88 protein-coding genes, 2 tRNA genes, 1 other RNA gene and 1 riboswitch (1 of these 92 cut by a window edge) are annotated in these 115,343 nt (G+C 39.0%); of the genes, 63 read left to right on the forward strand and 28 right to left on the reverse strand.

The genetic code is table 11. The annotated features are described in order from the left end of the window. Positions 1-451: 451 nt before the first annotated feature. From HXT41_RS00945 to HXT41_RS01000, 12 genes are all read left to right on the forward strand, one after another. Positions 452-583 (forward strand): lacticin 481 family lantibiotic, encoded by a 132-nt coding sequence (locus tag HXT41_RS00945; RefSeq protein ID WP_004111352.1) that lies wholly within the window; start codon positions 452-454, stop codon positions 581-583. A 34-nt stretch (positions 584-617) separates the two neighbouring features. Next, positions 618-2,174, forward strand: a complete 1,557-nt coding sequence (locus HXT41_RS00950) for a DUF4135 domain-containing protein (protein WP_421788744.1) — start codon at positions 618-620, stop codon at positions 2,172-2,174. Then, the gene (locus HXT41_RS00955) at positions 2,156-3,322 is read left to right on the forward strand and encodes a lanthionine synthetase LanC family protein (RefSeq protein WP_421788746.1); all 1,167 of its coding nucleotides are present in this window, start codon (positions 2,156-2,158) and stop codon (positions 3,320-3,322) included. The genes HXT41_RS00950 and HXT41_RS00955 overlap by 19 nt, the downstream gene beginning before the upstream one ends. Then, positions 3,309-3,614 carry a cysteine peptidase family C39 domain-containing protein gene (locus HXT41_RS00960; RefSeq protein ID WP_421788748.1) on the forward strand — a complete coding sequence of 102 codons (306 nt, stop codon included), beginning with the start codon at positions 3,309-3,311 and terminating at the stop codon, positions 3,612-3,614. The genes HXT41_RS00955 and HXT41_RS00960 overlap by 14 nt, the downstream gene beginning before the upstream one ends. A 71-nt stretch (positions 3,615-3,685) precedes the next feature. Further along, a complete protein-coding gene (locus tag HXT41_RS00965; RefSeq protein WP_421788750.1) occupies positions 3,686-5,398 on the forward strand; it encodes an ABC transporter transmembrane domain-containing protein in 1,713 nt (570 codons plus the stop codon). Beyond that, positions 5,391-6,332: an ABC transporter ATP-binding protein gene (locus HXT41_RS00970; protein ID WP_004111357.1), complete on the forward strand. Its 942-nt coding sequence runs from the start codon at positions 5,391-5,393 to the stop codon at positions 6,330-6,332. Before HXT41_RS00965 ends, HXT41_RS00970 begins: the two co-directional genes overlap by 8 nt. Continuing rightward, positions 6,329-7,081, forward strand: coding sequence for an ABC transporter permease (locus HXT41_RS00975; RefSeq protein ID WP_004111358.1), 753 nt, complete (start codon positions 6,329-6,331; stop codon positions 7,079-7,081). The genes HXT41_RS00970 and HXT41_RS00975 overlap by 4 nt, the downstream gene beginning before the upstream one ends. Next, positions 7,078-7,818, forward strand: coding sequence for a hypothetical protein (locus tag HXT41_RS00980; RefSeq protein WP_004111359.1), 741 nt, complete (start codon positions 7,078-7,080; stop codon positions 7,816-7,818). The genes HXT41_RS00975 and HXT41_RS00980 overlap by 4 nt, the downstream gene beginning before the upstream one ends. After that, positions 7,815-9,044: a sensor histidine kinase gene (locus HXT41_RS00985; protein ID WP_004111360.1), complete on the forward strand. Its 1,230-nt coding sequence runs from the start codon at positions 7,815-7,817 to the stop codon at positions 9,042-9,044. Before HXT41_RS00980 ends, HXT41_RS00985 begins: the two co-directional genes overlap by 4 nt. After that, a complete protein-coding gene (locus tag HXT41_RS00990) occupies positions 9,037-9,720 on the forward strand; it encodes a response regulator (RefSeq protein ID WP_421788752.1) in 684 nt (227 codons plus the stop codon). The genes HXT41_RS00985 and HXT41_RS00990 overlap by 8 nt, the downstream gene beginning before the upstream one ends. 708 nt (positions 9,721-10,428) lie before the next feature. Continuing rightward, positions 10,429-11,817: a PTS ascorbate transporter subunit IIC gene (locus HXT41_RS00995; RefSeq protein WP_116440596.1), complete on the forward strand. Its 1,389-nt coding sequence runs from the start codon at positions 10,429-10,431 to the stop codon at positions 11,815-11,817. Positions 11,818-12,032: 215 nt separating this feature from the next. Continuing rightward, complete coding sequence (locus HXT41_RS01000; RefSeq protein WP_012914074.1) at positions 12,033-12,764, forward strand: GntR family transcriptional regulator; 732 nt, start codon at positions 12,033-12,035, stop codon at positions 12,762-12,764. Positions 12,765-12,858: 94 nt separating this feature from the next. Here the strand turns inward: HXT41_RS01000 and HXT41_RS01005 are convergent. The 5 genes from HXT41_RS01005 to HXT41_RS01025 form a co-directional block, all read right to left on the reverse strand. After that, a tRNA-Leu gene (locus HXT41_RS01005) sits at positions 12,859-12,946 on the reverse strand. A gap of 114 nt (positions 12,947-13,060) precedes the next feature. Next, on the reverse strand, positions 13,061-15,007 hold the full coding sequence (locus HXT41_RS01010; protein ID WP_421788753.1) for an FAD-binding protein: 1,947 nt from the start codon (positions 15,005-15,007) through the stop codon (positions 13,061-13,063). Positions 15,008-15,047: 40 nt separating this feature from the next. After that, positions 15,048-16,592, reverse strand: coding sequence for a DNA-processing protein DprA (gene dprA, locus HXT41_RS01015; protein WP_004111365.1), 1,545 nt, complete (start codon positions 16,590-16,592; stop codon positions 15,048-15,050). Beyond that, positions 16,589-18,232, reverse strand: a complete 1,644-nt coding sequence (locus tag HXT41_RS01020; RefSeq protein WP_004111366.1) for a YifB family Mg chelatase-like AAA ATPase — start codon at positions 18,230-18,232, stop codon at positions 16,589-16,591. The genes dprA and HXT41_RS01020 overlap by 4 nt, the downstream gene beginning before the upstream one ends. Continuing rightward, the gene (locus HXT41_RS01025) at positions 18,232-18,780 is read right to left on the reverse strand and encodes a YraN family protein (RefSeq protein ID WP_285089296.1); all 549 of its coding nucleotides are present in this window, start codon (positions 18,778-18,780) and stop codon (positions 18,232-18,234) included. Before HXT41_RS01025 ends, HXT41_RS01020 begins: the two co-directional genes overlap by 1 nt. Before the next feature lie 320 nt (positions 18,781-19,100). On the opposite strand from HXT41_RS01025, the gene HXT41_RS01030 reads away from it, so the two are divergent. The 4 genes from HXT41_RS01030 to HXT41_RS01045 all read left to right on the forward strand — a co-directional run bounded on the left by HXT41_RS01030 (position 19,101) and on the right by HXT41_RS01045 (position 26,594). Next, entirely contained in the window at positions 19,101-20,423 is a 1,323-nt protein-coding gene (locus HXT41_RS01030) for an O-acetylhomoserine aminocarboxypropyltransferase/cysteine synthase family protein (protein WP_102703033.1), read from the forward strand. Between the two features lie 269 nt (positions 20,424-20,692). Beyond that, on the forward strand, positions 20,693-21,532 hold the full coding sequence (locus HXT41_RS01035; protein WP_410311140.1) for an ABC transporter ATP-binding protein: 840 nt from the start codon (positions 20,693-20,695) through the stop codon (positions 21,530-21,532). A gap of 17 nt (positions 21,533-21,549) precedes the next feature. Beyond that, a complete protein-coding gene (locus HXT41_RS01040) occupies positions 21,550-24,243 on the forward strand; it encodes an ABC transporter permease (protein WP_421788754.1) in 2,694 nt (897 codons plus the stop codon). Positions 24,244-24,626: 383 nt separating this feature from the next. Continuing rightward, positions 24,627-26,594, forward strand: coding sequence for an ATPase (locus HXT41_RS01045; RefSeq protein WP_174182756.1), 1,968 nt, complete (start codon positions 24,627-24,629; stop codon positions 26,592-26,594). A gap of 81 nt (positions 26,595-26,675) precedes the next feature. Here HXT41_RS01045 and HXT41_RS01050 read toward each other — a convergent pair whose 3' ends face one another. Continuing rightward, on the reverse strand, positions 26,676-27,461 hold the full coding sequence (locus tag HXT41_RS01050; protein ID WP_116440599.1) for a response regulator: 786 nt from the start codon (positions 27,459-27,461) through the stop codon (positions 26,676-26,678). A 12-nt stretch (positions 27,462-27,473) separates the two neighbouring features. Further along, complete coding sequence (locus HXT41_RS01055; RefSeq protein WP_421788755.1) at positions 27,474-30,023, reverse strand: sensor histidine kinase; 2,550 nt, start codon at positions 30,021-30,023, stop codon at positions 27,474-27,476. Between the two features lie 117 nt (positions 30,024-30,140). On the opposite strand from HXT41_RS01055, the gene HXT41_RS01060 reads away from it, so the two are divergent. From HXT41_RS01060 to HXT41_RS01075, 4 genes are all read left to right on the forward strand, one after another. Continuing rightward, complete coding sequence (locus HXT41_RS01060) at positions 30,141-31,523, forward strand: alpha/beta fold hydrolase (RefSeq protein ID WP_174182758.1); 1,383 nt, start codon at positions 30,141-30,143, stop codon at positions 31,521-31,523. 128 nt (positions 31,524-31,651) lie between these two features. Next, positions 31,652-32,455, forward strand: a complete 804-nt coding sequence (proC, locus tag HXT41_RS01065; protein ID WP_174182759.1) for a pyrroline-5-carboxylate reductase — start codon at positions 31,652-31,654, stop codon at positions 32,453-32,455. A 54-nt stretch (positions 32,456-32,509) separates the two neighbouring features. After that, positions 32,510-33,598, forward strand: a complete 1,089-nt coding sequence (ychF, locus tag HXT41_RS01070) for a redox-regulated ATPase YchF (RefSeq protein ID WP_012914083.1) — start codon at positions 32,510-32,512, stop codon at positions 33,596-33,598. A 146-nt stretch (positions 33,599-33,744) separates the two neighbouring features. Next, a complete protein-coding gene (locus tag HXT41_RS01075; RefSeq protein WP_174182760.1) occupies positions 33,745-34,530 on the forward strand; it encodes a L,D-transpeptidase family protein in 786 nt (261 codons plus the stop codon). 102 nt (positions 34,531-34,632) lie between these two features. On the opposite strand, the gene HXT41_RS01080 is transcribed toward HXT41_RS01075, so the two are convergent. Further along, positions 34,633-35,694: a YeiH family protein gene (locus HXT41_RS01080; RefSeq protein WP_064621609.1), complete on the reverse strand. Its 1,062-nt coding sequence runs from the start codon at positions 35,692-35,694 to the stop codon at positions 34,633-34,635. 221 nt (positions 35,695-35,915) lie between these two features. Between HXT41_RS01080 and HXT41_RS01085 the strand changes: the two genes are divergently transcribed. The 3 genes from HXT41_RS01085 to HXT41_RS01095 all read left to right on the forward strand — a co-directional run bounded on the left by HXT41_RS01085 (position 35,916) and on the right by HXT41_RS01095 (position 41,281). Further along, positions 35,916-36,281 (forward strand): DUF488 domain-containing protein, encoded by a 366-nt coding sequence (locus HXT41_RS01085; RefSeq protein ID WP_012914086.1) that lies wholly within the window; start codon positions 35,916-35,918, stop codon positions 36,279-36,281. A 338-nt stretch (positions 36,282-36,619) separates the two neighbouring features. Continuing rightward, positions 36,620-37,909, forward strand: a complete 1,290-nt coding sequence (locus HXT41_RS01090; protein WP_004119362.1) for a uracil-xanthine permease family protein — start codon at positions 36,620-36,622, stop codon at positions 37,907-37,909. Positions 37,910-38,230: 321 nt separating this feature from the next. Beyond that, positions 38,231-41,281, forward strand: a complete 3,051-nt coding sequence (locus HXT41_RS01095) for a UPF0182 family protein (RefSeq protein WP_064621638.1) — start codon at positions 38,231-38,233, stop codon at positions 41,279-41,281. A 100-nt stretch (positions 41,282-41,381) separates the two neighbouring features. Here the strand turns inward: HXT41_RS01095 and HXT41_RS01100 are convergent, their stop codons facing one another. Beyond that, positions 41,382-42,173, reverse strand: a complete 792-nt coding sequence (locus tag HXT41_RS01100) for an ABC transporter permease (protein ID WP_064621639.1) — start codon at positions 42,171-42,173, stop codon at positions 41,382-41,384. Between the two features lie 308 nt (positions 42,174-42,481). Here HXT41_RS01100 and HXT41_RS01105 point away from each other — a divergent pair, with 308 nt between their 5' ends. From HXT41_RS01105 to mfd, 3 genes are all read left to right on the forward strand, one after another. Next, the gene (locus tag HXT41_RS01105; protein ID WP_004111395.1) at positions 42,482-43,534 is read left to right on the forward strand and encodes an ABC transporter substrate-binding protein; all 1,053 of its coding nucleotides are present in this window, start codon (positions 42,482-42,484) and stop codon (positions 43,532-43,534) included. 139 nt (positions 43,535-43,673) lie between these two features. Continuing rightward, positions 43,674-44,273, forward strand: coding sequence for an aminoacyl-tRNA hydrolase (pth, locus tag HXT41_RS01110; RefSeq protein WP_004111397.1), 600 nt, complete (start codon positions 43,674-43,676; stop codon positions 44,271-44,273). After that, entirely contained in the window at positions 44,263-47,871 is a 3,609-nt protein-coding gene (mfd, locus tag HXT41_RS01115; protein ID WP_012914089.1) for a transcription-repair coupling factor, read from the forward strand. Before pth ends, mfd begins: the two co-directional genes overlap by 11 nt. 37 nt (positions 47,872-47,908) lie before the next feature. Here mfd and HXT41_RS01120 read toward each other — a convergent pair whose 3' ends face one another. The 3 genes from HXT41_RS01120 to HXT41_RS01130 all read right to left on the reverse strand — a co-directional run bounded on the left by HXT41_RS01120 (position 47,909) and on the right by HXT41_RS01130 (position 50,765). Next, complete coding sequence (locus HXT41_RS01120) at positions 47,909-48,646, reverse strand: ABC transporter ATP-binding protein (RefSeq protein ID WP_012914090.1); 738 nt, start codon at positions 48,644-48,646, stop codon at positions 47,909-47,911. A gap of 150 nt (positions 48,647-48,796) precedes the next feature. Next, positions 48,797-49,795 (reverse strand): ABC transporter substrate-binding protein, encoded by a 999-nt coding sequence (locus tag HXT41_RS01125; protein WP_421788756.1) that lies wholly within the window; start codon positions 49,793-49,795, stop codon positions 48,797-48,799. Positions 49,796-49,949: 154 nt separating this feature from the next. After that, positions 49,950-50,765, reverse strand: coding sequence for an ABC transporter permease (locus HXT41_RS01130; RefSeq protein ID WP_012914092.1), 816 nt, complete (start codon positions 50,763-50,765; stop codon positions 49,950-49,952). Next, positions 50,755-50,879: riboswitch (TPP riboswitch) on the reverse strand. Its footprint overlaps the gene before it by 11 nt. A gap of 210 nt (positions 50,880-51,089) precedes the next feature. Between HXT41_RS01130 and eno the strand changes: the two genes are divergently transcribed. The 21 genes from eno to HXT41_RS01235 all read left to right on the forward strand — a co-directional run bounded on the left by eno (position 51,090) and on the right by HXT41_RS01235 (position 76,757). Further along, positions 51,090-52,385: a phosphopyruvate hydratase gene (gene eno / locus HXT41_RS01135; RefSeq protein WP_103013995.1), complete on the forward strand. Its 1,296-nt coding sequence runs from the start codon at positions 51,090-51,092 to the stop codon at positions 52,383-52,385. Positions 52,386-52,580: 195 nt separating this feature from the next. Beyond that, positions 52,581-53,495: an L-lactate dehydrogenase gene (locus HXT41_RS01140; RefSeq protein WP_012914093.1), complete on the forward strand. Its 915-nt coding sequence runs from the start codon at positions 52,581-52,583 to the stop codon at positions 53,493-53,495. A gap of 261 nt (positions 53,496-53,756) precedes the next feature. Beyond that, entirely contained in the window at positions 53,757-54,257 is a 501-nt protein-coding gene (gene folK, locus HXT41_RS01145; RefSeq protein ID WP_004119382.1) for a 2-amino-4-hydroxy-6-hydroxymethyldihydropteridine diphosphokinase, read from the forward strand. Positions 54,258-54,313: 56 nt separating this feature from the next. Further along, on the forward strand, positions 54,314-55,453 hold the full coding sequence (gene folP / locus HXT41_RS01150; RefSeq protein ID WP_421788757.1) for a dihydropteroate synthase: 1,140 nt from the start codon (positions 54,314-54,316) through the stop codon (positions 55,451-55,453). 190 nt (positions 55,454-55,643) lie between these two features. Beyond that, on the forward strand, positions 55,644-56,117 hold the full coding sequence (locus HXT41_RS01155) for an FtsB family cell division protein (protein ID WP_012914095.1): 474 nt from the start codon (positions 55,644-55,646) through the stop codon (positions 56,115-56,117). Positions 56,118-56,228: 111 nt separating this feature from the next. Further along, on the forward strand, positions 56,229-57,905 hold the full coding sequence (locus HXT41_RS01160; RefSeq protein WP_421788819.1) for a DUF501 domain-containing protein: 1,677 nt from the start codon (positions 56,229-56,231) through the stop codon (positions 57,903-57,905). 42 nt (positions 57,906-57,947) lie between these two features. Beyond that, positions 57,948-58,031 (forward strand) — tRNA-Leu (locus HXT41_RS01165). 291 nt (positions 58,032-58,322) lie between these two features. Further along, positions 58,323-59,297 carry a cation diffusion facilitator family transporter gene (locus HXT41_RS01170; protein WP_410310497.1) on the forward strand — a complete coding sequence of 325 codons (975 nt, stop codon included), beginning with the start codon at positions 58,323-58,325 and terminating at the stop codon, positions 59,295-59,297. Positions 59,298-59,409: 112 nt separating this feature from the next. Continuing rightward, complete coding sequence (locus tag HXT41_RS01175; RefSeq protein ID WP_421788758.1) at positions 59,410-60,318, forward strand: TrmH family RNA methyltransferase; 909 nt, start codon at positions 59,410-59,412, stop codon at positions 60,316-60,318. Positions 60,319-60,388: 70 nt separating this feature from the next. Continuing rightward, a complete protein-coding gene (gene pheS / locus HXT41_RS01180; RefSeq protein ID WP_033888768.1) occupies positions 60,389-61,456 on the forward strand; it encodes a phenylalanine--tRNA ligase subunit alpha in 1,068 nt (355 codons plus the stop codon). 5 nt (positions 61,457-61,461) lie between these two features. Next, a complete protein-coding gene (gene pheT / locus HXT41_RS01185; protein ID WP_004111426.1) occupies positions 61,462-64,083 on the forward strand; it encodes a phenylalanine--tRNA ligase subunit beta in 2,622 nt (873 codons plus the stop codon). A gap of 257 nt (positions 64,084-64,340) precedes the next feature. Then, positions 64,341-64,880 (forward strand): arginine repressor, encoded by a 540-nt coding sequence (locus tag HXT41_RS01190; protein WP_032842537.1) that lies wholly within the window; start codon positions 64,341-64,343, stop codon positions 64,878-64,880. A gap of 274 nt (positions 64,881-65,154) precedes the next feature. After that, entirely contained in the window at positions 65,155-66,369 is a 1,215-nt protein-coding gene (locus tag HXT41_RS01195; protein WP_285089365.1) for an argininosuccinate synthase, read from the forward strand. Between the two features lie 38 nt (positions 66,370-66,407). After that, on the forward strand, positions 66,408-67,925 hold the full coding sequence (argH, locus tag HXT41_RS01200) for an argininosuccinate lyase (protein WP_421788759.1): 1,518 nt from the start codon (positions 66,408-66,410) through the stop codon (positions 67,923-67,925). Between the two features lie 166 nt (positions 67,926-68,091). Then, a complete protein-coding gene (tyrS, locus tag HXT41_RS01205) occupies positions 68,092-69,411 on the forward strand; it encodes a tyrosine--tRNA ligase (protein WP_012914103.1) in 1,320 nt (439 codons plus the stop codon). Positions 69,412-69,563: 152 nt separating this feature from the next. Then, positions 69,564-71,195 carry a hypothetical protein gene (locus tag HXT41_RS01210; RefSeq protein WP_012914104.1) on the forward strand — a complete coding sequence of 544 codons (1,632 nt, stop codon included), beginning with the start codon at positions 69,564-69,566 and terminating at the stop codon, positions 71,193-71,195. 144 nt (positions 71,196-71,339) lie between these two features. Continuing rightward, positions 71,340-72,440, forward strand: a complete 1,101-nt coding sequence (locus tag HXT41_RS01215) for an HAD-IIA family hydrolase (RefSeq protein ID WP_012914105.1) — start codon at positions 71,340-71,342, stop codon at positions 72,438-72,440. Continuing rightward, positions 72,437-73,240, forward strand: coding sequence for a TlyA family RNA methyltransferase (locus HXT41_RS01220; RefSeq protein ID WP_421788760.1), 804 nt, complete (start codon positions 72,437-72,439; stop codon positions 73,238-73,240). The genes HXT41_RS01215 and HXT41_RS01220 overlap by 4 nt, the downstream gene beginning before the upstream one ends. Before the next feature lie 90 nt (positions 73,241-73,330). Beyond that, positions 73,331-74,254, forward strand: coding sequence for an NAD kinase (locus HXT41_RS01225; RefSeq protein WP_116440610.1), 924 nt, complete (start codon positions 73,331-73,333; stop codon positions 74,252-74,254). 54 nt (positions 74,255-74,308) lie between these two features. Further along, positions 74,309-76,093 (forward strand): DNA repair protein RecN, encoded by a 1,785-nt coding sequence (gene recN, locus HXT41_RS01230; protein ID WP_410310453.1) that lies wholly within the window; start codon positions 74,309-74,311, stop codon positions 76,091-76,093. Then, a complete protein-coding gene (locus HXT41_RS01235; RefSeq protein ID WP_102703058.1) occupies positions 76,077-76,757 on the forward strand; it encodes an HAD family hydrolase in 681 nt (226 codons plus the stop codon). The genes recN and HXT41_RS01235 overlap by 17 nt, the downstream gene beginning before the upstream one ends. A 19-nt stretch (positions 76,758-76,776) precedes the next feature. Here HXT41_RS01235 and rnpB read toward each other — a convergent pair. Continuing rightward, positions 76,777-77,150, reverse strand: an RNA gene (rnpB, locus tag HXT41_RS01240) — RNase P RNA component class A. Positions 77,151-77,361: 211 nt separating this feature from the next. Here rnpB and hpf point away from each other — a divergent pair. Beyond that, positions 77,362-78,033: a ribosome hibernation-promoting factor, HPF/YfiA family gene (gene hpf, locus HXT41_RS01245; RefSeq protein ID WP_004106803.1), complete on the forward strand. Its 672-nt coding sequence runs from the start codon at positions 77,362-77,364 to the stop codon at positions 78,031-78,033. A gap of 187 nt (positions 78,034-78,220) precedes the next feature. Continuing rightward, positions 78,221-81,016: a preprotein translocase subunit SecA gene (gene secA, locus HXT41_RS01250; RefSeq protein ID WP_119504399.1), complete on the forward strand. Its 2,796-nt coding sequence runs from the start codon at positions 78,221-78,223 to the stop codon at positions 81,014-81,016. Positions 81,017-81,100: 84 nt separating this feature from the next. Here the strand turns inward: secA and HXT41_RS01255 are convergent, their stop codons facing one another. Beyond that, on the reverse strand, positions 81,101-81,769 hold the full coding sequence (locus tag HXT41_RS01255) for a hypothetical protein (RefSeq protein WP_012914112.1): 669 nt from the start codon (positions 81,767-81,769) through the stop codon (positions 81,101-81,103). A gap of 75 nt (positions 81,770-81,844) precedes the next feature. Here HXT41_RS01255 and HXT41_RS01260 point away from each other — a divergent pair, with 75 nt between their 5' ends. Continuing rightward, positions 81,845-82,552, forward strand: coding sequence for a lysophospholipid acyltransferase family protein (locus HXT41_RS01260; RefSeq protein ID WP_012914113.1), 708 nt, complete (start codon positions 81,845-81,847; stop codon positions 82,550-82,552). 117 nt (positions 82,553-82,669) lie between these two features. On the opposite strand, the gene HXT41_RS01265 is transcribed toward HXT41_RS01260, so the two are convergent. After that, complete coding sequence (locus HXT41_RS01265) at positions 82,670-85,060, reverse strand: Stk1 family PASTA domain-containing Ser/Thr kinase (RefSeq protein WP_012914114.1); 2,391 nt, start codon at positions 85,058-85,060, stop codon at positions 82,670-82,672. 97 nt (positions 85,061-85,157) lie between these two features. Then, a complete protein-coding gene (locus tag HXT41_RS01270; RefSeq protein ID WP_004111463.1) occupies positions 85,158-86,264 on the reverse strand; it encodes a polyprenyl synthetase family protein in 1,107 nt (368 codons plus the stop codon). 194 nt (positions 86,265-86,458) lie between these two features. On the opposite strand from HXT41_RS01270, the gene HXT41_RS01275 reads away from it, so the two are divergent. From HXT41_RS01275 to HXT41_RS01315, 9 genes are all read left to right on the forward strand, one after another. After that, positions 86,459-87,325 carry a hypothetical protein gene (locus tag HXT41_RS01275; protein ID WP_012914115.1) on the forward strand — a complete coding sequence of 289 codons (867 nt, stop codon included), beginning with the start codon at positions 86,459-86,461 and terminating at the stop codon, positions 87,323-87,325. Between the two features lie 129 nt (positions 87,326-87,454). Continuing rightward, positions 87,455-88,924 carry an RNA polymerase sigma factor gene (locus HXT41_RS01280; protein WP_012914116.1) on the forward strand — a complete coding sequence of 490 codons (1,470 nt, stop codon included), beginning with the start codon at positions 87,455-87,457 and terminating at the stop codon, positions 88,922-88,924. A 106-nt stretch (positions 88,925-89,030) separates the two neighbouring features. Further along, complete coding sequence (locus HXT41_RS01285) at positions 89,031-91,409, forward strand: DNA gyrase/topoisomerase IV subunit B (RefSeq protein WP_012914117.1); 2,379 nt, start codon at positions 89,031-89,033, stop codon at positions 91,407-91,409. A gap of 116 nt (positions 91,410-91,525) precedes the next feature. Continuing rightward, positions 91,526-92,707 carry an MFS transporter gene (locus HXT41_RS01290; protein ID WP_012914118.1) on the forward strand — a complete coding sequence of 394 codons (1,182 nt, stop codon included), beginning with the start codon at positions 91,526-91,528 and terminating at the stop codon, positions 92,705-92,707. Positions 92,708-92,857: 150 nt separating this feature from the next. Continuing rightward, positions 92,858-93,100 (forward strand): DUF3791 domain-containing protein, encoded by a 243-nt coding sequence (locus HXT41_RS01295; protein WP_012914119.1) that lies wholly within the window; start codon positions 92,858-92,860, stop codon positions 93,098-93,100. Beyond that, positions 93,097-93,591: a DUF3990 domain-containing protein gene (locus HXT41_RS01300; RefSeq protein WP_012914120.1), complete on the forward strand. Its 495-nt coding sequence runs from the start codon at positions 93,097-93,099 to the stop codon at positions 93,589-93,591. The genes HXT41_RS01295 and HXT41_RS01300 overlap by 4 nt, the downstream gene beginning before the upstream one ends. A 6-nt stretch (positions 93,592-93,597) precedes the next feature. After that, positions 93,598-93,825, forward strand: coding sequence for a DUF3791 domain-containing protein (locus HXT41_RS01305; RefSeq protein ID WP_004111475.1), 228 nt, complete (start codon positions 93,598-93,600; stop codon positions 93,823-93,825). Positions 93,826-93,945: 120 nt separating this feature from the next. After that, on the forward strand, positions 93,946-94,203 hold the full coding sequence (locus tag HXT41_RS01310; protein WP_421788761.1) for a hypothetical protein: 258 nt from the start codon (positions 93,946-93,948) through the stop codon (positions 94,201-94,203). 377 nt (positions 94,204-94,580) lie between these two features. Then, a complete protein-coding gene (locus HXT41_RS01315; protein WP_421788762.1) occupies positions 94,581-96,149 on the forward strand; it encodes an InlB B-repeat-containing protein in 1,569 nt (522 codons plus the stop codon). Positions 96,150-96,185: 36 nt separating this feature from the next. Here HXT41_RS01315 and HXT41_RS01320 read toward each other — a convergent pair whose 3' ends face one another. Next, positions 96,186-98,849 carry a DNA gyrase/topoisomerase IV subunit A gene (locus tag HXT41_RS01320; protein ID WP_116773744.1) on the reverse strand — a complete coding sequence of 888 codons (2,664 nt, stop codon included), beginning with the start codon at positions 98,847-98,849 and terminating at the stop codon, positions 96,186-96,188. A 161-nt stretch (positions 98,850-99,010) separates the two neighbouring features. On the opposite strand from HXT41_RS01320, the gene HXT41_RS01325 reads away from it, so the two are divergent. Continuing rightward, on the forward strand, positions 99,011-100,270 hold the full coding sequence (locus HXT41_RS01325; RefSeq protein WP_004111479.1) for an alkaline phosphatase family protein: 1,260 nt from the start codon (positions 99,011-99,013) through the stop codon (positions 100,268-100,270). A 134-nt stretch (positions 100,271-100,404) separates the two neighbouring features. Here the strand turns inward: HXT41_RS01325 and sepH are convergent, their stop codons facing one another. After that, positions 100,405-101,613 carry a septation protein SepH gene (gene sepH / locus HXT41_RS01330; RefSeq protein ID WP_116773743.1) on the reverse strand — a complete coding sequence of 403 codons (1,209 nt, stop codon included), beginning with the start codon at positions 101,611-101,613 and terminating at the stop codon, positions 100,405-100,407. 158 nt (positions 101,614-101,771) lie between these two features. Between sepH and HXT41_RS01335 the strand changes: the two genes are divergently transcribed. The 3 genes from HXT41_RS01335 (at position 101,772) to HXT41_RS01345 (ending at position 105,019) form a co-directional block, all read left to right on the forward strand. Continuing rightward, positions 101,772-102,065 (forward strand): DUF4193 domain-containing protein, encoded by a 294-nt coding sequence (locus tag HXT41_RS01335; RefSeq protein WP_004111484.1) that lies wholly within the window; start codon positions 101,772-101,774, stop codon positions 102,063-102,065. Next, entirely contained in the window at positions 102,066-102,545 is a 480-nt protein-coding gene (gene dut / locus HXT41_RS01340) for a dUTP diphosphatase (protein ID WP_004106773.1), read from the forward strand. A gap of 122 nt (positions 102,546-102,667) precedes the next feature. Continuing rightward, complete coding sequence (locus tag HXT41_RS01345; protein ID WP_116431719.1) at positions 102,668-105,019, forward strand: RelA/SpoT family protein; 2,352 nt, start codon at positions 102,668-102,670, stop codon at positions 105,017-105,019. An 89-nt stretch (positions 105,020-105,108) separates the two neighbouring features. On the opposite strand, the gene HXT41_RS01350 is transcribed toward HXT41_RS01345, so the two are convergent. The 10 genes from HXT41_RS01350 to HXT41_RS01395 all read right to left on the reverse strand — a co-directional run. Then, positions 105,109-105,390 (reverse strand): HU family DNA-binding protein, encoded by a 282-nt coding sequence (locus tag HXT41_RS01350; RefSeq protein ID WP_004119480.1) that lies wholly within the window; start codon positions 105,388-105,390, stop codon positions 105,109-105,111. A gap of 205 nt (positions 105,391-105,595) precedes the next feature. Further along, positions 105,596-108,031: a lysylphosphatidylglycerol synthase transmembrane domain-containing protein gene (locus tag HXT41_RS01355; protein ID WP_004111489.1), complete on the reverse strand. Its 2,436-nt coding sequence runs from the start codon at positions 108,029-108,031 to the stop codon at positions 105,596-105,598. Between the two features lie 15 nt (positions 108,032-108,046). Further along, on the reverse strand, positions 108,047-109,489 hold the full coding sequence (purB, locus tag HXT41_RS01360; RefSeq protein WP_012914127.1) for an adenylosuccinate lyase: 1,443 nt from the start codon (positions 109,487-109,489) through the stop codon (positions 108,047-108,049). A gap of 62 nt (positions 109,490-109,551) precedes the next feature. Next, complete coding sequence (locus HXT41_RS01365; RefSeq protein WP_421788763.1) at positions 109,552-111,159, reverse strand: alpha/beta hydrolase; 1,608 nt, start codon at positions 111,157-111,159, stop codon at positions 109,552-109,554. A gap of 1 nt (position 111,160) precedes the next feature. Beyond that, on the reverse strand, positions 111,161-111,349 hold the full coding sequence (locus HXT41_RS01370; protein ID WP_041160494.1) for a hypothetical protein: 189 nt from the start codon (positions 111,347-111,349) through the stop codon (positions 111,161-111,163). Positions 111,350-111,459: 110 nt separating this feature from the next. Further along, positions 111,460-112,050: a DUF6466 family protein gene (locus HXT41_RS01375; RefSeq protein WP_102155209.1), complete on the reverse strand. Its 591-nt coding sequence runs from the start codon at positions 112,048-112,050 to the stop codon at positions 111,460-111,462. Beyond that, a complete protein-coding gene (locus HXT41_RS01380; protein ID WP_004111501.1) occupies positions 112,047-113,162 on the reverse strand; it encodes a vWA domain-containing protein in 1,116 nt (371 codons plus the stop codon). The genes HXT41_RS01375 and HXT41_RS01380 overlap by 4 nt, the downstream gene beginning before the upstream one ends. Then, complete coding sequence (locus HXT41_RS01385; protein WP_116440619.1) at positions 113,159-114,295, reverse strand: vWA domain-containing protein; 1,137 nt, start codon at positions 114,293-114,295, stop codon at positions 113,159-113,161. The genes HXT41_RS01380 and HXT41_RS01385 overlap by 4 nt, the downstream gene beginning before the upstream one ends. Further along, positions 114,295-114,822 carry a hypothetical protein gene (locus HXT41_RS01390; protein WP_116994771.1) on the reverse strand — a complete coding sequence of 176 codons (528 nt, stop codon included), beginning with the start codon at positions 114,820-114,822 and terminating at the stop codon, positions 114,295-114,297. The genes HXT41_RS01385 and HXT41_RS01390 overlap by 1 nt, the downstream gene beginning before the upstream one ends. Before the next feature lies 1 nt (position 114,823). Beyond that, positions 114,824-115,343, reverse strand: the 3' portion of a protein-coding gene (locus HXT41_RS01395; protein WP_415691625.1) for a DUF58 domain-containing protein. The gene runs 422 nt beyond the window's last position; 520 of the gene's 942 nt are visible here — the last part of the coding sequence; its start codon lies off the right edge, out of view; it ends in the stop codon at positions 114,824-114,826.

Raw genomic sequence — 115,343 nt, forward strand, 5'->3', positions numbered from 1 at the left:
GTCCTCATCGAATTTTTTCGCCTATAATCCGAGTTGTGTGCACGGCTCATTAATAGTTGGTGTTTTACTCTAGAGGTTTTTATTTTGCAAAGACATAGGCTATGACAAACTTAGCTATTCCTGTATTGTTTGAAGAGGATCCCTAACGTTGTTGAGTGGTGAAGTTATTTGTAGATATGTTTTAAAAGCTATCATTTTAGTATGAGGAATGTTTATGATGCTGTGTATTCAATAGCTTAGGTGAGTTGCATGTATCAAAAACTAACATGAAGATATATATCTTATGCATAGAACTACATGTACCCTATAGTGGACAAAATATGCATGTTGATGGATAGGCACTTTTATATTTGTGATTATTAAATTGTCCTAAGTAACTAGGAATAGGTGAAGTTCTTCCTAATCTCTATTGACTACATTATTTTATTTGGATACCTCAAAGGAGACGAACATGAAAGATGTACTTGTTGAGATTACAGATGCTGAATTAGATGAAATTCTCGGTGCTGGAGATGGAGTCATGCATACATTGACTCATGAATGCCATATGAACACTTGGCAATTCTTGTTAACCTGCTGTTAAGACCATAAAGAAGTTAGGAAGGATTTCACCTAAAATGGTTACTGATGAAACCAATGAGCTATATCAGTTTAATGGTGTATTCGAAAAAGTTAGAAGTGCTGATATTCGTCTTATAGATACTTCTAATCTGGAGCTGGAGCATGTGCTTGGGCCAACGATAGTACTGTTCCTAGCGAACTATAAAGCCAAGAATGGGAAACCGTCTTTTGCTGATTTCATCAGTCGTTTAGAGCATGATGATACTTTCTTTTCAGAATTCATGCATTTAGCAAGGCATAGGCTAGAAAATGTAGCAAAACTAGAATTAAAAAAGAAAGAATATAAAAAATGGGTTACAGGTTGTTTGCATAGTGATGTTCATCAGATAAACAAGGTTTTCAATTATTCTTTCAATAAGAATAATAAAATATTAACTAAAGTTTGCGGTGATTTACATGAAACACCTCCTTCTTTCCTAGTAGAATCAAAAGACTTTAAGTTGTATTTGAAGCGTGGCTCAAATGGTAATTTACAAGTATTGGAAGTTCTATGGAGCTTAATATCTGAAGATGAGAAAATATTGGATTTGGTTTGGCCAAAAAGTTTAAATTTGGGGGATCATTCTTGGTATGAATCTATTGATCGCAAACCATTATCATCAAAAGAACAGGCTTCAAGATACTACCGGAGATTTGGACAAATTATGTGTTTGGCTTATGCGTTGCGTATGAGCGATTTGCATTATGAAAATATTATTGCTCATGGAGAATATCCTGTAATTATTGATTATGAGACACTAGGTGCGTTAAATATAAATGAAAGTTATCGCAAGAATGATGTTAGTTTTAATTATAAACTATTGAAGCGGATAAATAACAGTGTTCTTATGACAGGAATGCTTCCACTAGCTGCAAATCAATCTGAGCGTGATGATGTTGGTGCTATATCTTCAAAGAGAATACTTAGATCTGTTAAGGAACTGGTTGATATAGGAACTTTAGATATGAGGTTTGAGAGAAAAGATAGAATAGTCTCTACTAACACTGCCTCTCCCTTCTTAAGTAAATATGATGGTGAAGAAAATTTGGCATGGGAAGATTATTACGATGATATATTAGATGGTTTTCATTATACGTATACAGCTATTCTTAAAGTGCGTAAGGAGTTGATTGCTAAGTTAGAAAGTGTTGCTACATCTATAGAAAGTAGAATTTTATTACGTAATACCCGAGAATATGCTGCTGTTATAGAGGCGTTGAAATCATATCGTTTTCAAGAACGTAAGGAATATATTTGGAAGATTTTTTGCGAAAAGAAGTATGGTATTTTATCTTCAAATTTAGTTGACTACGAGCGTTCGGTTCTAGAAGTTGGACTTATTCCGTCTTTTTACTGTAGAGCAAATTCAAAAGATCTTTATGGTGGGAATAAACAGCTACTATGTGAGCTTTCTTTGACTCCTATGACTTTAATGAAACAACAACTTGAAAGGCTGAATACAAAAGATCTTAAATTTCAAGTTGATGTGATTGAGTTTTCTCTTAAAGGTGTAGCTACAGTGCAAAACACGCAATGGATAACCTATTGTGAGACTTGCAAAAAAATAGTTTAATTGCGCTAAAGTCACAAACACAGATAGCTTCCGATTTATCTTTTAGTATTGAAGAATTCTTTACAAAGTATGCTGTAATTGATAAACATAATTCGAAGAATAGATATTGGTTTGGAGCCAATGTTGATGATCGGGACAATCTAGTTATTGATGTTGTTTCCAGTAATTTATATTCTGGAAGAGACGGTATTGAGACTGTTCTTAAAAATAGTCTTCCCGATGATAAGAATGGTCAATTTACATCTAGTTCAGTTTATTTGAGTTATATGTCTCGTTTGATTGTTGGTGAAGATCGTAATCGATTTTTATCGTGCAATATTAATGAAATCTTGAATTGTGTTCGAAAAGATAGTGTTCATGATGTTCTTGGAGGGAACGCGGGTTTTATTTTTTCTTTGGCTGATATGCACACTGATTATACGCATGTTCTTATTCAAGAAGCTGCATACAGTTTAAAGAAAAAAATGATCTGTGAAGAAGGGATTTTGCGATGGCCTATCGGAAATGAAGTAAGAAAAGCTAATGCCAGCTTTGCGCATGGTAATGCTGGCATAGGATTGTCGCTTCTTAAGGCTGGAATAGTTCTCCATAACGAAGAATACGTCGATCTTGGATTAAAAGCTATAAAGACAGATGATTCATTTATAAATGCAAGTGGTTTATGGGTGGATACGCGTCATATTCCATCAATTCCAACTGCTAACTGGTGTAATGGAACAACTGGTATGGTTCTTAGCCGATATTTATTATTGGAATTGGATAAAACAGTAGGATTTCTAGATTATTTTGAACGTCAAAAAGCTCGTGAAGAAATTCATTTAGGGATTCAACATATTCTTTCTAGCTTTTATTCATTAACAAGTTTTTCTATGTGCCATGGCATTTCAGGTAACCTTAAGTTGCTAATATTTCTTGATAAGCAAGGTCTTTTATCTGTAAATCAAAGTGTTGAATTGAGTCGTCAGATTAAACTATTCCTACGTTATATTGTTGATTTTGGATGTGGGTTCGGTAATAATCGTTTTCAATCTTTAGGACTTATGACAGGACTAGCAGGGATTAAATTGTTCCTCGATGAACTCTCTAATGACAAAGCAACTTTGTTTCCTCTTATTCCAGTAAGGAGTGATGCAAATGAAAATGATTAAACAACAGTCAGAAAAAGATTGTTTACTCGCATGTTTTGCCATGGTTTTGTCTGTTTATGGGATTAGCAGAGATCCATATTCGATTAATCCTGAACACTACCTATTTGAGTCTGATGGATTACGAGCATCTAGTTTGCGATCTTTATGTGAAAAATATGGTCTACTGTTAAAAGCATATCGTATTAATTCTTTAGAGTTGTTGGAATATGCCAAGCAAAGTGATTCAATCTTGATTTTACATTTGATCAACAATCATTATGTTGTGCTATCAAAAGTAAAAAAGAGTTTTTAGTTATAAACGATCCAGCATACGGTATAAGACGTATTCGTATTGATGAACTTAGTAGAATTTTTTCAGGAACAGTGTTGTCGATTTCTAAAGATTCTTCATCAAAAGTGAAAATCGATAAAAAAGATCCTGTGAAAAAAACTAATGTTTTTTCTTTATTTTCAAAAACTGGTTTTTTGTGGATGCTGCTTTCTTTTATTTGTATTCAAGGTGTTTCATTATTATACGCTGCGTTATTGCGTTGTATAGTTGAGAAAAACAATAGTTTTAACTATTTGTTTATAGCAGTAGGGTGTATAGGGCTAATTACTGTATTGAATTATTTTGTGCAGGTAAAAGCATTAGAAAAAGGGGCTAGAGATTTTGATAGGGCTTATTCAAATCGTCTAATCAAATCAATGACACAACAGCCATTATCTTATTTCGAACGTTCCAGCATAGGTGCTTTAATCGAGAAGTTAGCTTTACGCACTACGGTGCGTGATACGCTACAAAAGGCAATCATTCCTCAACTGTTTTCAGCTATATCTTCTACTGTCCTTCTTGGATTCATAGCCTATTTTACCCCTATTATTTCAGTCGTTCTACTTTTAGGGTTAGCTTTTTTTGCAACCATTAACTATTTCATTGTTAATAGACAAAAAGAATTGACGTTTGATTTTATTCAATCTCAGCAAAACTTATCAACTAGAATTCAACATGATATTGAAGATATTGCTGTTCTTATTTCTACTCGTAAAACCAATTATATTGCAGATAAATGGATTCAATTAAATGATTCACTAACGTCTAGTTATCTATCGCTAACAAAACTAGTTACGTTAGCTCAGTCGTTCTCTTCTTTTTTCACATATGCTTCAAATATTTTTCTGGCCGTTTATCTAGCATTTTGTTTCAAAATGGGCAGTGTTAACCTGGGTGAAATGCTAATGATACAATCATGTGCAGCACTATCTGTATCAGGATTAAAAGATGTGCTTAACTCGTTTACTGGATATGTAACTGTACGACAAAATCTAGATAGGAATAATGACCTTACTGCTACGCAACCTAAACAATTATTTGTCGAAGATTCTTCTAGCTCTGAATTAGTTGCTACAAATTTGAGTGTAACTTTACCAGGAAATAAACATTTAGATTATGGGACTATTCATTTCACTCCTGGAGAGAAGGTATTTCTAATAGGCAGATCTGGTATTGGAAAAACAACCTTTATTAAGACTCTGCTTGGTTTAATACCTCATCAAGGTCTGTTGTATCAGCCGAGTAGTTTTAACGATAAAGTTGGAGTTTCGTTAGCTGATACACCTTTAGGCGGATCCACCATCCGAGAATTTCTTGTGGGTGAATATGATAAAAAAGATGCTAACTTACTTTGGTCGGCACTGGAAATAGTTTCTTTAGATCAACGTATAAAAGAATTTCCTTTAAAATTGGATTCCTTATTGTTGGAAAATGCTTCTAATTTGTCAAGTGGAGAAAAAAAGAGATTAGCTATTGCTCGCGCTCTTGTTTCGGCTCAAAACGGATGGGTTTTTTTGGATGAGCCTTATATTGGGTTAAATCAAGAACTTATAAAAACTATTCATTCGAATCTTAAAAACAACAAACAATTATCAATTATGTTAGTTACGCACAACTTGCGAATGTTGAAACCGCAAGACAAAGTTATATTTTTCAGTGATATTGCATCACCAGAAATTGGTACACATTCGCAGCTATTGAATAGTAGCGAAATGTATCGAAATTATTACAAATCACAAATGAATGGAGATATTAATGTCTAAGTACGCAATTGAAACTTGTAGACTATCAAAAGTCTATGGTGATCAGGCTGTAGTGCGGGATTTGTCTATTCATGTTCCACGTGGAAGCATCTATGGTTTTCTTGGACCAAATGGTGCTGGCAAATCAACAACTATGAAGATGTTGCTTGGTCTTGTTAAACCTTCAAGTGGTCAGATTGTAGAGTTTCGGAATTCTGCAAGTAATGGTAGCTCTAAGAAAGTGTTGCCGGGGTTATTGGTAGGATCGTTGATAGAAGGTCCGGCATTTTATCCTAATTTAAGTGCCTTAGAGAACGTTGATTTGGTTTGCGATTATCTTGGCATTGTTCGTGCTCAAGGTCGAGAAGCACTCGACATGGTTGGGCTTTCAGGTATAACTGGTAAAAAACCAGTGAAAGCGTTTTCTTTAGGAATGAAGCAGCGTCTAGGTATAGCGCTAGCTTTGGCAGCGAATCCACCTGTGTTGATTTTAGATGAGCCAACAAATGGTTTAGATCCTGCTGGTGTAGTAGAAATGCGTCAGCTAATTGTTAATTGGGCGCATAACCGTGGTACGACGGTGATGATTTCATCTCATATACTTTCTGAAATTGAACAGATGGCTGATTATGTGGGGATTATCTCAGCAGGAACTTTACGCTTTGAGGGGCGTATGCAGGATATTTGTTCTGCAGGGTACTTGCAACTACAAGTTTCTGATATGCAATCTGCAGTAGTTCTATTATCTAATTGTGGTATTGATTATAAAGTGGAAGAGGCTAGTAGATCCCTAATATTGCCAATTATATCTAATGAAGTAGTAGCAAATTTGGTTGCACATCTTGTGAATCAAAATGTGAAAGTATATAGGGTACAAATGGTTCGTCAATCTTTGGAAGAAGCATTCTTAGAACTAACAGATCCAATTTACACATCAAAGGTGGTCGCAAAATGAAGCAGTTTATTTTAACGCTAAAAAGTTTGCGTCATCGACAGATTTTGCTGATTACATTATTATTCATTGCTGTTGTTGGCTTATGGTTGGGTGCAGCGCTTGCTAAACGTGCTCGTGGCCCCAAAGAGATTCACCTTTATTTGCTAGCATTGAATGAGGTGATGATGTTAGCTATCTACGTGTTACCGATTATTGCTGCAATTGTCGCCTCTAGGGTGGTAACCACATCGCGTGATGGTGGTATGGATACTAAACTGCGTTCTATGGGAATTTCTGCTAGTCGCCAGTTTGGTGCAAATCTTGTTGTAACTATAATGATTACTACGCTAGTTGCTGTTTTCATTTTGGCATTAGCACTCGTATCATCGTTAATATATGGATTTAATAGACCAAACAACATTACAATAATATCATTATCTGCTTTACTTGCACTGGTAGGAGATGCGATTGCTGTAAGTGCTATACATACATGGGCTGCTACACAATTTTCACAACAAGGTGTGACTCTTGGAATGGCTGTGGTTGCTGCTATAGGTACATCTGCACTTCCATTTGCTGGTTTAAATTATTTATCTTGGATTTTGCCTTGGGGTATTGTTAGTGCTGCGAATCCGGTACTTGGTTCAACTGGTGGCGTGGTTACTATTAGCTCCGAAGCACTACTGTTTGGCGTAGTAGCAGTGATTGTTGGGATTTTCTGGTCTAGTGTGTGCATGTTTTTGATTAAAATTAGAAAGGTGGAACAATGATAAAAAAAACATTTGCTTGGGAATGTAGGAAAAATAACATTACTTGGTATTGGATTGCTTTATTGTGTACGTCTTTTCTTGGATTGCTTATGGGAATTAGTCAATATGAGTCATATGAAGCAGAGTTCAAGGCTCAAGGAGTTACCTATTTAGCAGTATGGGGTCAGTCTGCGTTGTTGCCAACGACATTATTCTTTCCTATATTGCTTGGTGCACTGCAAGCGCAGAAAATGTCTAATGAGCATAATGGCCGTAATATTGCTCGTTTAAAGGCTATTGGAGTTGTTAATAAGTATATTACAACATTGACGCTTCATTCCTTTGTTATTTCTATGTTTTCTGTATTGCTGTTTGGCACTTTACAACTTGTTGCTGGCATATTTCTTCATTTTCATATTTCTGATGTATTTTCTCTAGTTCCTCGTTTATTTGCGATTGCATTAGCGATGACAGCTTGGCAACTGATTGTAGTGGGTATTGGGGTTCGCCTTTCAGGATTTTCTTCAATTGTTACAGTTGTGTTGGTTTCATCACTCATAGGATTTGGAATGGCTATTGTTGCACCCGCATTATCTGTTGTTTATCCACCGGCTCTTCTTGCGTATGCAAGTGCTGTACGTTGTATAGGTGATTTTTATGCGGTAGGTTCGATTGTTATCTCTGTTATGATGAATCTAATGTGGATAATTTTGGGAATGATATTCATAAAGGTTCAATTCAAACGAGCAAGGCTATGAGCACTTATATGCGTGAGAAAGCTTTATTTCATCACGATTATAACGCTAGACGAATATCCTCAAGTAGTTACCGGCTTGGGTTCTTTGACCAAATATATGCAGCTTGGATAAATAACTCTGAGCCGGTATGGATTATTGGAATACTTTCGACTATCTATCAAATAATAATTGGATTACGTAGTGATGCTGATCCGATTATAGTGTGGATGACGGTTGTGCTAACTTCTATTGCAGTATTTGGTAGGCGCCGATATTGGCATATTTCTGTTGCTTTATCTCTTATGGCCGCTAGTATATCTGCCTATTGTGGAGATGTAAATATTGGATTGCTTACCATGTATATTCTGGCTTCTTCAGGTATATGTTTGCTTGATATGCGAAAAATGTTAATAGGTATATTAGCCTTAGGTGCTGGAGTTGTCTTATCAACTCTTTATGGATATGTAGTCTTCGGCAGGAAATTAATTATTCCTGCCATTTCTGTTTTTGTATTTACATCTCTAACTGCTGCTCTAATACGAATGAGAGCAAATCAGGTCAGAGAGAAACAACAAGAACAAGCCATATTATCTGAACTACATGAGAGTGAATCCCAAGCACGAGTTAATGAGAAAGCTACGAGAATGGCAACTGTGCTACACGATTCTGTTGGACATTGTCTTACCGCAATTATTAGCCTAACTGAGGGTCTGCAAGTAGATGATGATTTAGATGTGAAACAGCATGAAATAGTGAAACTTATCAACGAATATGCTAGAAGTGGCTTACGGCAAACGAGAACTCTAGTTAACTCGATATCTGGTGGAGAACAAGATAGTAATAAGGAACATTCTATTACCGATATTGAAGAACTGGTTGCAGGAATCAATAAACTTGGAATACGTGCACAGCTAGAAATAACACCAGTAGTTCCAGAAGTGGGGGTTCAAATTCAATGGGCATACAGGATTATTCGCGAATCTATAACGAATACTTTGAAACATGCTACACATGCTACAGAAATTAGTGTTCAAATCACCATAACGTTGAAAGGAGAACTCGAAGTTGTTGTAATTGATAATGGCAAACAGATGGGTATTCATGAACAGACTCCGTCTACTGGTTATGGTCTTGCTCATATCGCTGCTGATTTAGTCAGTATTGGAGGCTCTATTACTGCAGGGGTCTATGCTAGAGGTGGCTGGAGAGTGCATGCAATTATACCAAAGGAAAATATCTATGATTGATCGCAAAAAAATCCGAGTTATTATTGTCGATGATCAGAAAGCTATCCGTTATGGATTTTCAATGATAATTAACAAATCTGCTACATGTACTGTCATAGGATCTTGTGAAAACGGGCTAGTTGCATTAGATATGCTTGAAAGGTTATCTGCATCGGGTGAGCAGTTGCCGGAAATAATAATTATGGATATTAGGATGCCTGTTATGAATGGGATCATTGCGACAAAACATATTAAAACTAAATACAGAAATATTAAGATTCTTGCACTTACTACTTATGATTATGACGACTATGTATTTAAAATGCTAAGTTCTGGAGCTTCCGGTTTCCTACTAAAGGATGTGCGCGGACCGCAACTTATATCTGCTATTGAAGCTATTAATGCAGGAGATGCTGTGCTAACTCCAAGAATAACAGGAAAGATATTAGCTCGTCATGTTTCTCAAATCAGTGCAAGTCAAGATGTGCAAATAGCTAGAGCTAAATTTGATGCTCTAACAGAACATGAAATTGAAATAGTAAGCCTTGTGTCATGTGGTCTCAATAATGCAGAAATTGCTGAGAAGCTTTTTATTGAACCTGATTCAGCCAAAAAAGCTGTCTCTCGTATTCTTGCAAAACTGGGGATGCGTGATCGCGTGCAACTAGCTATAGAATGGATAAAAACTTCTAATTGAGTAAAAATAAAAGTCATACTCTAATTAGACATATGTAAGACAATTCACATTTACGAAATAAATCGAAAAATTTAATAGTTTTGCACTCAAAAACGATAAAAACAATTATGTGGTATGAACTGTGCTAAAAATTAAAAATATTTTACTCAGCAGTTTTATATGTATTGTATATTTGAAAAAGTGGGAGTGACAGTTTTTGATGAGAATTATTGACCGAAATATAAACATATGTTTATACAGTAAAACATATGTTTATTTTCATTAAAAACTGTAATAATTACTGATTTTATAAAGCACTTCGTGAAAATGGAGTGCTTTTTTCTGTATATTGGTGTGTCGAATTTTCTAAAAACAGGTAAAAATTTCGAATTTTATTGATATTTAATAAATATTTTAGTTATAAATAGTGTTATTTTAATTGTTTATAATGTTTAACGATATAATGAATTTGACATGAAACAACAGTATGAGCTGTAACAGTAGTTGTTGGCTGGGTATAAAAACTACTGCTCGTAGTAGCTCTTACTACTTTGCTTCATTGCGGAACCGTGAATTTTGTATGTGTAGTTTTACTGTGCTACGAAACTAATCGTGTATTTCGAATAGTTTCGCCTACGGTATCGTTTGCGAAGTTTGTAAGATATTTTTGCCGCCAATAATTGCGTAAGCCGCTCAAACTATATCGATTAATATGGTAAGGAGAGTTACGTGGACGGAATTCTGTCAGTACTGCTCGATATTTTCAGACAGCCATCTGTTATAGTTGCGCTTATTTCTTTTATTGGGCTTGCAGTGCAAAGAAAGAAATTCTCGGATATTTTGCAAGGATCAATCCGTACTCTTGTTGGTTTTCTTGTTTTAGCAGCTGGTTCTGGAGTTATTACTGAAGCGTTGAACCCCTTTGGCAAAATGTTTCAATACGCATTTCATGTGCAAGGCGTAGTGCCGAATAATGAAGCAATTATTGGAACTGTTTTATTGAAGTATGGCTCTGAATCTGCGCTTATTTTCTTCTTTGGAATGATTGTTAATATTATTCTTTCTATTACTTCTCGTTTTAAATTTATCTATTTAACGGGTCACGTAGCTTTCTATATGGCAAGTATGCTTGCAGTTATATTTAATGTTGCAGGATTTAGCATGTGGGAAGTTCTTTTATGGGGTTCAATTGCTCAAGGATTGTTTACGACAATTTCTCCAGCACTGGTGCAGCCGTTTATGAAGAAAGCTTCAGGCAAAGATGATGTTGCTTTAGGACATCCTGCTGGTACTGGTGTTGCTTTAGGTGCGTTAATTGCAAAGCTTACTGCTTCAAAAAAGCGTCCTTCTAAGTCAACTGAGGATATTAAATTCCCAGCAGCATTGGGATTCTTGCGTGATACAACAGTTCTTATCACGCTTTCTATGGCTGTTATTTATATAGTAGTGGCACTTTTTGCTGGATCTTCGTATGTCGAAACACATTTATCTAATGGTCAAAACTTCATTGTTTTCGTTATGTTGAAGGCTGCAACTTTTGCTGCAGGTGTTTATATTATTCTTGCAGGCGTGCAGATTGTTCTTGACGAAATTGTTCCAGCTTTTAAGGGAATATCGGAAAAGCTTGTTAAAAATGCGCGTCCTGCTTTAGATGCACCAATGACTTTTGGCTTTGCTCCTAATGCTGTTCTTATTGGTTTCTTAGCTAGTTTCTTTGGCGGTTTGCTTGGAATGACGCTTATGGCGATTTTGGGAACGACAATTATTATTCCTGGAATTGTTGCGCATTTCATGGCTGGTGGTGCTGCAGGAGTATTCGGTAATGGTCAAGGTGGAATACGTGGTTGCTTGACTGCATCATTTATTAATGGTCTTTTTATTACTTTCCTTCCGTTGTTCCTTTTGCCAGTGCTTGGCGATTTGGGAAGCGCAAATTCTACATATTCTGATGCGGATTATGGTGTATTTGGTGTAATACTTGGTCACGCAAATATTGTCGGTGGTCGTACTGTTTTAATTTCTGTAATACTTATTGCACTAATATTGTTCTATTCTGTTTCGATATTGATGAATAAACGCGATTCTAATAATTTTGAAAAGGTTGAAGAAATAAAATAAGTAAAGAAAATAAAAATACAATTAAATAATTGTATATACATATAAAAATTAAAAATTTTTTTACTCATTTTCTTATTTATTTGTACATTTTATTGTATGACTGGTAGGATAACAGAGTTATTAGTTTTGCATGAGCCGTTGTTACTATGCTGTGTTTTACACAAACTAGTATCAACGGCTTTTTCATATTAGCGTTTAGCTAGGGGAGAGTGATAATGGTCGAAGGTGTGCCTAAATACATTGCTGTGCGAGATAATCTACGCGCTCGCATTGATTCTATGGAAGCGAACGAACAATTACCTCCTGAAATTGAATTGTGCAAACAATACAATGTGAGCCGTATTACTTTGAGGCATGCAGTCGATAACCTTATTACTGAAGGATTACTTGTTCGTGAGCAGGGTAGAGGAACATTTCGAGCTTCTTCAATTATTCCTAGTTATAGTCAAGAAGTAATTTCTGATCGTGCGCAAGGATTTTACGAGCAGACTTATTCTAATGATGCAAAAATTAGAATAAAAGTTATTGAAAACGATGTTATTCATGATGAAGATGCTGCTGCTCGTTTAGGCCTTGATCCAGTAGATGAATTGATATGTTTGAAACGCTTGCGTTATGTTGACGATGTTTTATCGCGTTATAGTGTGCTCTATTTGCCTGCTTCTCGTTTTCCTAAAATTTTGACGCATGATTTTTCAGATGAGTCGTTATCTGATTTTTTGCTTAAAGCGTACGCTGTTCAACTTGTAGAAAATGAAGTGTCTGTGCATATAGAAAATCTATGTGACAGGCTTGCAGCAGTACTTAACCTTGAAGTTGGAACTCCTGCAATTACAGCTTATTCTACTGTAAAAGATAAGTTTGGTACGATTATTGCTTTTGGTGCATCTGTTTATGCGCCAAATTCTGGTGAGATTCGTTTCCACCTGCATTCAAATGCTGCTTAATTAAACTTTAGGGCTAACTAAGAATGTCTTAGCTAGCCCATTTTTGTGTTAAAAAACAATAAAACCTTGCTGGTTTTCCAGCAAGGTTTTTTCGTGTCCGGAGCGGGAGTTGAACCCGCACGCCTGTAACAAATAGGCACTAGCACCTCAAGCTAGCGCGTCTACCATTCCGCCACCCGGACAGGTGTTTTAGACAACAGATAAGACTATAACATCTTTTTTTCTTCTTCGCTTCGGCGTGTTGAAAAAATTACGAATTTTCAAAATATTTATATATGAAAATAGTAATAATAGTTTTAAATTATGCTATTTTCAGTATAAAAATCTCCTTTACTATCTTGTTTAAAATCAATAATATTCACTGACTTTTTTGCCAAGTTTCCATCAAAGTCAATGAACGAGTGTTGTGGCAATGAAGAAATATCATGTTTTGGATAGTCTCTTCTAAAGAAAGCACCTCTAGATTCATGTCTAGCAAGTGAAGATTGCAATGCTGCTTTTGCAAGTAGTGACATGTTCTTTATTTCCCATATTGCAGTAATTTCTTGGTTAAAAACTAAATTATTGCTATGGATGTGTAATGATTGAATTTTAGGATCTATAAATTCTTGTATGTCATTGAGTGCTTTTTTAATTGATTGTTCGTCACATGATATTGCAACAGCGTTTTCCATGATTTTTCCTAAATCTGCAAATAATTTATAAGGATTATCTTCTTCTATTTGTGAAGACTCGTCGTTATAGCTGTTGTTTGTAAAATCTGTAGCTTGCTTCGCACTTGTTTCCATAAGCTGATTAAGTTCATTATTTCTTTGTTTATATAAGACTTGTAGTGCAGTATTATTTGAGAAAGTTTTATTGGTTTCGTTGGTTTCGTTGGTTTTGTTACTGTTAGTTTCGTCATCCTTGTTTAAGTTTTTCAATTCTTTTGCTATTGTTGCTCCCGCGCGATTTCCAAAAAGGCATGCGTCAAGCAAGGAGTTTCCTCCTAATCGATTAGCTCCGTGCACTCCTACGCATGAGCATTCTCCGGCAGCGTATAAACCATAAACAATAGTTTGGTTGTTATTTTGCCATCTATATACTTTTCCATCCAAAGTTATCGGTATTCCGCCCATTGTGTAGTGAGCTGTAGGACGAATTGGGACTAAATCGCAAGTTGGGTCAAGATGAGCATATTTTTCAATAGTTTCTGTGACTTGTGGCAAGTATTCTAACATATTTTCTCGGCTGATATGTGTCATATCTAGCCAAACGCAATCGTTATGTGAATTGCTTTGTTGCGTAGTTGTTGAATCGTTTACACCTCTGCCTTCGCGAATTTCTTGGGCAATTGCACGAGAAACAACATCTCTTGGAGCTAAATCTGCATGTGCTTCATCGTATTTTTTCATAAAAGCTTCGCCATTTGAGTTCCTAAGCACGCCGCCTTCAGCTCTTGCTGCTTCTGAAAGCAGAATACCAGTATGAGCTAGTCCAGTAGGGTGGAATTGAATGAACTCGCAGTCTTCAAGTTGTAATCCTGCTTTTAAAGCTAAAGCCATGCCATCGCCTGTTAAATCCCACGAATTAGATGTTGTTGCAAATAATCTTCCCGATCCGCCTGTAGCTAAAAGTAGGAATCTAGACTTTATTGCTCGCAAGTTTCCTGCAGATAAATCAAATGCAACAATTCCTTCAACGCTCATAGTTTGATCGTTTATAGCAACATCTGTTACGTAACAATCTTCAGCAAATACAATATTCTCGGAAACACATTGTTGCCATAAGCTATGTAAAATTTGGTGACCAATACGATCTGCAGCAAAAGCTGCACGTTCAATTGGATTCTTTCCAAAATTAGCAGTATGTCCACCAAAACGGCGTTGGTTAATATATCCATTTTGTGTTCGAGAAAATGCTACGCCATCATGTTCAAGCTGAATAACTGTTTTTGGTGCTTCTTTTGCAAGTAGCTTTGCTGCATCTTGATCGCTTAGCCAATCTCCGCCATGAACTGTGTCATAATAATGCCATTGCCATTTGTCGTGCTCTACATTCCCAAGGCTTGCTGCTATACCTCCTTCAGCAGAACCCGTGTGTGAACGCAATGCTGGCACTTTAGAAATCACTAAAATTGATGGTGTTTTTCCTTCTTTTTTCATGCATGCGTATTCTTCGGATTTAATTAATCCTAGTGCTGCAGATAATCCTGCAGCTCCAGCGCCAACAATAATAACATCGTAGTATTCGCTTGATTGCATACTTTTATTTTCTCACATATCTTGTATTGAGCGCGTTATTTTACGCTACTTTTTGCTGTGATAATGTTAAATTTTCTTTATTTTGTACAATAATTCCTTCCAATTCTAGCAATGCAATTTTTCCAGAAATTTCAGCAATAGATGGTATGTAATCTAATTGTTTTTCTTTGTAAGAAGTTTTTATTATTTCGTATATTCTGTCAACATTTGCAAGTTCGTGTTTGCGTTTGCACGTTGTAATTGCGTCGATAATTAGTTTTTGTGTATTGTCATAATTTTTATAGTCTATACTTAATTTTTCTGGTTTAGGTTGAGAATAAGCAAAGTAGTGATGAGATTGAGGAAACAGAATATCTATATCTTGAGTTGAACACAATATTATAGCTTGTGAATCGTGTATTAGCTTGTTGCATCCCGCATTATTAGGCTGATTGATATCTCCTGGTATAGCGTATAGTTCGCGATTTAAATCCGTTGCCCATGTTGCAGTATTTAGCGCTCCGGATTGTAATCTTGCTTGAGCAACTATAATTTTTGATGCTAGAGCTGCAATAATTCTATTTCGCAATAAAAATCTGTGGCCTACTGGTGTTGTATCTGGGCATAGTTCGCTAATACACACTCCGCCTTTTGCAATAATTTGTTCAAAAAGCTGATAATTGCATCTGGGGCCCATATGATTTAATCCTCCTGCAAATACAGCAATGGTTTTTCCTGTAGGCTTATTTTCATCTATATCTTGTGCATCTAATGCGCCCCAATGTGCTGCTGCATCAATTCCGTACGCTCCACCAGAAATAACAGTATGACCTTTCGAAGCGCAATCATAAGCAAATTGATATGCGAGTTCTCTTCCGTAGTCTGTGCAAGAGCGTGAACCAACAATAGCAAGTGGATTATGACATTGTGTTAATGTTTGTGGATTCCCTACGCCCCACAAGCATAAAGGTGGTGAGAAATGACTCTGAAAAGCCAAATCTTGTAATTGTTTCGGCCAATATTTGCTGTGTGGTGCAATAATCCATTGCTTTCCGCCACAAGTGAACCATTGACATAGTGATTCACTATTCCATGTCGGCAAATGCAATAATCGAACGCACCATGTTGAAATAGAATTGTGTAGCACTTCTAAAGATTTAGGCGCATTATTGTTGTGATAACCCCACGCTGTTAAGCCCTTCTTGAAATAATTTTCTAAGAGAGCAAGCTCTTTATGTTTTTTTATGAAACTTAACATTGTAGATACTAATTCTTGATTTTTGTTACGTTTTCTTGAGGTAAAAGTTTTAGAATTGGCATCGTTTTCTTGATCTGCTACTTCACTAATAATTGGAAGTTGCATTTGTTGAGCTGAGCATGCTGATTGTTGTTTCGTATAATTTTTCACAATTGTTTTTAATAGAGAAACAATTTCTTTAGCGCTTTTAGATCCCAATAGTAGTGTGTACATAATTGCATCCGCTCCTTCAAGGCAGAATGTAAGTATTGCACGAGATATTGTTTCTTCGTCTGGTGAAGAAAAATCGCTAGATGTACTAATGGTTTCTTTAGTGTTATCCGTGTTGTTTATGCTCTTAGTATTCATATTCGTGTCCTTAAACTGATAGCTTGTGCAATGTCTGTCATGTCTGGTGAAGTGTGTCCAGAAAGATCAGCAAGCGTCCACGCGAGTCGCAATGCTCTATCTGCTCCGCGCAAACTCAGTTGATGCTTTTCTAATGCACGGTTGATAAGTCCTACAGCTTGCTGTGAAGTGTATTTTCTAAGCCATGTTCCAGATGCTTGTGCGTTGCAATCCCAGCCTTGTTTTATAAAACGGTCGCGAGCAATTTTACGAGCTTCTATTACGTTATCTCGCATTGTTTTGCTATTCAGATACGTGTTTTTAACTGAGTTTTGTGCATTGTCGTGATGATGGTTTGAAATAATAATTCGTTCTACTGGAGGCACATCCATTTGAATATCGATACGGTCAAGAATTGGACCTGAAAGGCGTGAAAAATATCGTGCTCTTTCGCGCTCTTTGCAAGTGCATCGTTCTCCATTTCCGTATGCGTATCCGCAAGGACAAGGATTTGCAGCAACAACAAGCTGGAATTTAGCTGGATAAAGAGTTGTCCCTTTTGAACGAGAAATAGCAATATGCCCTGATTCCAATGGTTCTCTTAGGGTTTGCAATACTCTAGGAGAAAACTCTGGAGCCTCATCCATAAACAGCACTCCGCAATGTGCTCTAGTAATAATCCCAGGTTTTGCAACTCCTGTTCCTCCTCCAATAAGAGAAGCTGCTGAAGCAGTATGGTGAGGTGCTTCAAATGGTGGAATATTGCTAATTCCGTAGTAGGGAAGTGTGCCACAAAGTGAACGAATTGAAGCAACCTCAAGCTGTTCTTGTTCGTTAAGTGGACACATAATGCTTGGTATTCGTGAAGCTAGCATGGTTTTTCCAGATCCTGGAGGTCCAATCATCATCACGTGATGTCCTCCAGCTGCAGCAACTTGTAGAGCCCATTTTGTATGTTCTTGCCCTATTACTTCAGACATATCTCCAATTTCATGTTTTGGTTCAATTTGTAGTGGGGAAGTGCTTTCTTCGTGAATTGACGGATTATAATCTTCTTCTCCATTGTTATAATTTCCATTTCGTTCAAGAACTTGCATATGTTTATACGCAGGGTCTTCTTCAATAAGCTTTAATGATTCCTCGCTCAAACTGCCATGCAATTGCGTCACTAAATCTAAAATATGGTGTATTCCAATAGATTCAATTCCATCTACAAGTTGTGCTTCGGCAAGATTTTCTTGTGGAATAATCATTCGTTTAAAATGCATCTTTTTTGCGTAAAGTGCAATAGGAAGAATGCCTTGAATAGGTAATACTGTCCCGTCAAGATTTAGTTCTCCTAAAATAATTGTATTTTCTAATTCTGTAAGTGGAATATACTTTTCTGCGCTTAGTATGCTTGCTGCGATAGCTAAATCGTATGATGCTCCGCTTTTTGGCATTGAAGCAGGTGATAAGTTTACTGTTACCCTTCCTTCAGGCCATTTGCAATGCAACGCAAAATGAGCTGATTTAACGCGCTCTCTTGCTTCGCTTAATGAAGTGTCAGGTAAGCCGATAATAGAAAAGTTTGGCATATTTCCAGATATAAAAGCTTGCAGCTGAATAGTAAAAGCTTTAAGACCAATAAGCCCTATTGACGTTGCGTTTCCAATATGCATTAGAATGCTCCTTGAACATGCTTGAATTGGATTGATGAATTATCTTCAATTTCTTCCAAAGATTGCAATTCATATGCAGAATCTGGATAAGTGTATTTGTTAATAATAAGAATTGATACAGCGTCAAATCGAATACGGTAATGAGGTATGTCGCTTCCGAATTCTTCCAGCCATTTCATACCAGTTGTACGTAATTTGCTACGTTTTTCTTGAGTAATTGCTTCAAGTGGAGTGCCACAACGTACGCTTCTTCGAGTTTTTACTTCCACGAATACCAATTTTTGTTCTGGAGTAATCATCACCAAATCTAGCTCTCCATTACGGCAATGCCAGTTTTGGTCAATAACGTGCCACCCTTTTTGTATGAGTCGCAAAGCGGCGTATGTTTCTCCCAGTTTTCCCAACTCTTTACTTTCAAGAGAATCATCTTGAAGCTCGTTGGACACTTGTTCAAGTTTTTCTTGCAAAAATACTTGAGCAGTCTCAGCGTCGTGAATCTCGTCAAGCGAGATAATTTCATCGTCAATAATGTGTTTTTGTGTAATCATGCTGCTATTTTCTGTGCTTATTGAGCAGTAATCCAGATTTTTTAAGCATTGTGGATAAAAGCTGCATACGGCGTGTTGTATTAGAAATTCAGTATATTTTCTGTATTTTTCTAAAACAGATTTCGCTATTTTTTGCAAACTGTTAATTCGTTATAGCTAATTTTGATAACCGCAGGTATGTACGAATGAACCATAGTGGCATATTGTCGTTATCACTTAAATAAATATGTAAACAGAAAACGGAAAAGTAAGTGGATGCGCAAAGTAAGCTGAAGCAAACTAATCTACTGTTTAAAAAGTCGCAAAACTGGAGGGGTATTATGAGCGATATTGAAGAAACGCAAGGAAAGTATCATTTTGAAACCTTGCAATTGCATGTTGGCCAAGAGCAGGCGGATCCGGCAACTGATTCTCGTGCAGTTCCTATTTATCAAACAACAAGCTACGTGTTCCATGATTTTGATCATGCTGCAGCTCGTTTTGATTTGCGTGACGCTGGGAACATTTATGGTCGTTTAACGAATTCTACTCAAGATGTTTTTGAGCGCAGAATTGCTGCTCTCGAAGGTGGAACTGCTGCTTTGGCTGTTGCTTCTGGCGCGGCCGCTGTAGACTATGCTATTCGTAACATTACGCAGCAGGGCGATCATATCGTGTCTTCAAAGAATGTGTATGGCGGCACTTATAACCTGCTTCGTCACACTCTTCCTAGAGATGGTGTAACAACCACTTTTGTTGATCCTAAGAATCCTCAAAACTTCGAGGATGCTATTCAACCAAATACAAAGCTTGTGTACTTTGAAACTTTTGGTAATCCTAATGCTGATTTGCCTGATTTTGAGGCTATTTCAGAGATTGCGCATCGACACAACATTCCTGTTTTTGTTGACAACACTTTTGCAACTCCATATCTTTTCCGTCCGCTTGAGCATGGTGCAGATATTGTAGTTGAGTCTGCTACGAAATTTATTGGTGGTCATGGTACAACTCTTGGTGGCATTATTGTTGAAGGCGGCAATTTTGATTGGGCTAAAGTCCCTGGAAAATTCCCAACTCTTACAGAAGCTGACCCAAGTTACCACGGTTTGAACTTCTATGAAGCTTTAGGACCTGTGGCTTTTGTGACGCGTATTCGTGCGATTATTTTGCGCGATACTGGTGCTTGCATTAGCCCATTTGCAGCATTCTTGCTTTTGCAAGGCACGGAAACCTTGAGCTTGCGTGTTGAGCGTCACGTTGATAATGCGTTGAAGGTTGTTCAATATTTGCAAACTGTGCCAGAGGTTGAATCTGTAAGTCATCCTTCTATTGAAGGTCGTTCTGATCACGAGCTTTATAAGCGTTACTTCCCGAATGGTGGAGGCTCTATTTTTACGTTTGATATTAAAGGTGGAAGGGATGCAGCTCGCGTATTTATTGACAATTTACAGCTTTTCTCATTGCTTGCAAATGTTGCTGACGTGAAGTCATTGGTTATTCATCCTGCATCTACTACGCACTCTCAGGAAACTCCTGAAGAATTGGAAGATCAAGGCATTCATGAAGGCACTATTCGTTTGTCTATTGGAACTGAACATATTGACGATATTCTTGCTGATTTACAGCGCGGGTTTGATGCAGTTCGTAAAGCAGGACTTGCTTAAATAGAAAAGAGAAAGCAAAGCAAAAATTATTAATTAAAAATATTCCTGAAGATCCATTACCGTTTTATTCGGAGCGCATATTGTATTTGTATGTGCTCCGATTTTTATACATTTTGTAAATTTGTGCATCATACTTTAGGATGAGATGCTGATTTTTTCTCAATAATTTCCGCCTTACGTACGATGGTAATCAGCTGTATTTTTCCGTAAATTTAAGTATTAGCAATAGATAACTATGCGATTACTACTTTTTAAGAAAAGGAGCAGTTATGAACAGTCCGTACGAAACAAGCTCATATGAGCAAGAAAATGCTTTAGATTTTAGAGCAGATTTTAATCAAAATTTGATTGGTGAGACTGCGGTTGCAGCTTTGCATGTTGTTAAAGATTTTGGCAAGGGTGCAGGCATTGTTCACGCTTTGCGAGATGTAAGCGTAAGTTTTGAACGCGGCAAGTTTACGGCGATTATGGGTCCTTCTGGTTCCGGAAAGTCAACTTTAATGCACTCTTTGGCTGGTCTTGACAGCGTTAATTCTGGAAAAGTTTTGGTAGATGGCCTAGATATTACAGGCATGAGCGATAAGCAGCTTACGCTTATGCGACGCGAAATGGTTGGATTTATTTTCCAAAGTTTTAATCTTCTTCCAATGTTTAGTGCTGAGCAAAATATTCTTATGCCTCTTACTTTGGCAGGCAAAAAGCCAGATAAGCAATGGTTTAATACTTTGGTTAATACTTTTGGCTTGCAAAATCGCTTAAAGCATAGGCCTGCTGAGCTTTCTGGAGGTCAGCGCCAACGCGTTGCGATTGCTCGAGCTTTAATCTCTAAGCCTTCCGTAGTTTTTGCAGACGAGCCTACCGGAAATCTTGACTCTGCTTCCAGCTCAGAAGTTTTGCATTTCTTGAAGAAGTCCGTAACTGAGCTTGGTCAAACTGTGATTATGGTTACTCACGACGCTGTTGCAGCCTCTTACGCGGATCGAGCAATCGTGTTTGCAGATGGCCAAATCGTTGAAGATGTGCAAAATCCTACTGCGGAAGGTATGAGCAAGATGCTTATGGAACGCAGCGAGGCTGGTATTAGTAATCAGTCTGCTCAATTGCAATAAAAGGTGGTGAAGTTAGAATGTGGAAAATCGCGCTAAAACTTATGCGTAAAAGCGTGCGCATGCTAATCGCCTCTGGAATTGCAATTCTTATAGGCAGCATGTTTATGAGCGCTACTTTGCTTTTTGTAAACAGTGTTGACGACTTGATGGTTCGCAATGCAACGGAAGAATTCCATAGCGCAAATTATGCAATCTCAGCTAAAAGCTCTAACAGTTCTCCGAATAGTGGAATTCATTATAAAGACCTTCATTTAGACGAAATATCGAAGATGCCTGGTGTCAACGGTATTCGTAGTGACGATGCGACTGCGCTTGTAGGAGTAGAAAAAGGTGATAAATCAGTTACAAGTATTGCTTGGTCTAGTGGTTTGTATGGAAATCTTCCTGTGTATAAATCAACAGAAGGTAGAGATCCGCAAAAAATAGGCGAAATTACGCTTATTAAAAGTATTGCTAAATCCATACATGCAAATATTGGCGATACTATAACCTTGGTTAAAGTAGATGAAGCTGGCGGAAATAAAGAAAAATCATACGATGTTCGTGTGGTTGGTCTTGTTGACGATGGAGAACATTCTCAAATACCAATTTCAAATCGCGGCACGTATCTTGGTGGCATAACGAATGATTTTTGTGCAAAACTCAACAATCTTAAAAATTTTGACAATCAAGTTGTGCAAAGCAAAGTATACATGAGTATTGATGAATCTAAAATAAACGATTTATCTCCTAAGATTAACGCTTTGCTTCCAGAGCAATTTTCTCTTATGTCTAGGCATGAAGTTGGTGTAAGAGCTGTTCGAAGTGTGTCAAACGGCACAAATTTTGTGACTATGTTCTTGCTATCGTTTGGTGTTCTAGCGTTGCTTATTTCTTCGCTTGTTATAGCAAACACATTCCAAGTTTTGGTTGCTCAACGCAGACGCACTCTTGCGATTTTGCGCGTAATCGGTGCACAATCGCATCAGCTTTATACAGCAGTTTTGCTTGAAGCTGCAATACTTGGAGTTATTTCTGCGGCTATTGGCGTGCTTTGCGCAATAGGATTTATGGGCGCAATTAGTAACTTGAATATTAATTCTGGACCATTATCTAAAATTCCTTTGATTGTTTCACTTCCGGCGATTGTGTGGCCAATAGTAATTGGCGTGATTGTAACAGTTCTTGCATCTATGGGTGCTGCGCGATCTGCTACAAAAGTAACGCCTATGGAAGCGTTGCGACCAATGGATTTGATGAAAGATAAGCGTGCAAGCATTATTCGCGCTGTTTTTGGCGTTCTATTTATTGTTGTAGGTATTTTATTTACGGCTTTAAGTTCTACTTCTTTGGCAAGCATGATTGCTCAGCAGTCACCTAATGCTGGTGCTGACTCTTGGAGGACTTTGATTGGAGCAGTTTTTGGATGCGCGCTTGTGTTTATTGGAATTATTATTACAGCAACATTCTGGATGCCGTTTGCTATGAAGGCAACTGGCGCAGTTATGGCACTTTGTGGGCCTGCTTCTAAAGTTGCTAACGCAAACGTGCAACGAAACCCTAGAAGAGTTGCAGCAACTGGAACAGCTTTGCTTATTGGCGTAACTCTTGTTTCAACAGTAGTAACTGGCGCAATCTGCGGTAAAGCAACTCTTAAAGGTGTTGTTGATGACCGTTACAGTGTTGACATTATTATTCAAGGCAAGAATGTTGATGAATCTTTAGCTGCCGACATTTCAAAGATTAGTGGAATAAAGTATACTGAGTTGCTTCCTGCAGTTCCTATGACTTTTAAGAACGCTAAGGGCAAAACTGAGTACGCTATGGCAGCTGGAGTTGATAATGTAAATCAACTTAGAAATGTAATGCACACTGACCTTGATGGCGTTAATATAAACAAAGATTCTGTGCTTTTGCCTAAGTTTAATGATGAAGGTGGAGAGCCTTTTGATCTTAAAAAAGGAAGTCTTAATCTGCAGGCTTATGTAGAAAAGTACAGTTCTGGTGAAACAGACAGTGATAATATTACGCCATTTACTGGCATGAATACAGACTCTAGTAATAACGATAAGAGCATTACTGTAAAGCAAGTTCAGTTTAAGAAGTATCGAAATGTTGGTGTGTATTCAAATAATACTGCTTTTGTGAGCAAATCCTACTTCAATAGCTACCTTAAGCCCACAACACATATGCTGCTTATTTCGGTAGATTCTAGCAAAGCTAATCTTATAGATATTGTTAAAAACATTCGAAATGTTACATCTAGTTATGCGGAGGTTATGGCTGCTGGAAGCGTGTTCCAAAGAGCCCAGTGGGAGAGTGCTATCGACGTAATGATGATGTTGCTTGTTGGCTTAATAGCAGTAGCTGTTGTGATTGCTTTAATAGGCGTTGCAAACACATTAAGCTTGTCTGTTATTGAGCGAACCAAAGAATCTGCAACTTTGCGTGCAATAGGCATGACAAGGGGTCAGGTTAGAAGGTCTCTTGCGTTGGAGGCAACGTTAATTTCCTTAACAAGCACTGTTTCTGGATTGGTTATTGGAACAGCATTTGGTTGGATTGGATCCTACATGGTATTTAGCGTAATTGGCAAAGTTCCATTTGTAGTTGATTGGACTATTTACGCGGTTCTTGCTCTCATCGCTTTGCTTGCAGCGCTTCTTTCCAGCGTGCTTCCAGCTCGTAGAGCAGTGAAGTCTTCGCCAGTAGTTGCGCTTGCGGAGGACTAAATTTCGTAAGAACATATGTGAAAAGATAGTCTGTAGAAGTTAAGTTGCAGAAAAAATAGAGATAGTGCCGGTATGTAAATTTTACTTATCGGCATTATCTTTTTCTTAGGCTTTTTCGACACTCTGAAAAAATTTGTAATATTGTTATTATTTTTTTATTAAAACGTGCGTATAATTATGCGACTAGCATAATATTATGTAAAAAAAGAGCATTTTTTATTAGTAATATTCAAAAATAATACGATTATTATTCATCATGACAAGTTTTATCGGAAATATTCCGAATAAATGGCATTGAAAATGTATTTATTTCTTTGTTATGCTCAAAATGACTGCTGACATAAGTTAGACATGAAGGCCGCTACGAGCAAGGAGTAACAAATATGGTAACGGTCAAGAAAAAATCTGCCGCAGCAATCGCAGGATTTGTTTTGTTCCTGCAAGGTCCAATGCCAGCATGGGCGCAAGAAGCTGCTGAGGTTGTACAAAATACGCAAGCTCAAACAGAGGTGACTGCAAAAGCATCTACTGAAAATAAATTATTGCAAGTTGAGCATAACATTGAAGAATTAAAGTCTAAAATTGATGAGCAAACTAAAAAACTTGAAGATGTAGTAAATAAGTTAAATAAGACTATAGAGAATATTAATACTTTTACAAAAGGTATTGCTAAAAAAGAAAAAGAACTTGATGGAATAAATAAAGTTATTGGAACTGATTTAGCTCAAGCACAAGCTGTTCTAAAAGATCTTAAGAAGAAAAAGCAGCTAAAAGAAGTAGAACTTAAAAGTCTTGAGATTCAGAAAGAACAGTCTAAAGATAATTATGAAAAATCAAAAAATGAATTAGATTCTCTTATTTCTCTTGAGAGTGAAGAATCTTCTAAGAAAGATTCATACGAGAAAATATATAAAAACTATGAGAATAAGATGCAGAATCTTAATTCAGACATTAAAGTTCTTTCTGAAGAAATAGAAAAGGATAGAGCTGCTCTGCTAAAACTTAGTGCTAAAGTAGATGAAGATGCGAAAGCATTGGAAGATGCAGAGCATCAAGATAATGCAGATTTTGATAAATTGCGTTCTAATCTTGAAAATGCTGACAAAGAGTTTAATTCTTTAAATCAGGAAATTGGTGTAAAGAAACTTAAGCTTAGCGATATGAATTCTTCTTTAACTCAGCTTGAGCCTAAGTTTAATGAAGCTGTAAAGTCGTTCGAAGAACAATCTAAGCAGCTTGAAAGTATTAAGCAAGATTTAGACATTGCAAAACAAGATACAGAAGATAAGCTTAAAGATTTGAATGATAAGACTAGTTCTATTGAAAACATTAAAGAAGAGCTTTCTGCAATAGAAGTAGATATCAACAGTTATGAGCTTTCTAATAATGAATCTGAAAGAAATAAAAAGATTGAAGGTTTGCGAACAAATATTGCTGTACTTAAAGATCTTCTAAAAAATTTCCAAGTTCAAAAAGTAGACAATGAAAAAGCAAAGAAGAATTTAGAAGATACTTTGAATGATCTTAAGAATCAGCATAGTCTTGCATTAGCTGAACTTGACGCTTTGAAAGCTTCTCAATCGGAAAAGAAGAAGAGCTCTGAAAGTGACTCTACTTCACCTGTTCCTAAAAGAAATAATTCTGATTCTCAAACACAATCTAATGATTCTGAAAGAAGAATTGCTCCTAATAATCCGCAATCTTCTGTAAATTCAAAAGATAATGCTGATTCTTCTATGCATCCTAAAGTTTCTACTCCTTCTGATGTAGAAACTTCGGGAGCGCCTTCTGTAAAGCATTCTGGAACTTCTTCTAAAACTCCTTCTGAAGCGCCTTCAAGTGCGACTAAAGAAACCTCTTCTTCTAGTGAAAGCTATGTTCCTCCGGTAACTGCTGTTGAAGAACAGAAACAGAATGAGAATATTTCTCAGGAGCAGCCTGCAGCTCAGTCTTCTAATCCTGTTCGTACTGTTGCAGTAAAGGATATTGTTTCTGAAGATGCTGCAGATAAGCAGTCAAAGCCTGTTGAAAGCAAGACTGTTGAATCTGCAAAGCCTTCTGCAAAGACTTCTGAATCTAATGTGGCTAAAGAAAACGCTAAAACTGCAGAAAGTACTGAAACTGCCGAAAATGATGATGTTCAGGATCGTCCTGCTAACGAAACTGACGAAAAGATTTCGGATACAGTAAGCGAAAAGCCAAAAACTCAAGCTAGTGCTACAAGCGAGAACAAGTCTTCTGGCAATATGCTTAGCAATATAATGTTGGGTGTTTTGGGTGTGCTAACTATTTCTGGAGCTGCTGCTGCCGGCGTTACTGTTATGCGTCACCGTCGCCTTCCGAGAGCATAAATTAAAAAACTACTCGGTACGTTGATAATCTAAATTTGCGGCTATTTGTGTCTATGCATAAATAGCCGCAGATTTATATGCTTACGGCTTAACTAAGCCATTTTCATAAGCGAAAACTACAGCCTGCACGCGGTCTCGAGCACCGATTTTTCCTAAAATATGCGCAACATGAGTTTTAACTGTTGGCAAACTAATAAATAGTTTGTCAGCAATTTCCTGATTTGAAAGTCCGTGAGCAATTTCAACAAGAACTTCGCGTTCTCTATCAGTAAGTTCTGTAATAGCTGAATTTGTGTACGCGCAGCTTTGTGTTGCTTGCGCAGCCGGATTTGCTTGTACATCGTAACTTTCTTGTGCAGCGTAATTCGCAGTGTAATTCGCAGCACTGTTTTCTGTAGTATTTGTTGCTACTTTGCCTTGCTGAATCATATTTTCAATCAAACGCTTCGTAGCAGTCGGAGCAATAATTGCGTTTCCTTGATACACTGTTCGTATTGAATTAAGCAAAGTTTCAGGTTCAGTATCTTTCAAAAGGAACCCAGAAGCACCAGCATGAATTGCAGCCATAACATATTCGTCTAAATCAAAAGTTGTTAGAATAATAATTTTAGTATTTTCGTTAGTTTTTTGCTGCAGAATTTTGCGAGTTGCTTCCAATCCGTCCATTACAGGCATGCGAACGTCCATAAGAATAATGTCTGGATTTTGGCTTTTAGAAAGCTCCACAATTTGTGATCCATTAGAAGCCTGAGATACAACGTGCATATCTTGCTGCGAATTTATTACCATCGCAAATCCTGCTCGCACAAGCTCCTGATCGTCTGCTATTGCAACGCGAATTACTTCATTGTTTTCCATATTTTCCATAGTATCAACTTACTATTGCTTATTTAATGCGTTGTGTTGAATTTGCTCATCAAGTGGGGCAGCAGGGCGAATAGCAATCTCAGTTACATTCGCAGCATTATTTGCTGAATGAACGCTTGAACCTGTTTCTCGCAAAACTCCAAGCAATTTTCGCATATATTTCAGTGCCGAACGACCTTCATCTCCAATATTTTTAAAGGCTTTACTAATTTCTTCACTTTGTTCCTGTGATTGCTTTGGTTCTGATAACTTTCGATTTTCTGCATTGCTATTTGTTTTTTCGTATTTATTTAGCATATCAATTCCGCTATTTGCGGCATCGATTACTTTATGCAATGTAATAGCAACTTTTTGCTGAATATTTGAGCTAAGTCGTTGCCTTTCTGCGTTAGCTGCAAGTACTTCTAGCTGTTTTTGCTCTTGCTCTAATTCTGTTCTGCGCGCTTTTAGAATCAGCAAATTATTGTCATCGTTTCTGCGGGAATAAGCAAATGCAATGGCCGCAAAACAAATTAACGCAACTATAAAACCAAAAACTAATCCAACGGACGCAAATTGCATAAAGTCATAAAAATTGGTTGTGGCAATATTTGATGTAAAGAATCGTATTGGAGTTTCAGTTTGTGGAATATTTTTTGATGAAATACCAATTTTTACGGCGAAAATAGCAGATTCGGCAAGCACTACTGCGCTAACCCATTGCCATGCGCGTTTTTTACCGTAGAGCACAGCAGCGTAAATAATATTTGGTATGAAAAAATTAGCGAATAAAATATTCGGCAAGAGTATAAGCTGTATTGCAGAAAATACTGCTGCAACAATTGCGCATGCGGTTGGAGCTTTTCTGCGAAACATGAATGGCACCATGGTTGTAAGAGTAAATACTTTATAAAGTATTTGTAATGAAAGCGAGTTGGAATATTGTGAAGACATTCCAACTCCAACAATAAAATCGTAGGTTGGCAGAAAGAGCATCATAACAACCCAAGGTAATGCATAAATAATGTCTCCAATAAGCCAATGTTGTTCAAACCATTGTGATACTTTCTCAATCCTATTTTTTGAAGTATTTGCTTCTGGTAAAACGTATGGCAAAACGTTTGTCGAAACTTCCGATGATGTTGAAACGTTTGCATTTTCCGGTTTTGTTTGTGCTTCTGCTTGATTATTAACTTTTGCATTCTTATGAGTAACGTTATGAATACTATTTAATACAGAAGCAGTACTGTTTGACTGGTCTGCGCTGTAGGAATATGGAATAAAAGCAACAATACTAAACGTTCCATCATTCATTTTTCCGTAATCAAGCGTTCCGTGAAGATTTTCAAGTCGCTCTTTCATACCAATTAAGCCATAACCGTTTTTATGTTGCGCATTGCTATTTTGCGTTTGGTTAGCTTCGGTTTTGTGTATTTCATTCGTGATTTTTAGTGTTAAGCCTTGGTTCTTCCACTGTTCATGAATGTTTATTTTAACGCCATCTCCTGCGTGCTTTCGAATATTAGTAAGAGATTCCTGAACAACGCGGTATGCAACGGTTTGTGCGTCAGTGTTAAACCTATTTTGAGAATTTATGCCATCAACAGTATGCCAAAAAATATTTTTAGGAGATGCAATTTTTGCTTGCTCAATAAGCGAAGGTATGTGATTGAAATCCAACTGACCCGATGGAGCGTCTGTTAAAGCTTCTAGAAGTCGGCGCATGTCATGAACGGCGCGCTCGGCTTCGTTTTTAATAATATACATTGTTTTTTTAGCAAGAGAAATATCTTTGGTTGCTGCATAACGACCACCATCTGCTTGAACAATAATAATAGAAAGCGTGTGGGCAACAATATCGTGCATATCTCTTGCAATTCTTGCGCGCTCTGCAGTAACAGCAATGTGTTGAGCTTTTCGGCGGTACGCGCGAATAGCATTATTGTGATCTTGCAAAAGTTGAATAGTATGCACGTGAGTGCGCTGCCAGTAGCCAATAATAACCGTAATAGTAGTAATAATAATCGCAAAAATTATTGAAGGAATTGCAAAATTAAGTATATTTGAAACGCAATTTTTTATGTTACTACTATTTATATGTTGTACACTACAAGTATAACTAGCTTTTGAATGATTGTTGCCATATATTGGCCCCATTACGATATTCCACGATATTATTGCGTAAGATAATACTGTTGTTACGTAAGCTGCAATAACAAAAGCTTTTGAATGTTCTGGATTTCCGCGCGCAATAGCATTAACAAGTAGCACGAAACCAAAGAAATCAGCGAAAAGTTGAGTAGAGCCAAATGCTACTTGCACAATGCAAATAACAATAAAAATAGTAGCCGATTGTTCAGGCCATAGTTTTTGGACTGAAAGTAGTAATGCAACAACAATATTGATAAGCGTTACTGTAATAAGCGAACCTTGAGTCAAAAAGCCATCAACGTTGCTTATAACGTAGCGATCGCTTGAAAGCATAAAAAGAATAAACGGAATAATACCCCACAATATATCGTTTAGCGTAAGTTCAGTGCGTAAGCGTTGTATGCAACTGTTAAACGTGTGAGATATTTTCATATTTACTAGGCTAGTGCATAGTACTTTATAGAACAATCAAACTTGAGTATGATTTATAAATAGAGTGTGTAATTGATAGTTGCAATGTAGCACGAAAATAAAGAAAGGGATGGCAAGATGGCATTGCTTACAAGCTATTATGTTCCGGGATTGCACATTGAAGAACGAGCGATTGATGTGCCGCTTGATTGGGAGGGTAACACTCCGGGTGGTGCTATCAAAGGTGAGACTATTCGCTTATTCTGCAGAGTAGTTTGCGCTCCTGAGCATGTGCATGACGATTTGCCGCTGCTTGTGTTCTTGCAAGGAGGCCCAGGCGGGCAGTGCCCACGTCCGCTTTCACCTTCTAGCGATGGTTGGATTCAAGAGGCTATTAAGCATTTTCGCGTAGTTTTGCCGGATCAGCGCGGTGTTGGACGTTCCTCAAGGATAGATGCTTCAACCATGAAGCGTATGTTGGATGACGGCGTTAGTGTTGAGCGTCAAGCATGGTATTTGAAGCGTTTCTTAGCTGATTCAATTATTCGCGATTTTGAGCATTTGCGACTTACTGAGTTTGATGCGAAGCCGTGGGTGTCTTTGGGACAAAGCTACGGCGGTTTCCTTACGCTTACATATTTGTCACTGTTCCCGCAAGGATTAATTGCAAGCTTCACAACCGGCGGTATTCCTCATGTTCCGGCGAATGCGCGTGAAGTTTACGAACACACGTTCCCGCGTATGGCTCGCAAAACAGAGCAATTCTATGAGCGTTATCCGCAGGATGTGGCTCGCGCCGCTGCTATTGCAGACCGTATTGCTCAAGGAGACGTTATGCTTCCAAATGGCGAAAAACTTACGGTTGAACGATTCCAAATGTTGGGCTCTTCCTTTGGTATGAAACCAAGTTTTGAGCGAGTGCACTGGCTTCTTGATTCTGCGTTTGCAGATGGTGATGGTTCCTTGAAAGCATTTAAGCACGGCGGAGGAGCTTCTGCAGGTAGCTTAAGTGACGAATTTGTGTACGGTGTCATGGATTCTACAGCTTCTAGTCCACTTTATTGGCCGCTGCAAGAATTTATTTATGCTGACGGTGAATTGGAACACCCAATTTTGTGGGCTGCTCAACAGGTTCGAGAAACTATGCCAGAGTTTTCTGGTTCTGCTCGTCCTCTTCTTTTCACTGGCGAAGCAATGTTTCCTTGGATGTATGATCAAGAGCTTGCTTTGCAACCATTCCTTCCAGCTGTTGACTGCTTGATGAAAGATAAGCAGTTTGGCAAAATTTACGATCAAGATCAACTTGCTAATAACGAAGTTCCATTGCAATCTGCAGTTTACTTTGATGACATGTACGTAGATTCTGGTCTTCAGCTTGACACTCTTTCTCATATTGCCAACTCTCACTATTGGACGACGAATGAGTTTGAGCATGATGGTTTACATGGAGATATTGTTTTCCGTCATTTGTTTGATGAGGCGTTGAATCGCGGCGATTTAGAGGGAATTTACAAGAGATAAGCCGTATACAAAGGTAATAATTTTTTAATATGCGCAATGATTATAGTGCACTCTTTGCTATGCTATACATCTGTTTGCTTAGTAATGAGTGCACTACTGTTTTATCAATGCGCTAAAGGGGGGCATGTATGGGTACTTGTGTATCTGGAACTGTTGGTTTTATAGGCTATGGCAATATGGCACAAGCAATCGCTAAAGGTGCGCTGAATGCAGGAGTATTGCAAGGTGAAAATATTGTTGCGTGCGCGCATAATTTTGAAAAACTCGAGCGTAATACTTCACTAATTGGCGCTCGCGCTGTGCGTACTGCTCAAGAAGTGTGTGAAGCAAGTGATGTGATTATTATTGCTGTAAAGCCGTATCAGGTTGCTGAAGTGCTTAAGCCAGTTTGTGAAGTTATTAATGAACGAGGTATTGCTGTTATTTCCGTTGCAGCCGGTTGGACGCTTGAGCGTTACATGGAACTGCTTGGCAAGAATGCTCATGTTCAGTGCATTATTCCGAATACTCCTATTGCGGTCTGCCAAGGCGTGACTTTAGCTGAAACTACTCATACGCTTAGTGATAGTCAACTTTCAATGTTTAGTGCTTTATTTGAGCCAATTTCTTTGGTAGAGCGAGTGAATAGTGATCATATGAATATTGCAATGTGTATTTCTAGCTGTGCTCCAGCTTTTACAGCAATGTATATGGAAGCGTTGGGCGATGCTGGTGTGAAATATGGTTTGCAACGTGATTGTGCTTACCGTTTGGCTGCAAAAATGATTGAAGGAGTAGGTGCGTTATATATGGATTCGCGCACTCATCCAGGGATTATGAAAGATGCAGTGTGCTCTCCTGGAGGAACAACTATTCGTGGCGTTGCTGAGCTAGAATCTCGCGGATTTAGGGGAGATGTGATTGCTGCAGTTGATGCTATTGAAAATAAATAGTAAATAAAATCAAGTTGTGTCGGCTTTCCCGGCGCTGGTCTAAACTAGGTAAATATGTCTTTAACTATTGGAATTGTTGGATTGCCAAACGTTGGTAAGTCCACTATGTTTAATGCTTTAACTCGCAACAACGTTTTGGCGGAGAATTATCCGTTTGCAACTATTGAGCCTAATACTGGTATTGTTCCGCTTCCGGATCATCGTCTTCCAGTTTTAGCTAAATTAGTTAATACTGAAAAGATTGTTCCAGCAACAGTTACTTTCGTTGATATTGCAGGAATTGTTAAGGGTGCCTCCGAGGGTGAAGGCTTGGGCAATAAGTTCCTTGCTAATATTCGCGAAGCAGACGCTATTTGCGAAGTTGTTCGCGCGTTTAATGACGACGATATTGTGCATGTTAACGGGAAAGTAGATCCTGCTGACGATATTGACACGATTAATACTGAGCTAATTCTTGCCGATATGCAAACTATTGATAATGCTTTGCCAAAGCTTGAAAAAGATTTGCGCGGTAAGAAAGTTACGCAAGAATACGTAGACGCTGTAAATAAAGCTAAGGAAATTCTTGAATCTGGCAAAACTATTGACCAGGCTCATAACGAAAAGCTTATTGATAAAAACGACGTGTATGATTTGCACTTGCTCACTGCTAAGCCATTTATTTACGTGTTTAACGTGGATGATTCGGAGTTGGCTGATGAAGATTTAAAGTCTAAACTTTCTGCATCTGTCGCTCCTGCAAAAGCAATATTCCTTAATGCTCAATTTGAGTCCGAACTTACTGAGCTCGACGAAGCAGATGCTCGTGAAATGCTTGAAGATGCTGGTTTGAAGGAATCTGGTTTGGATCAGCTTGCTCGCGTAGGATTCGATATTTTAGGTCTTCAAACCTATTTAACTGCCGGTGTTAAGGAAGTTCACGCCTGGCAGATTCATAAAGGCTGGACTGCTCCACAAGCTGCTGGTGTGATTCACACTGATTTTGAGCGTGGATTTATTAAGGCAGAAATTGTGTCATATGATGATTTTGTTGCTGCTGACGGTTCTATGGCAAAAATTAAGGAAGAAGGAAAGCTTCGTCTTGAAGGTCGCGACTATGTGATGCAAGACGGCGATATTGTTGAATTTAAGTTCAACGTATGAGATTGTTTGCGAAAATAAAAGCAGTATGATTCATATTTAATATTGCTGAATTAATAAGTGAAAAATATTGCTTTTTGCGCGTTGCATCTAATAATTTCCTGCTAAACTATTGGATGCAACGCTTTTGCATTTATATAGGAGACATAATGCAGTTTATTCGTAACATAATGAATGACATTAAAAAGTGCATTCGCATTGCTGCGAAAATGCGCAACTGGTGGAGGAGAAGCTCTAAAGCTGCTCGTATTACGTCTTCTGTTTTATTAGCTTCTTTGCTGATTGCATGGTTGTGCTTTATTATTTTCGAAACTGTTAATATGGTTTCTTACTCGTCTAGATACAGCGCAAAATTGCAGAATTCTGTATTAATTCAGCGCGAAAAAAATGCTTATAGTGACAATCTTGGTAATAAAGACAATGAGGTTGCTGATAATAAGTCGTTTGAAAAATATTTCGATAAATATTGCAAACAAAAGTTAGATAAATCAACGGTTAATCATGTTTTTTGGAAACATCCTACTGGTGGTGAATATCCAAATCTTTCAGGGGTTAAAGTTTCTGACTTAAAAGTTAATGTGGACTTAAAAAAGCAACGAGTGCATATTCTTGCCAATGGTAAAACTGTATATACAATGATTATGAGTTCTGGAATGGATGATTCCACTCCTCATGGTGATTATCGCATTAATATGCGCGGAAAACATTTCTTTAATCATGAGGAAAAAGTTGGTGCTGATTATTGGGTTGGTTTTATTGGTGGAGAATACTTATTCCATTCGGTTCCAACGCGCTACAACTTTGGTGAATATATTCCGTCGGAGGGCATGAAACTTGGTAAGCCTGCTTCGCATGGTTGTGTGCGTTTAAGTGTTGCGGATGCCAAATGGTTTTATAAAAATATTCCTGATGGAACGGCTGTGCATATTAGATAGATTTTTCAAGAATACGCGAAAATAAATTATCGAGAATATAAAATGAGGATCTTCAAACGAAGACCCTCATTTGTTAAGCAAAACTATTCTGTAATGTTTTATTTAGAAGAACAGTACTGCAGCTGCATAAGCCAAAGCAACTAAAACAATAGAAGCTAGGAAGCTTGCTGCAAATGCTGCGCGACCTTGCTTGAAAATAGCTCGGAAGTTTACGTTAATTCCAAGTGCAGCCATAGCCATGCCAAGGAAAACGTATCCTGCTTCTACAAGAGTTGATGCGTGTGCCGCTACGAAAGGAACGTAAGTTCCAATAACAGATGCTGCAATAAAGCCAAGCATAAACCATGGGAAGCTAATCTTATGCTTTCCGCCATTTTCAACTTTGCTATGACGAGCATTCCACCAAATTGCAATAAAGATGGAGACTGGAACGAGCATAAGAACTCGCGAGAGCTTCATGATTGTTGCAACATCGATACTATTGAACGCTCCGCCAGCTGCAACAGCATGTGCAATTTCGTGAAGTGATGCACCTGCTGTAATGCCAAGCTGCTGCTTAGTCATGCCAAAGTTAGGCAGGATGAAAATTTCAGCAAGAGCGTAAATAGTGCCCATAATTGCAACTGTTGCAACAGCCATAACTTCGTTCTGTTCTTTCTCATCTTCCTCTTCTGGAAGAACTGGCATTGAGCCAGAAAGACCCATAACTGCAGCAGCTCCACAAATACTTGTGCCCCCTGCTGTAAGCATTGCAAGCTGAGGATTTACTTTCAAGAGTTTAGCAATGTTATAAGTTACGCAAACCATTATTGCAACTAACACAGCTGCAATAGGCAAGCATTTAATGCCCTTGGTAAACAAATCATGCAAATTCAGCTTAAATCCGAGGAGAATAATACCTAGGCGAAGAAGTTTGTTTGCAATCAAACCAGCAGCGCTTTTAACGCCTGCTCGCCTTGAATCATTATTCATTTTGTACACGTGCAATGGCAGCTGCAGAGCCATGCCAACAAGCAACGCAATAATAAGAGCACCAAGTAATTGGAAACCTGGGTACTGCTTAAGCCAGCTGCCAATAAAGGAAGCTAGAAGTGTCAATACAGCAATAAGAGCCATATCGATGGTGCAGATTTTCTTTTTCCATGTATCAAAGAAATTAACCATTTAGCCAAGTATTCTCCCATAATCGGACAAAAACGAACATAAATTAAAAAAATTAAGCAAATTTTATATAATTTTGCTGCAAATAAACGCGACACGCCGACATAAAATCACATAATCGAACATAATAACTCAATTTATATCGCAGATATCTTTTGCTAGTAAATAATTCCTTGAAAAAATAAATAAAGCTGCGATTATGGTAAACGTATAAAGGAGATTTTATGAACAAGTGCACTGTGAAGATTAAGCGTGTGTATGAAACGATTAGTGAAGATGATGGTGTGAGAGTCTTGGTTGATAGACTTTGGCCGCGTGGTATAAGCAAAGAATATGCTCATATTGATAAATGGCTTAAAGATATTGCTCCTACTTCGCAGTTACGCAAGTGGTTTAATCATGACCCGGAGCATTTTGAAGAATTTTCACATCGTTATGTTGAAGAACTTGATTCAAATCATGAAGCTGTTGGTGTGATTATGGATTTGTTTAATAAGTATCAAACTATAACTTTGTTGTATGCTGCAAAAAATCCAAAAGTAAATCACGCATTAGTTTTGCAAGAATATTTACAAAAATTACTTGCTTGAGTATGTGTTTACTAATTTTGCGATTGTTTAACTTTGCCTAACTTTAATTATTTTATAAACATAAGTTAGTAAGTATCAACTTTAGTTGGTGTTCATTGCATTCTTTTCAACACGCCGACCTTGCTTGATATTCCAACAAAAATAAAAAACAAAACTGTAATTTTTTTCTTATGCTCGACACTTTCGTTTTGCGACATTAGAATGTCCCTTTGGCATATGGGTCGGTGGTGCAATGGACCTCCCAGAAGCTGCCATCCCAGCGCTCAATGAGTGCTTGTTTTTTAGCGACACTTGTTTTACACAACATTTTGCATAGCTTGTTTTTGCAAGGAGAAGAAATGAATTCATTATTCACGTGGCAGCTTCACGGTAATGGCAAAACGTTAAAGCCTGGTGAAGTTGTAGAGCCAGACGAGCGTTTGACTTGGACTCGTACTGCTGGAATTGGTGCTCAGCATGTTATTGCAATGTTTGGTGCTACGTTCTTGGTGCCTATTCTTACGGGCTTTGATCCATCAACAACATTGATGTTTACTGCTATTTCTACAGCACTGTTCTTACTTATTAACGCAAATAAGCTTCCTAGTTATCTGGGAAGCTCTTTTGGTCTTATAGCACCTGTTATGGCTGTAACAACAGCTCATAAAGGTATTGCAGTTGCAAGCTTTGGCATTATGTGCACAGGTTTGCTTCTTGCTCTTATAGGTGTGCTTGTACATTTTGCAGGAGCTAAGTGGATTGACATTATTATGCCACCTGTTGTAAACGGTGCAATCGTTGCAATTATTGGTTTTAATTTAGGACCTGCAGTTTGGACTAACTTCCAGAAAGCTCCAGATACAGCTCTTGTGACATTAGTTGCTGTAATGCTTATTGCTGTAGTATTTCGCGGTCTTCTTGGTCGTTTAAATATTCTTTTAGGTGTTCTCGTTGGTTACGCTTATGCATGCTTCCAAGGTCAAGTCGATTTTAAAAAGATTGAAGAAGCTTCTTGGATTGGTTTTCCTAAATTCCACACGCCACAAGTTGATTTCTCTGTTCTACTTATGTTCTTGCCGGTAGTACTTGTTCTCATTGCAGAAAATGTTGGTCACGTAAAGTCTGTAGCTCAAATGACTGGTCGCGACTATGACTCTAAGATTGGAACTGCATTATTCGCAGATGGTTTTGGTACAGCTATTGCTGGTTTATTTGGCGGCTGTGGTACCACCACATACGGTGAAAATATCGGTGTTATGGCTGCAACAAAGGTTTATTCTACTGCGGCTTATTGGTGTGCTGCAGCTTTTGCTTTTATATTGAGCCTTTGCCCAAAGTTTGGCGCTGTTGTAAATTCAATCCCAGCTGGTGTTCTTGGTGGCGTGACCACTTTGCTTTACGGCATGATTGGCATGATTGGCGTAAGAATCTGGGTAGAAAACAAAGTTAACTTCGATAAACCAGTGAATATTATGATTGCTGCAATCGTTATGATTATTGGTATTGCTAACTTCCAGTTTGCTATTTCTGGAATTCAGTTCAACGGTATTGCAATCGGAACCGTTGTGGTGTTGGTTGTATACCACTTACTGAAGGCTATTGGAAAGCTTACTGGTACGATTGCTAAAGATGATCCTGATGTTGCCTAGCTTAAATACTCCAATTTGATTTAATTTAATCGCTTTAAGCGCGTTCGCATTAACTTGCGGGTGCGCTTTTTGTAATTAATTTTGATTACATAATATATAGATTGGGAATAATTAGTATAGTATCATTAACCTTATGTTGAAGCTCATCATAGAAGTAATTATTGGCATTATGTGGGTTGTTGCTGGTGCATATATGGCTAAAAATAATAAAAATAGTAAGAGCAGTGCGAGCAATAAAAGTAACAAAAATGTACAGACTATATTCTCAATGATGATGAGAAAGATAACAACAATAAGCTTAAGAATGAAAGAAATTGTTCTATGAAAGTTAATCTGAATTTTGCAAAATTTACTTATACTGCAAAAAAGTGGAAGTGGATTCTTGCGATAGTAGTGTTAATCGTCGCGTTTGCTGTAGCTGCAATATTTGCTCTCGCAAGGTTCATAACTGATTGCATGTGGTATTCACAGCTTGGATTTGAAAGTGTTATTTGGATTCAGCTTGCAGCAAAAGTGGGCGTTTGGGTGCTTTATGCAATATTAATGTCTGCTTTTGGATACTTGTCTGCAGCTTTGGCAATAAAAGCGCGTCCAAGCAATGCAGATGGAACTTATATTCGAATTAAAGGCAATGTTATTGATTTAAAGCAGGGAATTAGTTCAAAGCTTGCTTTGCATGTTGCAGGAATTTTTTCATTGATTGTAGGCGCAGTATTTGGATTTAAATTCTACAATCATTGGGCGCAAATTTTGTTAATGTTTAACGCCCAACCTTTTGGCATTAAAGATCCGCAATTTGGAATTGACAATGGCTTCTATGTATTTGTGCTTCCAGGATTAAGGTTATTTATAAATGCATTTGTGCTTTTATTGGTAATATCTCTTGTTTTCTCTATTATTACGCACATTCTTATGGGAGCAATTCGTTTTAATATGCCTATCGATGGTAAAGGCATATTAAGTATTACAAAACGAGCACGTAGACAAATTTCTGTATGGTTTATGCTTGTGATTTTGACATGGGCACTTCAACAGATTTTAGACATGTTCGCTTTAGTAACTCTTGATGGATCTCGAATTACAGGTGGCTCATACACTGACATGAATGCTGGTGTTCCTGGAAGCATAGCAATGGCAGTGATAACAGTGTTAGTTGGTTCTGTTATTGCATTTTGGTTTATGAAATCTCATGCTTTATCTGTAGAAGCACCAATTTCAGTGCGTTTTAAAACAGCAATTAAGGCATGGAAAACACCAATTATTGCTTTAGTTTTTATGATTGTTTGCTCAATTGTTATATCTTTCGCTTGGCCGGCACTTGTGCAGCGATTTAAAGTTGCTCCTAATGCTCAAGAATTGGAAGCTACTTATATTCAGCGTAATATCGATGCAACAAAGTTTGCTTACGGGCTAAATAACGTAAAGAAAGAATCGTATAACGCTACTTCTAAAGGTAAATCAGGTGCATTATCAAAAGAAGCAGAGTCAACTGCGCAAATTCGTTTGTTAGATCCACAAGTTACGTCTCCAACGTTCCGTCAATTGCAGCAATCGAAGCAATATTACACTTTCGCAGATACGCTTTCAGTTGATAAATACGATATTGACGGTGTAAGTCAAGATACGGTTATTGCTGCGCGCGAGCTTGATTTAGCTGGCAACGATAATCGAAACTGGGTTAATGATCATACAGTTTATACGCATGGCTATGGAATTGTTGCAGCTTACGGAAATAAAGTAACAACAGATGGACAGCCACAATTTATGGAGTATGGTATTCCTGCTCAAGGCAAACTTACTAAGTCACAAAAGTATGAACCGCGTATTTACTTCTCACCAAATGCTCCTGAGTATTCTATCGTTGGTTCTCCAAAAGGGACATCTCCATGGGAGTTTGATTATCCGACTGGCTCTCAAGGTGCTTTAACTACTTTCAAAGGCAATGGTGGTCCAAGTTTAGGAAACTTCTTCTCTAAACTTTTGCATGCAATTAGATTTGAGTCTGATCAGATTCTTTTTTCTGACCGTGTGACTTCTGAATCTCAAATTTTGTATGATCGTGATCCTAAGACACGCGTGTCTAAGGTTGCTCCTTACTTAACTTTGGATGGTCGAGTTTATCCTGCAGTAGTAGATGGTCGCGTTAAGTGGATTGTTGATGGCTATACTACTTCTGATTCTTACCCTTATTCTCAAATGACTGATTTTGGTAAGGTAACTCAAGATTCCACAACAACAACTTCTCATTCTATTAAAGGGTTGACAAATCAGCGCGCAAACTACATTCGTAATTCTGTGAAAGCTACAGTTGATGCTTATGATGGATCTGTTGATTTGTATGTGTGGGATACGAAAGACCCTGTGATTAAAGCATGGCGTTCAATTTTCCCAGGTCATTATCATGACATTTCTAAGATTTCTGGCGATTTGATGAAGCATTTGCGTTACCCAGAAAGCTTGTTTAAAGTTCAACGTCACTTATTAGCAAAGTATCACGTCGATACAGCAAGCCAATTCTTCTCTGGAGAAGACTTCTGGCAGATTCCTGTTGATCCAACTGAATCTCAAAAAGCACAAAAAGAAGATATTTTGCAACCTCCATACTATTTGACTTTGCAAACTGGAGACGCAAAGAAACCAGTATTTTCGCTTGTTTCTACTTATATTCCGGCAGGTAAAAGTACTCGTGAAATATTAACTGGTTTCTTGTCTGTTGATTCAGATGCGGGGGATACTCCTGGAAAGATTGGTCCAAATTACGGTAAGATTCGTTTGCAAGAATTACCTAAAATATCTAATGTTCCAGGACCTGGTCAAGCTCAGAATAATTTCAACGCTAATGCAAATGTTTCTAAAGAATTGAATTTGCTTGAATCCGGTTCTACTAAAGTTAAGCGCGGCAATTTGATTACATTGCCTCTTGGCGGTGGGCTGGTTTATGTAGAGCCTGTTTATGTGCAATCTAGCGGTTCTACTAGCTATCCTTTGCTTAAGAAGGTGTTAGTTGCGTTTGGAGATCAAGTTGGATTTGCAGATACGTTAGATGAAGCACTTAATCAAGTATTTGGCGGAAACTCGGGCGCTTTGGCTGGAGATGCTTCTAATAATTCTTCTTCAAACAATGCTGCTGAAAATAATGAATCTAAGGATGCTGATTCTAAAGAAGGTACTTCTAAGGAAAATGAGTCTACGAATTCAGAAAAATCTCATTCTATGAGCCAAAAAGCTAAAGAAGCACTTAAACGTGCGGCTCAAGCATTAAAAGATTCTGATTCTGCTATGCGATCCGGAAACTGGGAAGCTTACGGAAAGGCACAAAAAGAGTTGAGCGATGCTATTAATGAAGCAATGAAAGAAGAATCAGGTAAGTAAGTAGATTTTCGTTAATATATCAGTTTGTGAGTTACAAAAGTAGCGAATGTTACGTTATTTTCGTTACTTTTGTAGCTCACATGGGCTATTTTAATTCATTTCACAATTGGTTATCTGGATCCTCATCTTCGTCTGCTGAGCCAAGCAGAATTCTTTCACAAACGTTAACGATGCACATAAGAAGCGCAGTAAGAATTATTATTACTATTGTTGCAGAAAAAATAAGTGGTGTTCTAAATGAGTTATAAGCGAATTGAAGCCAAATTCCTAGCCCATCTTTGGCTCCCAAATATTCTGCAGTTGAAGCAGTTCCAAAAACATAAGCTGCACTAATGCGTATGCCACCAAAAATTTGGCGAGCTGCAACTCTTAATTTAACATGCCACAAAGTCCAAGTTCTGCTTGCTCCACAAGTTAAAGCAACATCTGTATAAAAACTTGGAACAGCGTCAAGACCTCGTATAGTTTGCACAGCAATAGGGAACATGCTGAAAACCATTACTATTACAATTTTTCCAGATATTTCAAAACCAAACCAAATCAAAAAAATTGGCGCAATAGAAATTAATGGCATAGTTTGCGCTGCGCATAAAAGCGGGAATAAAGCAGATTTAACAAGCTTACAAACATGGAAAATAACACCTAAAAGAATTCCAACTACTATTGCAATAGAAAAACCGATAACTGTTTCTTGTGTTGTAATTAATGCTGCAGGTAATAGAGTTGGCAAAGAGTCAGCTGTTGATTGAGCAATTGAAGATGGTGTTGGAATCAAATTTTCCGAAATTTTATAATATTCGCATGCGTACTGCCAAAAAACAAGTAAAACTATTACAGAAAATACAGTTGGCAGATATTTAATTAGCATACGTTTAAAACGCGATTGCGTCATGAAAACTCGATTCCTTTCTGTAAATGACTTCGATTGCTGCCCCAACCGAATTATTTAAGACTACAAATAGCATGTACATTCTATTAGAAGCGCACAACTTCTGTGAATTTAATAGTGTACATGATTTTTATTTGTCTCTTTAACCGTGCATAATCTAAATGTTTCGTGAGTCAATGTGTGGCAAACTGTAGCAGGTTGAATCTGCGCAGGGGCATTGAACGGCGCGAGCTAGGCCCTTTGTTACCGTTTTCTGCCGAGTTCGTGTCACTTTCCCAGAAGAACGGTACAAGAAACAAAGTAGGGAACTCATGAATATGCGTATTGTAAAGCGTACTCTTGCGTTTGTTCTTTCTGCGTGCTGCGTATTTTCTTTCTCGGCATGTGGATCTGCAAGTAGTAGTAAGAATGCAAATCTTCGTAAAGTGTCGTTTATGCTATTTTGGGCACCGGATACTAATCATATTGGTATTTATGTTGCTAAGCATAAAGGATGGTTTAAAGATGCTGGATTAGATGTCAATATACTTGCTGTTGCTCAGACTGGTTCGGAACACGCAGTTGATAGTGGTGTTGCTGATTTTGCTCTTAGCACTTTGACAAATGCTGCTGATTTTTCAACAAAGGGAGCAAATCTTGAGCAAGTTATGCAAGTTCAGCAAAAGCCAAGTGCTATTTGGTGTTCACTTGCTTCGAACAATAAAATTCATTCTCCAAAAGATTTTGATGGTCGTACTTTTGCAACTTTTGGTTCAGCTGAAGGTGATGCTGTAATTCGTAGGATGATTCAACACGATGGTGGTCAAGGTAAGTTCGACAAAGTGACTGTTGGAACTTCAACTTTTAGAACTCTTGAATCTGGCAAAGCTGATTTTGGTGGTTTCTACGGCACTTGGGAAGGTGTACAGTCTGAAATGTTTGGGCCAAAGCTTCGCTGCTTCATGGAGGGCGACTACGGTGTACCAGGCCAGCCAGATACTATTGGAATAATCGCAAATAAGCGTACTGTAGCTAAAGACCCTAAGCTTGTTCGAGCATTTGTTAAAGCTGCAAAGCGCGGATATGAGTATGCTTATGAACATCCTGATGAGGCTTCTGAAATTCTTGTGAAAGAAGCAAAAGATGCTAATCTCGACATAAAGTTTGTTCAGCGTAGCATGAAGATGATTGTTGACGGTCAATATTGGGGCAATCGCGCGGATATTAAGAGCGGAAAATTTGTGTTCGGAACCACTGATGTTAAAGGCGCTCAAGCTTACTTTAACTTCTTAAGTAAGGAAGGTGCTTACACTGATTCTAAAGGCAAAGTAACTCATAAAACTCCGCAAGCAAAAGAATTGTCTACTGACGAATTTTTGAAATAAATAACATAATGACTTGAGTCTTGATAGAATAGGCTGAAGTATATAAGGGCGTATCGAGTAGTTGTAATTTTACGTTCAGCTACAATCGATGCGCCCGTTTTGTTGTTTTGCTAAATATTTGAATGGGGAGTGGTCTGCCATGGCATCGGATTTTTGGCTTATTGCTGGCTTGGGAAATCCTGGTACAAAATATGAGGGTACTAGACACAACATGGGTTTTATGGTTGCAGACGTTTTGGCACAACGTTGGTCAGTATCTCTTTCTGATCACAAAGGTTTAGCTAAACTTGGCAAAGGTGTTATGAATCTTGATGGTCGCGTAGCAAAGTTTTTCCTTGCTAAACCGTTGACTTTTATGAATGATTCTGGTGCTGCAGTATCTTCTATAAGCTCCTATTATCAAATAGAACCGGATCATATTGTGATAATTCACGATGATATGGATTTAGATTTTGGACGCATTAAAGTAAAAGCAGGAGGCTCTGCGGGAGGACATAACGGTATTCGTTCTATCGATCGCTCTCTTGGCACTCCTCAATATTCTCGAGTGAGAATGGGTGTTGGTCATGCGCAGCGTGGTGCTCACGCGCACGATAATACTGTCAATTGGGTTCTTGGAGGTTTTGCTGCAGCTCAAAAATCTGATCTTCCAAACTTTTTAGCAGATGGTGCTGATGCTGCAGAAAGTATTATTTTCCATGGATTAGCAGCAACGCAGGAGAAGTTTAATGGCCGCTGATAGCAGGTCTAATATCAAAAACAACAAGAATGATAAGACTGATGATATTTCAGCAATAAGCTTGAGAGATATTCTTAATGATTTATCAACTAAGGATTCACTTTTTAAAGCTTTATCTGAATATAATCTTGATGCGATATCTGATTATTGTTGCGAAAGTGCAAATAAAAATCGTAAAGATTTAGATTCAATAAGTGGAGATTTAACAATTTCTTCTCCTATTGGCATTCGTTCTGCTATTGTTGCTGCATTAGCTAAGAAAAAGCCGGTTGTTGTTATTGTTCCATCGAGTAGAGATGCTGAAGATTTTATTGCATCTGTACGTGATTGGTACGATGGTGATGCTCAAGACGTTGCTAAATTAGAAGCGTGGGAAACGTTACCTCATGAAAGGCTTTCGCCTAGAGCAGATACTGTTGCTAGCAGGATTGCAGTGTTTCGTAGGCTTTGCCATCCTGAAAATAACACATCACTTTTTGGTCCGATTCGCGTGTTGGTTATGCCTGTGCGATCGCTTATTCAGCCTGTAGTTGAGGGCATTGGTGATATAGATCCTCTGTTATTTGAGTGCGGAAAAGAATTAACTCTTGAATATGCTGTGAAACGTTTGGTAGAAAACGCATATAATCGTGTTGATTTGGTGATGGAACGCGGAGAGTTTGCTGTTCGCGGTGGAATTATTGACGTTTTTGCGCCAACGATGACACATCCTGTGAGAATTGAATTTTTTGGTGATGAAATTGATACTATAAAGCAATTTCATGCTTCTGATCAGCGCACTTATGGCAATAATATTGCAAGTATTTGGGCTACGCCTTGTCGTGAGCTTCAGATTACAGAAAAAATTTGCAAGCGTGCGCGTTCTCTTATTGGCTCAATTCCAAATGCTGACGATATGCTTGAATCAATCGCAAATTCTATACCTGTAGAAGGTATGGAGTCTTTGTTGCCTGCACTAGTTGATCGCATGGAATCAGTGCAAAATATGCTTCCAAAGGAATCTGTTATTATTCTATCTGATCCCGAAAAATGCCGTAGAGCTGCAGATGATGTAACTGCTACAGCTAACGAATTCTTAGCAGCTAGTTGGCATGTTGCTGCTTCTGGTCACGGTTCTGGAGCTCCAATAACATTCGATCAAGCTAATTTCTTGGATTTTGATGAAACGATTTCATCGTTAGAATTGTCTAATCATGACGTATGGAAATTAACATCTTTTGGTGTTGACAATCAAATTTATGGAAATATTGCTTTGCCAGCATCGGCGCCACAAGAGTTTCGAGGAGATGAATCGAAAGTTTCTGGCGGCATCACTTCTCTTGTTGACAATGGTTTTGCTGTAACTATTACTGCAGCGGCTTCTGGTACTCTTGCACGCTTGAGGCGCGCTATATATGCGACTGGTGTACATGAATTTACTACAGTGCGCTCAAGTATTTCGGATGGCTTCATTGATAATGTTGCGCGTATCGCGATTCTTACAGAGCGTGATCTGACAGGTAAATCTTCTGCATCAGCTCAACTAAAAACTCCAAAACGCAGGCGCAAAGCAATCGACCTAATGGAACTAAAGCCTGGTGATTTCGTTGTGCACGAGCAGCATGGTATTGGACGTTTTGTTGGCATGAAACAACGTAATATTGCTGTTTCGGGTGGTAGTGCAACTCGCGAATATTTAGTCATTGAATATGCTCCTAGCAAACGTAACGCTCCTAACGATAAGCTTTTTATTCCAACTGATCAGCTTGATTTAGTGAGTAAATATATAGGTGCAGAAATACCAAAGCTTAACAAGCTCGGAGGTTCCGACTGGGCTCAAACTAAAGCAAAGGCTAAAAAGCATGTTCATGAAATTGCTGAAAATCTTATTAAACTTTATTCAGCAAGGCAGCAATCTCGCGGATTTGCATTTAGTAAAGATACTCCTTGGCAAAAAGAGTTGGAAGACGCATTTCCTTATCAAGAAACTGCTGATCAGCTTACAACTATTGATGAAGTAAAAGCAGATATGGAAAACCCAATCCCAATGGATCGCTTAATTTGTGGAGATGTTGGTTTTGGTAAAACTGAAATTGCGTTACGTGCAGCTTTCAAAGCTGTGCAAGATTCTAAGCAAGTTGTTGTTTTAGTTCCAACGACCTTGCTTGTTCAACAGCATTACGAGACTTTTACAAATCGTTTTGAAGGATTCCCTGTAAAAGTTGCTGCAATGAGTAGATTCCAAACTTCTAAAGAGATTGAAGAAACTTTAGCTGGATTGCAAGATGGAAGCATTGACGTTGTTATTGGAACGCATAAGCTTTTGAATCCTAGTATAAAGTTCAAAGATTTAGGTTTGGTTATTATTGACGAAGAGCAGCGTTTTGGTGTGGAACATAAGGAAACGCTTAAAGCTTTGCGCACAAACGTTGACGTATTAAGTCTTTCGGCAACGCCAATTCCTAGAACTCTTGAAATGGCTGTAACTGGTATTCGTGAAATGTCTACTCTTGCAACTCCTCCAGAAGATAGGCTTCCAGTGCTTACATACGTTGGTGCGTATGATAATTCTCAAGTTGCTGCGTGTATTAAGCGCGAATTGTTGCGTGGGGGTCAAGTTTTTTACGTCCATAATCGTGTTGAAGATATTAGTTCTGTTGCAAGTAAGATTCAGGAGCTTGTGCCAGATGTCCGTGTTGCTATTGCTCATGGAAAAATGGGCGAGAAGCAGCTCGATGCTGTTATTCGTGATTTTTGGCATAGAGATATTGATGTGCTTGTTTGTACAACGATTATTGAAACAGGTCTTGATATTTCTAATGCGAATACACTTATTGTCGACCACGCAGATAGATTCGGTTTAAGCCAGTTGCATCAGTTGCGCGGTCGAGTAGGTAGAGGTCATGAGCGTGCTTACGCTTACTTCTTGTATGATCCTTCAAAGCCTATGACGCAACAATCTCACGATAGACTCTCAACAATTGCTCAGCATACTGCACTTGGTTCTGGTTTTGATGTTGCGATGAAAGATTTGGAATTGCGCGGAACTGGAAATTTGCTTGGAGATGAGCAAAGTGGACACATTGAGGGTGTTGGATTTGATTTGTATGTTCGTATGGTTTCTGAAGCTGTTGAAAAATATAAGGAACCTGAAAGAGTTGAGCCTGTTTGCGTAACTATTGATCTTCCTGTTGAAGCTTCTCTTCCAGTTGATTATATTGCCTCTGACAAGCTTCGTTTGGAAGCGTACAGGAAGCTTGCTGCTGCTAAGGATAATAGTGATTTGCAAGAACTTCACGATGAGCTTCTTGATCGCTTTGGTAATCCACCTGAAGAGTTTGAGTCTTTGTGTGATGTTGCTCGTTTGCGTTTTAAAGCACGCGAGATTGGTATTACGCAAATCAGCTCTCAAGGAAAATCAGTGCGAGTTGTTGGCATCGATCCAAAAGAGTCTGTGATGATGCGTTTGAAGCGTATTTATAAAGGATTGCAGTATCGTCCTCTTACTCATATGCTTATTGTTCCAGCTCCTTTTGAATCTTCACTCGGGTCTGGTTCAATGAGTGAATCAGATATTCTTAAGTGGTCTAAGCAATTACTTGAAGACTTAGCGTGGTGATTTGTAATATCTGTTGCAATATAAGTGTTAAAAATATTTATTGCAATGCCATGCGTAGTTCATCTTCTATTTCAACATGATTATTTGGACGCTTTTGTGCATCAAGTTGGCTTCGATCAATATTCCAGTTTTTCTCGATGATTCCGTCTTTGATCATAAGAATTCTGTCAGAAAGTCTTACTGCTTCGGAAATATCGTGCGTGACCATTATTGTGGTCCAACCATGTTTCTGTCTTAGATTATCAAGCAAATCTTGCATGTCTAAACGAGTTAAAGCGTCTAATGCTCCGAAAGGCTCGTCTAAAAGTAGTAATTCAGGATTATGAACTAAAGCTCTAGCTAATGAGACTCGTTGGGCTTGACCACCTGAAAGTTCTGATGGCCATTTCGAACCATAATTATTAAGTTGCATATCGTTAAGAGCTTTTTCTGCAATAGATTTTAGTTCTGATTTGTTTCCTTGCATGCCGAAAACTACGTTCTTACTTACTGTTAGCCATGGTATTAATCTTGCATCTTGGAAACCTATTGCTTGATGTTGTGTGACGTTTATTGTTCCAGAATCAGGTTTGATTAATCCTGAAATAACTTTAAGAAGAGTGGTTTTTCCGCATCCTGAGCGTCCTATTAGAGATACGAATTCGCCTTTTTTAATATTTAGATTTATATCTCGTAATATTTTAGCGTTATTTTTAAAAGTCACGCCAATATGTTCTAGAGTAACGCAGTAAGAGTTATCTTTAGTCTCATAGTTTTCTTCTATTTGAGTGTTCATATTTACTCCTACTGCGTTGCTTTAAATCATGTTTATATAATCTTGTTATATAACTTTGTTTTAATTTTGATTAATCAGTTATATATTATTTTATTTTGATATTTAATTTTGTTTTTTATGAATATGTGTTTTATGGATAAATGAATTAATTTACTTTGTGCAATCCATTACAGAATCTTTCAAATTCTTTGGAGCTTGCTTAATTAAACCATATTTCACGTATTCTTTAGCCTGAGTTTCCATCATTTTCAAACCTTTTTCATCGATTGGACGAATAGTTGGATTGTCAAACTTTTCAATTTGCTTAATAATAGTTTCGCTTGCTCCGAGCTGCTTGTAAGCGTTTCCAATAACATTGTTTTCTTTATGAGACTTTTCTGCTTCGCGAACAAGAGCCTTGTACATCTTCTTAACAAGATCTGGATGCTTTTTGGCAAAGCTCTTAGAAACAACGTGAATAGTAACGTTCATATTGCCGTACTTTTTAGCATTTACAAGCAATTTTGCGCCTGGAGTTGTCATTGCTGCAGCAAGATTCTGATCGAATGAGGAAATTGCGTCAATCTGTCCAGAAGTAAATGCTGCCTGGAAGTTCTTAGGGCTCATCTCAACTTTGTTAACTTTAGAAACGTCTAAACCGCTTTTATCAAATGCGCGGTGAAGCATGTAATCGCCAGTGTCACCGTTGTGAATAATAGCAACTTTCTTACCATATAAGTCTTTTAGTGTTTTCACTCCGCTTTTTGCGGATGCAACGATTCCTTGAGAATCACCATTGTAATATTCGAGCGCAAAAGCTACCCATGGCTGTCCTTCAGCAATCAAATCAATGAAGCGTCCAGTTCCAGTAGTTGTAGCATCTGCATTTCCGCTCATCACAGCAGTAAGACCGTCAACTGGAGTGTAAGGACCAGTGTAAGTTACTTTAGATTTTCCAAATTCTTCTTGAAGGAATTTCTCATTTTTCAAAGTAGTTAGATAATTTGCTGTAGAAAGATAAGCAACTCTCATAGTTCCAGCATCTTCTTTTGAAAAAGCGTTTGATGATTTTTGTGAGCTTCCGCAAGCTGCAAGAGATACAGTTGCACAAGCAGCGCAGATTAATGCAATAATGCTCTTTTTAGAAAATCGCATTTTTAAATTAGCCATGATATACAGCTCCTTTTGTTGTTGTTTTGTTTATCTGTTGTTTGTTTGGTTGTTATTATTTGGTTGTTGAATCTAAATATTGACTAATTCTTAAAAAGCAATTTACTGCATTTTAAAAAGTAGTTAATTTTAGAAAAATGTTGATATTACTAGATTATTGGCGTGATTTTTTATCTAATCTGCGTTCAGGTATAAGAAGATACTCTAATATGTTTGCAGTAAGCTCAGATCCAAGACCTGCAATTGCGTACATAATAACGCATGCCATCATTTGATCTGGTCTAAAGAATTCTTGCGCTCTTGAAAGAATGTATCCAATTCCAATAGAAGAATTAACTGTCTCGCAAGTCACTAATGCAACCCATGCTACAGATATTGCAAATCGCAAACCTGTCATAAAACTTGGAAGTGTGCCGCGAAGCAAAATAGATATAAAAATAGTAGATTTTTTAACGTGATAAACCTTCGCTAATTCAAGAAGTTTTGAATCAATATTACGAACTCCGTCGCGAATATTAACGTACATAGGTCCAAAAACGCCAACAGCTATAAGTGCTATTTTCATCGTTTCATCTATTCCGAGGAAAATTATTAATATTGGAGCTAAAGCCGGGAATGGAATTGACCTCAACATGTGGCTTGGTTTATCAACTACAATATTGCCAAGCTTACTGCCTCCTGCAAGTATTCCTGCTGGAACAGCAAAAATAATTCCTAACAAAAGTCCTAAAAGAACTCGTAAAATACTTATTCCTAAGGATTTTAATAATATGCCTTCGTTGTTTAAATCAATAAAAGCTTGTATTACTTCATATGGGGATGGCAAAGAACGGTCTTCGGTTGGAGAAAGAGTTGTGAAAAACCACAAAACCAAAATGAGGATAGTTGAAATCCACACTTTACATGAAGATACCGCTTTAAATGCAATCTTCAATATGTTCTTCGCTTTATTAGGCGAACTGTAAGTCATGCGACAATCCCTTCGATAGTTTTAGCTATATCAGGTTCAACGAGTGTATTCTCAGCGCAACACTATATGTATTGTTGTTTGGCACGATGTAGTTGCGCACCCCGTGTCTGAGGTCATTATCACTTAAGGGTATGGACAAGTATATTTTAAATCGATATTTATAAACGATATTGCTTAAAAATATACAATTGGCTCATATGACTCGAGTTGAATCAAAATATTGTGAACGTTCACGGCATAAATACGCTGGTACTCAATATAACGTCCATAAAACGCACTAGTCTTAAAAGAGTCATCACAACCCATAGGTATAAAGGAGTAGTTGTGGCAGCTATTGAAAGCGTATATGCACGCGAAATTTTGGATTCTCGTGGAAATCCTACTGTTCAGGTTTATTTGGAGACCGAAGATGGCGCTCAGGGTATTGGTTTAGTGCCTTCTGGTGCTTCTACTGGTGAAGCAGAAGCTTGGGAGCGTCGCGATGGCGACAAGTCCCGTTATCAGGGCAAGGGCACGTTGGAAGCTGTTAAGGCTGTCAACGAAGTAATCGCTCCTAAGGTTATTGGCATGGATGCCACCGATCAGCGCGCTCTTGATGAGACGATGATCGAGCTTGATGGCACGCCAAACAAGGGCAAGCTTGGTGCTAACGCAATTCTCGGCGTTTCCCTCGCTGCTCTCTACGCCGCTGCTGAGTCTGCTCAGCTTCCGTTGTACCGCTACATTGGCGGCACCAATGGTCACATTCTTCCAGTTCCAAACATGAACATCATGAACGGTGGTGCTCACGCTGATTTTGCAACCGATATTCAGGAATACATGATTTCTCCATACGGTTTCGCAACCTACAGCGATGCTTTGCGCGCTGGTGTTGAGGTTTATCACACCTTGAAGAATGTTTTGAAGAAGGAAGGCTTGGCTACTGGTCTTGGCGACGAAGGTGGCTTCGCTCCAAAGATGAAGTCCAATGAGGATTCCTTGAAGTACATCATGGATGCAATCGCAGCCGCTGGCTACGAGCCAGGCAAGCAGATTGGTATTTCTCTTGACGTTGCTTCTTCTGAGTTCTACAACAAGGAAACTGGTAAGTATCGTTTCGACGGTGAAGAGCGCGAATCTGCTTACATGCTTGATTACTACGAGAAGCTCATCAACGAGTATCCAATCGTTTCCATTGAAGATCCATTCCAGGAAGAAGGATGGGATGATTGGGCAGAAATCACCAAGCGTCTTGGTGATCGTTTGCAGTTCGTTGGCGATGACTTGCTTGTCACCAATCCAAAGCGTTTGGCTAAGGGTATTGAGCTTGGTGCAGCTAACTCCTTGCTCGTGAAGTTGAACCAGATTGGTTCCGTCACCGAAACCCTCGACGCTATTGAGCTTGCAACTAAGAACGGCTTCACTTCTATGGTTTCCCATCGTTCTGGCGAGACTCCAGATACCACCATTTCTGATCTTGCTGTTGCTAAGAACACTGGCCAAATCAAGACTGGTGCTCCTGCTCGTGGCGAGCGTATTGCTAAGTACAACCGCTTGCTTGAGATTGAGGAAGAGCTTGGTTCTACCGCTCAGTATGCTGGTTACGGCGCATTCAAGGCTTGCAAGAAGTATATGAAGTAACTTTTAGTTTTAAGTAACTTAGTGGCTTCTTGAGTCTTTGAGTTTTAACGGTCAGTCGTGTTTACGGCTGACCGTTTTTCGTATATTTTAGCGATTTTTTGAAAAAATATATAAATTTTTCTAACATTACTTTTATTCTCATCAAAATAGTGCTATTTTTTATGGAAAACTAAAAACGGAAGGAGATGTTTCATTATGCGAAAAGTAGCAGTTATAGGCATGGGAAACGTTGGTGCAGCAGTAGCGCATCAACTTGTTGTTGGCGGTCACGCTGATGATTTGTACCTTTATGATACAAACGAGGCGAAGGTGAATGCCGACGCATTGGATTTTGAAGATTCAATGGATAATGTGCCTTTTAACGTTAATATTACGGTTAATGATTATGAAGCATTAAAAGACGTAGAGGTAATCGTAAGCGCCTTGGGTCATATAAAGCTTTTAGACGTTCCTCATCCAGATCGTTTTGCAGAGCTTAAGTATAATCGTAAGGAAGTTGCAGAAGTTGGTGCAAAGATTAAGGCTTCGGGATTCCACGGTGTTTTAATCGACATAACAAATCCTTGCGACGCTATTTGCCAGCTTTACAAGGAAGCTACTGGTCTTCCTTACGAAAAGATTATTGGAACTGGCACTTTGCTTGATTCTGCGCGCTTGCATCGTGCAGTAGGCAAGTTCTTTGGCGTGCATCCAAAGGCTGTTAAGGGATATAGCTTAGGAGAGCATGGTGATTCGCAATTCGTTGCGTGGTCTACTGTTAAGGTCTTTGAGCAGCCTATAACAGAGCTTATTAAAGAAAAGAACATGGATTTAGACGCTATTGATGAGGAAACTCGCGAAGGCGGATTTACAGTGTTCTACGGAAAGAAGTACACAAACTACGGTATTGGTGCTGCTGCAGTTCGTTTAGTGGATGCAGTTCTTTCAGATTCTAAAGAGCAAATGCCTGTTTCTAACTATCGCGAAGAATACCATTCTTATCTTTCTTACCCAGCAATTGTTGGTAGAGAAGGAATTGTTAAGCAATGCCAACTTGACTTGACTGAAGAAGAGTTGCAAAAGTTGCAGCATTCTGCAGATACAATTTTGAGTAAAGCTCAAGCAGAATAGATAAGTCAAAAAATAAAATAACTAAAAAATACTACTTTTGAATCTAAAATATTTTACAGATTTTAGATAAAAGCGTATTGGAAAATGTCGTTGTAGGTTTAATTGCTCCTAAAGAGTGTTGAATTTACAGCGACATTTTTGTTATAAAAATTTTTTGATATTAGCTTATTTATTATTTGAATTTATAAAGTTGGCTAGTCCTAACTGTTCATGATATATACTTTTAACTATAAATTGAATTATTTTTTTGGGGGTGGAAATATGATTTCCAGTGCATACATAAGTGTTGGAAGCAATATAGGTGATAGATTACTTAATTTGCGTCAAGCTGTTTCGCTATTGAAGCAAAATTCACATATAAGCAATATTATCGTTTCTTCAGTGTATGAAACTGAACCAGTTGGTGACGTAGTGCAAGACAGTTTTTATAACATTGCTTTACGTTTGGACACTGATTTAACAGCTTTTGAATTGCTTGATTTTATTCATGATATTGAACAGCGTCTTCACAGAAAGCGCATAGTTCGTTGGGGTCCTCGAACAATCGATTTGGATATTATTGATTTTGGTGGTCAAACTATAAAAAGTGAAAATCTTACGATTCCGCACAAAGAAAGAGATAATCGCAGATTTGTATTAGTTCCTTTGCTTGAAATAAGCGCAGACGATGCAAATTATCATGAACTTATACAAGATAAGCTTAATAAAACTAGCGACACTAATTGGATTAATATTATTGAAAGTAGCGAAGTTTTTAATTAGTTTGGAATATAAATTTAGTTTTTTTAAATATGAGGTTTTAGAAAGAAAGAATACAAATGCGAATTATTGAAAGCAATTTGGAGAATGCGTCTTCTAAAAGTATTGCAGATATAGCGTTGCTGCAGGATCTTTGTGTAAATCAAAAAATTTTATGCACGTGGGAAAATATTAGCGAAAACGATTTAAGCAAAGTAGCTGATTTTCTCGATCATTTTGATACAGCTATCAAAGTTTCCGAGTCTTCTATTGACTTCATTTTGCCGCTTATTGCTCTTAAACCTTTTATGCAAGAATGCGAAAAAGCATGGTACGAAGATCAAGAATTACTTGCAAGTTTGCGCTCGATATTAAAGCAAAAAGCAATTGTGTGGAATGCAGGGCGATTCTGCTTTGATACACTTGACAAGCCGATAGTTTACGCGATTTTGAATATTACTCCTGACTCATTCTATGACGGCGGCAAGTACCAAAGTGAAGACGAAGTAAATAGCCATATTAAAGAAATAGTTGAAGCTGGTGCTGATGTTATAGAAGTAGGCGGTCAAACTACAAAACCTGGCGGTTATTTAGAAATTACTCCAGAAGAGGAAATAAGTCGCGTTATACCTACTATTAAGTATATTCACAAAAATTATCCTCAAATTGCTGTAGCAGTAGACACTTACAAGTTACCTGTAATGGAAGCTGCAATTGAAGCTGGCGTAGATATTATAAATGATGTTCGTGCGTTTGATTCTCCAGAAAAAGTAAAGCTTATGGCAGATTCTAACGTTGGATTAGTAACAATGCATAGCAATAGAGATACAGAATATGACAATTTAACAAAGGTTATGTGTCAATTCTTTAGCGATAATTTAAAAATGCTTGTTGATGGAGGAGTTGACTTAAATAGGATTATTCTTGATCAAGGAATTGGCTATGCAAAGGTTGCTGATGGTGAACAAGATTATGCAATGATGCGCAATATTAATCAATTGCATCGTTTTGGTCGACCAATACTGGTTGCGATTTCTAGAAAAGGCTTTGGTAAGAAGCTTTTTAATTTAGATAAAGAAGATCGTTTGCCTGTCACTTTAGTTGCAGAAACAGCGATGTTTATGGCTGGTGGACGTGTAATACGTGCTCATGATATTGCAGAAACAAAGCAATTAGTTGAAATGATCGATGTTATTAATAGAAATTACTGGTTTAAGTAGAAAAATTTGAATATTTTTTTGCAGTTTTGTTCGTCAGTTTTTTTAATTTTAATAACGAATAAATGTGAGTTACTGTAAATGTAGCGTGACTGTAAATGTGGCACAACAGCATTTTGCATCTAAAAGCGCGTAAGATACTAGCGGAATGTATGATGTTTTCACGTCGAATACATCAAGTAATTTAGAGAGTATGGTTATGAAAAAGCGTCGTAAAACAGCATTAGGTGAAGATGTAGCACCATTGCAACAGCGTCGACTACTTTCAGGACCACTTGTGTTTTTATTTATGGTTTTTGTAGTTACTGTTGGTTCAATTGAGTGCATTTCAACAGTTAGAAATTATGCGTTAAGCTTATCTGAGCTTCATGCACTTCAGCGTGAAGAAAGTGATTTACGTGAACAAAAACGTACGTTGGATAATAATATTGACCGATGGAAAGACAAAGCATACGTTACCGCTCAAGCTAGAGATCGTCTCGGCTTTATTTTTCCCGGTGAGCAGGCTGTTCGCGTAGAGCATCCTGAAGCAGTAACTGGAAAAGTTCCGAATGAATTTGCTCAAGAAAATAGCGAAACTAAGACTCATTCAGTCTTGCCTTGGTATAGTGACTTAATGTATGCAATACATAAAGCAGACAAACCAGATACTGTGCCATCCTTATAACATATAAACTGATAAAATATATAAACTGATAAAGTAAAAGATTATTTATTTGTAAAACAGCTTTAACAGGAGTAGAAACGCATGGCTAACAGCCAAGAAAGTTCAGATAAAATGCAGAACAGTAATAAGAAATATATTCCAGAAGAAGCTGTGAAACGTTTATTTACTACACCTGCAAGTGATGCTGAGCGTACAATTGTTGAAAAGCAACTTGGAAGATTCCCTAGAGGAATGGTAGCTGTTGGTGCGCGTTGCGTTTGTGGTAGACCTCTTGCTGTTATTACTAGACCATGCTTAGAAGATGGCACACCATTCCCAACTACATGCTACCTTACCAGTCCTGAAGCTGTAAAAGCGGTGTCTCGCGTAGAAGCAGACGGTATTATGCGAGAATATAACGAGCTATTGCAATCGGACGAAGATCTGAAGAAACAGTATGAGCGTGCGCATAAGTATTATTTGGAATTCCGTCATGAATTAGCTGTGTCTTTGGGGGATAGTGAAGAGCATATTAGTCAGATGAGCGCTGGTGGAATGCCAGTTCGTGTTAAATGCTTGCATGCTTTGCTCGCGCAAACATTGGTAATGGGCAAAGGTGTAAATCCGATTGGTGACATGATGCTAGAGCGCATTAAAGATGAGTTTGATCCTAACGTGTGCCGTTGTACTACTCCGTGGAGCGATGATGCATATGCTACTGAAACGGAAGTTGTTGTGGAAGACGAAACGATTGCAAAAGATAAAACTGCAGAGGGCGAAGCTGTGAAAAGCGACACGACTACTTGTGCAGAAAAAACAGTACAGGTTGCCGCAATTGACTGTGGTACGAATTCTATTCGACTAAAAATTGCGCAAGTTTCTGAGCATGGAATGAAAGATATTGTACCTCGTATGCTTCGCGTTGTTAGACTAGGTCAGGGAATTGACGAAACTCATCGTTTCGCAGATGACGCTTTGGAGCGAGTGAGGGATGCTGCGCACGAATTTGCGCAAGTTTTGAAAGAACATCCAGTTGATGCGATTCGTTTTGTGGCAACTTCAGCTACACGAGATGCTGAAAATCGTGAGATTTTTGAACAAATGATGATTGATGAGCTTGGTGTTCGTCCTGAAGTTATTAGTGGTACTGAAGAAGCAGCTCTTAGCTTCCTTGGTGCAACAAGCGTTGTGTCTCGCGATGAGTTGCAGCCACCGTATCTCGTAGTTGATTTAGGTGGAGGTTCTACTGAGTTAGTGCTTGGAGGGGATGGGGACTGCTTGCCGGCGCACAAGGTTTCTGCAGCATACTCCATGAATGTTGGTTCTGTTAGAATGACGGAAAGGCATTTGCATACTGATCCTCCTACGGAAGAGGAAATTCAAGCTGCGATTGAAGATATTGACAAGCATATTGATGATGCTTTCAAAGTTGTCCCTGCAGGGCGAGCTCGTACTATTATTGGCGTTTCTGGAACTGTGACAACTATGGCTGCTTTGACTATGGGATTGCAGCATTATGATCATACTGCTGTCGATGGTGTGCATATTGGATTAGAGCAGGCTTATGCTGTTAATAATCGCTTTTTGCGTATGCCTAGGGACTGCAGGCGCACGTATGCGACGATTCACCCAGGGCGTGTGGATGTTGTCGGCGGTGGAGCAGTGATTTGGAGCCGTGTGTTGGAGAGATTAGCAAAAGCTGCGTATGAGGATCACGGTGGGGTTTTGGATACGTTTGTTGCAAGTGAGCATGGTTTGCTTGACGGAATTACGCTTGATTTGGGAAGAAAGTTACTCGCCACACGCTGAGCTTGTTCTTTGCTTAGATATATGGCATAATAAGTGATTGCTGCCTCTGTGGCGGAATTGGCATACGCATCAGACTTAAAATCTGACGCCCTTACGGGCTTGTGGGTCCGAGTCCCACCGGAGGCACAAACAAAGCGCTGCACAGTTTTTAGCTGTGTGGCGCCTTTTGCTTTTCTGTTGGTTTTACCTATAACCCATAATGCGTGCATGTTGACAGCTTGTGATTACATAGTTATAGACAAAGTAATTGATAATAGTGAACCCCGGCTTAGGCTGGGGTTCATTGCGTATAAGGCAAAATGCGAATGATATTGAGAAACGATATCGCCCAAATATTTTAATATTTTAGGAGGTTGGAAAGTGCATAATCATAACGATGTAATTCAAACTAACGGCACTGGTTCACGCTCAAGCAGTGTGAATGCAAATGTCAACTCTTCCGATACTAATTACAATAACGCCAACGCAGCTTCCCAAGCAGAAGCAATTCACGCAAGTCATGCACATCAGCATCGTTTGCTTCTTACGCTTTCTCTTACTGCAACTGTGTTCTTTGCTGAGGTAATTGGTTCTTTCATAACCAATTCCTTGTCGCTTCTTATAGACGCAGGTCATATGCTTACAGACATTTCGGTTCTTGCAGCTTCAACAGTTACTGCAATTCTTATGCGTCGTCGTCCAAATAGTAAGCGCACGTGGGGTTGGGCGCGTCTTGAGGTTATTACAGCTGCTGCGGGAGCTCTTATTTTACTGCTTGTAGGAGTGTATGCTCTTGTTGAAGCTGGAATGCGTCTTTTTGGTAGTGGCCATCAAGGCATTCACGATGTAAATCAGCTGCTATTCTTTGGTATCCTTGGTTTAGCTGCGAATTTAGGTTCTCTTGTAATTCTTATGTCTCAATCGCAAGACAATATGAATATGCGTGCTGCTTTTCTTGAGGTTATGAACGATGCTCTTGGATCTGTTGCAGTTGTAGTCTCAGCTATTGTAATGATGAGTACAGGTTGGGCAGGTTTTGATGCTTTAGCTGGCGGTATTATTGCGCTTCTTATGATTCCTCGTGCGTTAAAGCTTCTTAAGAATGCTGTTAAGGTTCTTCTTGAGCAGACTCCTGAAGGTCTTGATTTAAACAAAGTTCGTGAACATCTAGAGCATGTTCCTCATGTTCTTGCAGTTCATGATTTGCACGCTAGTACTGTCTCTACTGGTATGCCGATTTTTATGGCACATGTTGTTGTGGATCCTAATATGACAATGACTCAATGCTCTCAGGTGCTTTCCCAGCTTCAGGACTGCTTGCGCGAGCATTTTCCTGTTTCTGTCTCTCACACTACTTTCCAGCTTGAGCCTAAGGGTTATACCACTTCTAGTGCTTCAGAGCATCATGAATAGAGTTTATAAGGTTTTGCTTATAAGTCTTGTTGTAAAGAACGTGACAAGTTTGCATAAATACGTGAATGCGTATTTCCTGTGTCGTAATTGTTTTTGAAGTAAAGTTATATTTATGCCGTTAAAAGAACTAATTGATAATACTCACAGTGAGCGCGTGCGCAGACTCGTTTCTTTAGGTCGCGCAAAGTCGCATGATTTGCAGCGTTTTTTAGTTGAAGGTCCGCAAAGTGTGCGCGAAGCTGTACGTTATGTCACAGATTCGTTATGTGATATTTATGTTACTAAAGATGCTTGTGAAGGTAATGAAAAGGAAAGTTCCCAATTTTCTTCTTTGCGGGAAATAGTTAAAGAAGCTTTATCTCGATCTTGTTATGTTCATCCTGTTGAGTCGAATATTATGCAAAAAATTAGTGCTGATTCACAGGGAATTGTTGCGGTTGTTAATTCGAAATCTTTGGACGATATTTATTTTAGTGAGTTTAAAAATTTGCAACAATCAGCACAAGTGAAAGTAAAAAACGATTTTAAGCCTCTTCGTATTGCAGCTTGCTGGCAGGTAAGAGATCCTGGCAACGCTGGTGCTATTATTCGTGTTGCAGATGTTGCTGGATGCGATGCTGTTGTTTTTGTTGATGATTGCGTAAGTCGGTGGAATTCTAAGCTTGTGCGTTCGACTGCTGGCTCACTATTTCATCTTCCTGTAGTGCAATTAAGCGTTCAAGACTGGTTCGAATGCGCTGCAAAAGCAAATATTCGAGTTATTGCAGCTGATATTTACGGAACTGACAAGATTAAACCTGTGCCATTTCCAAAAATTTTAGTCAATTCCGAGGTTATTAGCAGTTCTTTGGCTATTTTATTTGGCAATGAAGCTAGAGGCTTACCTAAAGAAGTATTGCAACAGGTTGACGATATTTCAATAATTCCAATATATGGAAAAGCGGAATCAATGAACCTTGCAACAAGTGCAGCAGTAATGCTTATGGGCTTGGCTATGTCGAGTCATGAGCGAAAAATATAGCTTTGGGCAATATTTTGCAATAGCGTATATAAACAATGAATATACGTATAACACAGATAGGAAAGGTGCTGTGACCGATAATAAGCCATTCGATATTAAAGCTGTAAGTAAAGCAGTAAAAGAAGGTATTGCTAGCGTTACAGCTGCTCAAACTATGGAAGAGCTGAAGGCTGTTAAAACTAAGTATGCTGGCGCGCAGTCAGTGATGACTGTTGCAAGTAAAGCAATTGGTTCTTTGCCTGCGGATCAAAAGAAGGAAGTTGGCAAGGTGATGTCAACTTTGCGAGCTGATTTTGGTCGAGCTTTTGCAGAAGCTACAGAGCGAATTAAAGCTGTTGAAGAGGCTAACATGCTTTCTGCAGAAACTGTAGATATGACTCTTCCAATTAATCGTAAGCCTTTAGGTGCTCGTCATCCTATTGCTCGTATTATTGAGGATTTTGAAGACTTCTTTGTGTCTATGGGTTGGCAGATTTCTGCAGGTCCAGAAGTTGAAACTGAATGGTTTGATTTTGATGCATTGAACTTTGGTCCGGATCATCCTGCGCGTCAAATGCAAGATACTTTCTACGTTCAGGGTAATCAAGCTAAGGATGCTGCAGGCTTTGTTGGTTCAAACATGGTTTTGCGCACGCAAACTTCTTCTGATCAAGTACGTGCGTTAATTGAGCGTGGAGTTCCTCTGTATATTGCTTCTCCTGGTAGAGTGTTCCGCACTGATGAACTGGATGCAACGCATACTCCAGTTTTCCATCAATGTGAAGCTTTGGCTGTAGATAAGCATTTAACAATGGCTGATTTAAAGGGTGTTCTCGATCGTTTAGCTGTTGCGATGTTTGGTCCAGATGCAAAGAGCCGCTTGCGACCAAGCTACTTCCCATTTACTGAGCCTAGTGCTGAGCTGGATCTTTGGTTCCCAGATAAAAAGGGCGGTCCAGGCTGGATTGAATGGGGCGGTTGCGGAATGGTTAACCCTAATGTGTTGAAGTCTGCAGGTTTAGATCCACAAGTGTATACCGGTTTTGCTTTTGGTGTCGGCTTGGAGAGGACTCTGCTTCTTCGTCACGATATTAACGATATGCATGATTTGGTTGAAGGCGATAAGCGCTTCAGTGAACAGTTTGTAATGGGGGAGTAAAACTCATGCCAATGGTAGATATTGACTGGCTCAAAGATCATGTTGAAGTGCCAGAAGGTTTAACTTACGAACAGCTTGCTAAAGATTTAGTTCGTGTTGGTTTAGAGGAAGAAGAAATTCATACTTCTCAAGTTACCGGTCCAATTGTTGTCGGTTACGTAGTTGATGCAACTCCTGAACCGCAGAAAAATGGCAAAACTATTAATTGGTGCCATGTTGATGTTGGAGATAAATACAACGATGTTGACGAGAACGGCAAGAAAGTTCCTCGTGGCATTGTTTGCGGTGCTCCTAATATGGCTGCTGGTGAAAAGGTTGTTGTAACTCTTCCTGGTGCTGTTCTGCCTGGAGATTTTAAGATTGAGCCGCGTAAGACTTACGGTCATATTTCTGACGGTATGTGTGCTTCAGAGCGTGAGCTTGGTTTGGGAGATAGCCACAATGGCATTATTTTGTTGCGTGAATATGGCTTCTCTAAGGCTGAATATGATGAGTTGAAGCCTGGCGACGATGTAATGGAGTTGTTGCATCTTAATAAGCCGATTTTGGAGATTAACATAACGCCTGATCGTGGATATGCTTTCTCTTATCGTGGTGTTGCTCGTGAATATCATCATTCAACTGGTGCTGTTTATACGGATCCTGTTTCAAAGTTAAATGAGCAAGTATCGCAAATTAATGATGAAGGTCACAAGACTTCAGATATTGACGTGAGTATTGAAGATACTAATCCAATTCATGGTGTACCTGGTTGTGATCGATATTATGCGCGTGCTGTACACGGTTTTGACTCCACTTGTGCAAGCCCACGTTGGATGCAGCGTCGTTTAACGCGTGCAGGTATGCGCAGTATCTCTCTTGCTGTTGATATCACTAATTATGTCATGCTTGATTTGGGTCAACCTCTTCATGCTTATGATTTAGACAAAATTGAAGGTCCAATTGTAGTTCGTCGTGCACATGAGGGCGAACATCTTACGACTTTGGATGGCAAAGATCATGAATTGCATGTTGAGGATTTAGTTATTTGCGATTCTCCTCGTGGAAACCATGGTTCACGCGTGCTTGGCTTGGCAGGTGTTATGGGCGGCATGTATGGCGAAGTTACGAGTGAAACGAAAAATATTTTGATTGAGGCAGCTCACTTTGATCCCGTTTCAATTGCTCGTACTGCTCGTCGACATAAGATTCCTTCTGAGGCTTCTCGTCGTTTTGAGCGTGGCGTTGATACCCAATTGCAGCCAGCAGCTGCACAAATGGCTGCAAATCTTTTGGAACAGTTTGGTGGAGCTAAGCCATCTACATCGCCGTGTGATGTCAATAATACTCAGTCGCGAAATGTGATTGTGTTTAAAGCTAATGAAGTGCAGCGAGTTGCCGGTTTGGATGTTGATTTGAATCGCATTAGCGATATTCTTACCGATATTGGTTGCTCTGTTGCTGGTGGTGGCAATGGATCCTTCTCCGTTCTTCCTCCAACTTGGCGTCCTGATTTGAATGAACCTTGCGATTTAGTAGAGGAAATTGCTCGACTTGTTGGATATGATGAGATTCCTGTTAAGGTTCCTGCTGTTCCTGTTACTGGTCGAACTGGCTTAACTGCGCAACAGCAAACTAGACGAGCTATTGCTTATGAGTTAGCGGAAACTGGTTTTGTTGAATCTTTAAGCTATCCATTTGTTGGTGAGGAAGATATTAAAGCTTTCCGTCAAAATGTGGATGAAGTTGCTGAAGTAAGTGTTCGTATTGCTAATCCTTTAGCTGGAGACAGGCCTTGGCTTCGTCGTTCTGTTTTGATGACTTTGGCTGGTACTGTTCGACGCAATCTTCATCGTGGTTTAACAGATATTTCCATGTATGAGCTTGGTCATGTGTACTTTAGTGATCCAAATGCTCCTGCAATTCCTGCATTACCTGGTTCTGTTAGACCTTCTAATGCTGAGCTTGCTGCGTTGGATGCTGGATTACCGGAACAACCTTTGCATGTTGCTGCTTTGCTAACTGGTCATGCTGAAGAAACTGGTTGGCTTGGTACTCATAGAGATGTTGATTGGAGCGATGCTGTTGAAGCACTCCAGCGAGTTGGTAAGAGAATTGGTGTTAAGTTCATTCTCGAACAGTTTAAAGCTCAAGATGCTCCATCTTCTTGGCATCCTGGTCGTAGTGCTCAAGTTTGTGTTCTTGCTGAAGATGGTTCAAGCGTCAATCTCGGTGTTGTTGGCGAATTGCATCCACATGTTTGTGAAGCGCTAGATTTACCTAAGCATTCTGCAGCATTCGAGCTTGATTTAACTGAATTGTTTAAGAATATGATTATGAAGCCTGTTCAAGCTAAACCAATTTCGACTTTCCCTCCTGTAAAGCAAGATTTCGCTTTCACTGCACCAATTGAGTTGAAAGCGAATGAATTGCAGTCTGCTATTGAAAAGTCTGCTGGAGATTTGCTTGAATCTGTTGAGTTGTTCGATGTGTATGAGGGTGAGCAGCTTGGAGAAGGTTTGCGTTCTCTTGCTTATTCCGTAACGTTCCGAGCAAATGATAGAACACTTTCTGGCGAAGAGATGGAAGAAGTTCGTAAGAAGATTACGGATGCTGCTGAAGTCTTGCACGCAACTTTGCGAGTGTAAAATATAATATATTTTAGTTAATGCGATTGTGCATACGTTCTAATAGTAGTATGCATAATCGCATTTATTGTATTATTAACTCTTTTTCTTTTTATGTAAAGTAACATCTATTTTTTAAATAAAATATAGCATTTTCATGCATAATAGATATGTGTGACGAAGAACACATAAATAATTTTTTTATGCATGTAGATATGTATACATATATTCGTATATATTTAATTGAAAATATGTTTATGAAAGGTTTTGATAAAATTATGATGAATCCAGAAACGGATGCAGAATCAAATAACGAAGTGTCAATAAAACAGCAACGTCCTGCAACAAAAGCAGCGCGTTTAAACGCTATTGAACAAGCGTTACTGGCAGAAGTGATTACTTCTCAATCTCAACTCGCTAAAGTGTTGGCGCGTCATGGTTTTAATGTTACTCAAGCTACTTTGAGCCGAGATTTAGATGAGTTAAATGCCGTTAAAATTCGATTGACGGATGGCAGGATTGCGTATGTGCTTGGCGATGGTACTGGCAATCGTCATGCTATGGATACTGTGCGAATTGATCAGCAAGTTGCTCGCACTTTAGCAGGTCTTGTCACTGAAGTTGGACATGCAAATAATATTGTTGTTATTCACACTCCATCAGGCGCTGCACAATATGTTGCAAGTGTTATAGATCGTCAGCCTTTGAAAGGTATTTTAGGATCAGTTGCTGGAGATGATACAGTTATTATGGTTTGCGTTTCAAATGAAGAAGCTGAAAATCGAGCAAATTGGATGCTTTCAGTAGCTTCTCGTTAAACAATTTATTAAAAAATATTGTGGCTATTTAATTAAATATTGTATTAAAAAATAATTTTGCAGTAACGAAAAGATTTATACGCGTGCAGTGCATTGTTGAGCTGCGCGCGTTTTTACATGTATAACTATAATTGATATATTTTTTATATTTTATAATAACTCTTCGAAGATGATAAAAATATAATAATTTTTTGGCGCATCTGTTGATTTTATTTTAGATGTATAATATGCTCTTTATTGTTTATTTATTCAATACATGACCTGGGAGGTCACAATGACTAATAAAAAACGTATTGTCTTGGCGTATTCAGGTGGCCTCGATACTTCGGTAGCAATTCCATACCTTAAAGAGCAAACAGGTCAAGACGTTGTAGCTGTGTCGCTAAATGTTGGTCAAGGCGGTGAAGCGCTTGAAGTAATTAAGAATCGTGCTTTGGCTTGTGGTGCAGTTGAGGCATATGTTGTCGATGCTCGCGAAGAATTCGCAGATAATTATTGCATGCTTGCATTAAAAGCTAACGCAATGTATGAAGACGTGTATCCATTGGTTTCTGCTCTTTCTAGGCCTTTGATTACTCGCCACTTAGTGAATGCAGCTCATCAATTTGATGCAGACACAATTGCGCATGGTTGCACCGGCAAAGGAAACGATCAGGTTCGTTTTGAAGTTGCAATCCAATCTTTGGATCCAGAATTAAAAGCTATTAGCCCAATTCGAGACTTGTCACTTACTCGTGATGTTGAAATAGAATTCGCTAACGAGCACAAGCTTCCAATTGAACAAAGCAAGAAAAGCCCATATTCGATTGACCAAAACGTGTGGGGTCGTGCAATTGAAACCGGTTTCCTAGAAGATCCATGGAATGCTCCGACTGAAGAGTGCTATTCTTATACGCAAAATCCTCTTGAATCTCAAGAACCGGATGAAGTTACAATTACTTTTGAAAAAGGTATTCCAGTCGCAATTGACGGTCATAGCGTAACGCCTTTGCAAGCAATTGAAGAAATGAATGCAAGAGCTGGAGCGCAAGGAATTGGACGAATCGATATTATTGAAGATCGTCTTGTAGGAATTAAATCTCGTGAATTGTACGAAGTTCCAGGTGCTCAAGCTTTAATTGTTGCACACCAAGAGCTTGAAAATTGCTGCCTGGAGCGTGAGCAGCATAGGTTAAAGCGTGCTCTTGATAAAAAGTGGACTGAATTTGTCTATGATGGTCAGTGGTTCTCTCCAGTTGTGCGTTCTCTTAACGCATTTATTAATGAAACTCAAGAGCATGTTTCTGGAGAGATTCGAATGACTATGTATGCTGGCAAAGCTGTAGTTACTGGACGTCGTTCTGAGGAATCATTGTATGACTTTAATTTAGCAACGTATGATTCTTCAGATACATTTGATCAGCGTGCTTCCAATGGATTCATTGAAATCTACGGATTGTCTAGCAAGGTTGCAGCAGCAAGAGATATGCGCGTTGCAAACAACAACTAATACGATATATATATAAAAAGATATAAAGGTAATAAACTATGCACGATGCAACAAAAGCAGCAGCCGCAGAACTAGAAAATAATGAAAGTAATAATACTAATCACCCTATTGCATTGTGGGGTGGACGATTTAGTTCAGGTCCTTCAGCAGAGCTGACGAAACTAAGCAAGTCCACACAATTTGATTGGCGATTAGCGGATGATGATATTGCTGGTTCTAGAGCTCATGCGCATGCGTTGCATCGTGCAGGTCTTCTTAACGAAAAAGAGTATGCTGATTTATCTTGTGCATTAGATGAATTGCAAAAGCATGTAGATGACGGAACTTTCGCACCCATTGAGGAAGATGAAGATGAAGCTACAGCATTAGAGCGCGGTTTACTTGAAATTGCTGGAAATGAGCTTGGCGGAAAGCTTCGTGCAGGTCGCTCTAGAAATGATCAAATTGCAGCTTTAATACGTATGTTTTTGCGTAGGCATGCGCGCATTATTGCATCATTATTGTTGTCAGTTTGCCAAGCGTTGCTGAATCAATCAAAAAATGCAAAAGACGCGGTGATGCCGGGTCGCACTCACATGCAACATGCTCAACCAATTTTGCTTGCGCATCAGTTAATGGCACATGTTTGGCCGCTTTTACGAGATGTAAATCGCTTCATAGATTGGGATTTGCGTGCAGATGAAAGCCCTTATGGAGCAGGAGCTTTGGCAGGCAATACTCTTGGTCTTAATCCAGAAGAAGTAGCTAAAGAGCTTGGTTTTTCTAAAGTTTGCGCTAATTCTATAGACGCAACTGCAAGTAGAGACTTAGTCGCAGAATTTTCATTCATCGCAGCAATGATTGGCGTTGATATATCACGATTAAGTGAAGAAATTATTATTTGGAATACTCAAGAATTTGCATTTGTTCGTTTAGATGATGCTTATTCAACTGGCTCATCGATTATGCCTCAAAAAAAGAATCCAGATATTGCTGAACTTGCTCGCGGTAAAGCTGGTAGATTAATAGGCGATTTAACTGGTTTAATGGCAACTCTTAAAGGTCTTCCTACTGCTTATGCTCGCGATTTGCAAGAAGATAAAGAAGCTGTTTTTGATCAAATTGACACTTTAGAAGTGCTTCTTCCAGCTTTTGCTGGAATGGTAGAAACTATGAAATTTGATCTAAATAGACTTTATGAACAGTCTTCTACTGGTTTCGCTCTTGCTACAGATATTGCAGAATGGCTTGTAAAAAAGGGTGTTCCATTCCGTAATGCTCATACTTTGTCTGGTTTGTGTGTAAAGCGAGCTGAGGAAATTGGGGGAGATCTTGCTGATTTAAGCGATGATGATTTTTTAAATATTCTAAGCGGTTTTGTTGATAGCGCAGAAATTGCGAATATTAGAACAATATTGTCTAGTGCTGGATCTGTATCTGCCAGATGCGGTCGTGGTGGTACAGCCTTCGTGCGAGTTAAAGAGCAAATTGTAGAGACTGAAAACGCAATGGATAATTATTATAAATTTGCAAATTCGAAAAGTGATGGCTCTGCTTATATCTCGCCTATAAAATAATTTTAAAATTAGATTATTAGCTGTCACGTTATAGTGCCAAATATTGTACTTTATGATATTTGGCACTTTTTTATTATGCGTGTCGTCATGTGCTGCAAAAATTGAAAGGCTTGTGGACGCGCAAAGCGCCCGATATTTATCGGTATTCTGTATTAAGGAGATACGAATGGCTCAGGTCAGGAACTACAAGGAAGCAGGTTTTGCTTCTTTGTTTGAAGAGCTTAAGTGGCGTGGATTAATTTCACAATCTACTGATGAGCAGCAGCTTGCTCAAGCGCTTGACGGAGAACCATTAACGTATTATTGCGGTTACGATCCTACTGCTGCTTCATTGCATATTGGTAATCTTGTACAGCTTATTAATATGCGCCATTTGCAGGCTGCAGGTCATCATCCTATTGCTTTAGTTGGTGGTGCCACTGGTTTGATTGGTGACCCTCGTCAAAGCGGAGAACGCACTCTTAATTCTAAGGATATTGTGGCTGGCTGGGCTGAACGTTTGCGTAAGCAGATTGGCAGAATTTTGCCTCTTGATGGTGAAAATCCTGTTCGTTTTGTCAGCAATTACGACTGGGTTTCTAAGATGTCTGCTATCGACTTCTTGCGTGATGTTGGTAAGAATTTCCGTGTTGGCACAATGCTTTCTAAGGATATTGTGGCTCGTCGCTTAAATTCCGATGAAGGTATTTCTTTTGCTGAGTTTAGCTATCAAGTTTTGCAAGGCAACGACTTCTTGTACTTGTTTGATAATTACGACGTAACTTTGCAACTTGGCGGTTCGGATCAGTGGGGTAATCTCACTTCCGGCATGGATTTGATTCGTAAGGTTCGTGGCACATCCGTAAACGTGTTTACTAGCCCGATTATTACAGATAATCAAGGTCGTAAGTTTGGTAAGTCAGAAGGTAATGCCATGTGGCTTGATCCTTCTATGCTTAGCCCTTATCGCTTCTACCAGTTCTGGTTCAATCAGCCTGATGATGAAGTTGTTAAGTTGCTTAAGGTGTTCACTTTCTTGCCAAAAGATGAAATTGAGCGTTTAGCTCAGCAAATTCAGGATGATCCTGGAAGTCGTGAAGCTCAGCGCGTGCTTGCGTGGGAAGTTACAAGTTTCGTTCACGGTGAAGATTTAACAAACCAGGCTATTGAAGCTTCTTCCGCTTTGTTTGGACGTGGTGATCTTTGCAATATTGATGAGCAGACTCTTGAAGCTGCTTTAGATGGCGTTAAGGTTAAGGCTGAAGACGGTAGTTTAGATTTCGCTAAGGCTAAAGTTGCAGATCGTGTTGTTGAGGCTGCAGTTGCCGCTGGTCTGTTCCGCACTGTTTCTGAAGCTCGTCGTGCTATTGAAGCAGGCGGTTTGTATCTGAATAATGAACGTGTAAGTGGTGTCGACGATGTGTTAAGTGAGGGCTCTTTCTTGCACGGTCGTTTCGCTTTGCTTCGCCGTGGCAAGAAAGCTATCGGTGCCGTAGAGCGCGCTTAATAAATGTTTGTGATTTATTAAAAATACATCTGTTGTAAGCTTGCTGCTTGATGTATGCTATAGCTTGCTTCAGCAGATGTTTAGTTGTTTTATGAATATAATTAAAATGTGATTTTGTAATAAAATTGCACATAGATGAGAGGTATGCCAGAATGGGCGAAGAACGCGAACACTCGCGGAGTGGTAAGAAATCTTTTGGTGAACGTGGTGGATTTGGTCATCGCAATGGTGGTAAAAGTAGCGAGCGTCGCGGTGGTTTCCATAAGGATGGTTTCCATAAAGGCGGTTTTAAGAAGGGTGGTTTCCGCCGTAATGATGATGACCGTGAAGAGAGCTTCCACTCTGGCGTAAAGCGTGATGGTGATCGTCGTTTTAACCGTCATGACGATCGTAAAGATGACCGTCGCGGTGGTTTTAAGAAGAATGGTTTTAAGAAGGACGGATTCCGCTCAGAGAATCGCGATAATGATCGTCGCTTTGATCGTAACCGTCATTTTGATCGTATAGATGATTGTCGCGATGACCGTCGCTCTAGAGATTTTGAACATTCTGGTGAAGAAGGTGGCAACCCACGCTACAAGAAGTTTGATGGTGAACATCGTTTTAACCATCGTGACGATCGCAGGGATAATCGTCGTGAGAACCATAGCAATGGCGATTTCCATAAAGATTTCCATAAAGGCTCTAAGGGTGGCTTCCGTGATGACCGCAGAGACGATCGTCGCGATGAGCGCAGAGATAATGAGCGTCGTTTTGATCGTCGTGACGATCGCAGAGATAATCGTAGCACAAATTCGCGTAGTAACTTCCGCTTTGAAGATGGTCCACGCCGCAATTCTGACGGAACTGTTTCTTATCCATCTCAAAATCCTTATACAGCACGTCGCCCTGGTGAACCTAAGATGCCAAAAGGTTTGGAATGGGCAATGCTTTCTAAAGAAGATCGCGAGCGTTTGCGCGGTCTTTCAAAGGAGCATGCTGAAAATATTGGTCTTCATATTCTTGCAGCTTATACTTTGCAAGAAGAAAATCCTGAACTTGCATTAGAACATGCAAAGTGGGCTGCTAAGCAAGCTTCTCGTATTGATTTTGCTCGCGAAACTTTAGCTTTTGTGGCCTATCGTCAGGGCGATTACAAGCTTGCTTCTAAGGAATTCCGCACTGCAATGCGAATGAATGGTTACCTTGATTATTTGCCATTTATTGCCGATTGCGAGCGCGGTATGGGAAATCTAGATAAGGCTTTAGAAATTTGCATGTCAGATGAAGCAAAAACCTTAAGGGGAGAAGTAAAAGCCGAAATGTTCCTCGTTTATGCAGGTGTTTTGGCTGATACTGGTCATGCTGATAAGGCTATTGAATTGGTTCATGCAATGGGTCGTTCAAAGGGTCTTCCTGGGGAGTATCGTATGCGTGCAGTTCAAGCAGAACAATACTTCTTGGAAGAAGCCGGGCGTAGTGACGAAGCAATTGAATTAGAGTCTTTGCTTGATAAGCTTGAGCAACAGTATGCTGATGTTGATGACGAAGATATAAATCCTGATGATATTGTTATCGACTATGATTTAGAGCATTTGAATGATGACATGATGGATGAAATTGGCATGAGTGAAGATGATGCTCAATTTGCTCCTGATGAAGAATCTGATGAATATGCTGATGAAGAATCTGAAGCAACTGAAGATTCTGAAGATTTAGAAGACTCAGAAGAGACAAGTAACTCTGAGAATGCGGATAATACGGATACAATCGAGATGAGTGCTGTTCACGCTGACGAAGAGTAGTTCGTAACATTTGAATATTTGCGCCCGGCTGCTTTTAAGTAAGCCGGGCACTTGCTGCTTTGAGAGTTGATATTTATAAAATATATTTGAAAAATTTGAATCTAAATTAAGTGCAGTGTTTAGCAAACTTAAATGAGGTATAGTATGCAAGTTGAAACGAAAAAGAATTTTTCTTCATGTAATCGTCCGTTAAGCGATGCATTTCGTTTAGCACTGCTTGATTTAGATGGTGTTGTATATCGTGGTGGAAATGCTGTTGAATATGCGTCTGATTCCATTTTGTTTGCGCAAAAAAATGGAATGGCAATTGAATACACAACTAATAATTCTTCGCGTTTCCAATCTGTTGTTGCAAAACAACTGGAAAGTTTTGGCTTAAAAGTAGAACCATGGCAGATTATAACGTCTTCTGTTGTTGCAGCAAGGATGGTAGCTCGCAATGTTGAGAAAGGATCCAAAGTTCTTGTTCTCGGCGCTGAACATTTGCGTCAAGAAGTGCAACGCGTAGGATTACAACTCGTAGATTCGTGCGAAGATAATCCTAAAGCTGTTATTCAAGGCTGGTATCCTCAAATGACTTGGCAAGAAATGGCGGAAGTTTCTTTCGCTGTTGAGCATGGTGCAAAATATTTCGTTACTAACCGCGACTTAACTATTCCAAGAGAGCATGGTATTGCTCCTGGATGCGGTTCCATGATTCAAGCTGTTATTAATGCTACGGGTGTAGAGCCTATTTCGTCTGCTGGAAAACCAGAATCTGCAATGTATGATGAAGCAAGGTTTTTGGTTGCTGCTAATGCTAAGCATGATGATTCTGAATGTGAAGAATACACTGAAAAAGACGAGTATGGGAATCCTGTAATTAGTATTGAACATTCATTAGCAGTTGGAGATCGTTTAGATACTGATATTGAGGCTGGAACAAGAGGAGGCTATGCTTCATTACTTGTTCTTACTGGAGTTACAGATCCTCGCATGCTTATGCTTGCGCCAAAACATTTGCGTCCAAGTTTTGTTTCTAAAGACTTGCGAGGATTAAACGAATCTCATAACGCTCCTGAACGCGTTAACGGTAGTACTTTTACTTGTGAAGATGCTATAGCAAGAGTTGTGAATAATAATATTATTGAAGTTAATAACACTAACGATTGCAATGCTTTAAGAGCTGCTTGCGCGCTGGCATGGAGCTTGCAAGATTGCGGTGAAAATATGGAAAATTATACTCTTCCGGAGTTTTCCTTATGACTTTGAATGAGGATTTAAGTAAACTTTCAAATAGCAATATTTCACAACGCTTAGATTGCGCTTTGGTTAATCGTGGTTTAGCAGAAAGTAGGACAACTGCTCAACGTTTAATTCGTGCTGGCGTAGTGAGTGTTGACAATCGAAATATTACGAAATCCTCATTTTTAGTAAACAATTCACATACAATAACAATCGACGAATCAAAAAATACGCAATCTTGTATTAGATACGTTTCTCGTGGAGCACTTAAGTTAGAAGGTGCTTTCGAAGCGTTTTCTAAAAATGGTTTAACTACTTCCAAATCAACTAAAGCTCTAGATATAGGTGCATCAACGGGTGGTTTTTGCGACGTTCTTTTGCAAAGAGGTGTTCATTCTGTAATAGCTTTAGATGTTGGTCATGGTCAATTGCATCCAAAAATAGCTAACAATTCACATGTAATTGAAATGAGTGGAGTAAATATTCGAGATGTGTACGAAGAGAACTTGCCATATAAGCCAAATCTTATAGTTTCGGATGTTTCTTTTATTTCTCTAACGCTTGTTATTCCAGTAATTTCTAGAATAGCTCAATTGCATGCAGATATTGTGCTTTTAGTTAAGCCGCAATTTGAAGTAGGAAAAGGAAACCTTGGAAAAGGTGGAATAGTAACTGACGAAACTTTAAGAATTAAAGCTTTAGAAACAATAAAAAGTTGTGCAAACCAAAACGGTCTAAAGGTTATCTCCTCTTGCGAATCTCCTATTGAAGGAACGCATGGCAATACGGAGTATCTTCTTTATGCGCGTTACGAGAAATAAATTAATCATTGAATGTTTAGCATTCTTCAATATGTATCCTAACAATTACAATAGTAGTAGTTGTGTTTAAACAGTACGAAGGGGCTGTATATGCAGGAACATTTCGATACTAATTCCGCTTCGGCGGCTCGTCGTGCTCTTGTAGTTACTCACGCTAGGATTGATGTTCACAGTGATGTGGTAAATCAAGTCAAGACTCAACTTATTAAAGCTGGATTCGTTGTTGATGTATTCAACAGTGCGTCTGTGTCTGATTTTGCTAAAAAAACTACTCGTATAGTTGACGAAAATACGGAAATAGTTGTGGTGCTTGGGGGAGATGGCACCATGCTTCAGGCTGCTGAGTTAGTGCATTGTACTACTGTTCCAATTATCGGCATAAATCTTGGTCATGTTGGTTTTTTGGCAGAATTTGAAAGTTTTCAAATTAACGATGCAATTCGTAGGATTGCAAACAAGGATTACACTATTGACAGGAGAATGGAAGCTCATGTAGATGTGTGGCTTCCTGGCGAAAGTAAGCCTTTAAGTGATTGGGCGTTGAACGATATAACTCTTGATCGCGAAGACAGAGGTCGAATGGTAGAACTTTCAATACGAGTAGACGATGTTGAAATGTCATCTTTTGGTTGCGATGGTATAATAGTTTCAACTCCTACTGGTTCCACAGCTTACGCATTTTCAGCAGGTGGATCAATCATGTGGCCAAATGTAGAAGCGTTACAACTAGTGCCATTAGCTGCTCATGCTCTTTTTGCGCGTCCTCTAATTATTGGTGCCGGTTCTACTTTTACTATTGATATTCTTAATGAATCGTCTTCTGGAGGTTGGATTTGTTGCGACGGTAGAAGACAGCGCGCTCTTCCTCAAGGATCAAGGATTCAAGTTCGTCAATCAAAAGATGACCTATTATTAGCTAGACTTTCTGGTGCTCCTTTTACGAAGCGTTTAGTTACAAAATTTGATTTGCCAATAGTTGGATGGCGTGAGCACAATAATAATTCTTTAAAATGAATTATTTAAGTAGAAAATAATATTAAATATAGCATTTATAAAACGAGGTACAGCGTGCTTGAAGAGTTAGAAATACGTAATCTTGGGCCAATTTCACATGCGCTTATTACTCCTTCGTCTCACATGACAGCTATTACGGGTGAAACAGGCGCTGGAAAGTCAATGCTTTTAAGTGCTATCAAGCTTATTTCTGGATCCAAAGCAGAAGTTGCAAGGATTTCTCCAAATGCTAAAGAAGCATGGGTTCAAGGCATATTTAGTATTCCTAAAACAAGTGAATTAGTAGATGCTGTTGGAAAATCCGGTATTGAATTAGAGCCTTCAGAAAATAACGAAAATAAATCAGATATGTATGTTTCTAGAACAGTACCGCAAGAAGGTCGTTCAAGAGCAACAATTTCTGGTTTCGCAGTACCAAAAACAGTTCTTGAACAAGTATGCTCTCGATTGATAGTTATTCATGGACAAAGTGACCAATTACGTATAGCAACAAATTCAAAACAACGCGAATTGCTTGATACTGTATCTAAAAATAGTGAATTACTTAAGCAATACGCATGTGCGTATCAAGCGTGGAAAGATGCTAAAGAAACATGTAATCGACTAGAAAATCAAGCGTCTTCTTCGCGGCAACGTGCAGATTACCTTAGAGAATCGTTAGCGCGAATACGAGATGTGAATCCGCTTCCTAATGAAGATAAGGAATTGCGTGCAAAAAGAGAAAGAATTGAGAATTCTGCTCAAATTGTTAAAGCAGTGAGCATTGCGCTCGCATCCCTTGATTCCAGTCAAATAGATTATGGTGCTTCAGAATCATCTGAAGATGCTTGTTTTCTTGTAGATAAAGCTTCTCAAGCATTACGAAATATTCGTGTAGATGATTCTTTCAATTCTATTGCAAATCAACTTGACGATATTCATGCTCAACTTGACGATATCGTAATGCAGCTTGCTCAACAGTTGGATATCGATGTAAGTGAAAAAGATTTAGATGATTTAAATTCCCGTATTCATGATCTTACTGATTTAACTCGTAGGTGGGGGCCAACATTAGATGACGTACTTGATTGGTCCGAAAAAGCTCAGTTTGAACTTGAAGATTTAGATGATTCTCCTGAAGCTATTGCCAAAGCGCGTGCTAAGTGTGCTCAACGATATGATGATGCTCTTAAACTTGCTGAAGAATTATATAAAACTCGTTTAAATGCAGCTCATGATTTTGGCACTTTAGTTAGTGAAGAATTAAACTCTTTGGCTATGCCAGGTGCTCAATTAATTATCAGTGTAAATAGGCGTTGCGAAGATTTATCTGGTTCTATTCCGCTTGATTCTAACGGATGTGATGATGTAGAGTTTTTGTTCCGACCATTTCCTGCTTCTTCAGATTTGCCGATGAGCAAAAGTGCTTCTGGTGGTGAATTAAGTAGGCTTATGCTTGCAATTGAGCTTGTTGTTGCGAAGTTGACAGATTGCGACGAAGAAAATATTACATTTGTTTTCGACGAAGTAGATTCTGGTGTTGGTGGTGTTGCGGCAGTAGAACTCGGTAAACGTTTGGCTCAACTTTCTCAACATGCTCAAGTTATTGTTGTTACTCATTTAGCTCAGGTTGCTTCTTTTGCAGATGCACAATTTGCAGTACAAAAAAATCTTGTTGAGAATAGTGAGAATAGTTCTTCTGCTATAGTTGCGGATACTTCTGTTATTGAGCTTAATGATTTGATGCGTGAGCAAGAGATTGCTAGGATGCTTGATGGAAGTGAATCAAAAACTTCATTAGAACATGCTCGTGAGCTATTGAGTGCAAGTAGGAAAATCATTGATGGATTTACAAAATAATTCGTCTATTGTTGCAGCGATTTTTGATTTTGACGGCACGTTACTTGATTCTTTAAGCGTTTGGGATGATATTGATCGAGTAAGTTTTGCGAAACGTGGTATGAACGTTCCTTCAATCTTTGCGAATACGACTGCAACAATGAATCCTAGACAAATTGCAGAATATGTTATTAAAAATTACGGATTTACTGATGCTCCTGAAGATTTGATGACGGAGTGGTCAGATATGGCTTTTGACGCTTATGCTAATCATCTTCCGCTAAGAAAAGGCGCGTATGAATATGTGCATTATTTGCGTTCTAATGGTATAAAGCTTTTTCTTGTTACAACTCTTTCTAAACGCTTGTGTATTCCAGCTTTAAAAAGAGTTGGCATTTTTGATTGTTTTGATTTTATTCATTTTGGAGAAGATTTATCTGAAAAAGGTAAGCATAGTCCTAAAACTTATATCGATATTGCTAATCAACTTAAAGTAGATCCAGCTAAATGTGTAGTTTTTGAAGATTCTGCTACAGCTTTATGTTCAGCTCAGCAAGCTGGTATGCAAACATGTGGGGTAGTTGATAATTCAAACGTAAAAATTGATTTAGATTCGTCGTTTAATAAATGCTTAGCAGTATTTTCTGATTTTTCTTTCGCTCCAAGAATCAGCGATATAAGTTGAAAATATGCTATTGGTTGAGTTGATGAGGTTTCACATACCCCGGGTTTTGTCGCATACACAAGTGCATGCGGATGGCCATCCATCTCGATTTGACGTTACCGCCAAACTCTAGCAGTCTACCCGAAGACTTGAGCGAGCAGCTCTAAAGCGTCTTCTGCTTGACCTTGCTCCCAATGAGGCTTGCCATGCGGCTTACTGTTACCAGAAGTCCGGTGGTCTCTTACACCGCCGTTTCACCCTTACCCGAACGAAACGTTCAGGCGGTCTATTCTCTGTTGCGCTATCTCTCAGGTCGCCCTGGGCGGACGTTATCCGCCATTGTGCTCTGTGGAGCCCGGAAGTTCCTCAGCCACTCCGAATGAACATTGTGACCGCGGCCATCGTGAAACCTCAACCTTCCCAATTATAGCAGATGATATTAATATCGTAAAAAATTCGTTATTTTATAAGAAATTCCGTAATAAACGTTAATTTTTTTATTTTAATTTAATAAATCGCTAGGTTTGTATGGATTTAGCAGATATAATAGAAGAACCGACGGCATCGTGGCAGTCGGGTTGTACAAATCGAGCTTAAGGTTCGAGTCTATATGGGGAGGTTTCGCATGGAAATCGTCATTACTGGTCGTCATACGCAGATTAATCAAAGGTTCCGTGACGTTGTAGAAAGTAAGATGAATCGTGTGACCGCCATTGCGCCTGATGCGCAGCGCGTGCAAATCGTGTTGACTCATGAAGGCAATCCAAGGCAGGCTGACACAGCAAAGCGAGTTGAAATTACTGTTGTTGCAGGAAGCACAGTGATTCGCGCAGAAGCTTCTAGCACTGATCAATTTAGTGCATTAGATATGGCGCTTGATAAGTTGACGCTTCGTTTGCGTCGCACTCGCGATCGTCGTAAGGATCATCGCCGTGGATATACGGAAATGACTCCTGTAGACATGGGTGCTGTAGAGCCTGAGATTGAGACTACTGTTGAAGAGCCAGAAGAAAATGAGGTTAATAGCGCAGATGCTGCTGTTGCTTCCGATTTAGGTCCTGGTGAATCTGTGGAAGTAAGTGTTGGCGACACTCCTATTGTGATTCGTCGTAAGTTACATATTGCAGAGCCTATGAGCATAGATGAGGCTTTGTATGAGATGGAGCTTATCGGGCATGATTTCTTCTTGTTCGTAAACAAAGAAACTATGAGACCATCTGTAGTATATCGCAGACATGGTTGGAGCTATGGCGTATTTGAAATTGATACACCTGAAAATGTTGCTAAGCAAAAGTAATAATTAAAACACATCTAAAATGCGCGAATAAGTGCGCATGCCCGTCTAGCACAATGTTGGGCGGGCATTTTTATGTAGTAATCAGACTCGCTAACTTATAAAAATCGTAGCCGTCGCGTAATATAGGCACAGTTTACGTCTATGTTGGCTAGGCCGTCGTCATAGACATGACCTAAGGGAGCAAAACGTGGTAGATATCGTCGATAAAGCCTTGCGTATGGGTGAAGGCCATCAATTGAAGCGCCTTGAGAACGTAGCAAAGGCTGTGAATGCGTTGGAAGATGAAATTTCCGCGCTTTCCGATGAAGAATTGAAGGGTCAAACTGCTAAATTCAAGCAGCGTTTAGACAATGGTGCAAAGCTTGATGATTTGATGCCTGAAGCCTTCGCTACTGTGCGAGAGGTTTCAAAGCGTACGCTTGGCCAGCGTCATTTTGATGTGCAGCTTATGGGTGGCGCTGCATTGCATTGGGGCAATATTGCAGAAATGAAAACTGGTGAAGGTAAAACATTGGTTGCTACTTTGCCAAGCTATCTGAATGCTTTGGAAGGCAAAGGTGTGCACGTTGTCACAGTCAACGATTACCTTGCTAGCTACCAGAGCGAGCTTATGGGTCGTATTTATAGATTCCTTGGCATGAGTGTTGGATGCATTATTACAGACCAGCAGCCGCCAGAGCGTCGTAAGCAATACAATGCTGATATTACTTACGGTACAAATAATGAGTTTGGCTTCGATTACTTGCGTGATAACATGGCGTGGGAAAAGAGCGAGCTTGTGCAGCGCGGTCATCACTATGCAATTGTCGATGAGGTCGATTCCATTCTTATCGATGAGGCTCGTACGCCACTTATTATTTCAGGTCCTGCTGAAGGTGATGTAACTCATTGGTATCGTGAATTTGCAAAGCTTGTTTTGAAGCTTACTCGCGATGTTGATTACGAGATTGATGAAAAGAAGAAAACCGCAGGTATTCTTGATCCTGGCATCGCAAAAATTGAAGATTACTTGGGCATCGATAACCTTTATGAGCCAAGCAATACAGCTCTTATTGGCTATTTGAATAACGCTTTGAAAGCTAAGGAGCTTTTCCTTCTAGATCGTGACTATGTTGTTACAAACGGCGAAGTTTTGATTGTCGATGAGCATACTGGTCGTGTTCTTCCAGGTCGTCGTTATAGCGAGGGCTTGCATCAAGCAATTGAAGCTAAGGAAAACGTGGAAGTCAAGGCAGAAAATCAGACTTTTGCTACTATTACTTTGCAAAACTACTTCCGCATGTACGACAAGCTTGCTGGTATGACTGGTACTGCTGAGACTGAAGCTGCAGAGTTCATGGGAACTTACAAGCTTGGTGTTCTTCCAATCCCTTCCAACCGTCCAGTAATTCGTAAAGATAAGGACGATTTGATCTTCCGCACAAAGAAAGAAAAGCTTACTGCTATTGTGCGAGATGTTGCTGAGCGCCATGCAAAGGGTCAGCCTGTGTTGCTTGGTACAGCTTCTGTTGAATCTTCTGAGATTCTTTCTTCGCTTCTTGACGTTGCTCGCATTCCTCACCAGGTTTTGAATGCTAAGCAGAATGCTAAGGAAGCTGCTGTTGTTGCTGTTGCAGGTCGTAAGGGTGCTGTAACTGTTGCTACTAACATGGCAGGCCGTGGTACCGATATTATGCTCGGCGGCAATGTTGAGTTCCTTGCAGATGCTAAGTTGAAGGCTGAAGGATATTCTCCAGACGATACTCCTGAAGAGTATGAGAAGCGTTGGCCAGGCGTTTTAGCTGAAGTTAAAGAGCAAGTTAAGGACGAGCACGAAGAAGTTAAGAATCTTGGTGGCTTGTATGTGCTTGGTACTGAGCGTCACGAATCTCGTCGTATTGATAACCAGCTTCGAGGTCGTTCTGGTCGTCAGGGTGATCCTGGCGAGTCCCGCTTCTACTTAAGCTTGGAAGATGATTTGATGCGCCTGTTCAACACTCAGCTTGTTGCTCGTGTTATGGCTAAGGGATTGCCAGAAGGCGAACCAATTGAGTCTAAGTACGTTTCTAACGGTGTGCGCACGGCACAGAAGACTGTTGAAGCTCGTAACTTTGAAATGCGTAAGAACGTTTTGAAGTATGACGATGTTATGAATAAGCAGCGTACTGTGATTTATGCAGAGCGTCAGATGGTTCTTAAGGGTGAAGATATTCACGAGGACATCTTGAAGTTCATCAGTGACACCGTAGAAAGTTATGTGCGTGGCGCAATGAACGGTTCTGATAAGCCAAAGAATTGGGATTTGGACGGCTTAAAAGATGCTCTTAACTCTGTAATGCCTGTACTTCTTGATTGGGATCAGGTGCGTGAAACGATTATCAATCTTAAGGGCGAAAAAGCTGTTTCTGCTTTGCGTGATTTGATTGTCGACAGTGTAGTAAAGGTTTACTCTCTCATCGAAGATCGTCTCGGCGCTGATCCACTTCGTCAAATTGAACGTCGCGTTGTTCTTTCTGTTCTCGATCGCAAGTGGCGTGAACATCTTTATGAGATGGATTATTTGAAGGATGGTATTGGTCTGCGTGGTATGGGTCAGCGTGATCCGCTCGTTGAATACCAGCGTGAAGGCTACCAGATGTACAATTCGATGATTGAGGCAATTAAGGAAGAAAGCATTCAGCTTCTATTCCACATTGATATCAATCAGATTGCTTCTACTGAAGATATTTCTTCTGACGATGAGCTTGATGAAGATGTTGCACAAGCTTCGTCTGAGGTAGATGCTGAAGATCAGGCTGCTGGTATTGTTGGTCCTGCACCTTTGAGTCATGCTGAGGGAGATGTTCCGTTGAGCATGCGACCAAAGAATGAAGAATGGAAGACTCCATGGTCTGATGGTCGTACATTCCCAGGAACAAATAAGAATGAAGAGTGCCCATGTGGTTCTGGTCGTAAGTACAAGCTTTGCCATGGTCAAAACGAATCTGGAAATGAAGCTGAGTAACTTGAAAGCTTGCTAAGTAAAATAAATAAAAGGCGGTGTGATTATAATCATGCCGCCTTTTTATTATATTCGATTGATTATTAGCTATACTCGAGCACCATCTCCATAATCGCTGTAATCTTCTTTATACGGATCAGGTTTTTTGCGATTCATAAGTAATCCTGCTCCACTAAGTAGCATTAATAGGCCGCATATAATACCAACAATGTTTGCTATAGCAGGAATAAAAGCACTTACAATAACACCGAAGATACCTATAACAAATAGAATCCACAAAACTACATTAACTAAAGATACGTTATAAAATCGTGGATTTGGGGGCACAAAATCATCTCCATAGTCTTCCATAGTCTTATCTAAATCAAGCCAACTTGTGCGTGCGTTATCACGAGGACCTTTAGCAGTTATGATCGTGTGAGGGTCTTGCATTCTAGTAGGAATAATATAGGATTTATGGCTGCTTAGATTTTTTAAGCTAAATTTATTTTTTATAGCATTTTTTTGATTTTTAGAATTATTATCGCTTGCTATACTGTTGCGTTCTTTCTTTTTTTCTTCTTTCTGAGCGTGCTTTTCAAAGCTTTTTGCGCTACGTGAATTAGCAATATCATTCATATCGTCAGAATGCTCTGCAATAAAAGATGACCAATCATCATCAAAATTTCTATTGTTTTGTTTTTGATTATTCTTTAATGATTCTGACGTTAACTCGTCATCACGGCGAGGGTCGTTGGTATTCTTAGAAGAAGTCATGAACTATACTGTAGCAAGTCTTCCTGATTCTATGCTTAAAATGTTCGAAATTGGACTTGCAAGAAAGGATATGGTATGTTGTACTGGTTCTTCGTGAAGGGACTTGGGGGTATTGCCTGCATGAGGATTCATCCATCAGCGCAAGGTGTTAAAAATGTACCTAAAAAGGGTGGAGCTATTATTGCTGCAAATCATCTTGCTGTTATTGATGACGCGCTTCTGCCATTGACTTGTCCTCGTATGATTCACTTTATGGGTAAAGCAGAATATTTTGAAGGCAAAGGTTTAAAGGGTCGTTTCAAGAAGTGGTGGTTTACTTCTGTTGGCGTTTTTCCTGTAGATCGTTCTGGAGGCGCAAAATCGCTTGGCGCCTTGAATCATGCTCGTGAAATATTAGAAAAAGGTCAGCTTTTTGGTATTCATATTGAAGGTACAAGAAGTCCAGACGGTCGTTTATATCGCGGTCATACTGGTGCTGCACGTCTTGCTCTTGAAACAGGTTGCCCGATTATACCAGTTGCAATTATTGGAACTAGAGAATTGCAAGTGCATGGTCAAGTTATTCCTGCAAAAGGTAAAACTAAGGCAATTTATGGCGAGCCTATTCAAGTAGAGCGTGTTTGTGACGAAAGCGAGATTACCCACGAGCGTTTACGTGAAATTACAGATAAAGTAACTAAGTCTATTCAGCAAATGAGTGGTCAAGAATACGTTGATGAATATGCTCAAACTGTAAAAGAACGTATGCGTAAAAAACGTGAAGAAAGTAATGAAAATAAATAATATAATTCTAATGCTATTAGGCTAGCGTTATTAGATATTTAAATTTTATTTATATTCAAATATTTAAGCGGCGAAAGTTATTTAGCTTCCGCCGCTTTTATAATACTTAAAACACGCTTATATTACTGTAAGAGTGATAATAGAAGGATTTCCATTAGAATCCTTCAATGGTACTTCACTTCCAGCTCCAGGGGATTGGAAGCGCACTACGTGCATTAAATCACCAAGTGGAGCAGAAATACGAACTTTCAGTCCTAGATTTTCAATAATCCTTTTAGCTTCATCACTGTTCTTTCCGCAAACGTTTGGCAATGTAACAGTTTTTGGACCTTTAGAAACAACAACTTTAACACTATCGCCCCAATGTAAGTCAGAACCAGCTTCAACGGAAGCGCGGATAATCTTACCCTTTGCTACAGTATCGCTATTTTCTTCTTCGTACTTTACATCCAGCTTAGCGTCAGTTAAAGCTGAGTCAGCTTCACTCTTTGTTTTCCCAACAATATCTGGCATTTGCACAGGCTTAGGTCCCTTGGAAAGTAAAACACTTACTTCTTCGTTATGGTTCATGCGTGTGCCAGGTTTAGGGTTAATATCAATTAAGCTGCCAGCTGGTATGTCTATAGAATACGTGTCTCCTGACTTATCGTGAACAATGTTAGTAAATCCTGCTTTACGCAATGTTTTCAAAGGATTTTTGCCATTGTAAGTCTTTGGATCTGTAATATCGTCCGGGATTGTAGCCTTACGAATTCCACGCGAAATCACAACATTAAGAGTGCTATTATTGTGCTTTTGAATATGGCTGCCGACGACATCAGGATTTGTTGAAACTACTTTTCCTTCTGGCACATCGTCACTATAATCTTTTGAAACTTTGTAAGGAATTCCAGCAATTTTAAGCGTGTGCTCATATTGTTGCCAATTGACATCAGTTATTTTGCAAGATGCATAATTTTTGCATTGAAGGTCGTCGGGCTTAGGCAGCGTCCAATAACTGCCAGGACCTAAGAAATACCAAAAACCACCAATAGCAGCAATTGCTAATACTCCAGCTGTGCTTAAACCTGCAATAAGGAAAACACGCTTTTTAGAAGAACGATTAGGCTTGTTTCCTAAGTTTTTTTCCTTATCTGACATGCCAAACGGTTTTGCTGCATTTAAGTTGTTGTTAAAATTGCGAGAGCTAATAGCAATTGTTGGCATATTGCTATCGTCAAATTCTTCTAAAGAATTATCTTGCGAATTGTATGACACATCTTTTGCATTAGCAGCACTCCATTGCATAGCTTGTGTTTTTTGAAGATTATTCGCATCGAAAGCACTGTCGGACTTCGCTAGTGAATTGTCTATTGCTACATTATTGACTTCAGGATTATGTAAATCATTATTTTTGTGTGAATCGAGTTCACTTACAGAATTATTTCTAGGTATTGCAACAGTTTCGTCTGTAGCATTTTGCAATAAAGAGTTGGAATTAGCAGAAAAATTAGAGCCTGAAGTATTTATTGCTCGTGTAGCATCTGAGTCATTATTAGGATTCAATTTGTCCGAATAATTTGCTTCAGGGGAAACAAGCAAATTATTAATAGGAGAAAAGTCTGTTTCTTCTGAAAACTCTTGTGGTTCTTCTGCTTTGTATTGCCAATCTTCAGAGTTTAATTGTGTAGAAAGTGCACGTAATTTTGCTAATGCTTCACTTGCATCTTTAGGTCGTTCGTTCATGTCGCGAGCAGTGAGGTTTGCTATGAATTGTGCAACTTTTTCGCTAATTCCAGGGCAAGCTGTAGCAATTGAAGGAGTGTTTTCATGCACATGCTTGAAAACAAGCGTAACAGGATTATCTGCAGTAAAAGGCACTCTTCCTGCAAGCATTTCCCAAGCCATCATGCCTGCTGAATACAAATCACCTTGAGGAGTTGCAAGATTATGCTCAATAAGTTCAGGAGCAAGATAAGCTGCTGTGCCAAGAAGTAATCCTGTAGAAGATAGTGTTGCTTGCGAAATTGCTCTAGCTAAACCGAAATCAGTAATTTGAACATGACCTCGATCGTTAATTAAAATATTTTCCGGCTTAATATCTCTATGTACAACTCCAGCATTATGTGCAGAAGCGAGACCATCCAAAGTTTCTGCAAGTAGACGCAGCGTATCTCGCACACTGAATGTGCCTTGCATATTCATTTCATAACGCAAATTAACGCCATGAACATATTCCATTACGAGATAATCGAGCCCGTCATATTCGCCTGTATCATAAACTTGTACAATATGTGGATTTGCAATTGCTGCAGCAGAAGTTGCTTCTCTGCGGAATCTAGCAATAAATTGCTGGCGATGCACCCCTTGAGCAAGTTGAGTGTGCATGATTTTAATTGCTACAGGTCTATCAAGGCGTTCATCTTCTGCTTGATACACAGTAGCCATGCCACCCTGAGCTATTTTGCGCACAATGCGATAGCGATTTTCAATGCGCATACCTGGCTGCGCCTGCGTAGCTTCATCCATTGTCACAATCCTTATACGCGTAAAACCATTTTTACTACTTACGAGTGTACAAGCAAGATAGTAAAGAAAGCTAATTTCGAGCGTTATTTGCTAGATATTATTGTACATTACGCCATGCTTCAGGTATAAATCGTTTGCTAATTTCATGCAAAATAGCTTTTCCACTGTCGCTCAATGTACTTGATTCGATTGCTTGTTGTGAATCATTCCACAGATTCTCAATTCGCTTTTTTGATTTTTCAATAGCACCAGAAGTATGGTAAATCTGTATTATTTTATTTACATCATCTTCGCTTCGAGTACTACTCGTGTAAGCTTTTAATAGTATTTCTCTTTCGTTATCGTTTCCGTATTGCAAAGCATCTGCAAGAAGAACCGCACGCTTACCTTCTCTAATATCACCGCCAATAGGCTTACCTGTAATCTTGCTATCTGAAACAATATCAAGCAAATCATCAGCAATTTGGAAAGCAACACCTAACGAATTGCCAATAGAATTAGCAAGATTGTATGCTTCAGTTGGTTGCATATTTGCTGCAAGAAAGCCGAGAGTTAATGGAGCAACAGTAGTGTAACTGGCTGTTTTCCATCTAAAAACATTCAAAGATGATTCCGCAAGTTGTATTGGATTATCTAGTTGCATCATTTCTATTGACAAATCCAATACTTGACCAATACCAACATTTCTTTGCATAGACGCAAATGCTGCTAACAATTCCTCGCCATAAGTAAAATTCTTCGCACGATTTCTTGCAATATCGAAACTTTCTGTGGCAAGTAGATCTCCCAGCATTAAACCTAAGCCTGTGCCAATATGCTTATTATTGCAAACTTTACTTAATGCACAATACGCACTAGGCTTTCCACGTCTTAAATAAGATTCGTCAATAATATCATCATGAATTAATGCAGCTGTTTGAAATACTTCTAGAGCACAAGCTATGTCAAATACAGACTGTTCATGGATTTTTTGAATATTGGTTTCTTTTGATGCAGCGTAAAATGCTGAAATCGTAAGAAGAGCTCTAAGACGTTTTCCGCCTTCGCTTGAAACAATAGCTTGCTTTATTACTTGCTGTAGTATTTGCGCACATGTGGATGAAAGATTATTTTCTAATCCCGTATTAAATTGCTGAGAAATTAAAAAAGTAATTCTAGATTCAATATCGTTAAGACTGTAATTGTTGCCTATAAATGTGCTCATATTATGAAAGTTATCCACAGGGCTGAACATTACAAAACGCAGTTATTATTATGGTTTAATAAGCTTTTCACCGCGGAAATAGTTTTTTATTGAATGCTGACTCATATCTTGAGAAACTTCAATATATCAAAAATGCTATTGCATAGTTTGATTATCAAAATAAAGAATCATGTAAAAAATGAGGGGGAGTATGCATGGAAATTGTAGAGGATGATTTGAAAACGAAGATATCGCATAATTGTATTGATGACTTTGATATGCAAAGTCTTATGCAAATTTATGGTGAAAGTGCTAATTCTTTTAATGGTTGTTTAGATTTTGCAGGTTCAGAAGATTTTGAAAGTTTTGCTGGAAGAGAAATTTCAGATATTAATGGGACTATATATCCTTCCAAAGAGTGCAGCTTTTTTATGACTTTTTCTAAGGAATATATTTACAACAACTGTAGTGATAGTGCGCAATGGATTAAAGGATTAGAATATTGGGTTCCGGCAGTTTCGGAAGCTTTTATAGAAAATGTTGATCAAAATGGCAAGCAATATGCTATTAGAGATATTGCAAGCAGAGCACTTATGCGATGGTACAACATGTTTGCTTACGATGAAAAAATGTTTGGATATGATTTAGTAAATCTGCCAATAGCAATGTTGCATAATATTAATGTTCGTGATGCAATGCTTATTTCTATTCTGGATGAAAATCAAGAATGGTATGACGAAAAAACTTTGTCGGAATTTGCTTGGTGCCCTCATACACCTGAAGTATCTCGTAATTTGCGGCATTGTTTAGAAGCAAAATTCACTCAAACAAATAATAAGCCTGATATAAAGAGAGCTATTTTCGCGTGCAAAATTTTAAAATCTATGGCTATTATTACTAGAAGCATTCCAAAATTATCTGTGCAAGTTTACGCTTTGTTAGCTTATATCAGCTGGTGGTTTAGGCTCGGAGAAGTAAAATATTATTGTGATTGTGCATTGCGCATTGATCCTGATTGTTCTATGGCAAAAATAGTGTGTGGAGCATTCGAAAATGGTCTTGAGCCAGCATGGATTGAATAATTCGCCACGCCGCAAAAATTAGTTGTGGAATAATCGTCTTGCTTAAATGGTTTACTACTTAAGGTAAAACTTGCCCTTGCATGAACTATGCCTATATGCGTTACAAGGGGATAATACAGGAGGAACAGTTTGACGAGTGAAGTTGGATTAACGGTCGACAGCGACGAAATGCAAGATGATACTAAGCCTGTAAAAACTCGCAAGGCTAGCGTTGCGCGTAAAACCAGTACTCGAACTTCGTCAGCTGATAGCAAGACGCGCAGTTCTCGCTCAAAGAAAACTGAAGACAACAAGATTGATACTGAATCAGTATCGGCTGATGCTGAACATGACGAAACTGAAGATAGCGTAGACATTGAATCTCAAGATCAATTATCTATTGACGATCCTTTAGATGACGATTCACATCTTGATGTTGGTGATGAACATTTGAATCTTGATGATTTGGACGATATTCAGCCAGAAGATATATCTGATGTTGACGATTTAAGCGATATTGACGTTGCAGATGATCTTGATGATGAAGAGTCTGAAGATCTTGATGAAATTGATGATCACGACGAAATTAAGCATGATGCTCCGCAAGTGCCACAAGCAAAAGGCGCATTTGTTGTACGTGATGATGACGATGACGATAATCTAACTCCATCTGGTAATCCTAAGCGTCGTGTAATTGCTACAGGTGCTACTGCGGATCCTGTTAAGGATTATCTAAAGCAGATAGGTAGAGTTAGCTTGCTTAATGCTGAGCAAGAAGTTGATTTGTCAGAGCGTATTGAAGCTGGATTGTATGCTCAGCATTTGCTTGATACTCAAATTGATCAAATGGAGTTTAAGCGTAAACGTGAGCTTAAGTGGGCTGCAGCAGATGGCAAGAAAGCTAAAGATCATCTTCTTGAAGCAAACTTGCGTCTTGTTGTTTCTCTTGCTAAGCGTTATACCGGTCGAGGCATGCTTTTCCTTGATTTAATTCAGGAAGGTAACCTTGGTTTGATTCGTGCAGTTGAAAAGTTCGACTGGAAGAAGGGCTTTAAGTTCTCAACCTACGCAACTTGGTGGATTCGCCAGGCTATTACGCGTGCTATGGCAGATCAGGCTCGTACTATTCGAGTTCCAGTGCATATGGTTGAGGTTATTAATAAGCTTTCTAGGGTTCAGCGTCAAATGCTTCAAGATTTAGGTCGTGAACCTACGCCGGATGAGCTTGCTCGCGAACTAGATATGCCAGTAGAAAAGGTTCAGGAAGTACAAAAATACGGTCGTGAGCCAATTTCTTTGCACACTCCTCTGGGCGAGGACGGCGATTCCGAGTTCGGTGATTTGATTGAAGATACTGACGCAATCGCACCGTCTGATGCTGTTGCGTTCTCGCTCCTTCAAGAACAGTTCAGGCAAGTTTTGGAAACTTTGGCTCCTAGGGAGGCTGGAGTTATTAAGATGCGCTACGGCTTGGAAGATGGTCAGCCAAAAACTTTAGACGATATTGGTCGCGTTTATGGTGTTACTCGTGAACGTATCCGTCAAATTGAGTCTAAAACAATGTCTAAGCTGCGTCATCCTTCTAGATCGCAAACTTTGCGTGACTTCTTAGATCAGTGATTGTGTGAAGTTATATTACAAAGTGTCGTATTGTTGCTTTTGCGATAGTACGACACTTATTGCTTAAAATAATCGGTTGTACGTTTAATAAGTGCAAGGGGTAGAAGTGGTCTCTCATAAAGAGCAGTATGATGCCGACAGTTTGACAGTGCTAGAAGGCTTGGATGCTGTAAGAAAGCGTCCAGGCATGTATATTGGCACTACAGACAGCCAAGGCTTAATGCATTGCCTTTGGGAGATTATTGATAATGCGGTTGACGAGGCTTTGGCGGGTGCTTGTGACCATATTATTGTTACTCTTCACGACGATGGATCTATTGAAGTTGCAGATAACGGTCGTGGTATTCCAGTAGATGTTGAGCCAAAAACAAAGCTCACTGGTGTTGAAGTTGTTTTAACTAAGCTTCACGCTGGAGCAAAGTTTGGTAACGCTTCTTATAATGCTGCAGGCGGTTTGCACGGTGTTGGATCTTCTGTTGTAAACGCTTTAAGCTTGCGTTTAGATGTTGAAGTCGATAGAGACGGTAAAACGCATCATATGGCGTTCCATCAAGGGCATCCTGGTGTGTATAGCGATGCTGACCCGGAGCATCCATCTCCAGCTTCTCCATTTAAGCGTACGCGTAAGAACAAGTCTACTGAGCTTGAAATTATCGGCACTGTTTCGCCAAAAACTACCGGAACTCGTGTACGCTACTGGGCGGATCCAGAAATTTTTAATTCGACTGCGCATTTCAGCTATGAGCAGCTTATTGCTCGCGTGCGTCAAACAAGTTTCCTGGTTCCAGGCTTAAAAATTACTGTTATTGACGAGCATGTTCCTGAAGGTGAATCTGCAAATATTGAAGAAATTGATTCTACTAAAGATGATGTTGCAGAAGATAATCTTCTTGAAAACCAGTCTGATAATAGCGATAACTCTGTGTCTGAATTTGAAGAATTAGAATCTGAAACAGCATTAGAAGATGAAGATGATTCTGAAGATAAGACTGAAAATATCGCGACTGAAGATGAGGCTGAAGATGCTGAATCTGAAGAATCAGTTGCACAATCTGTTGCAAATGCTCAGTCTGCTAACTCAATGCAAAATAAGCATCATCCTCGAGTAGTTGAATTTTTGCATAATGGTGGCGTTAAAGATTTCGTTGATTTTCTTTCAAAAGGTGAAGCAGTATCGGATATTTGGCGTATTTCTGGCGAAGATACATATGTAGAAGAAACGCAAGCTGTTGATTCTGCAGGAGATTTACACGCGCAGCAAGTAACTCGAAAATGCGGCGTTGACATTGCAATGCGTTGGGTAAACGGCTACGATTCAACGATTATTAGTTTCGTAAACGTTGTTGAAACTCCTGGCGGAGGTATGCACGTAGACGGATTCTTGCAAGGATTGACTAAGCAAATTCGTAAAGCTGTTGAAGACAACGCGCGCAAACTAAAAGTAAATCTTAAAGATTCGAATACGAAAATTGAGCGCGATGATATTACAGCAGGATTGGTAGCAGTCGTAACTGTTCGCATTGCTGAGCCTCAATTCCAAGGTCAAACTAAGGATGTTCTTGGAACTGCTCAAGTTAAGCCAATCGTTACCAAAATGACTGACGCTCAATTCGGTGAGATGATTACCGGTTCTAAGCGAGGTTTTAAAGAGCAGTCTTCTAGAGTTTTGGAAAAAATTGTTTCCGAAATGCATGCGCGTATTCAAGCGCGTAAAACTAAGGAAGTTACGCGCAGAAAGAACGCTCTTGAGTCTGCTTCAATGCCACCGAAACTTTCTGACTGCCAGCCTGGAAACGACGATGTTGCAGAACTTTTCATCGTCGAGGGCGATTCTGCACTTGGCACTGCAAAAGCTGCTCGAAATTCTGCTTTCCAAGCGCTTCTTCCAATTCGCGGTAAGATTTTGAACGTGCAAAAAGCAAGTCTTGCACAAATGCTTTCCAACAAAGAGTGCGCTGCAATTATTCAGGTTGTTGGAGCAGGATCTGGCGCAAGTTTCGATATTTCACAAGCACGTTATAACAAGATTGTTATGATGACCGATGCAGATGTTGACGGCGCGCATATTCGTATTTTGCTGCTGACGCTGTTCTACCGTTATATGCGCCCGCTTATTGAGCACGGCCATGTTTATGCTGCAGTGCCACCTCTTCACAGGATTGCGCTCGCTGGAAAGCGCAAGGGCGAGTATATTTACACGTATTCCGATGATGAATTGGCTGGAAAGCTTGATGATTTGCAAGCTAAAGGCATTGATTTTAACAGCGATATTCAGCGTTACAAGGGCTTGGGCGAGATGGATGCAGATCAGCTTGCAGACACAACCATGGATCCTAGAACTCGCATGCTTCGAAGGATTCGTATGGAAGATGCTCAGCAAGCGAGTGAAGTATTTGATTTGCTAATGGGCGATGATGTTCCTCCGCGCAAGCAGTTTATTGTTGATAACGCAGACGACTTCGATCGTTCCAAAATCGATACCTGATATCGGTATGTTGCTCGCGTCGCTTTATGTCGCCTTGTATATTTGTATTCCTTTATATTGCTTTATAAAGTCGCGTTGGCATTACAAATATGAAGTACTAGTGTTGGGGAATTTTTATGATTAACCTTCTTCTTGCTGTTATTTATCTTGCTTTTATAAGCTTGGGTTTGCCGGATGCTCTTCTTGGAGCTGCGTGGCCTACGATGAGTCATGATGTTGGTGCGCAAATTTCTTGGGCTGGTGGAATATCAATGGTTATTTCTGCAGGAACAATTGTTTCTGCGCTGCTATCTAATAGGTTTACGCATAAGTTTGGCCCTGGGAAGGTTACGCTTATTTCAGTTGCTTTAACAGCTTTAGCGTTACTAGGTTTTTCTTTTGCTCCGAATTATCTTGTGCTTATTTTTCTAGCTATACCATACGGTTTAGGTGCTGGAGGAGTGGATGCGGCTCTTAATAATTACGTTGCAATTCACTATGAAAGCTGGCACATGAGCTGGCTTCACTGCATGTGGGGAATTGGTGCTTCCGCAGGTCCTTATGTTATGGGTTTCGCACTTTCTCACGGTCAGCGCTGGCCTGCAGGCTACCAGTATATTGCTGTTATACAAATTGCTCTCACTCTTGTGTTATTCATAAGTTTGCCGCTGTGGAAAAATAATAATAAAAAGGCAGAGACGCATAATCTTACTGAGGTAAAGAAACAATCTTCTGGGATGCTATCTTACGCAGAAGTTTTGCGCATTCCAGGAGCTAAGAATATTCTTATTATGTTCTTTTGCTATTGTGCGTTGGAGCAAACTGCAGGATTGTGGGCTAGTAGTTACATGGTTTTGCATGGAGGAGTTAGCCGCATTGTTGCGGCAGGTTGGGCAAGCTTGTTTTATGTTGGCATTACAGTTGGTCGTTTTGTAAGCGGATTTCTTACTATGCGTTTTAACGATGCAACGATGATTCGTATTGGGCAGTGCGTAATGCTTATGGGCATTCTAGTATTGTTGCTGCCTTTGCCGAATCATATTGAGCTTATTGCAGGATTTGTAATTATTGGACTAGGCTGCGCTCCAGTTTACCCATGCATTATTCATTCCACGCCGCATTATTTTGGTGCAGATAAGTCTCAAGCTATTGTTGGCATGCAAATGGCAAGCGCATATATTGGGTCTATGGTAATGCCTGCGATTTTTGGACTAATTGCGCAGAATGTTTCTATGGTGCTTCTTCCGGCTTATTTGCTTATTCTTCTCGCTGTAATGACTTTTATGCACGTGCGCTTGCTTCGAACTTGCGAAAGTTGAGCGTGAAAGTATTTGTATGCGCGATTGCTTATATTTTTTTGATGTAGACTTGTGTTAGATGTGTTATGTGTGCTAGGTGTGTTAGAACTTGTTGTATACGCATTATCTAGTAGATGTATTTCTAATAATGTTTTTACAAAAGGAGGGGTTATGAATGATATTAAGCAAGAAGTCTTTGACAAAGATAAGCTTGATTTTGCAATATTTTGTATTGAAAATGTTGCTAAGAAGCTTAATCAAAACCCTCGCGATACGTATGATGCTTTGACTAAGAAGAGTAATATTCTTATGTCTTATATTGTTCCATCTTATGACGTTTTGCACACTCAAGGCAAAGAGTATATTACAAACGATATTATTTCCTTCATGCGCGAAAAAGGTGTAAAAGTATGATTGTTTATCACGGTTCTTTTATGCCTGTTGAATTTCCAGATGTATTGCATTCGCGTAAAGATGTTGATTTTGGCGCAGGATTCTACGTTACATCAATACGTAGTCAGGCTGATAATTGGGCGAAGAAATTTATTCGCAAGGACAAAGATGCTTTTGTTTCTTCTTATAATTTTGACAATAATGTTCTTAATGAATTATCTGTTCTTAAGTTTGATTCATATTCTGAAGAATGGCTTAATTTCATACTTAATGCTCGTTCTGGAAATGATACAAGCAGTTTTGATGTAGTAATTGGCGGTGTAGCAAACGATAAGGTTTATAACACACTTGAATTGTTTTTTGATGATTTAATTACTAAGTCTGAAGCTTTAGGCAGACTAAAATATGAAAAACCTAATAATCAAATATGTTTTAGAAGTCAAAAAGCTATTGATTTGTGTCTTACATACATAAAAAGCGAGTGTGTAAATAGTAAGTTTTTAGGGGAGTGATGGATTTTGAAGGCGAATCCTATTTTGTTGCAAAAGAAGTATGCTAGGGTTGTAAGTCTTCTGGCTGAGCGTGCTGGGTTGAGTTATGAGCAGGCGCTTGACGTGTTTTACCATTCTGTTACTTACGATTTGATGCGTAATGGTATTTCGGATATGCATTGTATGAGCGACGGATATTTGGTTCAAGATTTGCTTGATGAGATGCATAATTCTAAAATGTGTGTTAATGCATGACTTTTGTAATAAATTAAACGATTGTGTGATATACCATGCTTGCATTTGTATTTCGACTATAAAGCGTACAATGTGTATACGTTTTTACATTATCTCGTTATCTATTTTTTAAGAGGGTAAATGAATAAGAGAACTGGTCTTATGTTGACTAGCACTATGATGGGTATTGCTACTGCTGCTTGTGCTTTCTGCATGGCGCAAAGTGCGAATGCTGCCGAAACTTCAGCTTCTTCTGGTGTTAATACGACTGTAAATTCTTCTACAAATAATTCTTCTACCACAGCTTCTAATACAGAAACTTCCTCTACAGAAGGTTCTTCTTCCGTAACTTCTTATAACGCAGCTTCTAATACGCCCAATGGGGGGGGTCTGCTTTAGATAGCACTTCCGCAAAACCTTCTGGAAATACTGTACCTTCCAAGTCTAGCGAAACTGCAAAAACTGCCGAAACCACAAAATCTACTAAATCTTCTAAAGCTTCTGAATCTGTAACTGATGCTGAAAATTCTGAAAATGCTAGACTTACACAAACTCTTATAGATGTAAGCAATACTAATCTTCAAACAAATAATCGTGAAGATAGAAGCGTACACGCATCTGCAGAATCTAAAGCAGCATCAACTGATTCGGGTACTACAGATGATGCATCTTTAACTTGGACGAAGGACGACTTTAACATTTCTGACGATGGTAAAACTATTGGAGGTAGGAAAAATGTTTATTATCCGGAGACCGGTCAAACGGTAAATGAGTATGTGGACGGACTTAGTGCCAAAGGCAAGGAGAAACTTAAGAAAAATCATCATGTTGTGATTCCTGAGGGTATTGAGGTAATTCATGAATGTGCTTTTACCGGTCAGGCTGACAAAGTCGGGAATAAGCATAAACACGTTGACGGCGAGACTTATATTGAGGGTGTCACTCTTCCGCAATCTCTTAGAATAATAGAATATGGAGCTTTTGGTTGGAATAAAATTAAAGGAACCGTTGTTATTCCAAAAAATGTGGTTTCAGTAAGCGATGCAGCCTTTGTTGCTAATGAAATTGAAAAAGTTGTGTTTGAAGGCGTGCTTGATGATAAGGGAAAAGAGCACGATACAGATACTAATCCGTATTATCTTGCTGGAGTTGGTAGTGTTGCTTTCCAAGGTAATAAAATTTCTGAAATTGTCGTAAAAGGTAATTTAGGACAATATAAGTTTCGCTCAGGGGAAAATGATTCACCGTTTGACAATCAAAATCCTGGACCTTTCACTATTGAAGTGGGAGAGGAATACAAAAGTCCTATCAAAATTACGCAAGAAAGCGCTGGTCATACAATCAGTGTTATGGAGGGTTTTGAGGAGAATGGAAATCCTGTAACGATTGACCTCTCACCATATTTTAAGAAAAATGCTGATGGCAAATATGTAGCTGTAAAAACTGGCACACTTGAAGGTCAGTGCATTTTTTATGACTTTGTTCAGCGTGTGCCTAGGATGATTGGTAGATCGCATTTTACGTACAACATTGTTCCTAAAGCTACGATTTACACAGTTACTTTTGTAAATGGCGCTAATTCTCATTATGCTTCTGTGCAAGTTAAGGAAGGCAAAAGCATAAACGATAAGAGTGTTGATAGTCAGTCTATGCCTAAAGATCCTACGAAGATTGGGTACACTTTTGAAGGGTGGAATGAAGATCAAGACGGTACTGGTGCAGTGTTCCTTGCCAGCACTAGTGTAAACAAAAATTTGAAAGTTTACTCCATTTTTAAGAATTACTTACCAGTTATTACAGTTCAGAATAAGACTATTACTGAGGGTAATTCACTCGATTTGAATAGTCTTGTTGTGTCTGTTAGTGATATTGAGGATAATTCTATAACAACTAAGGTTAAGCGTATTAGTGACGGTGGTTTTAATAACAATGTTCCAGGCGTTTACACTATCACGTTTAGCGTAACGGACAATGGCGGTGCTACTGCAACAACAGTTGCAACAGTAACTGTTAATAAGAAGCCAACGCCTCTAATTCCACCAGCTCCTGCGCCGGAACCGGAGCTAACTCCAACTCCTGTTCCACTTCCTGAGTCGTCGGCCCCTGTCGCTCCAGGTCCGATTCTGACACCTTCTGAGCCTGAGCCAGAACCTGAGTCTGCTCCAGCTCTTTCGCAACCGGAGCAACCGGAAGCTAAGCGCGTTGTTAAGCATCTTCCTAAAACTGGCTCTTCAGTAGCTATGGTAATAAATTATTTGTTTGCATCTGTGACTGCAGGAATTTTTGCACTTGTAGAAGCTAGAAAATCACTTCGCAGATATTCCAAGCATGCTCGCAAAAACTAGCTTTAAAAAGTGTAAAACTAGCAAGCAAAAACATTACTACCCAATATGTGCAATTGGGGAAACAAGCTCAGTTCCAGAAGCGTCCCTACGCATATCTGGTTTAGGTAACTCAACATTGCTTCCGCCTTCCGTAACTGCTTGCAATGGATAGTATCCAACATATGCGTGTATCAACGTATCTTGACCTTTAAGGAATCTTTGCGAGCGCACGCCACCAGTTGCGCGACCTTTTGTTGGGTACATGTCAAATGGAGTAATCTTTGCAGAACCGTTTTCGGTTCCAGGAAGAGCTTCACTGTCTCCAGCAACGGTGAATACAACTGTTCCAGAAGCGGAGAATAAACCATTTTCACCTTCTTCGTAATGCCACTCTATTGATTTTTCTGGCACTACTGCGAAGGTTGCAACTTTAGCACCTTCTGCTAAACGAATGCCTGCCATTCCGCCTGCTGTGCGTCCTTGTGGTCTAACTTGTTTAGCGTCAAAGGTAAGTAATGAAGAATCACTACTAATGAACACGAGTCTGTCGTTGTCTTTTGCTGGAGCTGCGGCAATAACGGTGTCGTCGTCTTTTAAGTCAATTATGCTCCATGAATCCATGGTAGTTGGAGCTTCAAAATTCCATCTTTTAACTACACCGTTTCGTGTTCCAATTGCAAGTGGAGTAGCGTTTTGTGAGGCATCAAATGCTATTGCTGAAACTACGCGTTCTCCTCTTACTGGATCCGTGCTTTGCGTGGAAGTTAGCAGTTCTTGTGCTTTTACTCCGTGGTTGAGCAGCGCAGGTTTTCCTTCTTCATAGTTAAGTTGTGGCAAATCTGCAACATGAGCTAGAACTAGTCGACCAGATGAAGTAACAAGAGCACAAGTTGAACGCGTTGTTGTTGCAAACATTGTTTTACAAGGAGTGTTAAATACGTTGTTGTTGTGCGAATTCCAATGTTCTAACACTGCAATGCTTGTTCTGGCAATTAACCCTGAAGTGCTTAATGCTACTGCGCAAGGTTCGTCACTTAATTGCATTGCAACAGAAGATGCGTCAGCTTCTCCAGTTTTACGAGCTGCATTAGCTGCTGCAGCCAAATCTGCTTGAGTTGAAGTAATTTTATTTGCTGATTGAACGGCTTTAATCGCAATATCCTCACTGTTTTTATTTATGCTGGAGGCTACTGGAGTAAAACTACCATCTTCATTTTCGTCAAGCAAAATTGTTCTGCGTGGAGTATCCCATTGTTTAACTGCAGAATCCATATCTGCTATTACGACGTTGTCGAGTTTAGCTTCAGAACTTAATATTTGATTTAGCTCTTCAATTTTTTTGAGCAAATCGTCGCGTTCAGCTTCGAGCTCTATTCGGCTCATTTTAGTAAGTCTGCGAAGACGTAAGTCAAGAATATACTGTGCTTGAATTTCATCAAGATCGAATACTTTAATTAACTTAGTTTTTGCACTATCTGCATCTTCAGATGAACGAATGACCTGAATTACTTCATCAATATCAAGAAGTGCAAGAAGCAAGCCATCAACCAAATGTAAGCGTTCTTGAGCTTTTTTGCGCCTAAATTCGCTGCGTCTGCGTACCACGGTTCTGCGGTGAGAAATCCAAACGTCTAATAGCTCTCGCAAGCCCATTGTGTGAGGTCTACCGTCAACAAGTGCAACATTGTTAATAGTAAAGCTCTCTTGCAAAGGAGTGTGCTTAAAAAGTTGAGCAAGCACAGCGTTAGGATCAAAACCTGTCTTAATCTCAATAACAATACGAGTTCCGTTATGTCGATCTGTTAAATCAATAGCACCTGAAATACCGTCTAATTTTCTTGATTTAACTCCTTGAGAAATTCTTTCCAAAACGCGCTCTGGGCCAACCATAAACGGAAGTTCTGTAACAATAATAGCTTTTTTGCGAGCAGTAATATTTTCGATATGTGTTGTAGATCTTGTAGTGAATGCTCCGCGACCTGTTGCGTAAGCTTCGCGAATGCCACTTCGACCAATGATAATTCCTCCGCTAGGCCAGTCAGGTCCTGGAACTAGTTTCATAAGATCATCTAGGGTTGCATCAGGATGTTTCATAACATATTTTGCTGCAGCAACTACTTCGCCTAGATTATGCGTTGCCATATTTGTTGCCATGCCTACAGCAATTCCAGAAGCGCCATTTACTAAAAGATTTGGAATAGCTGCAGGAAGCACAGTAGGTTCTTTTAGTTTATTGTCGTAATTTGGTACAAAATCAACTGTGTCTTCGTTGATATCCGCGTTCATACCTAGTGATGCAGGAGCTAAACGCGCTTCGGTGTATCGAGAAGCTGCTGGACCGTCGTCAAGAGAGCCAAAATTACCGTGTCCGTCAACAAGCGGCAAGCGTAGGGAAAATGGTTGAGCTAGACGAACCATTGACTCATAGATTGCAGAATCACCGTGAGGATGAAGTTTACCCATTACTTCACCAACAACACGCGCTGATTTCATATAAGCATGATCAGGACTCAAATTCATATTGCCCATTTGATACACAATGCGTCGCTGCACTGGTTTCATTCCGTCTCGTGCGTCCGGTAAAGCTCGAGCATAAATAACTGAATAAGCATATTCCAAGAAGGATTTGCTCATTTCTTCGTTTAATGGTGTTTCAACAATATGCTCTTTAACTTTTCTTGGGTCGAAAGCTTGCTGTGTTGAGTGATGGCGTGAGGGCATATTTAGAACTCCTTGAATGACATTACGGCTATCAATCTTACCAATTTATATGCACAAACAGCATGTTTTTGCTGAATTTTTCAGCAATTTGACTAGTTATTTATATAAATATTTGTTATTCGCGTTTTGTTCAATGCAATATAAGTGGTTCAATAGTAAGTATGAGTGCTGAAATACCGTCTGAAAATGATCTTTTGCAATTTGTTGGTAATGTTAAGTACGGTGATTTTTCTAATTCCGCAGTTAATGAAAATTTTTCTTACGATTTTAATGAAAAAAATCTTGGTGGAGCGTTACATATATCTTCGGTTCTTCCAGCTTTAAGTGATGCAATAGATGCTCCTGTTAAAACAGCTATTCATAACGATCCACACGCTTTGCGAGAAAGTCTTGGTTTCCCTAAATCTAATTCTGCAATTGTAGTGTTAATAGATGGTTTAGGATACTGGAATATTCTTATGCGCAAAGGTCACGCTCCTTATTTACGATCCTTGCTTAACGAATCAATAAATCAACGACCAATTAGCACGTGCGTTCCAAGCACAACTGTTGCTGCAATGGCTACTTTTGGAACAGGCACATGTCCTGGTCTTACTTGCATGACCGGTTACACGCAAAAGAATTCTCAAACTGGTAAACTTGCGCAGCTTATTCAATTTAATGATGCGCCTGATCCGCTAGTTTTGCAGCAAGAGCCGACTATATTTGAAAGTTTAGTTTCTAATGGAGTCCGTGCAGATAGCGTGGGATTACCAAAGTTTGAAAATACTCCTCTTACCAAAGCTGCTTTTCGTGGAGCAAATTATATTACTGCTGGAACTCCTAGAGCTCGCATTCTTAAGGCTGCTAATAACAGTAAAACTCCAGGTTTAACTTATATGTATTTACGTGACGCTGATAAAACCGGTCATAATTATGGTTGGGATTCTCAGCAGTGGGTTTCTGTTTTTGAGCAAATTGACGAGCAGTTGCGTCTTTTGCGAGCAAATTGTGCTCCTGGAACATTAATTGTTATTACTGCAGATCATGGGATGATTAAATCCGATCCCAATAAGCGAATTGATATTGCTAAACATGATGAGCTGATAAAAGGCGTATCGATGGTTGGCGGTGAACCTCGTTCTGTAATGTTGTATGCTAACAGTGACGCAAATCCTGAAGATATTATTTACCGTTGGCGTGAATATTTTGGAACTAATGCAATTGTACGCAGTAAAAAACAAGCCATTGACGATGGTATTTTTGGTTTAGTAAACAACAGGGCAGAGGATGTTATTGGCGATGTTATTGTGCAAGCTTGTGGAGCTTACACAATTGTTGATTCTCGCATTCAATCTGATAAAGCTATGAGTTTACCTAGCGTTCATGGATCGATGACTCATATGGAAATGGATATTCCGTGCCTCATAGATTTAGTGTAAGCGATTTTTTGCTTCTATTATTGAGAATATTTTATAAATCGTAACTTAGCAAATAAAATGTGTGACACTCAAATTTTACTAAGAGTGTCACACATATTATTAATAAGCGAAAAATTTATTTTTAAACTTCTTATTTAGCTTTCGCCAAATAATATTTCATCCCAGCTTGGTACTGCTGCTCTTCCAGCTTTACGTTTATTGTGCTCAGAAGATGATTTTTCTTGGCCATTAGTATTAATTTCTTGATTATTTTTAGTAGAATTTTGATTACTTTCAGCAGCATTTTTTTGCAAATTCGTACTAACAATATCTGCTTTTTCAGCATTTTGAACTTTCGCAGCCAATGATTTTTGTGCTTCATTAGACGCATTGACGATTTTGCTATTCGTTTCGTTTCTATTAATAAATTCAGCATCTGGTTGTATTAGCGAAGTCTGCTGAGGATTATCTTCTTTAATAAATTGCGTATTTGTTTCAGTAGAACGCCTAGAATAGCCTTTTTCTAATACTTGCTGTATGTCAGAATTATTGTCCTGATTTTCGAAGGAAGATTGGGCTTGTGCATCTGCAAGTTTGTCACTGTTTCTAAGTTCCCATTGAGAAACAGCTCGTTCGATTCTGGCAGAACGAATAGAATTTCCTGGAAGCTCTTCAGTGTTGAATGGGAAATTAATGCTTACAGTGTCTCTATAAGCTCCACCATATGGAGATTGTTTAGAAGTATCCGCTGCATTAACATCTTCACCAAGCAATAATCTAGACGAAGGGTTCGCGCATGTAACAGAGTTGTCATGCATGTTCCATGTCCACTCAGCTTTAATAGTGCGAGTAGCAGTTTTGAAAGTAGCAGTAATTCGCCATGGCTCTAATCCTCTACGCGTTGCTTTCCATTGCACTGTTTCCATGCCAATATGTGCTTTAGCTAATGTTCTTTCAATTAAATCTGCAATAGTGCGCATATTGCTTTGTTTAGGAGCAGGTACTAGAAGGAACTGCTCAATTGCATACTGCTTTTCGGTTTCAACGCCTGCAGAAAAACGCCTAACTTGTGCTTCACTAACGTTGTATCTTTGCGCCACATGTGAAGGTGCAACTCCTGCGCGAATCAATGCCTGAATTTGCGAAATAGGCAATGTTGCATTAGATTGCATAGAATTTGTGCCAGCATCTGCTGAGTTATGTTCATCGCTGTTTTTACTCGTAATTTTATGTGAACCAGCGATGGCGCGTTCCAGCGTGTCGTCCACTTGAATACGTAACGGCGTGTTTTCACAAATGAAAATCAAATTACCGTCTGCGTCAATATGGTCGAAACTCGCCTCTTTTGGCGGATTTTCAAGCATTATGCACCACTTTCTTCGCTTTTAACAATACTATTTATATACTTTAGTCCATACACTGCATTCTTTACCATTTTATTTAAAATAAAAAATGTGTAATATACGGGGTAGCATTCGTGTATGCTATGCGCGTAAGTAGCTTTAAAAACGAAAGGACCATAATGGCACAGGATTATGATTCTCCTCGTAGCAAAGATGAGGACGAAGAGTCGTTGGAAGCTTTGAGTAAAGGTTCTCAAAATTCAAACAGCGATATTGACGATGATGAAAATGCTATTGCTGAAGACTACGAGTTGCCAGGTGCTGATTTAAGTAACGAAGATGCATCCGTAACTGTTATCCCTATGCAAGGCGATGAATTTATTTGTTCTGAATGCTTCTTAGTTAAGCATCGCAGCCAGTTAGCTGAAACTAATGCTGATGGTCAGCCTGTTTGCAAGGAGTGCGCAGCTTAAATGGCATATGACGAGACCTATACTGGCCCCGAACAGGTTGAGGTATTAATTAAGTATCTCGATGATGAAACATCTACATTACAGCCGCTTTGCTACGCGCATGCAGGTGATGCAGGTGCCGATTTAAGAACTACCCAAGATTTTACTTTGCGTCCTTTCCAGAGAGCACTTGTTCCTACTGGAGTTGCTATAGCTTTACCTGCAGGTTATGTTGCTTTAGTGCATCCTCGTTCTGGTTTAGCAGCAAAACAGGGTGTGACTGTGCTAAATGCACCTGGAACAGTTGATGCCGGGTATCGTGGTGAAATTAAGGTTCCTCTTATTAATTTAGATCCTGAGAACACAGTGCAATTCCATAAAGGTGATCGTATCGCTCAAATGGTTATACAACGTTATGTAGAAGCACAATTTATTCCCGCATCTAAATTACCTGAATCTGATCGCTCTGATAAAGGTTTTGGCTCCACTGGCGTACAATAATCTTTTTATAAATATCCGACCGGTTTTTAAAACTGAGTCGGATTTATTGTATGTATTTTTTGTTTTGGTAGTGTATTGAGCGAGTTGCAGGTAGGATAGTAAAAAGTACCAGGAGGTGCCAAATGGGTGAACTTCAAGAGGATGTAAAAGGATCCAATAGGCTCGGATGTGAAATCAGCGAAGATTCTCGAAATCCATTATTGCCAATATTGAGCATGTGCAAATGGCATCATCCTAATGAGGATATGAGCATTCTTCATAGAGCTTATGATCGTGCTGTAAAGCAGCATACAGGTCAAAGACGCAAATCTGGTGAGCCATACATTATTCATCCTCTTGCTGTAGCTCAAATTCTTGCAGATCTTGGAATGGGACCAATTGTTGTTGCTTCAGGATTATTACACGACACTGTAGAAGATACAGATTACACGCTAGAAGAATGTCGAGCTGAATTTGGCGATACTGTAGCAGGTCTTGTAGATGGTGTTACAAAAATATCCAACATGGAATATGGCGAAAGTGCTCAAGCAGAAACTATTCGTAAGATGGTTGTTGCAATGAGCCGCGATGTGCGAGTGCTTGTAGTAAAGCTTGCGGATCGTTTGCATAATGCTCGTACTTGGAGGTATGTTAAGCCATCAAGTTCACATAAAAAAGCAAGAGAAACTCTTGACGTATATGCGCCTCTTGCTAACCGTTTAGGCATGAATGCAATTAAAACTGAACTTGAAGAGCTGAGTTTTAAAGTACTGTATCCAAAAATTTATAATGAAATTGTTGTTTTAGTTGCTCGTAGAGCAGGTCAGCGTGAAGTTTATTTACGACAAATTCTTGAAGAAATTAATGCAGATCTTGCAGAACAACATGTTAAAGCATCGGTAAAAGGTCGACCAAAAGATTATTTCTCTATTTACCAAAAGATGATCGTTCGAGGTCATGATTTTGCTAATATTTACGATTTAGTTGGTGTGAGAATAATAGTCGATTCTATTCGTGACTGTTATGCAGCATTAGGTGCAGTGCATGCTCGATGGAGCCCTGTTCCAGGACGTTTTAAGGATTACATTGCAACTCCAAAGTTGAATATGTATCAAAGCTTGCATACTACAGTTGTAGGCCCTGGTGGAAAGCCAGTAGAGATTCAAATACGCACATGGGATATGCATAGGCGTGCTGAATTCGGCATCGCAGCTCATTGGAAGTACAAAGCTAATGGTCAGGCTGGTCGCGCTTTAAGTAAGCCTGATAATGATGATTTAAAACGCGAAAATAATATTGATGACAAAAAAGAGCTTAGCGAAGCAGATAATCTTAAGTGGATTCAACAGCTTGCTGATTGGACTAGTGAGACTCCAGATTCAGATGAATTCTTAGGTTCATTAAAACAAGATCTTGGTGCTTCTGAAGTTTATGTTTTTACTCCAAAGGGGAGTATTGTTGCGCTTCCGCAGGATGCAACTCCTGTTGATTTTGCATATTCTGTGCATACTGAAGTTGGTCACCGCATGATGGGTGCGCGTGTAAATGGACGCTTGGTTCCTCTTGATACGAAACTTTCAAACGGTGACACTGTAGAGGTGCTTACTTCAAAGTCGGATACAGCTGGACCATCTCGCGATTGGCTGAGTTTTGTAAAATCTCCTCGTGCTCGAAATAAAATACGTCAATGGTTTAGCAAGGAACGCCGCTCTGAGGCGATTGAAGAGGGCAAGGATGAGCTAACTCGCGCTATGCGTAAACGTAACTTGCCTTTAACTACTTTGATGACGCAGCAGGCATTAATTGGCGTTGCTGATGAATTGAATTTGCCTACTAATGTTGAGTCTTTATATGCGGCTATTGGCGAAGGTCAAGTTTCTACACAGAATGTTATTTCGCGTTTAGTAAAAGATGCGGGCGCTGATGAAGTTGCAGAAGAAGTAGAACAAGAAGCATTGCCTTTACGCCATGTTGAGCGCAGCCATAAGTCTAACGGTGCTTTGGGAGTATCAGTTAAGGGTGTTGGAGACGTTTGGGTCAAGCTTGCAAAATGTTGCATGCCAGTTCCAGGAGATATGATTATTGGTTTTATAACACGAAACCAAGGTGTGTCTGTGCATAGGACTGACTGCCAGAACATGCTCGATTTGCAAAAAACTCAATCAGAGCGCGTTATTCCTGTTCAATGGACTAGCGATAAAGGCTTGTTCTTGGTTAAGGTCCAAGTTGAAGCATTGGATCGACAACATCTTCTTTCGGATGTTACTCGCGTTCTTTCAGATCATGGAGTAAATATTCTTTCCGGAACTATTGCTACAGGCGATGACCGTGTTGCAACAAGTCAATTTACCTTTGAAATGGCAGATCCTCAGCACTTAGCAACTCTACTTGCTGCTATCCGTAAAATTGAAGGCGTTTTTGACGTTTACCGCATTACGGGAGCAAAAGATAGCGCAGAGCCGCGTTTGCGAAAAATGGAACGAGGAAATCTATAAAAGATGGGCACCCCAGCTTTGGAGTGCCCATCTTTGTTTTTGCGCAAATAGTATTTGTTTAATGTAATAAATACGAAAAACGCTTAATTTCAGGCAGTAACAGCCTTCTTCAACAAGGAGCCAGCGGAAATACGTACACCGTAAGAAGCTGGAATCTTGATGGTTTCACCGGTACGCGGGTTGCGGCCAGTGCGCTCAGCACGCTTTACGCGTTCTGCGGAGAACAGACCAGTAAGCTTCAAACCTTCACCGGACTGTAAAGCCTCAACGAACACATCCTGGAATGCGTTGACGGCGGCTTCGGCCTGTGCCTTGGTCAGGTTGGACTTCTGTGCGATCTTAGAAACGAGATCAGACTTGTTGTATGCCATGCAGCATCCTTTGTGTCAGGGGACCTTCTCTTCAAAGGTCACGTTCATACTAGATATTAGTACATTTTCCCTACAAATGTAGCCATTTTTGCAATTTTCTTAATATTTTTTATTTATTTTTTGCTATTTTTTATTTAAAACGTACTTGCATTGAAACAGATACGATATTTGCTAATAAAAATACACAAATGTTTGTAAATCTCACTTATATAAGCTCATTATTGCTGAGCCACTTCATTGCAAACGCGCCTAACGGAATTCTCAACCAGTAGAACATAAGCCTATACAGAAGAGTGGCAGACAAAGCAACTGTTGGAGGAACACCTACAGATGTAAATGCGAAAGTAAGAGAAGCTTCAACAGCACCCAAGCCGCCTGGCGTAGGCACTGCCGATCCAGCAGCGTTAGCAAGTAAGAATAGTAAGATTGTTTCCCAAGGATTTGCGTAATATCCAAATGCAAGCAAAGAAATCCAATAACCCAATCCAATGCATGAAACAAGCACAATAGCACCAAAAGAGCCTGCAATAAGTTGCATAGGATGTGAAATAAGTTCCTTAATTTGATGGCCGTAATCAGATAATATTGGCAAATAATGCTTTCGAATTGCTTTACGAGCGGACGGAATAACCATTAAAACACAAACTATAAGTGTGATTATTCCAATGAAAGTAATGAGCATATGAGTAGGAATCATTCCAGAAAGCACATTTTTACCAGTGAAAACGCCTATAGAAAGTAATACTAAAGTTGTCATTAATGCTTGAATAAGCCATACTGCACTAGTAATTGCTGTAGCTTGAGCTGAAGTGTACCCGCTTTTCTTTAATAATTGCATATTTACAAATGCAGGACCAACACCAGCAGGCATAGAAACTGCTGTGAAACCAGTAGCTGCTTGAGATGCAAACAAAACATGTGCAGAAGGTTTTTGATCATCCATGAATGAGCCGAGAGTAATTGCAGATCCAATCCAAGCAAACATGCTGCAAGCAAAGCACATAAATACCATTACATTATCTGCGTGACGCAAGGCAGCAAATACTTCCTGAGGATGCCACTGTGTAGCAATAACAGCGACAGCAACAATCGAAAGAACCAAGCTAACAAAGAAACGTATATTGAAGCGCGCTAAACGCACAGTATCATAATCTTCTTCATCTGTGTGTAAAGCAACTATTTGACTTAACTTATTGCAAAGATTTTGGAAAACTTTTTTATTCCAAGATGGCAAAGATCTCGTGGAAGCAGGAATAGCAGCTTTCTGCATAAAAGGCAATAGTGCAGATAACTTTTCTGCACCCCATGTGTTAATAGCAGCTTTAAGAGCAGTGTCAATATCTGTGCAAGATGCAATAAGCGTTAAAAGCTGAACTTTATCAAGTGCAATATTTGTATCATCGCTGGCAACGTCGCCGTTTTGCCAACCTGCAATAACTGGTGTTCCGTCTTCAAGTCTAGCAATAGTTTCAGGAGTGATGCGTCTATGTGTAATACCGCGAGTGTTAGCAGCATCTACATAACGCATTAATTTTGCTGCATCATCAATAGTTAAAGTGTTCAAATTGCAAGGCAGTAGAGCGTTAGAAGCGTGAAAAACCATTATTGAAGATTTATCACTGTCGCTTACTCCATAAACATTCGCTGTTGGCAAATGCATATTTCGTAAAACAAGAAGCATAGAAAGGTGGTGATGAACAGAATGTCTAGCAGAACGATCTCTACGAGTTGGTATATCTACTAAACGCACCCACTGCCATAATTGATTTAAATAACCTGGTAAATGAACTTGATTATCTAATACTGAAATTACATAACGTATGCCGTGGATGTCTGTTGCATCATACAATCTTGAATTTTCAATTAAATCGTCATCAAGACTTGAACGAAGAACTCCAGTATGATCAGCTTGCTGAGTTCTACGAGTTAATTGAGTAAGATTATCTATGCCAATATTTTTTAAAGCAAGAACAATATCGTCACCCCAAGCACCCTTACTGCGTGTGCCTTTTGCGAAACGAATAAGCGTACCAATTGCTCTTCCTAAGCAACATGATACAAGAATAGCAGAGTAGGAATCCCAAGATGAAAATAGAAGTATTGCTGTAACAATGAATAAAGCATTCCAGCCCCACATTACATGCTTATATTCGCGTCTAGGACCACTAACTGTAAGAAAAGCAACCAGAACAGCATACATGTCTGGAAGCAAATCAGCCCAAGTGTTATTAGACCGCATTTGTAAAGATTCAATCAAAGCTATATTGTGTGTAGAAAATATCGCAATAGATAACAGCCATACTGAACCATAACTTATAAACAGCGTAATAACAGAAATAGCGGTATCAATCCAACGCCTGTCAGAAACCATGTGTGCAATAACTTCTGCAACAACAATAAGAGTAAGACCTTGCTGTATCAGAACAAATGAAAGATTATTAAAAGATAATCCTATAATTTGAGTAGCACTTCGTGCATCAATCTTCATAGCATCAGCCGTTGCTGATAAACACATTGACGACAACAAAGTAAAAACGCCAATTACAACTGATGATATTGCATACAACAAATCAGCCCAACTACGTACTAAGCTAGGCTGAGTATCTTCAATAACAAGATTTGGATTTATGCTAGATTGCATGGCTTTACCGTCTACTTAATCAATAAAGTCCACCAATTGTGAAGCAAATCCAGTGTAAGATTCTGGTGTCATTGCTTGCAAACGAGCTGCAGTATTGGCATCAAAGTTACGAGATTTAATGAATTCTTCTACGTCACTTTGTGAAATATGGTGACCGCGCATTAATTCTTTTACTTGCTCATATGGTCGTTCCATACCAGGTACGCCAGCAATTTCTTCAGCACGCATTGCTGTTTGAATTGGCTCTCCAAGAACTTCCCAATTTTCGTCTAATTCTTTTGCCATAAATTCTTTATTAGGATGAATAGACTTCAAACCGCCTAAAAGATTATTCAAAGCAAGAAGAGCATAGCCGAAAGCTGAGCCAACATTCCTTTGAGTAGTAGAGTCTGTAAGATCACGCTGCCAGCGGCTTTCAGTAAGAGTTGCACATAATGTGTCAAACAGTGAGCAAGAAATCTCAAGATTAGCTTCAGCGTTCTCAAAACGAATAGGGTTAACCTTATGAGGCATAGTAGAAGATCCTGTAGCTCCCTTTACAGGAACTTGCACAAAAATACCTCTGGAAATATACATCCATACGTCAACTGCAAGATTATGCAGAATATGGTTTATGTGACTTACAGTGCTATAAAGTTCAGCCTGCCAATCGTGGCTTTCAATTTGAGTTGTTAATGGATTCCATTGAAGACCCATTCTATTTTCAACAAACTCTTGAGATACGCTAATCCAATCAACTTCTGGGAAAGCAGCTAAATGAGCTCCAAAAGTTCCTGTAGCACCATTCAACTTTCCTAAATACTCTTGAGTATCAAGATGACGAAGTTGACGACGCAAACGATATGCAAACACTGCCAATTCCTTACCTAAAGTAGTTGGAGTAGCAGGCTGGCCATGAGTTAACGAAAGCATAGATAAATCTCTATATTCGTTAGCATTCTTAACTAAATAATCAACTATCGCTTCTAAATTCGGACGATAAACGTTTAAAACAGCTTGCTTTACGCAACGCGCAATAGAAAGATTATTAATATCTTCACTTGTGCATGAAAAATGTACTAAAGTTTTTAAATTTGAAAGCTCAGTAGCATGACCAAGCTTATTTTCTGCTTCGTCTAACGCATCGTCAATGTAGTATTCAACAGCTTTAACATCGTGATGAGTAATAGCCTCATGCGCAGCATGACGAGCAATTCCTTCAGCATCAAAATTTTCAGGAATAGAACGTAAATATGAGCATTCTTCATCAGTTAAAGGATTAACACCCTTAACAATTGGCTGGAATTGATTAGCTTCATAACCATTTGCGAGAAGAATCATCCACTCAACTTCTACACGCATGCGCTCGCGATTTAACGCAGGTTCGCTTAAATATTCAACGAGTGTGGATGTTTGATTATGATAACGTCCATCGAGAGGAGTCAGAGCTATTGCAGGAGAAATATCGGTAAGCTTCATAGTTTTAAGGTTACATCATGCTGCGAATTAGCTTAATTTTGCTCAATAAGAATTTAATTATTTTATTTTTTCATTACTCCTTGCCACAATGTAGTACTTTGCAATTTGCCATTAATAGTATTCTGAAAATGTCGATCTTGCTCGCGCACACTTTTAGATCCGAGTTGAAGAGCATCTTCATAAGCTGCAGTATGGTAATGCAAATCATGAGTTAAAGTTCTTTCTTCTGGAACGTCATTAACGAATATTCCGTCATTATTGAATTTTTTAGTCGAATATTGTTTGCCAGAAAAACGCGTGACTCCAGGAGGTAAAGAACGCTTAGATTCTTTAACATGAATTGCATGACCGTGAATAGTCACCCAATTATTTCTACGAGGATTCTCTTTGCCATCTAAAGAAGGCACAATCTCATCGTCCATCTCAATACTAGTAACCCAAGTTTTCTTAGGAATTGGATGATTTGCAATAGGAGATCCAGCAGTAACAACATGCTGTATGTTGTATTGCTTAGCGTAATCGCTTGCAATGCTTGCTGCAACAATACCTCCTTGAGAATGTCCTACTAAAGCAACAGGCTCGTTAGATTTAATTCCAGAACGTTTCATAGCTTCTACAACCATTCGAGTGCTATCAGCTTGTTTTCTAACTAAAGAACTATGACTCATTACTTCTGCGTTTTGTGCCCAACCAAAAGGAGAGTGTGCTTTACCGTCAGTTCCTGGAATTATTACTAACCATGACGAACTGCCATCGCTGCGCCTAAAACGTTGAATTGCAATAGTAGCAGCATCTGGATTAACAAGTGGTGGTCTAACGCCCAAATTTTCGCTTCCAAGTTCCGTTAAATTTTCTAAAGTTTCAAGCAGATTACGTCCAGGTCTAGCAAGAACAGATCCAGGTTTTCTCCACATCTCATTTACTTTAGTGAGAAGTAAATTATTACCTTGCTTTCGATCATTAATAGGCGCGCTTACGAAGCTAAGAGCACTAGAAATAAATGGAATAGCTTGTGATAAATATTTTTGAGCATTGGATAAAAAGTTTAGTGAGGTTTCACGCTCTTTTTTATTTATGGGGCCTTTCGCATTTCCGGCAATAAATATTGGCAAACTTGTAATAGGATTTAAAATAAGGTGCTGCGATAAACCTCGAATAATTCCTTGTTGTATATTCTTAGTTGTGTAGGACCATCTAGCAAGATTTTGGAAACCTGAATGATTTTTATTATCTTGATTAACGGCGAGACCTGCGGACAATAAAACATGTAAAGCAAAAATAGGGTTTGCAAGAGCCAAGAAAGAAATTTTATTGTCTAACTCGGCTTTTGCACGAAATTCTGCATCTTCATACAAATTATTTGCTCTTGCAATAAGAAAAGCAAGATTTTCTAAATTTTGAGACATTAAATAACATTTATGAGCATATTCATGACATATGCTTTCAGTTAAAAATGATTGCGAAGAATCATGAATATATGCTCCTGATTCTTTTTGTATACCATAATTTTGACCGGCAATAACCATCGCTGCATTAAGCCATAAATTTTTTAGCGTAAGTAATTCTTTAGCAATATTATTGAGTTTTCTGGAAAAACTAATATACGCTTCTCTATCAGCAACGCTAAGCGTCATTCCACCTACAACAGAGGACTTAACTTTCCAAGACATACTATATTCCTCCGCGAATGTTATATAACGCATACGCTTGTGCAGAAATATTTTTCATACTATGACGAAAATGTTCGGCTGCAAGCCCTTGCCAATCTTCTAATTCAGTCGCTGCGGATTCTGCCATAACGCAGCGAGCGCACTCTTGAGTGCGTTGTATAAGCCATTGCCATTCGTAATATGTGTGCATAATCGTTATTACACACGTTTATTAATGAAAAGTCACTAAAAAATATTCAATGTGGTTAAAAGGTTATTAATGCTTATTGCTTCGCTTATAGATAATCGTTGAAGATTTAATTACCAAGGCTTATTGCTGCTTTCATCAGTTTTAGTACGTTTTTCTGTCTTTTCTAAACCTTGCTGGTCTTCTTGATTCTGTGAAGATTGAGAATCCACATGATCGTTCTGTTTTAGCAAGTTTTCAACTTTATTGCGCTGAGCATTGCTCAATTGAGGCTTAGACGAATCTGACTGCTTTTTATCTTTAGAAGAATTGTTAGAATTATCGTTTTTAAAATGATTGTTATGCTTTTTCGGTTTCTGTTGCTTATTAGTATTGTTTTGATTCTGCTTTAATTTTTCTGTTAACTTTCGTGATAATTCAGCATTTTTGTCAATACTATTTCGAAGTTGAGGAAGCAGTATCATTTCTTGAGATTTAGCATCATCAAATTGCGCATCAGTTTGCTGTTGCTGAGTTAAAAGCACATTCTTGTCGCTATCGATACTCTTAGCAGATTTTATGTTAGAAATAAGGCTATCCGTAGCAGTATTATACGCGTATTGTGCTCTCCAATTTACGATAGCAAAATACGCTACGAATATCGCAATAATCAAGAACAAAAATGTAACAATGCGAATAATTGTGCGACTAGACATGTGCTTCATACTAATTTCCTTGAAGTTATAAACCACGACATTAATTCCCAAATTAAAAGTATCGACGCAAATATTGCAAACGGCCAAATAATTGGTTCAGGTCTCAAACGAGGTTTTGCTGTCTCGTTCATTCTCCATTGGTGTGAAAGAATTGGTTTTGCTTCGTCTCCAAATGTTACGTTTAAAGATGAGTGCATATACTTGCCGCTAAGCTCATCGGCAATATTTCGCAAGTTCTTTTCATCAAGCTTTGAAATTCCAGGATTTCCTGTAGCAGGATCAATAACCCATTGATTAGAGGTATTGTCTTCGCTGTAGTCGTCAAGTTGCAGCTGTGTTTTTTCCAAAGGTATTTTAGCTCCTTTAGATGAGCCTATTCCAATAACAAATGCGTTAGTAATATAAGCTCTGAGCGATGAAAATGTGCGGCGCTTTCGTTGTGTTGTTTCCTCACCATCGCTTAAAACATACAAAACTGTTGTATCATCTGGATGAGCATCATGTATAGCTTTTGCAGTAAGCAAAGTTTGATCTATAGGAGCGTCAAGACTAGTTCCAGTAGCTACGCTAGTTGGTTCAGTTCGTAAAGTATTTATCCAATTGTCAACTGCTCTAGCATCAGGCGTTAATGGAACATCGACAGACGTAGAAGCACCAAAAGAAATAGCAGCAAAACTTGAGTTAGCATAGGATTTTGTTATTTGACGAATAATATTCCTTGCTGCATCAATACGCTCAATCTTACTATTTTTTGCATAATCAGCGTCTTTTGCTCTCATTGAACCTGTTATATCTAGAGCAATAATCACGTTTGTTGCATTTACTGCTCTTTGTAAAGTTGAACGCATAATACTTGGAGATAGCACGCAAATTATTAGCATTATGCATATGCCAATACGTCTTAATCTCATGCAAAAAGTTTCATCACTTGATCCAGGTTTCCTACGTATAGGCACAATTTCAAAAAACATTGCTGCCAACAAAACTAATATTGCAATAATCGCAATAATCCAGCCATATGATGGAGAAAAAACCAACTGACCTGCTTGAGAAGTGTCAGAAGCTTCAATTTTAGCGTGTGCAAACAGTAGGGTAGTAGCAGAAAATAGTGTTGTTGTCATCGCTTCATCCTCTTTGCAATAGCTAACCAAATCACAACGCTAAACACAGTAAGCAAAACCCAAAGACCAGGATCGTCGCTAAATGCAGACTGAGCAGTGCCTTGAGGAATTGCAGTATGTCTTTTTTCAATTTCTTTTACTAAATTAATAACAGAATCAGAATTGCGTTGAGAAAGGAAAATTCCACCATGAGATTCAATAAGCTGTTTCATTTCTAACGTAGCATCATCATTCTCATTCTGTTTTGCGCCGGAATATAACCCGTCGACAGTAATTTTAGCTTGCTTTGTTAAATCTAAAGCTTGCTTTAATGAGTAAGTTTGTTTTCCAGAAACAACATTATCTGTAGCAAGAACAATGGAAGCACTTCTATTAAAACGGCTTTGTATTTTATGGTTATTATGAGCAGAACCATAAATAAAACCTGGAAGCATTGCTGCGCAACTAACTAAACCGTCTCCAATAAGAGATGTTGCGTTTTTGCGATTTTGAGTTCCTTCAAGCCAGTCAGAAATTTCCTGATATTGGCGTTGTTGTAAACGATTAATACGACTTTGCGATTGAACTCCGCCAAGCAAATTTGCAGCATATTGCAATTGTTTTTTAGCTAGTCGATAATCGTCAGTCAGTGGAAAAACTGTTCTAGATGTGGAGTTAAAAATGCTTAATCCAATGCGTTCACCCTGAAAATGCTCAATAAAATTAAGATACGCTTGAATTACTTCGCGATCATATGGTAAAGCAGAACCTGAAACGTCTAAGCATAAAACAATGTCTCTAGAACTAACTTGCTCGTTCGCATTAAACACTCGGGCTGGTCTAGAAGCAACAGCAAGCGAACTGCATAAAGATACTACCAATGCAGCTGCAGCAAACCTTCTAAACATTCGCCACATATACCATGAATGACTAGTAGTAGTTCCTTGTAGATCATTGTCAAAAGTAAAAGTATAGAATTTTCGCGTAATATTACTAGTTTGACTCTTATACTTCTTTTTTAAAATATTGCTACGAATGGAATCTAAAATTAGTAAGATAGCAAAAATTGCTACAGAAATAACAACGCCTGCAACAAAAAGCAAAGGCCATTGCCATCTCCATGGCCATATGTATTCCCAAACATTATTACTCATCAACGTTTGTCCTTCGTTTGCCAGCCTTCAAGCAATACTAAAACCCATTCAGCAGCCTGCTCAACAGTAGTATTTCGCGCTTGCTCGTTTGCTTTGCGATCAGCAAATTCTGGAGGATACAAAGCAGATATTGTTTGGCGTAACATATCAGCACCTTTTTTATTGCGCCATTTCAAACGCAAAGAAGCCAATTCTCCCAAAGTGTGAGTTTGAATATCTTCACCGCTCATCTTCGAAACATATAATCTAGCAATAGAAGCCAATTCTGCACAAGCCTGATCTTTAGTAAGTTCATTGTTATGATACTTCTCAACAATCGCATCAATATCTTTACGCCAAGCTTGTTTGTCTACATTATGAACGTGAACTGCTTCTGTAGAATTGCTACTTTCAGTTAATTTTTTTGGCTTTTTAAAAGAAAAATATAAAACCGCAAAAGCAATAAAGATAACAACAAACGATGCAGAAAGTAGTATTAAAAAAAGCGTTTCATCATGTAAGGGCTTTTGAATATCTTCCAGGCTCATTCTATTCAACCTCCTTGTTAAATGAGTCAGCAAGATAATTTGTACGGCTCACTTTTTGTGCAGAAATATGGAACACTTCTTCACTTGAAGAACCATGAATTATTGAAGATTGAACACCAAGCAGCATATCGTATAAAGCGTTTATTCTAATATTTCTACGAGCTTCGACTTCATTTTTATTTGATTCTTTTTTCAAAAACGCCGGTACTTTACGTAAAGTAATTCCATCAAATATTTGCAAATCAATTGCAGAATCAAAAGGATTAATAGGAGAGACAACAATAACTACAAGCTTATGATTTTGCGTAATTTTACGCAAAGATTCAGAGTTATGAGCTTGTAATGCATACTCATCAGTTATTAAAACTACCAGACCATTATTGTCAATATTTTTTAGTAACGAAGTAAGCAACGCATCAATGTCTCTGGTATTCCTACGAGTATTAAGCAACGTATAATCTAGATTTCGCTCAAAATCAGAAAGATTACTAGCAGAATGAACATTGATAACGTTTTTTCCA

The organism is Gardnerella sp. DNF01189, assembly GCF_049244195.1.
GTDB lineage: Bacteria > Actinomycetota > Actinomycetes > Actinomycetales > Bifidobacteriaceae > Bifidobacterium > Bifidobacterium swidsinskii.

Coding starts and splice junctions, on each gene's coding strand:
- HXT41_RS01255 (WP_012914112.1), bottom strand. CDS start 81,769: ATGACTTCTTCTAAGAATACCAACGACCCTCGCCGTGATGACGAGTTA.
- sepH (WP_116773743.1), bottom strand. CDS start 101,613: ATGCTTGAAAATCCGCCAAAAGAGGCGAGTTTCGACCATATTGACGCA.
- HXT41_RS01355 (WP_004111489.1), bottom strand. CDS start 108,031: ATGCAATCTAGCATAAATCCAAATCTTGTTATTGAAGATACTCAGCCT.
- HXT41_RS01365 (WP_421788763.1), bottom strand. CDS start 111,159: ATGTCTTGGAAAGTTAAGTCCTCTGTTGTAGGTGGAATGACGCTTAGC.
- HXT41_RS01080 (WP_064621609.1), bottom strand. CDS start 35,694: ATGGTTAATTTCTTTGATACATGGAAAAAGAAAATCTGCACCATCGAT.
- HXT41_RS01300 (WP_012914120.1), top strand. CDS start 93,097: ATGATTGTTTATCACGGTTCTTTTATGCCTGTTGAATTTCCAGATGTA.
- HXT41_RS01025 (WP_285089296.1), bottom strand. CDS start 18,780: ATGATTACACAAAAACACATTATTGACGATGAAATTATCTCGCTTGAC.
- HXT41_RS01105 (WP_004111395.1), top strand. CDS start 42,482: ATGAATATGCGTATTGTAAAGCGTACTCTTGCGTTTGTTCTTTCTGCG.
- HXT41_RS01140 (WP_012914093.1), top strand. CDS start 52,581: ATGCGAAAAGTAGCAGTTATAGGCATGGGAAACGTTGGTGCAGCAGTA.
- HXT41_RS01215 (WP_012914105.1), top strand. CDS start 71,340: ATGCAAGTTGAAACGAAAAAGAATTTTTCTTCATGTAATCGTCCGTTA.
- HXT41_RS01270 (WP_004111463.1), bottom strand. CDS start 86,264: ATGAGCACATTTATAGGCAACAATTACAGTCTTAACGATATTGAATCT.
- HXT41_RS01295 (WP_012914119.1), top strand. CDS start 92,858: ATGAATGATATTAAGCAAGAAGTCTTTGACAAAGATAAGCTTGATTTT.
- HXT41_RS01090 (WP_004119362.1), top strand. CDS start 36,620: ATGAATTCATTATTCACGTGGCAGCTTCACGGTAATGGCAAAACGTTA.
- purB (WP_012914127.1), bottom strand. CDS start 109,489: ATGAAGCTTACCGATATTTCTCCTGCAATAGCTCTGACTCCTCTCGAT.
- mfd (WP_012914089.1), top strand. CDS start 44,263: ATGGCCGCTGATAGCAGGTCTAATATCAAAAACAACAAGAATGATAAG.
- HXT41_RS01155 (WP_012914095.1), top strand. CDS start 55,644: ATGGTTATGAAAAAGCGTCGTAAAACAGCATTAGGTGAAGATGTAGCA.
- HXT41_RS01310 (WP_421788761.1), top strand. CDS start 93,946: ATGAATAAGAGAACTGGTCTTATGTTGACTAGCACTATGATGGGTATT.
- HXT41_RS01265 (WP_012914114.1), bottom strand. CDS start 85,060: ATGGATGAAGCTACGCAGGCGCAGCCAGGTATGCGCATTGAAAATCGC.
- hpf (WP_004106803.1), top strand. CDS start 77,362: ATGGAAATCGTCATTACTGGTCGTCATACGCAGATTAATCAAAGGTTC.
- HXT41_RS01260 (WP_012914113.1), top strand. CDS start 81,845: ATGTTGTACTGGTTCTTCGTGAAGGGACTTGGGGGTATTGCCTGCATG.
- HXT41_RS01125 (WP_421788756.1), bottom strand. CDS start 49,795: ATGGCTAATTTAAAAATGCGATTTTCTAAAAAGAGCATTATTGCATTA.
- HXT41_RS01210 (WP_012914104.1), top strand. CDS start 69,564: ATGGGCGAAGAACGCGAACACTCGCGGAGTGGTAAGAAATCTTTTGGT.
- HXT41_RS01225 (WP_116440610.1), top strand. CDS start 73,331: ATGCAGGAACATTTCGATACTAATTCCGCTTCGGCGGCTCGTCGTGCT.
- HXT41_RS00975 (WP_004111358.1), top strand. CDS start 6,329: ATGAAGCAGTTTATTTTAACGCTAAAAAGTTTGCGTCATCGACAGATT.
- HXT41_RS01220 (WP_421788760.1), top strand. CDS start 72,437: ATGACTTTGAATGAGGATTTAAGTAAACTTTCAAATAGCAATATTTCA.
- argH (WP_421788759.1), top strand. CDS start 66,408: ATGCACGATGCAACAAAAGCAGCAGCCGCAGAACTAGAAAATAATGAA.
- dprA (WP_004111365.1), bottom strand. CDS start 16,592: ATGAATACTAAGAGCATAAACAACACGGATAACACTAAAGAAACCATT.
- dut (WP_004106773.1), top strand. CDS start 102,066: ATGGCATATGACGAGACCTATACTGGCCCCGAACAGGTTGAGGTATTA.
- HXT41_RS01095 (WP_064621638.1), top strand. CDS start 38,231: ATGAAAGTTAATCTGAATTTTGCAAAATTTACTTATACTGCAAAAAAG.
- HXT41_RS01385 (WP_116440619.1), bottom strand. CDS start 114,295: ATGAGTAATAATGTTTGGGAATACATATGGCCATGGAGATGGCAATGG.
- HXT41_RS01050 (WP_116440599.1), bottom strand. CDS start 27,461: ATGGAAAATATGGAAAACAATGAAGTAATTCGCGTTGCAATAGCAGAC.
- HXT41_RS01275 (WP_012914115.1), top strand. CDS start 86,459: ATGGAAATTGTAGAGGATGATTTGAAAACGAAGATATCGCATAATTGT.
- HXT41_RS01345 (WP_116431719.1), top strand. CDS start 102,668: ATGGGTGAACTTCAAGAGGATGTAAAAGGATCCAATAGGCTCGGATGT.
- HXT41_RS01195 (WP_285089365.1), top strand. CDS start 65,155: ATGACTAATAAAAAACGTATTGTCTTGGCGTATTCAGGTGGCCTCGAT.
- tyrS (WP_012914103.1), top strand. CDS start 68,092: ATGGCTCAGGTCAGGAACTACAAGGAAGCAGGTTTTGCTTCTTTGTTT.
- HXT41_RS01130 (WP_012914092.1), bottom strand. CDS start 50,765: ATGACTTACAGTTCGCCTAATAAAGCGAAGAACATATTGAAGATTGCA.
- HXT41_RS00945 (WP_004111352.1), top strand. CDS start 452: ATGAAAGATGTACTTGTTGAGATTACAGATGCTGAATTAGATGAAATT.
- HXT41_RS01370 (WP_041160494.1), bottom strand. CDS start 111,349: ATGCACACATATTACGAATGGCAATGGCTTATACAACGCACTCAAGAG.
- HXT41_RS01020 (WP_004111366.1), bottom strand. CDS start 18,232: ATGCATATTGGAAACGCAACGTCAATAGGGCTTATTGGTCTTAAAGCT.
- ychF (WP_012914083.1), top strand. CDS start 32,510: ATGTCTTTAACTATTGGAATTGTTGGATTGCCAAACGTTGGTAAGTCC.
- HXT41_RS01320 (WP_116773744.1), bottom strand. CDS start 98,849: ATGCCCTCACGCCATCACTCAACACAGCAAGCTTTCGACCCAAGAAAA.
- HXT41_RS01040 (WP_421788754.1), top strand. CDS start 21,550: ATGTGGAAAATCGCGCTAAAACTTATGCGTAAAAGCGTGCGCATGCTA.
- HXT41_RS00970 (WP_004111357.1), top strand. CDS start 5,391: ATGTCTAAGTACGCAATTGAAACTTGTAGACTATCAAAAGTCTATGGT.
- HXT41_RS01030 (WP_102703033.1), top strand. CDS start 19,101: ATGAGCGATATTGAAGAAACGCAAGGAAAGTATCATTTTGAAACCTTG.
- HXT41_RS01390 (WP_116994771.1), bottom strand. CDS start 114,822: ATGAGCCTGGAAGATATTCAAAAGCCCTTACATGATGAAACGCTTTTT.
- HXT41_RS01120 (WP_012914090.1), bottom strand. CDS start 48,646: ATGAACACTCAAATAGAAGAAAACTATGAGACTAAAGATAACTCTTAC.
- HXT41_RS01035 (WP_410311140.1), top strand. CDS start 20,693: ATGAACAGTCCGTACGAAACAAGCTCATATGAGCAAGAAAATGCTTTA.
- HXT41_RS00950 (WP_421788744.1), top strand. CDS start 618: ATGGTTACTGATGAAACCAATGAGCTATATCAGTTTAATGGTGTATTC.
- HXT41_RS01350 (WP_004119480.1), bottom strand. CDS start 105,390: ATGGCATACAACAAGTCTGATCTCGTTTCTAAGATCGCACAGAAGTCC.
- HXT41_RS01045 (WP_174182756.1), top strand. CDS start 24,627: ATGGTAACGGTCAAGAAAAAATCTGCCGCAGCAATCGCAGGATTTGTT.
- folK (WP_004119382.1), top strand. CDS start 53,757: ATGATTTCCAGTGCATACATAAGTGTTGGAAGCAATATAGGTGATAGA.
- HXT41_RS01380 (WP_004111501.1), bottom strand. CDS start 113,162: ATGACAACAACACTATTTTCTGCTACTACCCTACTGTTTGCACACGCT.
- HXT41_RS01055 (WP_421788755.1), bottom strand. CDS start 30,023: ATGAAAATATCTCACACGTTTAACAGTTGCATACAACGCTTACGCACT.
- HXT41_RS01100 (WP_064621639.1), bottom strand. CDS start 42,173: ATGACGCAATCGCGTTTTAAACGTATGCTAATTAAATATCTGCCAACT.
- HXT41_RS00980 (WP_004111359.1), top strand. CDS start 7,078: ATGATAAAAAAAACATTTGCTTGGGAATGTAGGAAAAATAACATTACT.
- HXT41_RS01085 (WP_012914086.1), top strand. CDS start 35,916: ATGAACAAGTGCACTGTGAAGATTAAGCGTGTGTATGAAACGATTAGT.
- pth (WP_004111397.1), top strand. CDS start 43,674: ATGGCATCGGATTTTTGGCTTATTGCTGGCTTGGGAAATCCTGGTACA.
- HXT41_RS00990 (WP_421788752.1), top strand. CDS start 9,037: ATGATTGATCGCAAAAAAATCCGAGTTATTATTGTCGATGATCAGAAA.
- pheT (WP_004111426.1), top strand. CDS start 61,462: ATGCCAATGGTAGATATTGACTGGCTCAAAGATCATGTTGAAGTGCCA.
- folP (WP_421788757.1), top strand. CDS start 54,314: ATGCGAATTATTGAAAGCAATTTGGAGAATGCGTCTTCTAAAAGTATT.
- HXT41_RS01190 (WP_032842537.1), top strand. CDS start 64,341: ATGATGAATCCAGAAACGGATGCAGAATCAAATAACGAAGTGTCAATA.
- HXT41_RS01175 (WP_421788758.1), top strand. CDS start 59,410: ATGCCGTTAAAAGAACTAATTGATAATACTCACAGTGAGCGCGTGCGC.
- HXT41_RS00960 (WP_421788748.1), top strand. CDS start 3,309: ATGAAAATGATTAAACAACAGTCAGAAAAAGATTGTTTACTCGCATGT.
- HXT41_RS01075 (WP_174182760.1), top strand. CDS start 33,745: ATGCAGTTTATTCGTAACATAATGAATGACATTAAAAAGTGCATTCGC.
- HXT41_RS01000 (WP_012914074.1), top strand. CDS start 12,033: ATGGTCGAAGGTGTGCCTAAATACATTGCTGTGCGAGATAATCTACGC.
- HXT41_RS01010 (WP_421788753.1), bottom strand. CDS start 15,007: ATGCAATCAAGCGAATACTACGATGTTATTATTGTTGGCGCTGGAGCT.
- HXT41_RS01375 (WP_102155209.1), bottom strand. CDS start 112,050: ATGAAGCACATGTCTAGTCGCACAATTATTCGCATTGTTACATTTTTG.
- HXT41_RS01060 (WP_174182758.1), top strand. CDS start 30,141: ATGGCATTGCTTACAAGCTATTATGTTCCGGGATTGCACATTGAAGAA.
- HXT41_RS01235 (WP_102703058.1), top strand. CDS start 76,077: ATGGATTTACAAAATAATTCGTCTATTGTTGCAGCGATTTTTGATTTT.
- proC (WP_174182759.1), top strand. CDS start 31,652: ATGGGTACTTGTGTATCTGGAACTGTTGGTTTTATAGGCTATGGCAAT.
- HXT41_RS01290 (WP_012914118.1), top strand. CDS start 91,526: ATGATTAACCTTCTTCTTGCTGTTATTTATCTTGCTTTTATAAGCTTG.
- HXT41_RS00985 (WP_004111360.1), top strand. CDS start 7,815: ATGAGCACTTATATGCGTGAGAAAGCTTTATTTCATCACGATTATAAC.
- HXT41_RS01335 (WP_004111484.1), top strand. CDS start 101,772: ATGGCACAGGATTATGATTCTCCTCGTAGCAAAGATGAGGACGAAGAG.
- HXT41_RS01160 (WP_421788819.1), top strand. CDS start 56,229: ATGCAGAACAGTAATAAGAAATATATTCCAGAAGAAGCTGTGAAACGT.
- HXT41_RS01325 (WP_004111479.1), top strand. CDS start 99,011: ATGAGTGCTGAAATACCGTCTGAAAATGATCTTTTGCAATTTGTTGGT.